The sequence below is a fragment of the Ruegeria meonggei genome, from assembly GCF_900172215.1.
Classification (GTDB): domain Bacteria; phylum Pseudomonadota; class Alphaproteobacteria; order Rhodobacterales; family Rhodobacteraceae; genus Ruegeria; species Ruegeria meonggei.
Window position 1 is genome coordinate 54,951 of the sequence record NZ_FWFP01000006.1, and the last position, 113,334, is coordinate 168,284.

A 113,334-nucleotide genomic window follows, 5' to 3' on the forward strand; every position below is an offset into this window, starting at 1 on the left:
CGCCATGCGCGATGCATCCCCAAGCCCTGAATGATCGAACATTGCGATGCCGGTCACGCCATAGGTCTCGGTTGCCCAGCGGTTCATTTCCGCCGCTGACTCGGCCAGGTTTTGTATGTCAGCTCCACGCGCTTTCGAGGCCGTCATTCCAACCATTTCCGCGGTCAGATTGGTCGAATATTTCAGCATGCCACGTAGGATGCTGTCCAACGGATCGCTTTGGTGAACCACTAGGACCTGCCCTGATGGGGCTTCGCGGGTTACTTGCACGCGACCCAATACGATACCATTTGTGCGCGCCAACGTACGGAACACGTCACCCACATAAAGCGCCGGTTTGCGCACCGGAAGCCACCGCGCGCCCCCATTGCCCAACGCCCCTTTGGCAACGGTCCAGCGGTCTTGCCGGGCGCTCGGTTGGTAGGTGTATATCGGCAGGTTGCGGCTTTCGACCCGCATCGAGGCCATATCGACCGACGGCGTATACTTGGCGGTTCGCGCGTCCATGGTCACGTCATACCCGGTGCCTTGGCGCTTCCACTCGAAATGCACGCGATTGAAGTTCAGGGAAATGCCGCTGATGGCCGGACTGTATCCCAAATGATCCGGTTGGCCGGGGTCGATGCTGAACACATAGGGCAAGGCTCCATCATACACTTTGAAAGCGCCACGCACCTCGGTTATCCCGGCTTTACGCAGATTTGCCGCCATTGTTGCCAGCACAGTCGTATCCAGCAAAGGATCTCCGCCGCCCACAAGGATCAGGTCGCCGTTCAATACCCCGTTTTCGATCGGCCCATCAGCCATCAAAGTGGTTTCGAACCGGTAATCCGCACCCAGCACATCCAACGCATAAAGCGCGGTCAGTGCCTTGGCGACACTGGCAGGCGGCAGGCCCTGATCGCCACCAAAGGCCTCTAGCGGCGTACCCGTTTTGGCATCGGCCACGGCAAAAACCACATCGCCCCGCAATCGTGCGGCCTGAACAAGCCGCTCGGCTCCGCTGAACTGAACGCCACGAAGCTGCGGACGCAAAGATTGTAAAGGGGCATCTGCCAGCGCTGTGCCGGAAACAACCGAGGCCCCCAGCCCTGCAAGAAAAAAGCGACGTGAATAACGATCAACCATGGGTCAATACAATCCCAGAGATCACTGGCAAACAACCGGTGAATTTGATTATGCTTGCATCGTGGCTATTCAGGCAACACCCCATTCACCCAATCCCCTCGGGTACGTATCTGAGTTGAGCTGACGTCCACCATCGGCACATTGACAAAACACCACGCCGGAGCCTGCGCCCGCCCGAGCAGATGCCGCGCTTGCCCGTCAATGCGATAGCGCCTGTACAGCCGAGCCGCAGGGGACATCCGGGCCGAAATCCGATCCCCCGGGCGCGCCATCACGCCCACCGGAACGCTGTCCATGATCAACCGCCAATCTTTCCAGCGATGAAACTGCGCCAGATTGTCCGCGCCCATCAGCCACACGAACCTGACCCGCGGGTACAGCCGTTGTAGCGCCGTCAGAGTATCCGCCGTTGCACGGGTGCCAGTCAGCGCCTCGATGTCCGTCACCTCAACGCGGGGGTGCTGCATCAGGGCCTGTGCCGCATTAACCCGCTGATCCAGCGGAGCTGGTCCGTGTCGCTTTAGTGGATTTCCCGGCGATACAAGCCACCACACCCGATCCAACTCAAAGGCTTTCATCGCTTCTCGCGTAACGTGTACATGCCCCTGATGTGGCGGATCAAAAGACCCGCCCAATAGCCCGATGACCTGCCCGGGCTGTGCAAATGGTATGGCGCTTCGCAACATCCTTTGCTGTTGTTCAGAACTACAGCGGCTTGTCAATCCGCGCGCCAGTCGCACCTTTTTTTTAGTGCAGCAACAGCCTTATCAGCCCGCTTTGTTTTGAAGTGACCTTCAAACTTCCGCGTTCTTTTGGAATTTGTGCCGGAGGCTTCGAATAGAAGTCTGCTTTGAGTTAGGATCGCAGAAAGAACCTTGTCGTGGTCTGCTTTCGACGCTGGCCGGGCCCATTGTTCATTATAAATGAATTCAAATTCATCTTTCCCCGCCCGAAGTACGATTGAGTCCCAGGTATGGAACTTTTCTGAGGCACCGGGCTCAAGCAGAATCGCTGGATCTCCGTCGCTGTCAAAAGCTAGCGTTATTGCTCGGTTGGATTTACTTTGGAGCCTAGTCGCCATCCAGCAATAGTCCCCGTCCTCAAAAAGACCCCAATCACCGATACGGTAGCCATTAAAGGTCTGGGCCGACACAAAGTCGGAGGCAAGCAAGTTTGCCATCACAAATACCAGAATTACAATGGTTTTATTCATAGTGCACTCCTAGATTCGCCAATTTCCACTAGGGGTTTTGCTAGTAACAAACTGGTTAAGATTTCAACCAACGAGTATTGTTGCTGCAACAAGTATGCAATGACAGTTCGCGATCCATCTCGATATGTTGGTGTTACATAACGAGTCGCCACAGATTGAGATCAGGCAACCGGCCTCACACATTCGCCGAACGCCGCCGGATTGATCGCCGAAACCTCCAGCTTGCCCCGCCCGTCTCGCTCGGATATCCAGCGTTTCAACCTGATTTTCCCGACCCAAAGGACGCGACATGGCCGCCTATCAATATGTCTACCACATGCAGGGTGTCTCAAAGACCTATCCCGGTGGCAAAAAGTGCTTTGAAAACATCCACCTGAGCTTTCTGCCCGGGGTGAAAATTGGCGTCGTCGGCGTCAACGGCGCGGGCAAATCGACGCTAATGAAGATTATGGCGGGCCTGGACACCGATTTCACCGGTGAGGCATGGGCAGCCGAGGGCGCCAAGGTCGGCTATCTGCCGCAGGAGCCACAACTGGATGAAGCCCTCAGCGTTCGGGAAAACGTTATGCTGGGCGTCGCCGGGAAAAAGGCAAAGGTCGACCGGTTCAACGAGATCGCCATGGAGATCGCCGAGAATTACTCGGACGAGCTGATGGAGGAAATGACCACTCTGCAGGACGCGATTGACGCCGAAAACCTGTGGGATCTCGACAGTCAGATCGATGTGTCGATGGAGGCGCTGCGCTGCCCTGCTGACGACGCCAACATCGCCAACCTCTCGGGCGGTGAGAAACGCCGCGTCGCGCTTTGCAAACTGCTGCTGCAAGCGCCTGACATGCTGCTGCTCGATGAACCGACCAACCACCTGGACGCCGAAACCATCGCCTGGTTGCAACAGCACCTAATCGATTACAAGGGCACGATCCTGATCGTCACCCACGACCGCTATTTCCTGGACAGCATCACTGGCTGGATCCTCGAACTGGACCGCGGTCGCGGCCTGCCCTACGAAGGCAATTATTCCGCATGGTTGGAGCAAAAGGCCAAACGGCTGGAACAGGAAGCCCGCGAGGACAAGTCCAAGCAGAAAACCCTGCAGCGCGAACTGGACTGGATGCGTCAGGGCCAAAAGGCCCGTCAGGCCAAATCCAAAGCCCGGATCAACGCCTATAACGAGTTGGCAGATCAGTCCGAGCGCGAGAAACTGACCCGCGCCCAGATCGTCATCCCCAACGGCCAGCGCCTTGGCGGCAAGGTGATCGAGGTCGAGGGCCTGTCGAAACACATGGGCGACAAGCAACTGATCGAAGGGCTGGATTTCGCCCTGCCCCCCGGCGGCATTGTCGGTGTCATCGGCCCCAACGGTGCCGGTAAATCGACCCTGTTCAAGATGCTCACCGGTCAGGAACAGCCCGACGCAGGCACCATCTCGTTGGGCGACACGGTCGAGCTGTCCTATGTCGACCAGTCCCGCGACGACCTCAAGGACAACGACACCGTGTGGGAAGCGATCACAGGCGGTGCCGAGATCATCCAGCTGGGGGACGCGCAGGTCAATTCCCGCGCCTATTGCTCCTCCTTCAACTTCAAGGGTGGCGATCAACAGAAGAAGGTCTCACTGCTGTCAGGTGGTGAACGCAATCGTGTTCACATGGCCCGTCTGCTGAAAGAGGGCGGCAACGTTCTGCTGCTGGACGAACCAACCAATGATCTCGACGTCGAAACCTTGCGCGCACTGGAAGACGCCCTGGTTGATTTTGCCGGCTGCGCCGTAGTCATCAGCCACGACCGTTTCTTCCTTGACCGGATTTGCACGCATATGCTGGCGTTCGAAGGCAACGCCCATGTGGAATGGTTCGAGGGTAACTTCGAGGACTACGAAGAAGACAAAAAGCGCCGTTTGGGTCCGGACGCATTGGAGCCCAAGCGGTTAAAGCACAAAAAGTTCGCGCGATGACAGGAACACTGAAGGCACGCTCGGAAAAATGGGTACGTAGCACGCGAAAAGTCCTCGCGCCGCTACGGACGCGTATTCGGCGGAAATTCAGACCTGATCATTGTGTGATCGTCGCAAGCAACGGCCGGTCCGGCAGTACGATGACCTACACCGCACTGTTGGAGGCGCTTAAGAAACTGGATCCGAAAGTGGCGAGTCAGGCGCGGTTCATTGCGCGCCTGGATGACGCTGAATTCCAGGCTCCGTTTCTGTACAAAACCCACGACTTTCCACAAACCTTGTCCACCTGGCCCAAAGATACCAGAGTTGTCTTTTGTTTCGGTCCGGCCAAGGAATCCAGTTTTTCAGTCTATTCTGCGATGGAAGGCTATGGTCCGGATTGGATCAAAGAGCATTTCTATAATATGCATGCGACTGGCACCTTTGATGAGCTGTTTCAACGCGACGTGTTGCAACAAGCCCGGCAGATCAGAGAATGGGTCACCTTTCAGGATATCCCTGTTCTGTGCGTTCACTATGATGCGCTGTGGGATTATCAAAAGACCATTTCACGGTTTACCGGATTAGACTTCGCGCCACCTGCGCGACGCGCGCGTGCGCCCAAGGAAATTCCGGCCGAATTCAAGGAAAGTGCAGGGAAAGTCTACGATCCGATTGACGATGTCGTCGCACAACTGCCTAAGTGTTTTCGGGCTTCCGCGAAATTCGAAAAAATAGTAGGTAATTTGCCGATTTCTTAACAACTGGTACTTTTCCTCGCCCAGAATGACGCCGGAGGCAAAAATGAAGAAAATTCGCGCCCTGTTTCGAAGAAAGCGCCTGGACCATCCGCCCCAGCAAGCGGCCGCCGTTGAACCCAGCGCGACAGAAAACGTACCTGCATCTGATTTAACTTCGCAGGATTCAGGTGATGCACCTCTAGCCTCAGATGTTCCCGCACAAGACGCAGACGTTGCACCACAAGATCAGGAGGGCGCCGCTGACATCCCGCCGCCGGAACCTGAAGTGTTCGAGCCATTTGTAGCCGCAAAAAACCGTGTCCGCGCGGCGCATGCCGGATCAGATGCGTTTCGTTCTGTTCTGTTTTTTACAACTCACAAATGCGCATCGACCTTTGTAACAGCGCTTTTGGACGAACTGGACGCCAAAAGCCCTTATACCAATATGAATTACGAAGGCGCGTATTGGGAACTGGGTGATGAAATCAATTCTGTCGAAGTCCCAGTCGAAGAGTTCTTAGGCAGAAACTCTGATATGTTGCTTCACAAACACGGCGAGATTTATGGACCACTTCGAAAGCCTTTCGATTTTCCAGGTCGTGAGAAGTTTAAACACATCTTCTTCTTCCGTGATCCCCGAGATGTGCTTGTCTCGATGTTCTATTCCTATGCATACACACACCCGGAACCCATTCACACGCAAGCGCGAAAGATATTCCTGGAAAGACGTGAAAGAACGATCGAAAGAGGGATCGATTGGTTTGTATTGGAAACAACCACAGAAAACCTTCTTCCCAGATTCCTTGGCTATGGCGAGATTTTACAGAATGCGGAGAACCCCCTGATCCTGAAATACGATGAGTTTTCGGCAGAAACCGAGACCTTCTTAAAAAAAATCGCTGACTATTTGGATATCGAACTTAGCGATGAAAGCCTTACAAAACTGACTAAGTTTGCCAGCCCAGTTCGGGACGGTGCGCCAGAATTAGAGCATAAAAGGTCCGGAAGAAGCGGCCAGTGGAAGCATGAGCTTAAGCCGGAAACAGCGGACAAGCTGAACGAACTGTTTGAACCGGTGTTGGGAAAATGGGGTTTTTGAACCGTGCGAACGGTGAAATGTATTGATGCGACGTGGTTAAGCGTGAAAGGTGAGGCCTGTAAGAAACACCCAATTTCCCTTGTCACACGCATTTCCCGATGCCATATCCAAAGGGCTTACGTTTCTCTAATTCGACCTACTGTCTCCTTCAACGGCGCTCAGTCTATCGATACAGACGACGACGCCAGGCTGCCGCATCACCGTGGGCAGCACCAAAACAGGAGATACCGGAATGCCTTCAGGCACCGTAAAATGGTTTAACACCACCAAGGGATTTGGCTTTATCGCACCTGAAGAGGGCGGCCAGGACGTATTCGTACACATCTCGGCCGTGGAACGCTCGGGCTTGACCGGTCTGGCCGACAATCAGAAAGTCACATACGAGCTGCGCGCAGGTCGTGACGGTCGTGAAAGCGCCGACAATATCGAGCTTGCCTAAGCTTTGGAAAGGGTGGGACCTGCCCACCCTTTCACTTTTTAGCAAGCCGGATCACACGATCCACCCCTCCAAGAATCTGAACGACTGGGTGATGTTTTCGAAACTGGTTTGTCCAAAATTCGAAGGCGACTGAAATGAACAAGCTGCACAAACTGGTCCATTCCGCAAAGAGAGCTTTCAAAAAAGCGGAACCGCGCCCCAAACCTGACCTTTTTGAAACAGAAAAACGCAGGATTCTGGCTTGCCAGACCCAATCCAACGATTTGTGCTCTGCCCTGTTCTTTACGATGCACAAATGCGCATCCAATTTCTCGACCACTCTGCTGATAGAGCTGGCGAAGCAAAGCCCGTACAAAAGCATCAATTATGAGGCCGCCTATTGGGATTTGGGAAATCAGGTAGATCAAACCACGACGCCTGACCACGAATTCATGTTGCGGCACAATGAAATGCTGTTCTCTCATTTCGGGGAAATCTACGGCCCCTTGAGACAACCTTTGGATTTTCCTGGCCGCGAGAAGTTTCGAAACATATTCTTCTTGCGCGATCCGCGTGACGTGCTGGTTTCGATGTTTTACTCATTTGGGTACACGCACCCGGAACCTCTGCACCATGAAGAGAGGATACGGTTCCTCAAGACACGCGAAGAAATTGTGGCGCAGGGCATTGATGCCTATGTGTTGAAAGAGACCGAAGGCCAGCTTTTGCCACGGCTTTTGGAATACAACCGGCTTTTGCAGAGCAGTGAGACCTCTTTGGTTCTGAAATACGATGAGTTTGCGACCCAAACCGAGTTATTTCTTAAACGTGTCACTGACTACCTGCAGATCGATCTTAGCGCCGAAAGCGTCGAACGGTTGGCGCAGATGGCCAGCCCGCTCAGGCAAGGTGACGCGGTATTGGAACACAAAAGATCTGGAAAAAGCGGTCAATGGAAAGATGAGCTGAAGCCCGAGACTGCGAAAATCATGAACGCTAAGTTCAAGCCTGCCCTCGATCTATGGGGCTTCTGAACCTACCTTTTTTCACCCGCAGATGGCGGTTTCCAAAACTCTCAATCACCCAAATGGGTCTGGACGGCATTTCACGAACCTTATTCAGATCGCATCCATCACCAGCACTAAAAATTCATAAGCGACTAATAACGTTAAGTATTTCTAAATCTCTGGTGTTCCAACCAATCCTGGTTACGCGGTTTCTCTGGATAAGTGTGGCCCTGCGATAACATCCCCCACAGCCTAAATCTCAGCGGCAATTGACCAGATCGGTTATCATTCCGACACTGGGGTCATGATTTTATGTTGTTATAGAAGAGAGCTGCCATGTTCACTCGCCGTACATTCCTGACAGTAACAGCAGCAGCTGGCCTTGTGCCCGGCGTTGCCGTGGCAAAGAAAAAAGCCGTTGAATACGATCCCACACCGCAGTTTGTCCGTATCAAGAAAGAGTTTCTGCCCGGTCAGCTGCTTGTGGTTCCACGATCGTTCTACCTGTACTACGTTACCGAACCGCGAAAGGCGGTCCGCTATGGTTGTGGGGTCGGAAAAGCGGGGCTGGAATTCACCGGCACCGCCACGATTGATGTCAAAAAAGAATGGCCGACGTGGCGCCCAACAAACGAGATGATTGAGCGCGAGCCGATCACCTATGCAAAGTTCAAAGATAACGACTATGTCCAGCCTGGTGGCGACGGTAATCCCTTGGGGGCACGCGCGCTGTACCTGTTTCAGAACGGTGTTGATACGTATTTCCGTATTCACGGTACCACCCAGCCGCAAACCATCGGACGCGCCGCGTCAAACGGCTGTATCCGGATGCTGAATTCGCATGTGATGGATTTATATGAGCGTGTACCAATAGGCACCGTGGTCACTGTCGTTTGATCATTGGCCGGCGACGGCGACAAGATCCAACACAAGAGGGCCGAGGTTTTCAACGATCCGAGCCACGCCTTCAGCATTTGGGTGAATGCCGTCTGGCTGCATAAAGGTACGAACTGCTTCGGGGTCGTTTTCTGCGCTTAGCCCAGTGAAAAAGCTGGGGGCGTAACCGGTTTGGTAAAGCTCGGCCAGATCGGGATAGATCGCGTCAAAGGCCGTCTTGTAATCCGCGCCATAGTTTCCCGGTGCCTGTAGCCCGACCAACAAGACATCCACGTCCGACTCTGCCGCCGTTTTGACGATCGCCTCAATATTGGCACGCGCAACCGCCGGATCTATGCCGCGCAACAAATCATTTCCACCCAACGACACAATCAATCCGTCCACATCCGGCGTCAGTGTCCACGCGACCCGGGCCGCGCCACCAGCCGTGGTATCGCCAGACACCCCAGCATTGATCAGATTCACATCCGCACCCTGTTCCTTGAGCCATCGGTCAAGCTGAGGCACAAAACCATCCTGTTCCGGCAACCCGTAGCCCTGCGTCAATGAATCCCCCAACGCAGCAATCACCACCTGCTCGGCTGTGGCTGCAAAGCCGCAGAACACAAACAGCATCGACATCAAAGTCTTGCGTAACATCTGAACTGCTCCATATCCCAATTGACCGTTCCCGTTTGGAGTTACTTATGACGACACCTGTTCTTTCGCTCCAGAATGCCGCTTTGTCTCTGGATGGCAATGCCGGCCGGGTGAATATTCTGCACGATATCTCTCTAAACGTGACAAAAGGTGAGACGCTGGGGTTGGTTGGGCCATCCGGGTCTGGCAAATCCTCGCTACTGATGCTGATGGGCGGGCTGGAACAGGCGAGCGCCGGGACAATCACCGCTCTGGGGCGCGATCTGACCGACATGGACGAAGATGCATTGGCCCGGTTCAGGCGCAACACGATCGGTGTGGTGTTTCAGAACTTTCATCTGATCCCTACCATGACGGCCCTGGAAAACGTAGCAACCCCGCTGGAACTGGCCGGGCACAAGGATGCGTTCGCCCGGGCCGAGGCCGAGCTGGATTCGGTTGGCCTGTCGCATCGCCGGGACCACTACCCGGCGCAGATGTCGGGCGGAGAGCAGCAGCGCGTGGCACTCGCGCGCGCCTCGGCCCCACGCCCGCGGATTTTGTTGGCGGATGAACCCACCGGCAATCTGGATCAAAAGACCGGCACTGCCATCGTCGATTTGCTGTTTGGTCTGCGCGACCGGCACGGCGCAACTCTGGTCCTGGTCACCCACAGCCATAATCTGGCGCAGAAATGCGATCGGGTGGTGCGATTGCGGGACGGCCGTATCTCGGACGAAGCACAGCATGAGGCCGCAGAATGAGCCTGAATCTGGCCGGGCGGCTGGCCCGTCGCGAGTTGCGCGGAGGATTGCGCGGCTTTCGTGTGTTTCTTGCCTGTCTGGCCTTGGGCGTCGCGGCCATCGCCGCAGTCGGCTCTGTCCGCTTTGCGATTCAAGCCGGGTTAACGCAAGAGGGCGCATCCCTGCTGGGCGGGGACGCGCAGCTTGAATTCACCTACCGTTTCGCCAATGACGAAGAGCGCGCCTGGATGCAGCAGACCGCGACGGCCATGTCCGAGGTGGTCGATTTCCGCTCGATGGCTGTCGTTCAGCAAGGTGGTCAGACGCAACGTGCACTGACACAAGTGAAATCGGTGGACGCAGCCTATCCTCTGGTAGGAACGGCGACGTTGAAGCCTGACTTATCACTAGCCACAGCACTGGAGGGCGATCAGGGATTGCCGGGCGCGGTGATGGACCCATCTTTGATTGATCGGCTCAATCTGCGTGTCGGCGATCGCTTTGCGCTGGGTTCGCAAAAGTTTGTCCTGACCGCCGCTTTGATCCATGAACCCGATGGGGCCGCGGATGGGTTTGCGTTGGGGCCGCGGACATTGGTGCGAACGGCGGATTTGCAGACTTCGGGCCTGCTGACACCGGGCACCTTGTTTTCCACCAAATACCGGCTGGCACTGCCATCCGGTGTCAACCTGGAACAGTTGTCTACCGAGGCCGATCAGAGCTTTGACGGCACCGGAATGCGCTGGACCGATGCTCGCAACGGCGCGCCAGGGATTGCCGAGTTTGTCGCCCGCCTCAGCGCGTTTCTGGTGCTGGTCGGGCTGTCCGGCCTTGCGGTCGGCGGCATCGGCGTTTCAGCGGCCGTCCGAGCCTATCTGGCCCAAAAGACCGAAACCATCGCGACATTGCGTACTTTGGGGGCTGATCGGGTAACGATCTTTCAAACCTATATGCTCCAGATCGGGGTGCTGTCGGGGATCGGCACAGCGCTGGGGATCGCTTTGGGCGGGATGTTGCCCCTGCTGCTGGCACCGCTTATCGAGGCCCGCCTGCCTGTTCCTGCCGTTTTCTCGCTCTATCCCCGCCCCCTTGCCGAGGCTGCGCTCTATGGGATTCTTACCGCGTTCCTGTTTACGCTCTGGCCCCTGGCCCGCACCGAGGAGGTCCGTGCGGCGACCCTGTTCCGCGATGCGCTGTCGTCGGCCCGTGCCATCCCACGCGCGCGGTATGTTGCGGCGACCGGCATTGGCCTGGCCTTGCTGATCACGTCCGCTGCCTGGTTCAGCGGCTCGACCCGATTGACCTTGTGGACAAGCGGCGGGCTAGTCGGCGCCCTGGTTTTGTTGTCACTGTGTGCCCTTGCGATCCGCAGGCTGGCGCGGATCGCTGCTGCCCCCGCAAGGGGGCGCCCGGCATTGCGGTGGGCCCTGTCGGCCATTTCCAACCCCCGGGAAGGCGCGGCTTCGGTTGTGCTATCGCTGGGGTTGGGGTTGTCGGTTCTGGCCGCTGTTGGGCAGATTGACGGTACCTTGCGCAACGCAATCTCGGGTAACCTGCCAGATGTTGCGCCCTCCTATTTCTTTGTCGACATTCAAAAGGACCAGATGCCGGGCTTTACCGCGCGGCTGCAAGACGATCCCGCCGTCAGCCGGATTGAAAGCGCGCCGATGCTGCGTGGGATCATCACCCAGATCAATGGAAGCCCCGCACGCGATGTGGCCGGGGATCACTGGGTTCTAGACGGGGACCGGGGGGTGACCTATTCCGTTCTGCCTCCGGAAAACGCGCGGATCATTTCCGGCGAATGGTGGCCCGAGGATTACGCAGGCACGCCACAGATCAGCTTCGCCGCGGAAGAGGCGCAGGAAATGGGTCTGGCCTTAGGCGATGAACTGACCGTAAATGTCCTGGGCCGGGACATTACCGCACAGATCACCTCTCTTCGCGAGGTCGATTTCTCAACCGCTGGCATGGGCTTTATCATGTCGATGAACCCCTCGGCGTTGGCCGGGGCTCCGCACAGTTTTATCGCAACTGTCTATGCCGAGGAACAGGCCGAGGCCGCCATCCTGCGCGATCTGGCCGGGCAGTTTCCGAACATCACGGCGATCCGTGTTCGGGATGCAATCGACCGCGTTTCCGGCCTGTTGGCCGGGCTGGCAGCCGCAACGTCCTACGGCGCTGGTGTTTCGCTGCTGACAGGGTTTCTGGTCCTGATCGGAGCGGCAGCGGCAGGGGAACCTGCGCGCCGGTATGAGGCCGCGGTTCTCAAGACGCTGGGCGCAGACCGGCGGCGGATACTGCTCAGCTTTGCTCTGCGTGCCGTGCTGCTGGGCGCGGCTGCAGGGAGTGTCGCGTTGCTGACCGGCATATTGGGGGGGTGGGCCGTTGCCACCTATATCTTTGACACCAGCTTTACGGTCATCTGGTCCTCGGCCCTTGGCATCGTTTTGGCCGGAATCCTTGTGACCTTGGGCGCAGGTCTGGCTTTTGCCTTGCGCCCACTGGCAGTGCGCCCGGCCCGCATTTTGCGGGCCAGCGATTAAACTCAGCGTACGCAGGCCACCGGCTGAAGGATCTGCAACAGCTGGTGGTTGTCGCAGACCAACGCGTCCAGTGTAATCATATCCAATGAGGCATAGAACACTTCGGCTGCATCCTGCAGAGCCAGCCGCAAGCGGCAAGCATCCGTCAGGGGGCAGGTGTTGTCTGCATCCGCAAAACACTCAGCCAGGGGCAAGTTGCCCTCGACGTGGCGAAACACCGATCCGATACGGATCTGATCCGCAGGGCGGGCCAGTGTCATGCCGCCGTTGCGCCCGCGCAAGGTGCTGAGGTAATTCAACTGGCTCAGTTGGTTGATCACCTGCGCCAGGTGGTTCTCCGAGATGTTGCAAGCATCCGCAATCTCGGCTTTTGTCACCAGCCTGTCCGGGTGTGCCGCGCAATACATCAACAGCCGCACCGCAATGTTCGTCCGTTTGGTAATCCGCATAAGGGCCTCCCTAAAATCACGATGCAGCCTTATTGCATGTCCTGCAAAAAAGCGGTTTGACATACATCAATCGCTCAAAAAGGACGCAGCAGCACATGGCAGACCCTTATTTCTTTGGCTATGGCAGCCTTGTGAACCTTTCGACCCACGATTTTCCCGATCCGCGCCCGGCGCTGTTGAAAGGATGGCGGCGCGCCTGGCGGCATACCGATCTGCGCCCGGTTGCCTTTTTGACTGCAGTCCCGGACCCGCAGGCCGAGATCGAGGGGATGATTGCCCATGTCCCCCGAAATGACTGGGCCGCACTGGATGAACGGGAATGGGCCTATGACCGCATACCCGCCACTCAGTCTGTGAAGCACCCCCTGACCCATGACGTTGAAATCGCAGTCTATTCTGTGCCGCAGGGACACCACGGTGAACCCAGCAGCCATCACCCGCTGTTGCTCAGCTATATCGACGTAGTTGTGCAGGGGTATCTGCGGGCCTTCGGCGAAGGCGGGGCAGACCGCTTTTTCGCCACCACCGATGGGTGGGACGCGCCGATTCTAAACGACCGCGACGCGCCGCGTTATCCACGCCACCAACAGCTGAAGATGGCCGAGACTGAGTTCGTTGATGATCGCTTGCGCCGCTGTGCTGCGCGCATCGTGCAGACCGCATAGAAAAAGGCGAGGCTTGCGAACCCCGCCTTGTTCGAATTTTGAACAGACGCGATCAGCCGCGGGCGCGGATTACCTGCAGCAGCGGTAGCAAGGTTGCCATCTCTGGGCCACGTTCCATACCGGTCAGCGCCTTGCGCAGTGGCATGAACAGGCCCTTGCCCTTGCGACCTGTCGCCTCTTTCACGGCTGCGGTCCATGTGCCCCAGCTTTCACCACCAAGTTGGCCTTCGGGCAGCAGCCCCATCGCTTCGGTGATAAAGTCGCGATCTTCATCCGCGATCAGCGGCTCTGCCCCGTCGCGGCACAGCTCCCACCAACCGATAAGATCACCCAGGGTGGTGATGTTCTCGCGGGCCATTGCCCAGAACGGCTCGGCCAGATCTGCTGGCACACCGGCATCGGCCACCGCCTCGGACACATCTGCCAAGGGCAACGATTGCAAGTGCTTTGCCGTCAGCGGAAACAGGTCCTGCACGTCGAACTTGGTAGGTGCTGCGCCAAAACGAGCGACATCAAAGCCTTCGATCAGCTCGGCCATATCAGACCGCAGTTCCACCGGATCAGATGAGCCAAGCCGTGCCATCAGGCTGAGCAACGCCATCGGTTGCACACCCTGTTCCCGCAGATCGCGCAGGGCCAACGTGCCTAGTCGTTTCGACAACGCCTCGCCCTGCGGTCCGGTCAGCAGCGAGTGATGCGCAAAGCGCGGGCAGGTGCCGCCCAGCGCGCTGATGATCTGGATCTGGGTCGCTGTGTTGGTCACATGGTCTGAGCCGCGCACCACATCGGTCACGCCCATCTCTGTATCATCCACAACCGACGCAATCGTATACAAGACCTGACCGTCTCCCCGGATCAGTACCGGATCAGAAACCGAAGCCGCGTCGATTGAGATATCGCCAAGAATGCCGTCGTTCCATTCGATCCGCTCGTGATCAAGCTTGAAGCGCCAAACGCCGCTGCCGCGCTCAGTCCGCAGCGATTCCTTTTCGGTATCTGACAGGGCCAGCGCAGCGCGATCGTAGACCGGTGGTTTGCCCATGTTCAGTTGTTTCTTGCGCTTGAGGTCCAGCTCGGTGGGCGTCTCAAACGCCTCATAGAACCGTCCCATCTCGCGCAGCTTGTCGGCGGCTTCGGCATAGCGGTCCAGACGGTCCGACTGACGTTCGACCCGATCCCAATGCAGGCCCAGCCACTCCATATCCTGCTTGATAGCATCGACATATTCTTCTTTCGACCGCTCAGGATCGGTGTCGTCGATGCGCAGGATGAACGTACCGCCAGCCTTGCGGGCGATCAGATAGTTCATCAGGGCGGTGCGCAGGTTGCCCACATGGATGTAACCAGTGGGCGACGGGGCAAAACGGGTCGTGGTCATGGAAATCTCCTGTTGGCGCGGCTCATGTCACATGGGTACGTTTTTGTCCAGCCGCCGCCGCATTCAACAATGGGTCAGGTGGGCTCGATAGGCCAACGCCGTTCAAGATCATCCAGACCCGCGCGGATCAATTCAGACAGAACGTCCAGATCAATATCCGCCAACTTGTTCACGTACAGACAGGACTTGCCGATCCTGTGTTTCCCCAAGCGGGACAGAATGCCCCCAAAGTCCGCATAACCCGGCATGATGTAAATCGACATCGCGGCCTTGCGTGGGGAAAACCCGGTTGCAAGAAAATCCCCCTCGCGCCCGGAATGATAGCGATAGTGATACCGACCGTAGCCCACGATCGATGTCCCCCACATTACCGGTGCAAACCCGGTAACGGATCGAAAAAGGGTGTTCAGCGCCTGCGCATCCTCGGCCCGCTTTTCAGGTTGGACTGCGGCCAGAAACTGGTCAACGCTGTGATCTGTGGGAACAGTTTTGTTTTTAGATCGCGACATAAACAAAAATTAACACGTATTGTTCATCCACGCAGCCCATTTGAACAGGGTATAAACTGGCAAGAGACCTCTACCGACCTAACTCACCTATTGGTGTTCTGACAGGGAGAACCAACATGACCATCAAACTGACACGCCGCGCGGCACTGGGTTCCGCCGCAGCTTTGCCCTTTGCCGCAGTCGCGGCACCGGTTCTAGCGGCCGGAGCTGAAACCAAGGCAAACTCGCCCATCGCCAAATCTTTTGCACTGGGAGATTTCACCGTCACAACCTTGCTGGATGGCAGCCTGCCCCGCGATGGCGCCCAAGAGATTTTTGGCGGTGGTGCCTCGGATGAGGATTTTGCCAAGGTTTCTGCGGACAACTTCATCTCGCCCGATGTGGCACAGTTCTTCTTCACTCCGACGCTGGTCAATACCGGGTCCGAGCTGGTTCTGTTCGACACAGGTCTGGGCCAGGGAGGGATTCAGGCTGCGTTGGCGGATGCGGGTGTAACCCCTGATCAAATCGACGTTGTCGTTATCACCCACATGCATCCCGACCATATCGGCGGCATGACCACGAATGACGCGCCGACCTTCCCGAACGCGCGCTATGTAACCACCGCACCCGAATATGATTTCTGGGCGGCACAGGATGCGGGAAACCGTGTTGGCGATCTGGTTGCGGCCAAGGTCACCCCCTTGGCTGAAAAGATGACCTTCCTTGACGATGGAGGAGAGGTGACCTCTGGCGTGACAGCCGTAGCTGCCCATGGGCACACACCGGGTCACACGGTCTATCATCTGGAAAGCAACGGCCAGCGGCTGATGCTGACGGCGGATCTGGCCAACCACTATGTCTGGTCCTTTGCACATCCCGAATGGGAGGTCCGCTTTGACATGGACAAGTCCGCGGCAACCGCATCGCGGCGCAACGTGCTGGGCATGCTGGCCGCCGATAAAGTACCGATGATCGGCTATCATATGCCCTTCCCGGCTGCCGGATATGTCGAATCCCGTGGAGACGGGTTCCGTTTTGTGCCGGTCAGCTATCAGATGATGGGCTGAGAGGGTTAGAACCCCGCATCCGGCCGCACTTTTGAACCATCCGTGAATCGGGAAAGGCGAAAGGCGGTCGGATCGACACAGGGTTTGGTTCCGGCAACCAGATCAGCCATCAGGCGGCCTGCGCCGGGGCCAATGCCAAAGCCGTGGCCGGAAAAACCTGTTGCGATAAACATACCCTCAATTTGATCGACGCCCGAAATCACAGGGATAGCGTCTGGCGTGACATCGATCATCCCCGCCCAGCTTTGCACAATCTCTGTCTGTTCCAGCTCTGGTAAACCGCGCCGGGCATGCGCCCAAGCTTGTCGCAGAATCTTTTGCGAAGGTTCCGGATCAAGGATGCGGCAATGTTCGAACGGGGTCACATCCGTCGGCAGCCAGGTGCGGTCTTGACCCGCCTCGACCGACCAGCGGCTTGACAACCGAAACCGTAACGACCGCCACTCGTGCGCCAAGGCAGGCAGAAACCGGGCGGCCAATCGAAAACTGTCAGGAACAAGATCCACAATGTTCTCGTGCCCCGAAGCGATGGTATATCCGCCATCCACGCGTTTTCGGATAGCGAACCCTTTGGACCAGAACGCAGCCTCGGGCCCATCAACTGGCGAAGTGCGCAGCACCGTGTTCATAACCTTGAGCTGCGGCAAATCGATACCGGCATTTCCAGCAAACAACCGGGACCAGGCCCCACCGGCTAGAACGACCCAATCGCAAGCCACGCGCCCACGCTCGGTGACCACGCCGGCCACCCGACCCTCTTGCACGTCAAGGCTGCGCACCGCGCAGTTGGTCATCAGGACCGCACCCTTGTCGCGTGCGGCCTCGGCAATGGCGGGGGCTGCCCATTGCGGTTCGGCCCGGCCGTCCTGTGGCATATGCAGCGCGAAATTCAGCCCAACCCGGTTGTCCGGCACCAAAGCGTCCAGCTCAGAACCAGAGACAATCCTGGCACCCGTTTGCAACCCTTCCACATGGCGCGTCCAGCGCTCAAGCTCCTGACGTTCTTTCTCGTTTGCCGCGCCAAACACGATGCCGGAACGGGTATATCCAGTCTTGCGACTGATACGTTGATCCAACCCCTGCCAAAGGCCAAGCGATTGAACCATAAGGGGAACCTCGCGCGGGTCGCGCAGCCCCAGACGCACCCATCCCCAATTGCGAGAGCTCTGCTCAGCGCCAATCTGGCCCTTTTCGCATAGCAGAACGGATGCCCCGCGTTCGGACAATTCCAACGCGGTGGAGGCCCCGATAATGCCACCGCCTATGACGGCGACATCCACGGATTTGGGAAGGGAATAGTCTGCTTCGACGGGGGTAGGTTTTGGGCCGGGCATCAACCGCTCTTAACTTCATTGTCCAAACCCCAATGAAGGCGCGAGATGCGCGAACTGGCAACACGTCTTGCGATGTGCGTGTGACGATTTTCAGGTGATGTGGCTATCGCGCCAAACGCGCAGCTGAAAAGCCGCCGTTACCTGGTTCGAAATCCAATGATCAAGCTGCGCCGCGAAATTCGGCCCATTTCTGTAGAAGCGCAGCCCCCAAGCCGCTTTCTTCAGAAACAGCATCCAGATCAATCTCTTCCTGTTCAGTCAGATCGGGAAAAACCTGTTCAGTCCGTGCTGCGACTTCGGCAGCGACCGGTTGCGCGGGCTCTTCGTCGGACTCTTCGCTGAAAAGGTCGGCAAGGGCTGAATCCAGCTTGGATTCATCCAGAGCGCGCCCTTCGGATTCCATGGCCTTGTATTTTAGCGGCGCGTGAAGCGGCTTGTCATATCCTTCATACATAATAACACCAAATCGTTAACTCAGACATTCAACACAGGATGCGTCACATTCAGCCCCAGCTTGCATTCGCCGGAACACTAATAATCCAGCTCAAATGTGTCGCCCCGCCCCATATGAGGCGTCAATTAAGCTAAAATGTGGCAAAAAAATGTCGCAATTTCAAGGCGCCTGTTGTTCAGGAGCCAAGAAAGTCGTTAATACACCCCAGCCGGGAAACAATGGCCTTTTACAGGCCATCACTGGGCCCCTTGAGGAAACGAAAATCGCAGACTCCGGCGATTCCCGGTCCGCTTAACCTTGGTCACGCCAGCGATTCACGATCGGATACCTGCGATCCAGCCAGAACGCCCGGCTGGTCAGACGCGTACCCGGGGCGGATTGAAACCGCTTGTATTCGCTGATGTAGATCAGATGTTCGACACGGCGCGCGTCCGTTTCGTCAAAGCCGGCCGCAACACAATCAGCGATCGATCCTTCTTGATCGACCAGAATATCCAGAATGGCGTCCAGAACCGGGTAATCCGGCAGGCTGTCGCTGTCTTTCTGATCCTCACGCAGTTCAGCACTTGGCGGTTTATCGATAACCGACGGCCGAATCACTTCAGCCGACGGCCCCATCATCCAATCCCGGTGATTTGCATTGCGCCAGCGGCAGGTCTCGAACACACGCGTCTTGTACAGGTCCTTGATCGGATTGTAGCCGCCGTTCATATCGCCATAGATTGTGGCATATCCGACCGCGACCTCGGACTTGTTGCCGGTGGTCAGCAGCATCTCGCCGAATTTGTTCGAGATCGCCATCAGCAACAATCCACGCAACCGGGACTGGACATTCTCTTCGGTCAGATCCGCATCGCGCCCGGCAAAAAGCGGGGCCAGAGTCTGCGTCACCGCAGCCCGGCTGTCCGAGATTGGCACATAATCATAGTGAACGCCCAGCGCCTTGGCGACGGCTTCGGCGTCGTCCAGCGACGCCTGGCTGGTGTATTCAGAAGGCAGCATCACACAGCGCACGTTTTCTGCACCAATCGCATCCACCGCGATGGCAGCAACAAGCGCGGAATCAACGCCGCCTGACAGCCCTAGCAAAGCCTTCTTGAACCCGGTCTTACCCATATAGTCGCGCAGGGATTGCACCATCGCGCGATAGTCCTGTTCCCATTCGTCCGGTTGCGGCACAATCTCGGCCGGTACGATGCGCCAGCCGTCATCACCGCGCTCAAGGTCGATATGAGTCACGGACTCGTCAAAAACGGGCATCCGAAATGCCAGCTCTCCGCCCGGATTGAGACCAAAAGTGGCCCCGTCAAACACCTGATCGTCTTGCCCGCCAACCATATTGAGGTAGATCAACGGCAACCCGGTTTCGACCACGCGGGCCACCATATGGTTCAGGCGGATATCGTATTTATTGCGGAAATAGGGTGACCCGTTGGGGATCAACAGGAACTCGGCCCCGGTTTCCTCTAGTGTCTCGGCCACGTCAGGATGCCAGCTGTCCTCGCAAATCGGGCTTCCGATGCGCGAATTGCCAACAGAGTACGGGCCGCCCAGCGGGCCGGAATCGTACAGGCGCACCTCGTCAAACACTGTCTCGTTGGGCAGGTGATGTTTAAGGACCTTGCTGCCAATCCGCCCCCCCTTGAGGATCAGATAGGCGTTGAACAGGCTGTCGTCTTCGCACCACGGCCCGCCAATCGCCAAGACCGGACCGTCGGCGCATCGCGCGGCCACGGCTTCGACTGCGGCCATCGCAGCCCTGTAAAAGACCGGCTTCATCACCAGATCCTGGGTGTTGTAGCCGGTGATGAACATTTCGGGAAATGCCACCAGATCGGCCCCGGCGTCACGCGCTTGTTCCCAGGCCGCGAAGGCCATGGCTGCGTTGCCGTCAATATCCCCCACAATGGGGTTGAGTTGCGCCAGAGTGATGCGGAAACGGTCGGCCATGCTGCCCTCTTGCCCTCGTCAGTCTTACTGCCATTTAGCAGATCGTTGCGCGAGTGAAAGGCAAATGCGGCAAAAGCCGTTGCTCTGCCCCCGCCTGTACCTTAGTTTTGCGCAAAAGGATGACCCCCCGGGCAGGCAGGAACGATCATGACAGCATTCCGCATTTCAATTGCCGCAACCGCGATCGCACTGATCGCCTCGTATGCGACTGCTCAGAGTGATCAGGTGATCGTCAAGGATGACGAGGTTGGCGGCGTCTATGAAGGTACCTTCGAAAATGGCTTGCGCCACGGAACCGGCAGCTACCGGCTGCCCAACGGGTTCCTGTATGAAGGTGAATGGGTCAATGGTGAGATCCAGGGACAGGGGGTAACCCACTACCCGAACGGCGCGATATACGAAGGGATGTTCGCCAAGGGTCAGCCCGAGGGGCAGGGCAAGATCATCTATGCCGATGGCAGCACCTATGAGGGCGAATGGTCCAACGGATCGGTCAACGGCACGGGCATTGCCCAATATGCCAACGGAATCCGCTATGAGGGCGGGTTTCAGGATGCACGCCATCACGGCAAGGGCGTGATGACCGTTCCCAGCGGTTACAGCTATGACGGCGACTGGGTCAGCGGCATCAAACAAGGCAAAGGCAAAATAACCTACTCGGAAGGTGGCGTTTATGAGGGCGACATCAAAGACGGCCTGCGCCACGGTCAGGGCACTCTGACCGAGCCCGACATCATGACCTATGTCGGCGATTGGGTCGACGACCGCATGACAGGCAACGGGCGGCTGTCATTTGTCAATGGCGACGTTTTCGAAGGTGCCCTGGTCGATGGGCGCCGCCAAAATGGCAAAATCGTTTTTGCAAATGGCGACGTTTATGAAGGCGAATTTGCTGACGATGCCCGCAATGGTCAGGGTGTATACACCGGCACTGACGGCTTTGTTTACGTCGGAGAATGGGCCAATGGTCAGATCGAAGGCCTGGGTGAGATGACCTATCCGGACGGGGCGATTTATGTTGGCGATTTCCAAGCGGATCTAGCCGAAGGTAAAGGCCGGATCACTTACACGGACGGCTCCACCTATGAGGGCGACTGGATCGCCGGTGTGATCGAAGGTCAGGGCGTTTCGACCTATCCCAACGGTACGGTTTACAAAGGGCAGTTCAAAAACGCCAAAAACCACGGAAAAGGTGTTCTGACACTTGCCAGCGGGTACAGCTACGAAGGCGACTGGATTGGCGGTTTGAAGCAAGGCAAGGGTATGGCGACCTATCCGGACGGGACCGTCTATTCCGGAGATTTTCAAGAAGGTAAACGCCACGGTCAGGGCGAGATCGTCATGGCCAACGGGTTCAGCTTTTCCGGTCAATGGACCGAAGGCAAGATCACCGGCCAGGGGGTTGCGACCTATCCCAGTGGCGATGTGTACGTAGGCAGCTTTGTGGATGCAAAACGGCAAGGCAACGGCACCATGCGTTATGCCAATGGCCAAGAAGAAACCGGCGTCTGGGACAACAACAAGATCGCAGCGCCAGACAATGCCGATGCAACGCCCGGCGCGACCGAACCTGCCGAGGTCCCCGAACCGGTGCCGTCTGACGCCGAAACCCCCGACGGTTAAGGTCAGCAGCTTACCAGGGTACTGGCTTCCCCTCCCAATCGTAAAAACCGCCCGTATCCGCCGGGGACAGGTCCTGCATCACGCCTAACAGGTTTGCGGCCGCGTCTTCAGGCTCAACCGCTGGATGGCGACCAAGATACTTGCGGGTGAATTCAGTTTTGACCGTTCCGGGGTGCAGGGCGACACAGATCGCGTGCTTATGGGTCCGCGTCAGTTCGATTGCCGCCGTGCGGACAATCTGGTTCACAGCAGCCTTTGCGGCGCGATAGCTGATCCAACCGCCCAGTCGGTTGTCGCCAATTGACCCAACGCGCGCCGACAAAACGGCAAACACGGCGCGACGATCGCGGGGCAGCAAACGCGCGGCGTGGCGCAGAACCAAGGCCGGGCCCACTGCGTTCAACGCGAACTGGTCCATCATCGCAGATGCCGAGACCGCGCGCAGGCTCTTTTCCGGTGCGGTGCCTGCGATCTCCAATGCGCCGGATGCGACGAGGATCAGATCAAACGGTCCCTCCAATGCCCGCAGTGCCCGGTCAACGCCGTCGGGGTCGGTCAGGTCAAATCCATCGGCTGAACGGGACAAGCCGCGCACCGCAACCCCCTGCCCGTCCAGGCTGTGGCTCAGCGCTTGTCCGATTCCCCCAGTTGCGCCGATGATCAATGCGTTGTTCATGCCGAAACAGTTAGCGGCCCTGCCCAAAGGGTCAACAATTGGGTCCAAAAGAAGCCCTTTGGGCGAGATCAGACCGTAAAATGGTCTTTTCATTCCAGACGGGCTCTGTATACATTCTGCCCCATGATCAACCGCGCAGATATCCATTTTGCCGACACCGCCCTTTGCGGTGCGTCGCTGCGTGGCCTACTGATCCTAATCCGCCTCTGAGCGTGCCATCCGGCGCGCCCGCTCAGAGGAGGACGCCCGCGCGCCATTGGCTTTAGGACAGACAAGAAAGAGATTCCCATGACGAACGTAACTGACCAAGACCGCGTCTTGATCTTTGACACCACTTTGCGTGACGGCGAGCAGAGCCCCGGCGCAACTATGACCCATGCCGAAAAGCTTGAGATTGCCGAGCTGCTGGACGACATGGGTGTTGATATCATCGAGGCAGGGTTCCCCATCGCCTCAGAGGGTGATTTCAAGGCCGTATCCGAAATCGCCGAGCGGTCGAAAAACAGCCGCATCTGCGGGTTGGCCCGTGCCAACTTTGCCGATATCGACCGCTGTTGGGAGGCAGTGAAACACGCCGGCAAAAACCGGATTCACACCTTTATCGGCACCTCACCGCTGCACCGCGCCATTCCGAACCTGTCCATGGACGAAATGGCCGACAAAATCCACGAAACAGTCAGCCATGCGCGCAACCTGTGCGAAAACGTACAATGGTCGCCGATGGATGCCACCCGGACGGAGTGGGATTACCTGTGCCGTGTGATCGAGATCGCGATCAAGGCCGGTGCCACCACGATCAACATCCCCGACACCGTAGGTTATACCGCGCCGGTGGAATCGGCGGACCTGATCAAACGCCTGATTGAAACGGTTCCAGGCGGGGATGAGGTGGTGTTTGCCACCCATTGCCATAACGACCTTGGCATGGCGACCGCGAACTCACTGGCCGCTGTGGCCGGTGGGGCGCGTCAGATCGAATGTACCATCAATGGGCTGGGTGAGCGCGCAGGCAACACCGCGCTGGAAGAGGTCGTGATGGCCCTGCGCACCCGCAATGACATCATGCCCTGGAACACCGGGATCGACACCACAAAGATCATGCATATCTCGCGCCGGGTGGCGACGGTGTCGGGCTTTAACGTGCAGTTCAACAAAGCCATCGTCGGCAAAAATGCCTTTGCTCATGAAAGCGGCATCCATCAGGACGGCATGCTGAAGAACCGCGAAAACTTTGAGATCATGCGCCCCGAGGATATCGGCCTGTCCGGCACGTCTTTGCCATTGGGAAAACACTCGGGCCGGGCCGCGTTGCGCGATAAGCTGGAGACGCTGGGCTATGAGCTTGGGGACAACCAACTCAGGGATATCTTCGTTCGGTTCAAGGATCTGGCTGACCGCAAGAAAGAGGTGTTCGACGACGACCTCATCGCCTTGATGACACTGGATGAAGAGGATGACCGTCTGCAATTGGTGTCGATGAAGGTCACCTGCGGCACCGGGGGTCAGGCGGAATCGACGGTAGAGCTGGAGGTCGAAGGCAAGGATGTCATCGCAACCGCCCATGGCGACGGGCCGGTTGACGCCACCTTCAAGGCAATCCGCGCGATCTATCCCAACAAGGCGCATTTGCAGCTGTATCAGGTGCACGCGGTGACCGAAGGCACTGACGCTCAGGCCACCGTGTCGGTTCGGCTGGAAGAGGACGGCATGATCGCAACCGGCCAGTCGGCAAATACCGACACGGTCGTATCCTCTGCCAAGGCTTATATCCACGCCTTGAATCGGCTGATCGTGCGTCGCGAAAAGACGGGCCCCGGCGCGGACACGCGCGAGATCAGTTACAAAGACCTGACCTGAGCGGCTTTTGACAGAGGGGCTCCCGCTCCCGCGGCAGTCCGGCTTCACCGAACACCCTTGCGACATTGGGCCCGGCAGCACGCCGCAGGCGTGCTGCCGGGCCCAACTCGTTTGGCTGCATCTATGATGCGGACAAATGAGGCGGGAGGATTTGTTTCGTCAGAAGGTCGCCTTCAAAGATCTGCAAACAAGTCGGACAAGCGCGATGCCTCATCTTCAAGGCCATAAGGCGCGTTGATAACGAACATACCTGAGCCCACCATGCGATGGCCCTCTCGCACTGGATCAAACCGAACCTCATGACACAGGGTTCTCGGCAGGTCCTGGGACTTCAGCTTTGAGATCATCGCGCTGTGTCGGTCGTCTGTCAAAATCGGGTACCACATTGCGATGACGCCCACGTTCCATTTTCGATGCAGTTTGGCAATGATACCAGGCAGTCGGTCATACTCGGATTTCACCTCATAGCTCGGGTCGATAAGCATCAATCCACGGCGCGGAGTTGGCGGCAGCAAGGATTGTGCCAGGTCGTAGCCGTCCTGACGGTAGGCCTTGGCTTCGTAAATCGACAATGCCATGGCCAAGGCCGTGTGTTCCTGAGGGTGCAGTTCGGCAAAGTGCAGACTGTCCTGATCGCGCAACAGATTGGTGGCAATCAGAGGTGACCCCGGATAGGCCTGCGCCCCGTGCCGGTCTTGCACGGCGCTGATTGCCCGTTCCAGCGGGTGGTCTGCTTCAAACCACTTCGCACGCTGAACGCGCTGGATGCCCGCAGCGGCTTCGCCAGTGCGCACCGCCTCGGCCGCATCCATCTGATACAGCCCCCGCCCTGCATGCGTTTCGAGATAAGTCAGCGGCTTGTCTTTGCGGGTCAAATAATCCAGCACCCAGGCCAACAATGCGTGCTTTTGCACATCAGCCAGATTCCCGGCGTGGTAAATGTGTTGATATGAGAGCATGTTGCCTTCTAAAGTCCCTTTCAATAAGGCGGAAAGGTGCTGATTTACGCGGAATCAGCCCTTTTACCGGGCGAGATGGCACCCTATAAGACATCCGTCCCGGAACCGTCGAGTCGCGGGCAGTAGAAATTCTGACGAACGGGATCAGTAAAAACATGGGAATCTTTGGCAATCTGGGCGGCCTGTTCACAGCGGACATGGCCATCGACCTCGGAACTGCGAACACGCTGGTATATGTCAAAGGGCGCGGCGTTATCCTGTCTGAACCCTCGGTGGTGGCGTATCACGTCAAGGACGGCGTGAAAAAAGTGCTGGCCGTCGGCGAAGACGCCAAGCTGATGCTGGGCCGAACACCAGGGTCTATCGAAGCCATTCGCCCCATGCGCGAAGGTGTGATTGCCGATTTCGACACCGCCGAAGAGATGATCAAGCACTTCATCCGCAAAGTGCATAAACGGTCCACCTTCTCGAAACCCAAAATCATCGTCTGCGTCCCCCACGGCGCGACACCCGTTGAAAAGCGTGCCATTCGTCAGTCGGTTCTGTCCGCTGGTGCCCGGCGCGCTGGCTTGATTGCCGAACCGATTGCCGCGGCGATCGGGGCCGGTATGCCGATCACTGATCCCACCGGGAACATGGTTGTCGATATTGGCGGCGGCACCACCGAGGTCGCCGTACTGTCGCTGGGCGACATTGTCTATGCCCGCTCGGTCCGTGTGGGTGGAGACCGGATGGATGAGGCCATCATCTCATACCTGCGGCGTCAGCAGAACCTTCTGGTCGGTGAATCCACTGCCGAGCGCATCAAGACCACCATCGGTACGGCTCGCATGCCCGATGACGGGCGCGGCCAGTCGATGCATATCCGGGGCCGTGACTTACTGAACGGCGTGCCCAAGGAAATCGAAATCAGCCAGGCCCAGGTGGCCGAGGCGCTCTCTGAGCCCGTCCAACAGATTTGCGAAGCGGTGATGACTGCCCTAGAAACCACGCCGCCCGATCTGGCGGCCGACATTGTCGACCGCGGCGTGATGCTGACAGGTGGCGGCGCGCTGCTGGGCGATCTGGACCTCGCCTTGCGCGAACAGACAGGATTGGCCGTGTCGATTGCCGATGAAAGCCTGAATTGTGTGGCTTTGGGCACCGGCAAGGCCCTGGAATATGAAAAACAGCTGCGCCACGCGATTGACTACGAAAGCTAAGGCGCGCACCCTTCAGGGGTGAACACTCGGGCGCGAGCAGCACGGGAAGGAGTCCTGTGGCAAAGGACCGATCACAGCGCGACGAATACACGACCCCCTTACGCCGTTTGCTGTTGGGGATCGTGGTCCTGTGCCTGCTGGCGATCTTTCTGGTGTGGCGCATCGATAGCCCGCGTGTCGAGCGGTTCCGCGCACAGGTGGTGGACCGGGTTGTTCCTTCGATGGAATGGGCCATGGTTCCGGTTACGGCCATCGTCAATCTGGTCCGGGACTTCCAAAGCTATCAGCGCCTGAGCGAACAAAACCAGGAATTGCGCAGCGAACTGCGCCTGATGCGGGCCTGGAAAGAGGCAGCATTGCAGTTAGAGCAGGAAAACGCCCGGCTGCTGGATCTGAACAACGTGCGGCTGGATCCGCGTCTGACCTATATCACCGGCGTTGTCATGGCCGACAGCGGCTCTCCGTTCCGGCAGTCGGTCTTGCTGAATGTGGGTGAACGCGACGGCATCATGGATGGATGGGCCTCGATGGACGGGATTGGAGTGGTGGGCCGGATTTCCGGTGTCGGACCTGATACAGCCCGGGTGATCCTGCTGACCGATGCTTCGAGTGCAATTCCGGCGACCATCCAGCCCTCGGGGCAAACCGCCCTGATCACGGGCGACAACACCCCGGCGCCGGCGGTGGAGTTTCTGGAAAACCGCGAACTGGTGCGCCCCGGCGACCGCGTTGTGACATCGGGTGACGGGGGTGTATTCCCGGGTGGCTTGCTGATCGGTCAAATCACAGCTGACCCCGGTGGCCGCCTGCGGGTGCGATTGTCGGCGGATTTTGAACGGCTCGAATTTTTGCGGGTGCTGCGGTATCAGCCAGCCCCCAACATTCAGGATTCGGGCGATATCGTTGGCCCCAGACAGCCCGAAGCGGCCCTGACCCCGGCAGAGGTTGGCGATGGATAGGTCAACCTCTCAGCTTTGGACCAAACGTGGTCTGTACCTGTTTCTGGCCGCTGTAATCATGTTTTTGCATTTGCTGCCGCTGAACACGCAGCCGGATCGCTGGCCGTTTCCGGATATCTTGATCGCGCTGACCTTGGCCTGGGTTTTGCGCCGCCCTGAATATGTGCCCACCTTGCTGGTGGCCGTTGTTATGTTGATGGCGGATCTGCTGCTGCAACGCCCGCCCGGCCTGCTGGCGGCGCTGGTGGTGCTTGGTGCCTCCTATTTGCGCTCGGCCGCGCCCGGTATGCGCGATTCCGGATTTGCCGGAGAATGGTCAACCGTCGCCGTGGCAATCACAGGAGTTTTTGCCCTGAACCGCGTCATTCTTGCTATTCTGTCTGTACAACAGGCAGCTTTGGGACCGGTGGTGATACAAGTGGTTCTGACAATTGCGGTCTATCCGCTGATCGTTCTGCTCAGCCAGAACGGATTTGGCGTGCGGCGCGCGTCGCCCGCGGAAAGCGGCACGTTGGGGGCTCGGTCATGAAGCAGCGCACACCCAAATCACAGGGCCTTGCCTATAAACGCCTGCCGCGCCGGGCCTTGATATTGGGTGGCCTGCAAACTGTCTTTATTGGCGGTCTGGCTGCGCGCATGCGTTTTATGCAGGTGGATCAAGCCGACGAATATCGCCTTCTGGCCGAAGAAAACCGCATCAACATCCGCCTGATTCCGCCGACGCGCGGTCGAATCTATGATCGAAACGGCCAAATCATCGGCCAGAACTCTCCGTCCTACCGCATTGTCGTGGTGCGCGAGGATGCCGGTGACGTCGACAAGGTGATCGCCAAACTGTCTGATCTGATCCCGCTGACCGAGGATGAGATCGAACGCGCCAAGACTGAAATGCGCCGCTCGGCCCCCTTCCTGCCAGTGACGCTGGCCGACCAGGTCACGTGGGAGGATATCTCAAAAGTTGCCGTCAACGCGCCAGCACTGCCCGGTGTCACACCCGAAGTGGGCATGACCCGCGAATACCCCCGGTACGAGGATTTCGCCCATGTTGTGGGTTACGTTGGTCCGGTCAGCGATTATGACCTGAGCCAGATCGAAGACCCCGAGCCCGTCCTGCGTATCCCCCGGTTCCAGATCGGCAAGGTCGGGCTAGAGGCCAAACAGGAAACCAGCCTGCGCGGCAAAGCCGGGGCCAAGCGGGTCGAAGTAAACGCCACAGGCCGTGTCATGCGCGAGCTTGACCGGCAGGAAGGTGAAACCGGGGCTGATCTGCAACTGTCGGTCGATGCGGACCTGCAGCAATACGCGCAGGCCCGTCTGGCTGGTGAAAGCGCCGCTGCGGTGGTGATCGATTGCGAAACCGGCGATATCCGCGCCATAAGTTCCGCCCCCAGCTTTGATCCGAACCTCTTTGTGCGCGGCATTTCCGTTGCCGATTACCGAGCGCTGACACAGGACAACTATCGCCCGCTGGCCAATAAGACGGTGCAGGGCACCTATCCGCCCGGTTCGACCTTCAAGATGATCACCGCAATGGCCGCGCTTGAGGCCGGTGTCATCGGCCCCGGAAACACCGTTTACTGCCCCGGTCACCTGAAAGTTGGCAGTCGCAGGTTCCATTGCTGGAAACGTGGCGGGCATGGCACCGTGGATCTGGGGCTGTCGCTGAAACGCAGCTGTGATGTGTATTATTACGACGTCGCCCTGCGCACGGGCATCGACAGAATTTCCGATATGTGCCGCATTTTTGGGCTGGGGGTAAAACACGATATCCCAATGTCCGCCGTGGCCGCCGGACTGGCCCCCAATCAAGCGTGGAAGGAACGGGTCCACGGCGAGGAATGGCTGGTGGGTGATACGGCCAACGCCTCGATCGGTCAGGGCTTTATGCTGGCATCGCCCTTGCAGCTGGCAGTTATGACGGCGCGGATTGCAACCGGACGTGCGGTTTCTCCGCGTTTGGTGCGCTCGGTGAACGGGGTCGAACAACCCTCAGGCGCGGGCGAACCGCTGGCGGTCAACCGGACCAATCTGGAATATGTGCGCAAGGCGATGTTCTCGGTCTCGAACGACCGGCGCGGCACAGCCTATCGCAGCCGCATCATCGCGGATGACTTCCGCATGGCTGGCAAAACCGGCACCAGCCAGGTCCGCAACATCACCAAGGCCGAACGCGCCGCTGGTGTGATCCGCAACAAAGACCTGCCCTGGGAACGCCGCGACCACGCGCTGTTCGTCAGCTTTGCGCCCTATGACAATCCCAAATACGCCGTGGCCGTTGTGGTCGAGCATGGCGGCGGCGGATCCAAGGCGGCCGCGCCGGTGGCGCGCGACATCATGTTACAGGCGCTTTACAACGGCACCCCACCGCTTGAGGCCTATCCGGTTGCTGATCGCGAGCGCATCAAGGAACAACAAAAAAGGCTTGAAGGCGATCGTCGCCCCAAAGCGCGTCCCTCGGAAAAGGACCGCGCATGAGCTATCTTGAATATGCCGTCAAATCGACGCCGTCCGGGTTTCGCAAGTTCTTCTATATGAATTGGCCCCTGACACTGTTGCTGATCAGCACGGCCAGTGCCGGTTTCCTGATGCTGTACTCGGTGGCAGGTGGGTCTTGGACTCCGTGGGCCGAACCTCAGATGGAGCGGTTTGGGCTGGGCCTGACGGTCATGTTCATCGTGGCGCTGGTGCCGATCTGGTTTTGGCGCAACATGTCGGTTGTAGCCTATCTGGGCTCAATCGCGCTGCTGATATTCGTCGAGCTTTTTGGCACTGTCGGGATGGGCGCGCAGCGGTGGATCGACTTGGGATTCATGCGATTGCAGCCGTCCGAGGTGATGAAAGTGACGCTGGTGATGCTGCTGGCGGCCTATTACGACTGGCTGCCGTCGCACAAAACATCCCGCCCCCTGTGGGTGATCCTGCCGGTTGCTTTGATCCTGATCCCGACCTTCATGGTTCTGAAGCAACCCGACCTGGGCACATCCATCCTTTTGCTGGCCGCGGGCGGTGGGCTGATGTTTCTGGCCGGTGTCCACTGGGCCTATTTCGCCGCCGTGATCGCAGCTGGGTTCGGGTTGGTGGCCACCGTGTTCAACAGCCGCGGGACCGACTGGCAGCTACTCAAAGAGTACCAGTTTCGCCGGATCGACACGTTTCTCGACCCGTCGACCGACCCACTTGGGGCAGGCTATCACATCACCCAATCCAAGATCGCGCTGGGGTCTGGCGGGTGGAACGGGCGCGGGTTCATGCAGGGCACACAGTCCCGTCTGAACTTCCTGCCTGAAAAGCACACTGATTTCATCTTTACGACGCTGGCCGAAGAGTTCGGTTTTGTTGGTGGTATCACCCTGTTGACGCTGTATGGCCTGATCCTGGTCTTCTGTCTGGTCACGGCGCTATCGACGAAAGACAGGTTTTCCTCGCTGGTAACTCTGGGGATTGCGCTGAACTTCTTTCTGTTCTTTGCCGTCAACATGTCGATGGTTATGGGGTTGGCCCCGGTTGTGGGTGTGCCGCTGCCAATGGTCAGCTATGGCGGCTCGGCCATGTTGGTCCTGATGGCCGCGTTCGGTATTGTCCAAAGCGCCCATATTCACCGTCCCCGCTAAGTTGAAAGGCCCCGCATGCCCGTGAACATCCTGTTTTCAGCGCGCCCTGAACTGTGGCCTGTGTATCAGCCTTTGTTGACCAAAGGACTGTCCGAGGCCGGGTTGGACTTTAACCTCGCCACTGAACTCGCCCCCGATCAGGTCGATTACGCCGCCTACGCCCCCAACGGAGGGCTGCTGGATTTCACCCCTTACTCACGCCTCAAGGCAGTGCTCAGCCTCTGGGCCGGAGTTGAAACCATCGCAGGCAACACCACCCTGACTGCTCCTCTGGCGCGGATGGTTGATCATGGGCTGACACAGGGCATGACGGAATGGGTTGTCGGCCATGTGCTGCGCTATCACCTTGGGATGGATCGCCACATCACAGCACAGGACGGGGTCTGGATCCCCGACGCGCCGCCACTGGCGACCGAGCGTCGCGTCTGCGTGCTGGGATTGGGCGCTTTGGGTGAGGCTGCCGCGCAAGCGCTGGCAGCACTGGGTTTCAATGTGACGGGTTGGAGCCGTTCGGCCAAAGATATCCCCGGCATCACCTGCCTGCATGGCGATGACGGGCTGCAACATGCCTTATCGCGGGCCGAGATTGTCGTATTGCTGCTGCCGGACACGCCCGCGACCGAAAACACCTTAAACGCGGACACGCTGGCCTTGCTGCCCAAAGGCGCGTGTATCATCAACCCCGGTCGCGGGCCGTTGATCGACGACGAAGCCCTGCTAGCAGCACTGAACACAGGCCATATCGGTCACGCTACGTTGGACGTGTTCCGGGTAGAGCCGCTTCCGGCGGACCATCCCTATTGGGCCCATCCGAATGTGACGGTGACCCCACATATCGCCTCGGAAACCCGGCCCACCACGGCGGCGCAGGTGATCTGCGAGAACATTCGCCGAGGTGAGGCGGGCGAACCCTTCCTGCACCTTGTCGACCGCAATCTGGGGTATTGATTGGTCAGGCCGTGACCAGGCCACGCCCTTTCAGCAACGCCTCGACCCCCGGCAAACGCCCACGGAATGCCAGATACAGGTCTTCAGCCTCGCGCGAGCCGCCGGTTGACAGAATGTTGTCCTCTAGCGCCTTGGCGCGTTCGGGATCAAAGGCACCACCCGCCTCTTCAAAGGCGGCGAAAGCGTCGGCGTCCATGACCTCGGACCACATGTAACTGTAATAGCCCGAGCTATAGCCATCACCCGCAAAGACATGCGCGAAATGTGGCGTGGCGTGGCGCATGCCGATGGCTTGCGGCATTCCGATTGCATCCAGCACTTCGGCTTGTTTTGCCATCGGGTCGCCCGGGGCTGCACCGTCGTGAAAGGCCAGATCGACCAGCGCCGAGGCGACATATTCCACCGTTTGAAACCCCTGATCAAAATTGGCGGCTTGCAAAACCTTTTGCAGCATTTCTTGTGGCATGGGCGCGCCGGTTTCAGCGTGGGTGGCAAACTCGGCCAGCACCTCGGGCACTTCCAACCAGTGTTCGTACAGCTGGCTGGGCAGTTCCACGAAATCACGCGCCACAGACGTGCCCGAGATGCTTTCATAGGTCACATCGGACAGCATCTGATGCAGGGCGTGGCCAAATTCGTGAAACAGGGTCCGGGCGTCGTCATAAGACAACAGCGCCGGATCACCCTTGGCGAAATTGCAGACATTGATGACAACCGGCGCCTGTTCTTTGGGGAACTTCGCCTGCGACCGCATCGCACTGCACCATGCGCCTGACCGTTTGGAACCGCGCGCGAAATAGTCGCCAATGAACACCGCGATATGCTGATCATTGCGCGTCACCTCCCACGCCCGGCAATCGGGGTGGTACAGCGGCACATCCAGCGGCTTGAATTCCAGCCCAAACAGGCGATTGGCGCAGGCAAAGGACGCCTCGATCATCCGATCCAATTGCAGATACGGCTTCAATTTGGCCTCATCCAAATCATGCTCAGCCTTGCGGCGTTTCTCGGCATAGTAGCGCCAGTCCCATGCCTCAAGCGGGCCATTCACGCCGTCTTCTTGCATCATCTGCGTCAGGATCGCCGCATCAGCGTCGGCGCGGGTTTTGGCGGGCTCCCACACCTGCATCAGCAGATCGCGCACACGGTCAGGCGTTCTGGCCATCTCCGTTTCCAGCTTGAAATCAGCAAAGCTGTCATAACCCAGCAGTTTGGCGCGTTCCTCACGCAGGCTCAGGGTTTCAACGGCAATCTCGCGGTTGTCCGTATCCCCGCCATTTGCGCCGCGCGCGGTCCAGGCGCGATAAGCCTTTTCCCGCAGATCGCGGCGGGGCGAGAATTGCAGGAACGGCACGATCAGCGATCGCGACAGTGTCACAACCGGGCCGTCTGCGCTCTTTTCTTCGCCAGCTGCGCGCGCAGTGTCGATGACAAAATCCGGCAGACCTTGCAGATCATCTTCGGCCAGGGTCATGAACCAGTCCCGTTCATCCGCCAGCAAGTTCTGTGTAAAAGACGTCCCCAACAAGGCCAGCCGGGCCTTGATCTCTTGCATCCGGGCATCCGCATCCCCGGTCAAAGCAGCACCTGCCCGTACGAACCCGCGATGGGTTAGCATCAACACACGAGCCTGTTCGTCGCTAAGACCCAGTTGATCTTTCCGCGCCCACAGCTCAGCCACCCGCTGAAACAGCGCCTTGTTCGACGAAATGCCCGAGAAATGCGCGGCCAGCTTAGGCGAGAAATCACGCTGCATCTGTTCGCGCACCGGGTTGCTGTCCGCGCCCGCGACCGTGAAGAACACTGACAAGACCTTGTCCATCTGCTCACCCGCGGCCTCGAGCGCCTCGATTGTGTTGGCAAAGGTGGGCATGTCCTGGTTTTCCGCAATCGCATCAATCTGGGTGTTGTGGGCCTGCATCGCATGTTCCAGCGTGGGCGGGAAATCCTCATCCGCAATGTCCGCAAAGGGCGCGATTTCAAACGGCGTGGTCCAGTCGGACAGGATCGGGTTGGTCATTGAAGTCTCCTTTGACCACAACCTAAGAACGGTTGCGGTGATGATCCAGAGCCGCAGCGGCGTTTACTGCCCGCCACAAACCAGACAGTCGGCGCGGCGCGACAGGGTGATCTTGCGGCTTTCGCCATAAAGCGCATCGTAAATCAGCATCTCACCGCGCAGCGCCTGCCCCGCGCCGGTGATCACCTTTATCGCCTCAACCGCCATCATAGACCCGACTACGCCGGGCAATGGGCCAATTACGCCCGCCTCGGAACAGGATGGGGCCAGACCGGGGGCCGGGGCCTCGGGGAAGATACACTGATAACAGGGCGCGTTATTGCCCGGGTCAAACACGCTCAGCTGCCCTTCCCATTGTGACAATGCGCCTGAGATCAGCGGTTTGCCCAGCGCGACAGCCGTGCGATTGACCAGATAGCGCGTGTCGAAATTGTCGGTGCCATCCAGGATCAGATCAAAATCGGCAAACAGATCGGCGGCGATCTCATCGGTCAGGCGACGGTGATAGGGCAGCACCGTCACATTGGGGTTCTGCGCCAGCATCGCCTGTTGGGCCGAGAACACTTTGGGCATGCCGATATCCGCGTCGCGGTGGATCACCTGTCGCTGCAGATTGGCATTCTCGACTTCATCATCGTCAATAACACCGATGGTGCCCACTCCGGCGGCGGCCAGATATTGCAGGGCGGGCGCGCCCAGACCACCCGCGCCGATAATCAGCACACGGGCCTGTTTCATCTTTTTCTGCCCCGGCCCGCCCAGTTCGCGCAGCACGATGTGCCGGGCATAGCGCTCAAGCTCGGTTTCCGAGAATCGGTCGGATGGCATTGCGGGCTCCTGGGTTGAGGCTGGTGCCGCGCGATTTCGCAGCGCTTTCAAGCCCTTTCCGTAAACCAGAACCAACGCGACCGAGCCAGCCAATATCAACCACAGCGCTGCAGACCCGCCGGTCGCCTCGCGCAACGGATGCCCATCGGGCAGAACCAATTGCACGGTGATAACGCCCAGCAGCAACACCACGACCGAGGTCATGCGCGCCGTTCGCGTCACCCCGGCCACATAACCGATACCCCACAGCAGCGCGGCTAGGATCAGAACCAGCAACATCAGCCGCGCCCGGTCGAGCCGAACCCACCCGCGCCGCGATCCGTGTCGGTCAGGACGTCAACCGGCTTGAAGCTGGCCTGAACAACAGGAGCCACGACCAGTTGGGCAATGCGTTCGCCATGGGTGATCTCAAAACTGTCTTGCCCGGCGTTCAATAGGATCACGCCCAGTGGACCACGGTAATCGCTGTCGATTGTGCCCGGTGTATTGGGCAAGGTGATCCCGTGTTTCAGGGCAAGGCCCGAGCGCGGCCGCACCTGAACCTCAAACCCTTGCGGGATTTCAATCCGCAAACCGGTGGGCACCAGCGCGCGCTGACCGGGGGTCAGCGTGATCGGCGCGCCACCCGGCAGATTTGCCCGGACATCTGCGCCTGCGGCCCCTGCGGTTTCATAAGAGGGTAGCGGGATCAACGGGTCAGCGCCTTCCTCTCGGATCACACGGATTGCAACCATTATTGTCCCTCTTGTCTAGCCTGTCAGCGCGTCGGCGATCTTTTGTGCCAGCCGCTCGGCCACCGCATCCTTGCCCATACGCGGCCATTCCTCGGCACCCGAATCCGAGATCACGGTCACCGCGTTTTCGGACCCGCCCATGATGCCCGTCGCCGGGCTGACATCATTTGCCACGATCCAGTCACAGCCCTTGCGCGCGCGTTTGGCGGTGGCGTGTTCGATCACGTTATCTGTCTCGGCGGCAAAGCCAACCACCAACGTAGGGCGATCCGCACCCATATGAGCAATCCGTTTCAGGATGTCCGGGTTTTCCGCAAATTCCAGCACCGGCAAACCATCGCGGCTTTTCTTCAGCTTCTTGTCCGACGCGCTTGCCATGCGCCAGTCCGCTACTGCCGCTGCAAAGACACCGGCATCAACTGGCAGAGCAGCCTCGACCGCGTCAGACATTTGTTGCGCGGTTTCGACGCGCAGCACCTGCACCCCCTCGGGGGCGGGAACATCGGCGGGGCCGGTCACAAAGACAACTTCGGCCCCCAGCGCCGCCAGCGCCCGGGCCACGGCCGTGCCCTGCGCCCCAGATGAACGGTTGGCGATATAGCGCACAGGATCAATCGGCTCGTGCGTTGGGCCCGAGGTCACAAGAACCCGCTTTCCCGAAAGGGGGCCACTGCCCATCTGCGCTTCGATTGCCGCCACGATCTCAAGCGGTTCGGACATGCGGCCGGGGCCGTATTCGCCACAGGCCATGTCGCCCTCATTGGGACCTACAAAACGGACCCCGTCCGCCTGAAGCTGTTGCAGATTACGCTGGGTTGCCGGGTGATCCCACATGCGTACATTCATCGCAGGCGCACACAGAACCGGTGTATCAGTGGCCATCAGCAAGGTTGAGGCCAGATCATTCGCCAAGCCTCCGGCCATCTTGCCCATCAAATCAGCCGTTGCCGGGGCCACAACAATCATATCGGCCGAGCGTGACAACTGAATATGACCCATCTCGGCTTCATCCGTCAGATCGAACAGATCGCGATAGACCTTTTCGCCTGCAAGCGCTGACACGGATAGCGGCGTAACAAATTCCTCGGCTGCAGGAGTCAGAACCGGTGTCACAGCGGCGCCGCGTTCCTTGAGTCGCCGGATCAGGTCCAGCGACTTGTAGGCCGCGATCCCTGCGCCGATGATCAGCAGAATGCGTTTCGATGCCAGCATGTTGTGCCCTTCTCGTCCCGGTCGGCCCCGACATTAGGCAAGGCTGCCCGGCAGTTCCAGCGCTTAATTCTGCGTTTCAAAAGCCAGGCAGGGGTCTTCACGCTCGACAGAGGGGCTATCGATAACGGCATCAAACTCACCATGGACGATGCCATCTTCCGATTGACCCAGCACAAATACTTTCAGACCGGGGCGCAGGCGGGACAGAAAAGTCGGGATACCACGGTCTTTGCGGGCATGGCCATTGCCTGTGATCACCGCCACCGGTCCACCGGTCTCGTCATAGGCGCGCAAAACGGCCCGGGTTAGCACCGCATCGCGCAGGCGCTGAATAGCGACCAGTTGCGGCAAGGCGCTTTCGGGCATGGCATTGCAATGCGAGGCCAGCTGATCTGACTCGCGTGCGGATTGCTCAGCCGCGGGCAACGGAACGGTCAGGCCATATCGGGCGGCATCGGCCCCAAGCGCAGTTGCAGCACCCCGCTCCATCGCAGCGCGAGCGGCTGTGCGGGGGACCATCGCGCCATAAACCGGCGCATCGGTGGCCTGAAACACCGGGTAATACATGCTCAGCGGTGGCCAGCCCATTTCCGCCCATTTCAGGATTTTGGCCAGCTCTTCGGGGTTGGACGCGGCTTTTTGCGCCAGTCGCTGCGCGCCTTCCTCGGTCACCATTTCCCACACCACGGCGGACGGAGAGACAATCGTCAACGCGTCTTTCTGCACAAGATGGTGTTGAGGATTGTCGTGGATTTCCCCAAGGATCACGACATCAGCAGATTTCATGGCTTCTGCCACATCATCAGGGATCAAATCGTCGGCCTGGCCAGGTTTGCCCATAACCACAAGAGCGCAAAGCAGAATCGCAAAGTGTTTCATGCGATGAAGTGTTGCACCTCACGCGATTGCGCTTCAAGGTTCTTGCGCATTTTGCCGAAGGCTGCCGCCTCAAGCTGTCGCACTCGCTCTTTTGACAGACCCAGCTCTTGCCCAAGGCTTTCCAATGTCCGCGCCGGTTCGCGCAGCTTGCGCTCGCGCACAATAAACCGCTCGCGGTCGTTCAGCGCTTGCATGGCCGTTACCAGCCAGTCGCGCAGTTGTTCGGTGTCATGGCTGTTTTCCACCCTCTCGGCAGCCTGTTCGCGGTCATCTTCAAGCGCATCGATCCACTCACGCCCGTCTTCATCGGCCGACTGCACTGCATTCAGCGAGAAATCCGAGCCGGACAGGCGACCTTCCATCATTTCCACATCCCGCAGAGGCACACCAATCTCAGCAGCAATCATCTGGTGCAACTGGTGACGGTCCAGATCCATACCATCGGACGCGGCCTCGCGTTCCAGCCGCGCCTGAACCCGACGCATGTTGAAGAAGAGGGATTTTTGCGAAGAGGTCGAGCCGGTCCGCACCATCGACCAGTTGCGCATGACATAGTCCTGAATGCTCGCCTTGATCCACCAGACAGCATAGGTTGAAAAGCGCACCCCACGATCAGGATCAAACTTGTCCGCCGCTTTCATCAGTCCCAGACCAGCCTCCTGGATCAGGTCATTCATCGGCGCGCCATAGCGTTTGAACTTGGCTGCCATCGAAATCGCCAGTCGCATATAGGCCGTAATGAGACGATGCAGAGCCCGTTCGTCCCGGTCGTCACGCCACGCATATGCCAGTTTCAGTTCGGTTTCAGCGTCCAGCAGTTCGGCTTTCATTGCCTGCCGAGACAGTGAGAAATCTTTCGCAGTGTCCAGTGCCATGGAAATCTCCCCTTTTCACAGGCGCGGGTCGGGCTTGCCTTGCCGACATATGGTCGATACGCAGAACAACACCGGGTGGATCACCAGAAAGGTAATAACAGTGTATCCGGATTTAACCTTTGTGTTGGGCGGGGCGGCCTCAGGCAAGTCGGCATTTGCCGAGCAGGTCGTTGTTTCAGAAGGTAAAAACAAGATATACGTCGCCACATCACAAGTGTTTGATGATGAGATGGAACAGAAGGTTCAGCGCCACCTTGCCCAACGCGGCGCGGATTGGACAACGATTGAAGCCCCTCTTGATCTTGGGCCCGACTTGGCCCGCCTGACCCCGAACGACATCTGCCTGATCGACTGTGCGACCATGTGGCTGACCAATCATATGTTGGCCGAAAACGATCTGGATCAGGCGCAGAGCGCTTTGTTGCAGGCGCTGCGTAGCTGCCACGCGCCTGTTGTCATCGTCTCTAATGAAGTTGGTCATGGGATCGTTCCGGACAACGCTCTCTCGCGCCGTTTCCGCGAAGCACAAGGCCGGCTGAATATCGCGCTGGCGGCGCAGGCTGATCTGGCCATTCAAGTCACCGCCGGGTTGCCGCTGGTTCTGAAAGGGCAACTGCCATGACTCGGCTGCATCTTGTCCGTCACGGGCCGACCCATGCCAAAACCATGGTTGGATGGTCCGACCTGCCTGCCGATCTCAGCGATCATGCCGCCATCGCCCGCCTGCACGATCACCTGCCAGCGCAGGCTATCGTCGTCTCATCCGATTTGTCCCGTGCTGCAGATACAGCCTCGGCCCTTCAGGGAAGCCGCCTTCGCCTGCCCCATCACGCAAATTTGCGGGAAATCCACTTTGGCACGTGGGAGCTGCGCGGCTTTAAAGAGATCGAGGCAGAAGATCCCGAGCTGGCCTTTGCCTATTGGGACAATCCGGGCGACGTGCGCCCGCCAAACGGCGAAAGCTGGAACCAGGTTCGAACCCGCGTCGATGCTGTGATCGACGATCTGATTGCCGCCCACGCCGGGCATGATCTGATCATCGTGGTCCATTTTGGCGTGATTTTGACGCAGGTGCAGCGGGCGCTGAATCTGGACGCGCAAGAGGCGTTCAGCCATCGGATCGACAACCTTTCCGTCACCGATATCACCCATCATGGCGACCGCTGGTCGGTGGGGCGGATCAATCACTGTCCGTGATCACACCTCGCACAAATCACTGATTTACGGACCGTTCCGGCCGCGCCATCCTATGCGCATGACTTATGATTTGTTTATCGGAGACCGCCTGTTTTCCAGCTGGTCCTTGCGCGGTTGGCTGATGCTGGAAAAGTTTGGCCTGCCTTACCGAAGCCACATGATCGGCCTGTATTCCGGCACGATGGCCGACGATATGAAGCCCCTCGCCCCGGCCCGGTTGGTTCCGGCCTTGCGACTGCCTGATGGCACCGTGGTTGGGGAAAGCCTTGCCATGGCCGAAACACTGGCCGAGCGGCATCCGGAGGCCGGGCTATGGCCCGGTGACCCCTCCGCCCGCGCCACGGCGCGTTGGCTCTGCGTTGAAATGGTCGCTGGGTTCACCGCGCTGCGGGGGGAATGCGCGATGCAGCTCCAGCACTGCTGGCAGGGGTTTGCGCCCTCGGTCGAGACGCAAGTTGATCTGCACCGGATCGAGGACCTCTGGGCGCATGCGCGCAAGGTTTCCGGCGCGGCGTCCGGACCGCTGTTTGGTGTCTACTCGCTGGCCGATGTGTTCTATACCCCGATCGCAGCTCGGATCATCGGCTACGGTTTGCCCGTGTCGGATGCCAATCGCGATTATTGCTTGGAGTTGCTATCAGATCCATCCGTCCGGCAGTGGCGTGCAATGGGACTGACCGTATCATACGACCCGTTCCCCTATGAAACCGGACTGCCAACAGCCCAATGGCCCGTCGGCGAAACGTCAGGAGCTTTCCCCGCGAAGTCCGGGCCGTCAATCAACGCCACTTGCCCCTATTCAGGCAAACCGGTCACCGATTTTCTGGATCTGAACGGACAAATCTGGGGGTTCTGCAACCCGTTTTGCCGCGACAAAACCGTCGCAGACCCCGAGGCGTGGCCAAAATTCACCGCCATGCGCGCCTCTGTTAACGATTCCTAAACTGCACCCGTGGCAGCAACGACTTGTTAACCAAAAAGGTCGTTCATGGTTGCTCGCGCTCATACTGTCGCTTTCCAAGGGGTAGAAGCTCGTCCGGTTGAGGTGCAATGCGCCGTCTCACCGGGCCTGCCTGCCTTTTCCATCGTTGGTCTGCCCGACAAAGCCGTGTCCGAGGCCCGCGATCGCATCCGCAGCGCCCTCAGTTCCATGGCCATCGCACTGCCCTCAAAGCGGATCACCATCAACCTGTCGCCTGCGGATCTGCCGAAAGAGGGCAGCCATTTCGACCTGCCCATCGCCGTCGCGCTGCTGTCCGCGTTGGAGATCATCCCAGCCGACGCTGCCGAAGGGGCGGTGTCACTGGGTGAGTTGTCACTGGATGGCTCTCTGGTGCCTGTGGTTGGCGCGCTGCCCGCCGCCATGACCGCCGCGACCGAGGATCGCGCGCTGCTCTGTCCCCGTGCTTCCAGCGCCGAGGCCGCCTGGGTCGATGCCACACAGGTGATCGGAGCGGGGTCACTGGGCGATGTGGTGCGCCATTTTTCGGGTCAGTCACCCTTGCCCGCGGCACTGCCGGGCGAGGTGAATCTGGCGCCCAGCGCCCGCGACCTGCGTGACGTGAAAGGGCAGGAACGGGCCAAACGCGCGCTGGAGATTGCCGCCGCAGGACGCCACCACCTGATCATGATCGGCACGCCGGGGTCGGGCAAATCCATGCTGGCCGCGCGCTTGCTGGGTATTTTGCCGCCACTGACGCCAACCGAGGCCTTGGAGACGTCGATGATCCAATCCCTGTGTGGATTGCTGGATGAAGGCGGCATCAGTCGCAGTCGTCCGTTTCGCGAACCGCATCACACGGCGTCAATGGCAGCGATTGTCGGCGGTGGCAAAGGCGCCAAGCCGGGCGAGATTTCACTGGCTCATAACGGGGTTTTGTTCATGGACGAATTTCCGGAATTCCCGCGCACCGTGCTTGAAACCTTGCGCCAGCCGGTTGAAAGCGGTGAGGTCATGGTAGCCCGCGCCAATGCCCATGTGAAATACCCCTGCCGTTTCATGCTGGTGGCTGCAGCCAACCCTTGTAAATGCGGATATCTGACGGATCCCGCCCGGGCCTGCTCGCGCGCGCCAGTATGCGGAGAGGACTATCTGGGCCGCATCTCTGGCCCGTTGATGGACCGATTCGATTTACGGATCGAGGTGCCCCCTGTTGGGTTCACCGACTTAGACCTGCCACCGTCCGGTGACAGCTCGGCCATGGTTGCCGACCGTGTAGAACAGGCCCGTGCCATTCAGGCCGCACGGTTTCGCGAAACGCCCGCTATTCGACAAAACGCGGATGTCGAAGGGTCAGTGCTAGAAGAAATTGCCGCGCCTGATCTCGAAGGCAAAGAGCTGTTGTTGAAAGCTGCTGAGAAATTTGGCCTGTCGGCACGTGCCTTTCACCGCATTTTACGGGTGGCACGCACTATTGCTGATCTGGAGGGGGCCCCGGATGTACGGCGGCCCCATATCGCCGAAGCGCTGAGCTTTCGCATCAGCGGCAGCGCGGCGTCTTAAATCTTGGCCTCAATCGCCTGCCAGATTTTCTCCGCAATGTTGACGCCATCAAACCGTTCCAGCTCTTGGATGCCGGTTGGCGAGGTGACGTTGATTTCGGTCAGGTAATCACCGATCACGTCAATTCCGACAAAAACCTGGCCTTTTTCTTTCAGCAAAGGCCCGATTGCGGCACATATCTCAAGGTCCCGATCTGACAGACCGATTTTTTCGGGCCGCCCGCCCACATGCATGTTCGACCGCGTCTCTCCTTTTGCAGGAACCCGGTTGATCGCGCCGACCGCCTCTCCGTCGACGAGAATCACGCGTTTGTCGCCGTTACTGACATCGGGCAGAAACTTCTGCACAATCAGCGGCTCTCGCGAAAACCCGACGAACAGCTCGTGTAGAGATGTCAGGTTGCGGTCATTGGCATCCAGCCGAAACACACCGGCACCACCATTGCCGTAAAGCGGCTTTAAAATGATATCGCCGTGCTTTTCCTTGAAAACTTTGATCGTCTGAAGATCGCGCGCAATTGTTGTCGGCGGGGTCAGGTCGGGGAAGTCCAGCACCAACAGTTTCTCGGGGTAATTTCGCACCCAGAACGGATCATTGACCACCAACACCTGCCCCTTGAGGCGGTCCAGCAAGTGCGTCGATGTGATGTAGTGCATGTCAAACGGCGGGTCCTGACGTAGCCAGACAACGTCAAAATCGGCCAGGTCCACTTCGCGCTCAGGGCCTAATTCCGCAGGGTTTCCAACCACCCGCTGGACCGTCATGTCGTGACCACGGGCTGTTATGCGCCCCTCCTGATAGGCCAGCTGGTCGGGGCTGTAGAAAAACAGAGTGTGCCCGCGCGCCTGCGCCTCTTCGGCCAGACGGAAAGAGCTGTCGGCATTGATATCCACGGCCCCGATCGGGTCCATCTGAAAGGCGATTTTCATGGCGTGTCCCTTAGCTTCACGCCAGATACATGGCCCAGCGAGGCCAAGGGTTCAATGGGGGTCAGACCTGATCAAAGGCGTTCTCGATGATTTGAACAGCGCAAGATGCGTCGACCAGGGCCGCGTCAAAGCGCACATTCGTCAGCTGACCATTTGGTTCATTTTCCAGAAACTGTCCCGCAGACGCACAAATTCGGTCCATCTGGCGGCGATTGATCCGGGCTGCAGCCTTCTCGAAACTTGTGCTTTTCTTGACCTCTATGAACACAAGCCCCTCATCGTTGCGAGCGATCAGATCAATTTCACCACCCACCCCGCGCCAACGGCGGTGCACAATAATATACCCGCGCCGTTCGTATTCTGAGGCCACTTGATGCTCCGCAGCCTGCCCGGCGTGGTAAGACACCGAACTGCGAACGGATCGTGGCGTCATGTCATCCCTTTCCCAGCTTCAGTGCCAGTTGGTAAATCGGGCGGCGCGGCAGCTTATACATCTGAGACACCAGATCAGCCGCATCCCGCACCGAATGAGTCTCCAGCGCGTGTTTCAACGCCTCTTCTATGTCAGATTCGTTAACGGTTTCCGAATGCCCCCGGTCCACCAGCAGAACAATTTCACCTTTAACCGTCTGCCCGCGGAGATCCGCGGCCAGATCTGCCAGTGTCCCGCGCCGAACCTCTTCGAACTTCTTGGTCAACTCACGGCACATCGCAGCCTGACGGTCATCGCCCAAAACCTGAGACAGGTCAAACAGGCAAGCCGCCACACGCTTGGGGGATTCGTAGAAAACCAGTGTACCGGGGACCTCACGCAACGCCTCGATCCGGGTTCGACGTGCGCCGGATGCGTTTGGCAGAAAGCCGGCAAAAAAGAAGGCATCTGTCGGCAACCCCGCCAACGTCAACGCCATCAGCGCTGCAGACGGGCCCGGCGCGCAGGTCACCATATGACCCTCTTCTGCTGCCTGCCGCCCCAGATCATAGCCCGGATCGGCAATCAGCGGCATTCCCGCCTCGGAGGCGTAGGCCACCGATTTGCCCTGTTGCAACGCGTCCAGTATTTTACCACGAGCACCAGCGCCGCTGTGGTCGTGATAGGCCTGAATGCGCCGCCCTTCCAAAGGGACACCGTGAATTTCCATCAACCGCCGCAGGCTGCGGGTGTCTTCGGCCGCAATCACATCGGCCGAGGCCAGCACGTCCAATGCCCTGAGCGTGATATCGCGCGCGGCCCCGATCGGAGTGGCAACAAAATACAGGCCGACGCCCAATCTGACTTTTTGGAAATTCAAAGCTGGACCCTCACAGCGTGACGTTTATTATCGCGGCGCAACGAATGGCAGCATCCCAAGCCGCCGGATCAGGGAGTTTTCATTTAGATGTTTACCGTTTGCAAGCCCGTTCGCAAGCTGGCGAAATCCGCCGCTGTCCTGGCCACCGCCGCATTTCTGGCCGCGTGTGACGCGGGCGGACTGGGCGGAGGCCCGTCGATCAACACCTCCGAACCTGTGCCTGTTGCTCTGCTGGTGCCCGCCGGGTCGGCGAATTCCGGCGATGCAGCCCTGGCGCGCAGCCTTGAGAATGCAGCCCGTCTGGCCATGGCCGACCTTCAGAATGTGAAGATTGACTTGCGTGTCTACGATACGCGGGGCAGCTCAAACACTGCGGCAAGTGTGGCGCAACAAGCGGTAGCGGACGGCGCAAAAATTATCATTGGCCCGGTATACGCACAGGCGGCAAACTCTGCCGGTCTTGCGGTATTGAACAACAACGTCAACGTTTTGTCCTTTTCAAACAACACCAGCATTGCGGGCGGCAACGTGTTCTTGCTGGGCCCCACTTTCAACAACACGGCCGGCCGGCTGGTCAGCTTTGCCGGGTCGCAAGGCAAGAACGGCATGGTAATCGTCCACAGCAACGATGCCGCCGGTCAACTGGGGCAATCCGCAATTGCAACTGCGCTGAGCAGCAGCCGGGTAAACAATGCCGGGACCGTCGGCTACGACCGATCGCAGCAAGGCGTCATCAACTCGGTCCCGACCATCAAGGCGACCGTGGATGCGGCAGGGGCGGATTCGCTGTTCCTGACAGCAACCACCGCCGGAGCGCTGCCGCTGTATTCTCAGCTGCTGCCCGAGGCGGGGGTTTCCCCCACAAACACGCAATACATTGGCCTGACACGATGGGATATCCCATCACAAACGCTGGAACTACCGGGCGTTCAGGGCGGCTGGTTCGCTTTGCCGGACCCTTCCAAGGCACAGGCCTATCGTCAACGATACAACAATACCTACGGCGAAGCCCCGCATCCGATCAGCGGACTGGCCTATGACGGTATCGCCGCCATCGCCGCGTTAGTGAGCCAGGGCAAGTCCAACGCGCTAACTGCGGCTGCCTTGACACAGAACGCCGGTTTCCAGGGTGTAGGCGGTATCTTCCGCCTGCGGTCGAACGGTACGAATGAACGCGGTCTGGCTGTCGCCACGATCCAGAATAAACAGGTAGTAGTGATTGACCCTGCCCCACAAAGCTTCTCTGGCGCTGGATTCTGATCAACCGGTACTGACGCTCACCCGCAAGGGTGAGCTGATCTGCCCGGCTGATGAAATCTTTGACGGCGGTGCCGTCATGGCGAAACTGTCAGAGGCCTTCGACACCACATCCGACAACGCCGCACGGCGTGGCGAAACCGTGCGCATTTTGCGGGATGCCCAAAAAGCCGGACGGCAAGCGATTGCTGCTGCTTTTGCCAACCGACCCTTCGACGCGCGGCCTTTGACGCATTCCTATACATATCTGACAGACGGGCTGGTCTGCACCGCAATGAAAGTCGCCAGCCAGGATCTGCACCCGTTGGCCACGCCAACACAGGGCGAAAAGATCGCGGTGCTGGCCGTGGGCGGCTATGGGCGCGGTGAAATGGCGCCTGCCTCGGATGTCGACCTGCTGTTTCTGACCCCCTACAAGATCACCGCCTGGGCCGAGAGTGTGATCGAATCTATGCTCTACATCCTGTGGGATTTGCGGCTGAAGGTGGGGCATTCATCGCGCACTATTAAAGATTGCCTGCGTCTAGGAGCCGAAGACTTCACCATCCGCACCGCCATGCTGGAACAGCGCTATCTGGCCGGTGATACTGACCTCGCGGCCGAATTGGACGCGCGCCTGAAGGCCGATCTGTTCAAGGGCAGCGAGCGCCAGTTCATCGAAGCCAAGCTTCAGGAACGCGACGAACGCCACCACAAGCAGGGTCAGCGTTACATGGTCGAGCCCAATGTCAAGGAAGGCAAAGGCGGGCTGCGCGACCTTCAATCGCTCTATTGGATCGCGAAATACATTTATGGCGTCCAGGACGTGGCCGAACTGGTGCCGCTGGGCCTGTTCACGCCCGAGGAATTCAGCACTTTTGTCGAGGCCGAGGATTTCCTCTGGGCTGTGCGATCACATCTGCATCTAGTAACCAACCGCGCCACCGAACAGCTGACCTTTGACATGCAGGTCGAGGTTGCGGCCCGCATGGGCTACGAAGACAGGGCGGGCCGTCGTGCCGTTGAAGTCTTTATGCAACGCTATTTCCGCGAAGCGACCCGCGTCGGGGAATTGACCCGCATTTTCCTGACCAAACTTGAGGCGTCTCATATGAAAGGCGCACCGTTGCTAGAGCGTATCTTTCGCCGCCGTCCACGGGTCAAAGCGGGTTACAAGGTCGTGCATGGCCGTCTGGATGTGGCCGATCCCGACACCTTCCTATCTGATAAGCTGAACCTGCTGCGTCTGTTCGAGGAAGGGCTGCGCACAGGCATGCTGATCCATCCGGACGCGATGCGTCTGGTCAGCGCCAACCTGACATTGATCGACGATGACATGCGCGAAAACAAAGAAGCACAGCGCATCTTCCTGGATCTGATGCTGAAACACGGCAACCCGGAACGCGCCCTGCGCCGGATGAACGAACTGGGTGTATTGTCAGCCTTCCTGCCCGAATTCGAACACATCGTCGCGATGATGCAGTTCAACATGTATCACAGCTATACAGTGGACGAGCACACCATCCAGTGTATCGTGAACCTGGCCCAGATTGAGCGCGGTGAGCTGGTTGAATCGCTGCCTTTGGCCTCGTCGATCCTGAAGGAAGGGGTCAACCGCAAGGTTCTGTATGTCGCGTTGTTGATCCATGACATCGCCAAGGGACGACCCGAGGACCACTCGATCCTGGGGGCGAAGATCGCCCGCAAGGTAGCGCCTAGACTGGGGTTGAACAAAGCGGATTCGGAAACAGTGGAATGGCTGGTGCGTTATCACCTGCTGATGTCGGATATGGCGCAAAAGCGCGATATCTCGGACCCACGCACGGTGCGGGACTTTGCCAAAGCGGTGAAAACGGTCAAACGACTGGACCTACTGACAGTGTTGACGGTCTGCGATATTCGCGGCGTGGGGCCAAACACGTGGAACAACTGGAAAGCCACCCTGCTGCGTGCCTTGCATGCGGAAACCAAGCGCGCCCTTGAAACCGGGATGGAGGACCTGAACCGGGCCAACCGCGGGGCAGGCGCCAAGAAAGCCCTGCGCACAGAGCTGGAGGGTTGGTCCAAGGCAGACCTCAAGACTGAAACTGGGCGGCATTACGACCCCTATTGGCAGGGCCTGAACCTGTCGACCCATGTTGAGTTTGCTGAGATGTTGCGGGAACTGGACTGCAGCGGCGATGCCGGAGCCATGGAAATCCGCCTGCACCCGGACGAAGATCGCGATGCGACCCGAGCCTGTTTCACAATGGCCGATCATCCCGGTATTTTTGCCCGCATCGCCGGCGCACTGGCGTTGGTTGGCGCCAACGTGGTCGATGCCCGCAGTTACACCACCAAGGACGGATACGTGACTGATGCGTTTTGGATTCAGGACGCCGACGGCCACCCGTTCGAGGCCAGCCGCCTGCCCCGTCTGACGCAAATGATCCACAAAACGCTAAAGGGTGAGGTCGTGGCACGCGACGCGTTGAAATCGCGTGACAAGATCAAGAAACGCGAACGGGCCTTTAACGTGCCGACCCATATCATCTTCGACAATGAAGGGTCCGAGATCTACACGATCATTGAGGTCGACACCCGCGACCGGCCCGGCCTGCTGTACGATCTGGCGCGTACTCTGGCCGCCGGAAATGTCTATGTCGCTAACGCGGTGATTGCCACCTATGGCGAACAAGTGGTCGATACGTTCTACGTCAAGGATATGTTCGGGCTGAAATACCACTCGGAAAGCAAGCAACGCGCGCTTGAGGCCAAGCTGCGCAAGGCCATTACTGAGGGCGCAGAGCGCGCGGAATCATGAAACAGATCCGGCTGTTCTCAGGCCTGTTCACGGTCGGCTTCTGGACCTTGGCCAGCCGTATCTTGGGCTTTTTGCGGGAAATCCTGCTGACCGCCTATATCGGACCGGGCCCGGTGATGGACGCTTTTGTCGCCGCCTTCCGCCTGCCCAACATGTTCCGCCGGTTCTTTGCCGAGGGCGCGTTTAATGCAGCCTTTGTACCAATGTTCTCGAAACGGCTGGAAGGTGAGGAAGACGCCGAAGGTTTTGCGCAAGATGCCTTTAACCTGCTGGCGGTAGCCGTTCTGGGGCTGGTCGGTCTGGCCATGGTGTTCATGCCCGCTTTGGTTTGGGCTACGGCCGAAGGGTTTTATGGTGACGAAAGGTTCGATCTGGCCGTCGATTACAGCTATGTGGTGTTTCCCTACATCCTGTTTATGTCGCTGGCGGCGCTTTTTTCCGGGGTGTTGAATGCAACGGGCCGGTTTGCAGCGGCTGCTGCCGCGCCGGTGCTTTTGAACATCTTCGCATGCACCGCCCTGATCGCAGGCGCGGTGTCAGGGGGTGAAGTGATCCGCTGGCTGATCACAGTCATCCCTTTGGCCGGTATTGCGCAGCTTGCATTGGTCTGGATCGCAACCGAACGTGCGGGTATTCGCATCCGGCCCGGCCTGCCCAAGCTGAACCCCGAGATGCGCCATATGGTGCGTATCGCCGTTCCCGCCGCACTGGCCATGGGGGTCACGCAGATCAACCTTGTGGTCGGTCAACTTGTTGCTTCGAAAACCGAAAAAGCCGTCAGCTGGCTGTTTGCAGCGGACCGTCTGTACCAACTGCCTTTGGGTGTCGTGGGCATCGCCGTCGGCATTGTCCTGCTGCCCGACCTGTCACGGCGACTGCGTGCCGGTGACAAAGACGGTGCGCGGAACGCCTTTTCCCGCGCCGGAGAGTTCACGCTTTTGCTGACCATCCCTTCTACGGTGGCCTTCGTGGTTCTACCGTTGCCCATGGTCTCGGTCCTGTTCGAGCGGGGACAGTTCAGCGCCGAAGACACGGCCGCCACCGCCATGGCTGTCGCGATTTATGGCGTCGGCCTGCCCGCTTTTATGTTGCAGAAACTGCTGCAACCGCTGTTCTTCGCGCGCGAGGATACAAGATCCCCGTTCCACTATGCTGTGGTTGGGATGATCATAAATGCCGGGCTGGCCTTTGGACTTTATCCGATTGTAGGTTGGATCGCGCCCGCCATCGCGGCCTCGGTCGCGGGATGGGCGATGGTTGGTCTGTTGATCCTCGGCGCGCGCCGCATAGGCGAAGAGGCCCGGTTCGACGACAGATTAAAACGCCGTGCGTGGCGCATCGTGGTGGCGTCACTGGGGATGGGCGTCGTCCTTTACGTCGCTATTCACCTGTTTGGCTGGGCATTCGAGCTGTCCGGGTGGCGGTACCTGGCGCTGATCATCCTGATCAAAGTTGCCGCTGCCACTTATTTCTTCCTAGGCCACCTTCTGGGTGCTTTTGAGCTGTCCGAATTCAAACGTGCCCTGCGCAGGTCGTGATCAATCGCGGCGAATGCGTCGAACAATGCGCGCCCAGCCACCTGGTGCCAGAAAGAATGACAACCCGAAGCCTGTAGCAAACCCGCCAAGATCAGCCACCCAGTCGGACGTGCCGCCAAACAGCAGGCCAAAGACCAGTTGAATCCCCATCAAAGCCGCAATCAGACCAAATGCGCGGGATTGGTTTTCACCGATCAATGACAGTTTACGCCATAGCAACCAGGTGAACGCGCCGATCAGGCCGTAGACGGGCGGGAACCCTCCAACCAGAGGATAATTCGGGTCCAGCAGCAGCGCATAAGCCAGCGCACCGCCTACGCCGGACAACACAAAGATCACCAGCATCTGCAAACCGCCAAAAACCTCGGCCACCATCTTGCCCATGGCCACCAGGAAAACGCAGACGAAGATGGCCTGCGTGAATGTGCCGGATACAAACGGGTAAGTTACAAAGCGAATGACATGTTCAAACGACCAGCGCCCGTTTTCGACCATCCAGTCGAAGATATCAGGCGAGAAGGAATAACTTTGCAACGCATCCAGTCGCCACCCCACCGCCGACGGCCCGCCAACCAGACCTCGGGCCCCCAATGTAAAAGCCAGCTCGATTCCCATTATGAACAGAACCAGCGCCACCACCACGGGCGGCAGAGGGTTCACGGCGGGTGTATAATGCTCACTGCTCATTGGGCGGGCCTTTCGCGGCTGTTGACGTCCCTTGACGCCATGGGTAATCGACGGAGGCTGATTTTTCCAGACGGGAGTTCCTTTCGATGACCGAAACCCAGTTTACGCCGCGCGTGTTTTCCGGTGCGCAGCCCTCGGGCAATTTGCACCTTGGCAACTATTTGGGTGCCTTGCGGAACTGGGTTCGGATGCAAGGGTCCGATTATCAGACGATCTATTGCATGGTCGATCTGCACGCGGTCACCGTTTGGCAGGATCCAAAAGAATTACGCCATGCCACGCGCGAGCTGTGTGCAGGGTACATCGCGTCTGGCCTGGACCCGGAAAAGTCGATCCTGTTCAACCAAAGCCAGGTGCCTGAACACGCGCAACTTGCGTGGATATTCAACTGCGTCGCCCGACTGGGCTGGATGCAGCGCATGACACAGTTCAAGGATAAGGCTGGCAAGAACGCGCAGAACGCCTCGCTGGGTCTGTTTGCCTACCCGGCGCTGATGGCCGCGGATATCCTCGTGTATCACGCGACACACGTCCCTGTGGGTGATGATCAAAAGCAACATCTGGAACTGACCCGTGATATCGCGACCAAGTTTAACCATGACTATTGCGTTGACTTCTTTCCGCTAACCGAACCGGTGATCGAAGGTGCGGCAACTCGGGTCATGAGCTTGCGGGATGGGTCAAAGAAAATGTCCAAGTCCGACCCATCGGACATGAGCCGCATTAACATGACCGATGATGCTGACACGATCGCCAAGAAAATCCGCAAGGCAAAGACCGACCCCGAGGCCTTGCCCTCGGAGATCGAAGGTCTTGAGGATCGTCCCGACGCGCGCAATCTGGTGAACATCTTTGCGGCGCTCAGCGATCAGACGGTGGAACAGGTTTTGGCCGATGTCGGCGGAAAACAGTTCGGTGAATTCAAACCGATGCTGGCAGAACTGGCGGTTTCAAAACTGTCGCCTATTTCGGCTGAAATGTCCCGCCTGATGGGCGAAGAGGCCGAGATTGACAGGATACTTGCCCGTGGTGCGGAAAGGGCGCGCGCGATTGCGGCCCCGATCCTGCAACAAACCTACGACATCGTGGGCATGGTCGGCGCAAAACTGGGCTGATTGCTCTGGACCTTGCCGCGACGCCTTCCTAGGTTTGCGCAAATGCTTGGGAGGGCGTCATGGCAGTCGGCAAAAACATCCGCACCTTTTTCGAAGGGCAGTGGCATAGCGGGGACGCCCCGATCATGCGGGCTGCCGATCATGGCGCATGGCTGGGTTCTTCGGTCTTTGACGGTGCGCGCTTTTTCGATGGCCTGGCACCGGACCTGGCAGCTCATTGCGCCCGCGTGAACAGATCGGCCCAGGCGCTGATGCTGACCCCAACCGTCACAACCGAGCAGATGGTCGAGATCATCCGCGAAGGGCTAGATTCCTACGACATTGGATCGGCCGTCTACATCCGGCCGATGTATTGGGGGATCGACGGCGACGCCACCGCCATCGTCCCACAGGAAAACAGCACAGGCTTTGCGATCTGCCTTGAGGAAATTCCGATGGCGCCCGAGACCGCCTCGGCCACGCTGGGCACCACGCGATTCCGTCGCCCAGTGCTGGAGTCCGCTGTTGTGAATGCCAAGGCAGGATGTCTTTACCCCAACAATGCGCGGATGTTGCAAGAGGTGCGCGCCAAGGGGTTCTCGAACGCGCTGGTGGCAGATGCGTTGGGGCATGTCGCTGAAACCGCAACCGCCAATATCTTTATGGTCCGCGATGGCGAGGTGTTCACACCCACGCCAAACGGCACCTTTCTGGCAGGTATCACCCGCGCCCGTCACATCCGGAACCTGCGTGCTGACGGCGTCACTGTACACGAAGCTATCCTCAGTTTCGAAGACTTCCACAAAGCGGATGAGGTCTTCATGACCGGCAACATGAGCAAGATCACCCCGATTACCGCGCTGGAAGACACGCGGTATCAGGTTGGCCCGGTCGCGCGCCGAGCGCGCGAGTTGTACTGGGACTGGGCTACCACCACGCGTTGATCACCCTCTTGTTGCAAGCACGCATTTGGTCGGGCATGATCGCCCGAAATGAATGAGGAACCCCATGCGCAAATTCCTGGTTGTTCTGGATGACAGTCGTGAGTGCCTGAACGCAATGCGCTTTGCCGCCATGCGCGCAGCCCATACCGGGGGCGGCGTGGCGATTCTGTCGGTTATCCCACCTGATGAGTTCAACCACTGGATCGGCGTGGCCGAAGTGATGCGGGAAGAAGCGCGCGAGCGTATCCACGCCCATTATGAGGTTTTCGCCAAATGGATGCGGGACAAACAGGGAGTCGACCCTGAACTCGCGATCCGCGAAGGAGAGCCGGTGGCGCAGATCATCGAACATGTTCAATCCGAGTCTGAGATAGGCGTGCTGGTTCTGGGTGCGGGCACCGACAAGAAAGGCCCCGGCCCTCTGGTCACGCAACTGACCAAGAACTCGGGCAGCCTGCCCATTCCGATCACCATCGTGCCCGGCGACCTGAGCAAGGAAAAACTGGAAGCGATCACCTGAGGCCCAACAATGCCGCGCATTCAATTCTGGTTCGAGTTTGCCTCGACCTACTCCTACCTGAGCGCGATGCGCATCGAAGAACTGGCAGTGCAGCACGGTGTTTCGGTGGACTGGCAGCCTTTCCTGCTGGGGCCGATTTTTGCGGCACAGGGCTGGGACAATTCGCCATTTAACCTGTACCCCGCCAAGGGCCGCTACATGTGGCGTGACATGGAACGTCTTTCCGCCCAGCGCGGCCTGCCCTTCAAACGGCCAGACCCGTTTCCCCAGAATGGCCTGAAGGCAGCCCGAATGGTTCTGGCGATCCAAGACCCGGTCCGAAAGGCTGCGTTTGTTCGCGCCGTGTATTCTGCTGAATTCGGTAATGGCCTGAATATCTCGGATGATGCGGTGCTGGGTGATTGCCTGTCCTCGGTGGGACTGCCCGTCGAAGCGCTAGCCCGTACTCAGGATCCCGCGATTAAGGCAGCACTGATTGAGCAGACGAGTACCGCCCAAAGCAAAGACCTGTTCGGCGCGCCCAGCTTTGTGGTCGGGGATGCGCTTTATTGGGGCGATGACCGGTTGGATGACGCAATAATGATGGCTTCCACTATTTAGAATGATTCCAAATCTTGACTTCCCCGGCGCGGACCCGCATATCAGATGCAACTGAAACGGAGCTGCGCCATGTTCATCCAGACCGAATCCACGCCGAACCCGGCAACGTTGAAATTCCTGCCCGGCCAGACCGTGCTGGAAGCGGGCACGGCGGATTTCCCAACACCGGACGCCGGAGAGAAATCACCTCTGGCCAAGCGTATCTTTGCGGTCAGCGGCGTCACGGGCGTATTCTTTGGCAACGACTTCGTGACCGTGACCAAATCGGACGACGTGCAGTGGGACCACATCAAGCCCGCCATTCTGGGCGCAGTGATGGAGCATTACCAATCCGGTCAGCCAGTGATGGGTGCGGGTGTGGAAACCGCCTCGGGTCATGCCGAACATACGGGCGAGGATTCTGAAATTGTCAACCAGATCAAAGACCTGCTGGACAGCCGCGTGCGTCCAGCAGTGGCCCAGGACGGCGGTGACATCACATTCCATGGCTTTGACCGAGGTGTTGTTTACCTGCACATGCAGGGTGCCTGCGCGGGCTGCCCGTCCTCGACCCTGACGCTGAAGATGGGGATCGAGAACCTGCTGCGCCACTACATCCCCGAAGTGACAGAGGTTCGCCCTGTTGCCGTCTGACCCGATCATTCTGGCGTTTGATACATCGGCCGCGCATTGCGCGGCCGCTTTGTTGCGGGGTGACACCATCGCCGCATCTCGGGTCGAACCCATGTCGCGCGGACAAGCCGAGCGGCTGATGCCCCTGATCCAGGACCTGTTAACCGATACCGGGTGCACCTGGGACGACCTTACCGCCATCGGTGTCGGCATCGGACCGGGCAATTTCACCGGCATCCGTATTTCGGTTTCTGCGGCGCGAGGTCTGGCCCTGGGGCTTGGAATTCCCGCCGTGGGTGTTTCCGGATTTGACGCGTTGTCCAATATGGCCAAGGACGGCCTGCCTGCGATCCGCGCACCCCGCGAACACGTCTATGTCGCGCTGCCAGCTCAGGAACCGGTGTTGATGGCGCAGGCAGACGCAGAATCACTCGGGCCCTTGATTCTGAACGATGACCCAGATGCGCAGGTTCGGGCTATCGCCCGGGTCGCTGCGCTCGGCTGGCAGACAGTGTCCGAACCTCCGGCCCCGCTTTATGTCCAGCCTGCAGATGCCGCCCCATCCAAGGATTCACCTCCGGTATTGCTGGACGAATGACACCGCAGGATCTTGCACATATCCATACGGCGGCCTTTACCCAGTCGCGCCCTTGGACCGCAGATGAATTCGCAAGCCTGTTGTCCAATCGTTTTTCTCATCTTGTTGAAAAAGAGCAGTCTTTCGCACTGTTTCAGGTCATCGCGGACGAGGCTGAATTGCTGACAATCGCAACCCACCCCGGCGTTCAGCGTCAGGGTTTGGCGTCGCTACTTATGCAGGACTGGCATGAAAAAGCCCAGGAATTGGGCGCCACCCGCGCCTTCCTAGACGTTGCCGCCAACAATCACCCGGCAATCGCGCTGTACGAACGTTTTGGGTACGCGCCATGCGGGCGGCGCAAGGCATATTATCTAATTGAAAACGATCGCAAAATCGATGCTATTTTAATGGAGCGCAGTCTGCGCTGAATCTTTTGGCCGAAATTTTTCGACCATATGGTCAAAAATCAGTTGACCACGGCTGTTGCAAACGTCCTTAATTCCCGCCATCACAACAGTTATGCTCGCTCACAGTGGGTAAACGGGGCTATCTTGGCCCCGACCAATAATAACAAACGGGAGTATCAAATGACCCTGATGAAATCCTTGATGGGTGCTGCCGCCACCGTCGCGCTGACTGCTGGCGCTGCTTTGGCTGATCCAGCACTGATCTTTGACCTGGGTGGCAAGTTCGACAAATCGTTCAACGAAGCGGCCCATAACGGCGCGTCGCGTTGGGCCGAGGAAACCGGTGGCACCTATCGCGAGATTGAAATGCAATCCGAAGCGCAGCGCGAACAGGCCCTGCGTCGGTTTGCCGAGGCAGGTTCAAACCCGATCATCACCATGGGCTTCGGTATGGCCGACCCGCTGAGCGCCGTTGCCTCTGATTACCCGGACACAACCTTTGTTGTGATCGACGTGACATGGCTGGACGCACCGAATGTGCGTCAGGTTGGCTTTGCCGAACATGAAGGGTCGTATCTGGTTGGTATGATGGCCGCTATGGCCTCAGAGTCAGGCACTGTCGGCTTTATTGGTGGGATGGATGTTCCGCTGATCCGTCACTTTGGCTGTGGCTATGCGCAAGGCGCCAAGGCCGTGAACCCGGACATCAACGTCGTTGCCAACATGACCGGCACGACACCTGCAGCGTGGAACGACCCGGTTAAGGGTTCTGAACTGACCAAGGCGCAGATCAGCCAGGGCGCTGACGTTGTCTATGCCGCAGCTGGCGGTACCGGCGTTGGCGTTCTGCAGACTGCGGCTGACGAAGGCATCCTGTCGATCGGCGTGGACAGCAACCAGAACCACCTGCACCCCGGCAAGGTTCTGACCTCGATGCTGAAACGTGTGGATGTTGCCGTGTTTGAAGCAATGAGCGCAGGTGACAACGTCGAAACCGGTGTGTTCACCATGGGTCTGGCCCAGGATGGCGTTGGCGTTGCGATGGACGACAACAACGCAGCCCTCGTGTCCGATGACATGAAAGCAGCGGTCGACAAGGCCCGTCAGGACATCATCGACGGTAACGTCTCTGTTGTCAGCTATTACGAGAACGACAGCTGCCCGGCACTGCAGTTCTGATATCACGCGGGGCGGGGGTATCCCCGCCTCGTTTCCACTTTGCCGCGTTTCCAACTGCGGCCCTTTCGGCAATTGAGGACAAGACATGACCGTCCCCGCCATTGAGCTCAAAGGGATTTCCAAAGCCTTTGGGCCGGTTCAGGCCAACAAAGACATTTCCATCAGCGTCGCCCCCGGCACGATCCACGGGATCATCGGTGAAAACGGTGCGGGCAAATCCACGTTGATGAGCATTCTCTACGGGTTTTACAAAGCCAACAAAGGCGAAATCTGGATCAAGGGAACCAAGACCGATATCCCTGACAGCCAAGCCGCGATTGCGTCGGGCATCGGTATGGTGTTCCAGCATTTCAAGCTGGTTGAAAACTTCACCGTTTTGGAAAACATCGTTCTGGGGGCCGAAGATGGCGGCTTGCTGGCCCCGTCGCTGTCCAAGGCCCGCAAAGAGTTGAAGGACCTTGAGGAAGAATACGAGCTGTTCGTCGACCCCGACAAACGCATCGACGAGATCGGCGTTGGGATGCAGCAGCGGGTCGAAATCCTGAAGGCGCTGTATCGCAAGGCCGAGATTCTGATTCTGGACGAGCCCACTGGTGTGCTGACCCCGGCTGAGGCCGATCAGCTGTTCCGCATCCTCGACCGTCTGCGGGCCGAGGGCAAAACAATCATCGTCATCACCCACAAGCTGCGTGAGATCATGGAGAACACCGATACTGTCTCGGTCATGCGGCGCGGTCAGATGACGGCAACGGTCAAAACCAATGAAACCAGCCCCGAGGAATTGGCCGAGCTGATGGTGGGTCGCAAGGTTCTGCTGCAGGTCGACAAGGTGCCCGCACAGCCTGGTAAACCGATTCTCGAGGTCGAAAACCTGCGGGTATTCGATTCGGCGGGTGTTGAACGCGTCAAAGGCATCGACCTGAACGTCCGCGCTGGCGAGATCCTTGGCATCGCGGGCGTTGCTGGCAACGGCCAGTCGGAGTTGCTGGAAGTTCTGGGCGGGATGCGTCCGGGTCAGGGCACCATCCGGCTGAACGGCGCGCCATTGGCGCTCAGCGGTGCAGGCTCGGACGGTCAGGCGCGGCGCGCGCAGCACATTGCCCACGTACCCGAGGACCGGCAGCGCGAAGGTCTGATCATGGATTTCCATGCCTGGGAAAACGTGGCCTTCGGCTATCATCGCGACCCGGCCTATCAACGCGGCATCTTTATGGACAACGCCGCCCTGCGCGCCGACACCGAGGCCAAGATCGAAAAATTCGACGTGCGCCCCCCCGATGCCTGGCTGGCAGCCAAGAGCTTCTCGGGTGGTAACCAGCAAAAGATCGTCGTCGCCCGCGAGATTGAGCGGAACCCCGATCTGTTGCTGGTTGGTCAACCAACCCGCGGGGTCGATATCGGCGCCATCGAATTCATTCACAAACAGATCGTCGCGCTGCGCGATCAGGGTAAGGCGATCCTGCTGGTTTCGGTCGAGCTGGAAGAGATCTTCTCACTTTCAGATCGGATCGCGGTGATGTTTGACGGACATGTCATGGGCGAACGCCTGCCCCATGAAACAGACGAAAAAGAACTGGGCCTGCTGATGGCCGGTGTTGCGGGAGAGGCCGCGTAACATGGAAAAAATGCCCAAATGGGCCGATGTCGTTCTGATCCCGCTGATCAGCCTTCTGTTGGCCACTATCCTGTCCGCTCTGGTGATCCTCGCCATTGGGGAAAACCCGATTGAGGCGGTGAACCTGATGGTTACCGGCGCGTTGGGATCGACCTATGGCTGGGGCTATACCCTCTATTACGCGACCAATTTCATGTTCACCGGGTTGGCCGTCGCGGTGGCATTCCACGCCCGCATGTTCAATATCGGGGGCGAGGGTCAGGCGATGCTGGGCGGGCTCGGCGTTGCCATCGTTTGCCTGTATGTGCCTTGGCCCCATTGGAGCATCGCCTTGCTGGCCGCCTGCGCCGCGTCGATGATCTTTGGGGCGGCCTGGGCTGCAATCCCGGCCTATCTGCAGGCCAAGCGCGGCAGTCATATCGTGATTACGACAATCATGTTCAACTTCATCGCCGCCGCCCTTCTGAATTACATGCTGGTCAATGTGATGCGGCCTCAGGGCTCGCAAGACCCGGCGACGGCACGTTTCCCCGAGGCGGTGCATCTGCCGACCTTCCAGTCCATGTTCTCGACTGCTGAGAACATCGTCTTTCGGGGGGCGCCTGCGAATATTTCGTTCTTTGTGGCCATTCTGGCCTGCTTTGTCGTCTGGGCTCTGATCTGGCGGACCCGGCTGGGATATGAGCTGCGCGCCTACGGTCATTCCGAAACCGGTGCGGTCTATGCAGGGATTTCGCCGGTGCGTATCACCATCATCGCCATGTTGATCTCAGGCGCGCTGGCGGGGTTGATGGCCACCAACAACGTGATGGGTGAAGCCGAACGGCTGGTTCTGAATTCGACCGAAGGGGCCGGGTTCATCGGGATTGCTGTTGCGCTGATGGGCCGGTCACATCCCTTCGGAGTGTTCCTGGCGGCGATCCTGTTCGGATTCCTTTATCAGGGCGGTGCCGAACTGGCGCTATGGACGTCGATCCCGCGCGAATTGATCGTTGTTATTCAGGCGCTGGTGATCCTGTTCACCGGGGCGTTGGACAACATGGTTCGGATGCCGCTTGAAAAGCTGTTTCTCAGCTTGCGGAAGGAGGCCGAGTGATGGAGTTTTTCATAACACTCATCCAGGTTCTCGACTCGACTGTTCGTCTGGCCACCCCGTTGCTGCTGGCGTGTCTGGCTGGGCTCTATTCGGAACGCGCGGGTATTTTCGACATCGGGCTGGAAGGCAAGATGCTGATGGCGGCCTTCTTTTCGGCAGCTGTTGCGGCGGTGACGGGCTCGGTCTGGCTGGGGCTGTTGGCTGGCATCGCCTCTTCGCTGGTTCTGTCCGGTTTGCACGGGCTGGCCTCGATCACCTTCAGGGGAAATCAGCTGATTTCAGGGGTTGCGATCAACTTCCTTGCGTCGGGCCTGACCGTACTGATCGCGCAAAGCTGGTTCAAACAAGGAGGTCGCACGCCCTCTTTGTTTGGTGGGGGGCGATTCGAGCCGATCACCTTTCCCTTTGCCGACTCACTGAGCAACGTGCCGATCATCGGGCCAATCTATGCCGAACTGTTGTCCGGTCACTCGATCCTGGTCTATGTCGCATTCCTGATGGTGCCGCTGACCTGGTGGGTTCTGTATCGGACCCGGTTTGGCCTGCGCCTGCGCGCTGTGGGTGAAAATCCGGCGGCTGTGGATACGGCTGGTGTGTCCGTAGTTGGCTTGCGATTCGCTGCTGTTGCCATCTGCGGCGTTCTCTGCGGTATTGCCGGGGCCTATCTGGCCACCGCATTGCAGGCCGGGTTCGTTAAGGAAATGACGGCCGGACGTGGGTTCATCGCGCTGGCCGCGCTGATCTTTGCGAAATGGCGACCGTGGCATGCTATGGGCGCCTGCTTGCTGTTTGGTTTGCTTCAAGCTGTGGCGCTTCGGTTCCAGAACATCGATCTGGGCGGCGTGGTCATTCCGGTGCAGGTCATGGACGCCCTGCCCTATATCCTGACAGTTGTCATTCTGGCCGGATTCGTGGGCAAAGCCATCCCGCCACGGGCGGGGGGCGAGCCTTATGTGAAAGAACGCTGATAGGTCCAGTTTCGAACTCCTTTCAGTCCTGTTCGCTGCGCCGCCGCATGCAGAGTTGATTTTGCATGCGGCAACCGCTCTAAAGGGGTATGCGTATGTTTCCTGCAATAGCCCGCCTCGGAACACAGCTTGCCGGGGTGCCGGAGCCGCAGTGTTGCCTTGCAATTCAGTCAAAACAACGCATTCGACCGTACCAACTGATCAAGGGTCAGCGGTTTAAATCGCACGATCGACAGTCCTTCACCGTGTGGCACAGCGGGTTCACCGCTGTTCGCCGCGCTCAAGCCAAACCATATCTTTCTGAGGCAAGCCGTATTGCAGGGCGCAATGCATCTGGCCTCAATACATAGTCCATCATGCAAATTTACCTTCCCATCGCCGAAGTTTCCGTAAACGCCTTTTTGCTGTTGGGGCTGGGGGGCATGGTTGGCATCCTGTCGGGCATGTTCGGCGTCGGGGGCGGATTTCTGATGACGCCGCTGTTGTTCTTCATTGGCATCCCACCAGCCGTCGCCGTTGCAACCGAGGCCAATCAGATCGTTGCCTCATCCTTTTCCGGCGTGCTGGCGCATTTCCGACGAAAGACGGTGGATCTGAGGATGGGGACGGTCCTGTTGACCGGAGGGTTGATAGGTGCTGCCCTCGGGGTGGTTGTGTTCAATTATCTTAAAAGCCTGGGCCAGGTCGATCTGCTGGTGACGCTTTGCTATGTGGTCTTTCTGGGTGTCGTCGGCGGCCTGATGTTCATCGAAAGCGTGAACGCCCTGCGCAAGTCCCGCAAAGGCACGGCGGGGCCAGCAAAACGGCGCCAGCGCGGCTGGGTTCATTCGATGCCTTTCAAGATGCGCTTTCGCACCTCAGGCCTTTATATCTCGGTCATCCCACCGATGTTGGTGGGGCTGTGTGTCGGGGTTCTGTCCGCGATCATGGGTGTCGGCGGAGGGTTCATAATGGTGCCGGCGATGATCTACCTGTTGGGTATGCCCACCAAGGTTGTTGTCGGGACCTCGCTGTTTCAGATCATCTTCGTCACCGCCTTCACCACGATGCTGCACGCTACCACGAACTATACGGTCGACATCGTTCTGGCCGTTCTGCTGCTGGTGGGCGGCGTCATTGGCGCACAGATCGGCACGGTGATCGGAGCAAGGATGCCAGCAGAACAGCTCCGGGTGCTTCTGGCGGCCTTGGTTCTTGTGGTCTGCGGCAAGCTGGCGTTGGATTTGCTGCTTGAACCGTCCGAGCTCTACTCGCTTGGCAGAGACGGGGGGCACTGATCATGCTGAAACGCCTGATTGCCCTGCTGGCACTGTGCTGCACTCCCGCGCTGGCGGTTGAGGAACAGGTCGTGCTGGGGCTCAGCCAGGACCGGGTTGCTATAACGGCCAATTTCGACGGCTCGGAAATTCTGATTTTTGGCGCCATCAAGCGTGAAGCCCCTATCCCACCGGGTCCCCCACTTGAGGTCATTGTAGCTGTAGCCGGACCTTCGAGCCCTGTAACCGTACGCCGCAAAGAGCGGAAACTGGGCATCTGGGTCAACACCGACAGCGTGCTTGTCGACCTTGCCCCCAGTTTTTACGCTGTCGCGACCAGCGCGCCCCTTGAGGCAATCCTGTCGGGCACCGAGGACCTGCGCTATCGGATATCCATCGAGCGTGCCATCCGCTCGGTCGGGGCAGCGATGCATATCCGGGGCGCGCAGAACTTTGCAGACGCTGTAGTGCGTATCCGCGAGGATGAAGGTCTTTATTCGATCCGCGAAAACACCGTTGCTGTAGACGAGCAGACCCTGTTCCGGACCTCGATTGCGATGCCCGCTGACCTAACCGAAGGGGATTACGTCGCGCGCATCTACCTGACGCGCGGCAAGATGGTTGTTTCGCAGTTCGAAACTACCATCGACGTCCGCAAGGTTGGATTGGAAAGGTTTCTGTACAACATGTCCCGCCAGCAACCCGTCTGGTACGGCCTGATGTCGCTGGTTATTGCAATTGCGGCAGGTTGGAGTGCATCCACGGCCTTCAGGCTGCTGCGTGAGAAGTAACTGCTATCCGCGACCGATATAGGGCATCGTGGTGGCCATCACAGTCATGAATTGCACGTTGGCCTCAGGCGGCAAATTGGCCATATGCAAGACCGAACGCGCTGCGTCTTCCACTGCCATGGTCGGATCGGGCTGCTGACCAGCGGCCTTGGCGGCGTCGACCAAGCTCTGCACAATCGGCGTGCGCGCATTACCGATGTCAATCTGACCACAGGCGATGCCGAAATCCCGCCCGTCCAGCGACAGGCTGCGCGTCAGGCCGGTGATGGCATGTTTGGTGGCCGAATAATGCACCGAGTTCGGACGCGGCACATAAGCAGCTATCGAGCCGTTATTGATGATGCGCCCACCCTGCGGCGTTTGGTGGCGCATGATCCGAAACGCCTCGCGCGCACACAGGAACATGCCGTTCAGGTTCACGTTGACGCTGTTGTACCAGTCCTCCAATGCGATCTCGTCAATAGTGCCACCGGGCGCAAATATCCCTGCGTTGTTAAACAGCACGTCCAGGTGACCGGCTGTTTCCTGAAAGGTTGAAAAGGCGGTTAGGACCGCATCAGGGTCCGTCACATCCGCCACCAGTGGAATCGCGTTTGGGTGGCTCTTGGCCATGTCGTTCAGCCTGTCCGCACTGCGCGCCAACAGGCCAACTGTCCAGCCTTCGGTCAGAAACAGCTCGGCCGTAGCGCGACCTATGCCCGAACTTGCCCCTGTGATGATGATGGAAGTCATATTTCTTCGGCCTCAAGGGTCAGAGACGCTGCTGGTGCGGCCCGCAGGTCGTCTACGCGCAGCGGATAGGTGGGCTTGGCCAGACGGTTCCGCACCACCCAGATCAAACGCTCCTGCGCGCGGGTGATGGCCACATAGGCCAGCCGTTTCCACAGTGGTTGCCCAGCCTCTGTCCTGCCCATCCGAGCGGCAGCATAGATATCCGGCGCAAAGACCTGAACCGTGTCCCATTGCGACCCTTGCGCCTTATGGATGGTAACGGCGGCCCCATGCAGAAAAGTCGCCCCCATGCGGGCAGCATAGGGAATAAACGGCTCTTCTTCGTCGGGCATTTCGATTTTGACAATCGACGCCGCGCTGACCTGCGGGTCCTCGGCGCCGATCACGTGCAAACGCGAAAACCCCGGCTTGCGTCCAGGTCCCAGATAAACGACCTGCGCGCCCTTGATCAACCCGCGCGCCTCGAGGTCGAGACGCTTCTTGCGGTGCTTCAGCGGCAGCTCGATACCGTCGCAAATCAGCGGCTCCCCCTCCAGCAGTTCGGTATCCGGTGCGCTATGAACGTTCCGGAACGCCTGGATCAGACGAATGCGCGTGGCGTTGCGCCAGACCAAAACCGGGCTACGCGCCATCAGGTCGACTTCGACCCGTTGCCCCCATACGACACGATCGTCCTGCCTTGCGGTTTGCTCGACCAGACGTTCAAAATCCTCGAACCCCATCTGAGGGTCCGCCAGCGCATGCGCGAGGTCCAGAATGGGGTTGTCAGCCTGCTGACGGTGGACGCGGTGCAGGATCAGTTTACGCGGGTCCGGTAGCGCCTCGAACACCATACTGCCCGACTGGTTGACCGGCGCCAGCTGCGCCGGATCGCCAAACAGCAAAAGCGTAGGAAAGATTTCCTGCAGGTCTTCGAATTGGCGATCATCCAGCATCGAGGCCTCATCTACAAAGCCGATATCCAGCGGCTCGTCCCGGCGTTTCCAGCCAGTGATGAAATCCGATCCCCGCAACCCGGCAGCCGCCAGCGCGCCGGGGATCGACTTGTTGTTGGCATAAAACGCGGCCGCGCGGTCCAGGGCTTCGTCGGTCAGCCCTTCGATCTCGGGGCGGTCATCGTTTCCGGCCAGCCAGTCAGCAATCCGTTCATATTCGGGGTCATAGACCGGGGTGTAAAGAATACGGTGAATTGTTGTCGCGGGCACACCCCTAAGGCGTAAAACGCTGGCGGCCTTGTTGGTGGGTGCGAGGATAGCCAGGCTGCGTTTTTCTCGTGCTTTGCGGCTTTCGAAATCACCGGACACGATCTGCACGCCGGTCTCGGCCAGCGCCTTGTAAAGCTCGGCCAGCAACAAGGTTTTGCCGGATCCCGCCTTGCCGATCACAGCCATGACGCCGGATTTGCCTGCGCCGGGCAGTTTCAAGAGGGCATCATCATCCAGATCGACACCGGCGGTTTTCAGCATCTCTGAGATGCTGTCATAGGCGGCGGCCTGATCGTCCGAGAAGGTCACTGGGGGCAAAGACATAGCGCGACCCTACAGGGCCGCGCCAGCTATCGCCAGATAGGGAATTGGGTTTTCCCGCCCTCTACGCCGACAGCGCAAATCTGTGCTGTCGACCAGTACCAAAGGCCGTTTTGAACCAGAGTCGCGACAGCTCTCGCGGGATGCCGGCACGTTCGGCCACACGGTTACAATCCGCGGCCGAATAGGGCCAGAGCCCGACAGAAATCCGATCCCGCCCAGTGCCCTCGGCCCCCAGCACCTCGGGCGAAGATCCGATTAGACGATAGATTCGAATCATCCGAGCATCAAATACGCCTGCGATATGGGTCAAGCCGAACCCCTCCATAACCTCGCCACCGCTGAGCATGATAGCCCCGGCGGTATGAGGGCTGGCCGTGCGAGACAGGCAAAACCGCGTCACCTCCCAGATCAGCGGGCTGTTTATCGGGCGGCCGCCGGTCAGGTGGCCGAACACCTCGTTTGTCATTACAGGGCCCGTGGTCGGCAGGATGCGCATCGAGCCCCCATGGCGGCCATCCTCTTCCTCCCAGATGACATAGAGAGGGTTCAGATCGTCATATTGATCCCGCTCTTCCCCTTTCTCGTTTACGTGAACATCCCAGCCCAGCCGGGTTTTGAACTGATCTGCGCGATCCTGAAACATCCCCTCGGCCAAATCCGGAAACTTGTGCAGTTCGTCGGCAAACAAATAGCGCAACATGACTTTTTTCCCCTTGTCGTCCTGTGCAAGAACGAAGGGGGTACGAAGTCATGGTTAATTTCCCGTTTTAAGAGCGGACGCGCCTTAAACCACTATTAATCCTCTGCTCAGGGCTGTGGCGATCGCATGGGTGGTGTTCTGCGCTCCAAGTTTGGCGCGCGCGCTTTCGATGTAAACTCGAAGCGTGTGCTCGGAAATTGAGAGCGAATGCGCCACTTGCGCCCGGCTGTAACCCAAGGCCAGCAGGGTCATAGCGTCCACTTCGCGCGGCGACAGTCCCCGCGGAACATCCGGCCGTCGACTGCGTTCGAATTCCAGTGCTTTGCGATTGAAGAAATGTGCGATCAGAATCAATTCACGCCCATGTGAGTCGATGAATCTCTGCCAGGTTTCGTCGTCACAGGTGTGATTGACTGTGAACAAAGCGAACTGCCCGTTTGGACCACGGATGGGAATCGAATAACCCTGATTGCCGACACCGTGACTTAGCGCATCCTGCAAAAAGGCTTTGGCCACCTTGCCGGACCAGTCCAGCGTTTTCCAGTCAACAGGATGGAACCGCTGGAAGCAGCCTAGAATGACAGGGTCAATGCGGTGGTAATTTCGCTCGCGGTACGCTTCGGCCCAGGCATCGGGATAAGTGGTATACCCGTATTGTTCGCCAGCCCCGTCGACCCAATGGTAAATGAGATGTTCGATTTGCAGCCTGTCGCGAATCCGGACGGCGACAGTGCTTAATTCTTCAAGCGTGCTGGTGCTTTCCAAGTCCTCCAGGACCTGGCTCATATCGAGTTTTGTTCCCATCCGCGGGCGCCCGTACCTCAGTCTTCATGGACGCGATTTCCGCCGCCGCGATCAGTTTGGTGTCATCCAACTGCTCGGCAAGCGCAATCAAACCGTTCTCAACCGCGAAGGCGTTGAGGTCCGACAAAACGTCCAGTATCCACTCATTTTTCGCCATCAGGGTCTCTCCGAAACGGTTAACGAAGGGTTAACACAACCATAACATGTGCATAGTTTTTTTAACTATTCACTGGTTTCTACTCCCCAAAAATAGGGGGGTCAGAATCCGTAAGTATCTGAAACTACAATGGATACTTCCAAATAGAAAACACCCGCGAGTCGAATGGTCGATTCGCGGGTGCAATTAAATATTTTATTGCCGCTTAGCTGCGCGCTTCCAGAACCTCTTCCAAAGTGCGCATTCCGGTCCGCGGTGCCTGAACCAGAACCGACATGTTGCCGGGCTTATGTTCGTTCCGCAGCATCTTCATATGCGCTTCGGGAAGTTCGCTCCACGAGAACACCTCGGACATGCAGGGATCCAGACGGCGCTCGACCATCAGCTGGTTTGCGGCCGCCGCCTGCTTCAGGTGCGCAAAATGCGACCCCTGAAGACGCTTCTGGTGCATCCACATATAGCGGACGTCAAAGGTCAGATTGTAACCGGTGGTCCCGGCACAGATCACAACCATTCCGCCCTTTTTCACCACAAATGTCGACACTGGGAAGGTGCTCTCGCCCGGGTGTTCGAACACCATGTCAACGTTGTTGCCCTTGCCTGTGATGTCCCAGATGGCCTTGCCGAACTTGCGGGCCTCTTTGAACCAGTCGGCATATTCCGGAGTGTTCACCGTCGGCAGCTGACCCCAGCAATTGAAATCTTTGCGGTTCAGAACGCCCTTGGCACCCAGATCCATGACAAAGTCACGTTTGCTTTCGTCCGAGATCACACCAATGGCGTTTGCACCGGCTGTATTGATCAGCTGGATCGCGTAAGAGCCCAGACCACCCGACGCGCCCCAGACCAGAACGTTCTGGCCGGGCTTCAGGTCATGCGGCTCGTGACCGAACAGCATCCGGTAGGCAGTGGCCAGTGTCAGCGTGTAACAGGCGCTTTCTTCCCAGGTCAGGTGCTTGGGCCGCGGCATCAGCTGCTGCGCCTGCACATTGGTGAACTGCGCGAACGAGCCATCGGGGGTTTCATAACCCCAGATGCGCTGGCTGTCCGAATACATCGGATCGCCTCCGTTGCAGGCCTCATCATCGCCGTCATCCTGGTTGCAGTGAATCACAACCTCGTCGCCAACTTTCCAGCGCTTGACCTTATCACCCACAGCCCAAACGATGCCGGACGCATCAGAACCCGCGATGTGGAACGGTTGTCCATGGCCGTCGAACGGGCTGATCGGTTTACCCAGCGACGCCCAGACGCCGTTGTAGTTCACGCCAGCGGCCATCACCAGAACCAGCACTTCGTGGCTGTCCAGCTTGGGTACATCGACCACTTCCAGCTGCATGGCCGTGTTTGGCTCGCCGTGGCGCTCTTTGCGGATGGCCCATGCGTACATTTGTTTCGGGACAAAGCCCATCGGAGGGATTTCACCCATCTCATAGAGGTCTTTTTCCGGTGCCTCGTACGACGCGATGCCGCTGTCGGTGTCCAGAGCCATATTGGCCTCCTTTGCTTTAAACGTTTGCCGCGATGCAGAATCGCTTGCCTATTCGATGGAATATGGGCCGAGAAGAAATATTGCAACTGATTTTGATGCCATTTTGTAATTTTATGACCCAGCAGGTGCAGAAATTTCCTTTGCGGTCGCAGCAATCACGAGGGTTTCATTCAATGGCGCTGACGCCGCATAATAATCCAACAGGTCAACTCTTTGACCAGACAGAGTTATTTTTCCACCGTCGCGCCGCAGGATGCGACGGTCAACCAGTTGATCGATGGCAGCCCGTATCGGCACCGGACCGGAGTCCGCGGAAATTCCGTCACGTCGCATCAGCTTGCCAATCAGGTCAACCAGATCTTCTTCGACCCATTCCCTCTTGTCTCGTACCAGCCAGCAGGCAGCGGGTCCGGGGACCAGGGGGATTTCGGCCGCGATACGCCCAATCAGCTCGCGCGCCAGATCCGTCATGAGGTTGCGATCATGATCCGCCCGAAACGTATTCAGCGAGATTGGCTGCCCATATCGGACCGACGCTATCCCGAACCGCTTGTATCGCCCGATCAATCGCTGACCGATCTGCTTTAGAATCCACCACGTGATCACACCAATGCGGGCCCGAAAGCGTCTTTGGTTGCCCAGCGCGGCCTTGGTCAGGATCGTATCTTCAAGAACCCGGTCATAATTCAATGCAACCGGTACAAAGACAACGTCTCTACCCTCGACCGACGTGCCATCAATGATGTATTTCAGCAGACCTAGCTTTGGACGCCCCAATGCACCGGTCAGGCTAAGCCCGCCTTCGGGGAACATGGCTTGCGTCACCCCGGCCTCGGTCGCGTGTCGCACGTAACAGGCCAGCACTTGCCGGTATAGATCGCTGCCGGATTTGCGGCGAATGAAATACGCTCCCATAGCCCGGATCAGACGGCTGAGAGGCCAGACTCTGGCCCATTCTCCCACCGCGTAAGACAATGCCGATTGACGCGCCGCCAGATAGGTGACCAGCACGTAGTCCATGTTACTGCGGTGGTTCATGACAAAGACAACTGTCGCTTCGGGGTCGATACCTTTCAGGGCATCTTCGTCTTTATGGCTAAGCCGTACGTCGTAGAACGCATTGCTCAGCATCCGGGCCATGCGGATGGCGATGCTGAAATAGGCGACCGCAGAAAACGACGGAACAATCTCGCGCGCATAGCCGCGCGCCTGTTCAAAAGCTACAGCCTCGGGCATGCCTGTTTCTTGCGCATGCGCCTGCACCGCCTGCCCGACCTGCGGGTCATAGATCAACCGCTGAATCATATCGTGACGCCGCGCCAGCTTGAACGGCTGTATCGGCCGTTGCAGGCGTTGGTTTACCCGTTTGACCGCCCGTTCAAGGCGACGGCGAAAGAACCAGCGCACCGATGGGAACAAGAAATGCGAGGCCAGAGTGACCGCAGCAAACACCACGATCAGCAAAAACAGCCAAAGCGGAAGCTCCACGGTCTGAGTCATTTGCGCACCCTGCCACCAAACGCTGCGTCCTACAATCTGAAGAACCCGATATGCCGCGACGCAGCGAATTGACATATCCCGAAAATTGCGCTTTAGAACCCAAGAACGTAATTTTGTTGCCCACCCCAGATACGAGGCCTCGCTATGACGCAGACGCAGAAAGATCGCCCCTGGCTCATCCGAACCTATGCCGGTCATTCCACCGCAAAAGCTTCGAACGCGCTGTATCGTGGGAACCTGGCGAAAGGTCAAACCGGGCTGTCCGTGGCATTCGATTTGCCGACTCAAACCGGCTATGACAGCGACCACACGCTGGCCCGAGGTGAGGTTGGCAAGGTAGGCGTGCCTATCGGACATCTAGGTGACATGCGGGTTTTGTTCGATCAGATTCCGTTGGAACAGATGAACACCTCGATGACGATCAACGCCACAGCCCCTTGGTTACTGGCACTTTACATCGCCGTGGCCGAAGAACAGGGCGCGGACGTGTCGAACCTGCAGGGCACCGTTCAAAACGATCTGATTAAGGAATACCTGAGCCGCGGAACGTATGTCTGCCCGCCGAAACCGTCGCTGAAGATGATCGCCGACGTGGCCGAGTATTGCTATACCAACGTGCCAAAATGGAACCCAATGAACGTGTGTTCCTATCACCTGCAAGAGGCTGGCGCGACGCCCGAGCAGGAACTGTCCTACGCCTTGGCCACAGCGATTGCCGTTCTGGATGAGTTGCGCCCACGGGTACCGGCCGAGGATTTTCCGGCGCTGTGTGGCCGGATTTCGTTCTTTGTGAACGCCGGCATACGGTTTGTTACCGAAATGTGCAAAATGCGGGCTTTTGTCGACCTTTGGGATGAGATTTTGCAACAACGCTATGGCGTTGAGGATCCCAAATTCCGCCGCTTCCGCTATGGCGTTCAGGTAAACTCACTGGGTCTGACCGAGCAACAGCCTGAAAACAATGTCTACCGCATCCTGATTGAGATGCTGGCGGTGACCCTGTCGAAAAAGGCCCGCGCCCGTGCGGTGCAATTGCCCGCCTGGAACGAGGCGCTGGGATTGCCGCGGCCCTGGGATCAGCAATGGTCGATGCGGATGCAGCAGATTCTGGCCTATGAGACCGACCTGCTGGAATATGGCGATCTGTTTGATGGTAACCCGGCTGTTGATGCCAAGGTTGAAGAGTTGAAAGAAGGCGCGCGTGCAGAGCTGGCAAACCTGGATTCGATGGGCGGCGCTGTCGCTTCGATCGAATACATGAAGTCACGCCTGGTGGATTCGAACGCAGAACGTCTGAACCGGATCGAGCGCAACGAAACCATCGTTGTCGGCGTGAATAAATGGACCGAGGGTGAGCCTTCGCCGTTGGAAACCGAAGATGGAGGCATCATGGTCGTCGACCCGGCGGTCGAGCAGGAACAGATTGACCGCCTGAACGAGTGGCGGGCTTCGCGCGATGATGCGGCTGTGGCTACCGCTTTGGCAGCGCTTCGCGAAGCAGCGCAAACAGGCACCAACGTGATGGGGCCGTCGATCGCCGCCGCTAAGGCTGGTGTGACCACCGGAGAATGGGCCGAAGAGATGCGCAAGGTCTATGGCACCTATCGCGGCCCGACCGGCGTGTCCGGCTCGGTTTCAAACAAGACCGAAGGGCTGGAAGATCTGCGTGCTGCCGTGGATACGGTCAGCGACAAGCTGGGGCGCCGCCTGAAGTTCCTGGTCGGCAAACCCGGCCTGGACGGCCACTCAAACGGGGCCGAGCAGATTGCCTTCCGCGCCCGCGACTGTGGCATGGACATCAATTATGAAGGCATCCGCCTGACACCCGAGGAAATCGTTACCGCTGCGATCGAAGACAAGGCCCATGTGATTGGCCTGTCGATCCTGTCGGGCAGCCATATTCCGCTGGTGCAGGACGTGATGAACCGCCTGCACGAAGAAGGGCTGGACAATGTTCCGGTGATTGTCGGAGGCATTATCCCGGATGACGATGCGGCCAAGCTAAAAGCAATGGGTGTGGCCGAAATCTACACTCCCAAGAACTTTGAATTGAACACCATAATGGGTGACATCGTAACGCTGGTTGATCCGCAGAATCTCGCTGCTGAATAACAATCGTTCTACCTCGTAAATCTCAATATCTATTCCTTTAACAAAAGGGATAGATAAATGCCGTGCGTCGAATTACGGTGCGCTATTGCGTCCACTCATGACGATTTATCGGAACGGAGAATAACGATGGCGATCAGCCTGGAAAAAATGTCGCGCAAAGACCTGTTGGAATTGCGTAATAACGTTGAAAAAGCGCTAAAAGACGCCGAAAAACGCGAACGCAAAGAAGCCTTGAAAGCAGCCGAAAAAGCGGCGGCCGAATTTGGGTTTTCACTGTCTGAGTTATCAGAGGTCAGCGGCGGGGCCAGTAAAGGTCGAAAAGCAAACGCAAAATACAAAAACCCAGCCAATCCGGATCAAACTTGGTCGGGTCGCGGGCGCAAACCGCAATGGATTCACGACGCCCTGAAATCGGGTGCCGACATTTCAGATTTGGAAATCTGACAGGAATTGGTGTCAAAATGACAATTCACATCGGTGCTGAAAAAGGTGAAATCGCTGAAACCGTTTTATTGCCTGGCGACCCCTATCGTGCGAAATGGGCAGCTGAAACGTTTTTGAATGACGTCAAGCTGGTCAATAACGTGCGCGGGATGCTGGGTTTTACCGGGACCTGGCGCGGAAATCCGGTCACAATTCAGGGCAGCGGCATGGGAATGCCGTCCCTGTCGATCTATGTGAACGAATTGATCCGGGATTACGGGGCCAAAACCCTGATCAGAATTGGGTCTTGTGGGGGTATGCAGGACAGCGTCAATGTTCGCGATGTCATTCTCGCGATGACATCAACAACGCTCAGCACCCCGTCGCGCGGTATCCTGAAAGAGTTGAACTTTGCGCCCTGCGCGGATTGGGGTCTTCTGCAAGCCGCCGCCACGGCCGCTGCTGCCAAGGGTACGCCAACACATATCGGCGGGATTTATTCCTCGGACGTGTTCTATGACGAACGACCCGATCTGAACGAGCAGATGGTACGGCACGGCATCCTCGGGGTCGAGATGGAGGCCGCCGAGCTTTACATCCTTGCCGCGCGTTACAAATGCCGGGCGTTGGCGGTGCTGACCGTTTCCGATCACCTTCTCACTGGTGAGGCCCTGCCCGCGTCCGAACGCGAAAGCAGCTTTGGCGATATGGTCGAGATTGCGCTGCAGGCCGCCTTTCCGGGCTAAGCCCAAACACGGACCGGGCAGGCGACCGCCCTACCCCGTCAGGGCTTTCGGTTCAGGCACTGGGTCGGGGCGTCTTCGCCTTTCTGTTGCGCGCCGCAATAGGTACAGGTCCAAAACCCTTCTTTGCGGTGCTGCCGCCACCGGCAGTCCCGCGTCAAAGAGGATGTGCGCGCGCGCCAGGCAAAATAGGCAAACACTCCGACAAGCAGTAAAAGCAACAAAACGGGCATGCCAGTGCAGTGCCCGCTTTGGTCAAAATTTGCAAGTGCAGGAAGAAAGGATCAGGCGGCGTTCGCGTATTCGAACAGCTCTGGTTCCCGCTGTGCATCCGTTTGTGGCGTTTCCGGCGTGTAATAGGCCCAAGCCTGTTCCAGCAGTTCTAGCGCCTCAGCTGCTTTTGTTTTGGTATCTGCGTGTTGTGTCTGCATCGGAGCGATTCCGTCTTGGTTTCATCACTCCTCCCTGTTCGAACCATACATTTGAACAGGTTTGATCACATTGGATAGTTTCGCATTCTTGCCATGCGCTGACCGCAAGACGGCCGAAGCAACCAGGTTCAGACGGCGCGTTCGACCATCATCTTTTTGATCTCGGCAATCGCCTTGGCCGGGTTCAGACCCTTCGGACAGGTCTTGGCGCAGTTCATGATCGTGTGGCAACGGTACAGTTTGAATGGGTCTTCCAGCTCATCCAAACGCTCACCCGTTGCTTCATCTCGGCTGTCGATGATCCAGCGATAGGCATGCAACAAGGCGGCGGGGCCGAGATATCGATCGCCGTTCCACCAGTAACTCGGACACGAGGTCGAGCAGCTGGCGCACATCACACATTCATACAGACCGTCCAGTTTCTTGCGATCTTCAATGGACTGCTTCCATTCCTTTGCCGGACGGTTGGTCTTGGTCTCGAGCCACGGCATGATCGAGGCGTGCTGGGCGTAGAAGTGTGTCAGATCCGGGATCAGATCCTTGACCACCGGCATATGCGGCAGCGGATAGATTTTCACATCGCCCTTGATCTCATCCATGCCGTAGATACAGGCCAGAGTATTGATCCCGTCGATATTCATCGCGCAAGACCCGCAGATACCTTCGCGACAGGACCGGCGGAAGGTCAGGGTCGGATCAATCTCATTCTTGATCTTGATCAGCGCGTCCAGAACCATCGGACCGCAGCTGTCCATATCGACGAAATAGGTGTCTACCCGCGGATTCTGCCCATCTTCGGGGTTCCAGCGATAGATCTGAAACTTGCGAACATTGCCGGAGCCTTCAGGCTTGGGCCAGGTTTTGCCGGTGGTGATCCGGGAATTCTTTGGCAGGGTGAGTTGTACCATTTCCGACCTCGCTAAATTCCTGTGAATGGATACACGCTGAAACCCCGAAAGCCAACCTTTTTACCTTGAAAACAGGCAGGAAAATTGGGCAAATTCGTGTACATAAACTCGCAATTTGCTGAAGGATGTTTGATATTAACGGAAACGAATTTAAGCCGGTTTCAGGACAGTGAATGCCAACAAATGTCGTTAACATTCCGTATGGGGTGAAAAATCCATACCAGAACATGATGTACATGTCCTGCGAACCGGAATTTGCACTTTCCAAGATGCGCAATCCGGACGTCAACAGCTTTGGCCGATCCGAGTTTCAGTCAGAGAACGGCATAGTTCATATCCATTGGGATGATCGGCTTTTTCCCGCATCTGCTGAATCGGGATCGCAACCAGATCAGGGCTTTCTCAGGACGCGTGATGCGTTGAAACAATTTCGGGCCAACGGTGGGCGTATTATTTGGACCATTCACAATCGGTTTGCACATTCTCAAACCTCAGAAAACGACGGTTTAAAGGCGGTGCGCGAGCAACTGGTGAAACTGGTCGATCTTATACATGTTCACACGCCGCATGCGAAACGATACATGATCGAAGAATTCGGGGCGGATTCGGACAGAATCCGGCTTATTCCGCATCCCAGCTATCTTGGCGTGTACGAACCCGAAGATACTACTCTGAACCGACCTATGGCATTGCGGGACACCTCCCGATTTTTAACGTTTGGAGCAATGCGTGGAAATCGTGAGCTTGATCGGCTTGAGTTCGCCGCAAGAAAGCTGGCCAATCGTGGATTCGATTTCCGCTTGGCGGTCATCGGGCGCACCGTCCGAGCGAACCGCCGCCTTCTTCGCCAGATGAATGCAAACCCCTATGTTACTGTTACCCCGGAGCGCATCCCAGATAGTCAGATACCCGGCGTGTTTTCCGCAGCAAATGCTTATGTTTTGCCGTCAACCAGGACATTTACGTCCGGCACAGCGATGTTGGCGCAGAGCTTCGGCTTGCCCATCATCGGCCCGGATATTGAGCCGCACAGGCAAACAACACCTAGCGAGTGTCATGATCTGCTGTATCCTATCGGAAACCCTAGGGGGTTGATCCGAATGCTAATGCGGGTGATGGACATGTCTGATGAAGAGTTGGGGGAAAAACGCAGGGCCTGTTTTGAATTCAGTAAAGAACGCCATCCTAAGCTAATAAGTAGGTCACTTGCCCAGGTGCTAACGGAACTCAATAGTGGATAAGCACTTCCAGACTAAGGTTTCTGCGCTTTATGACATTCTGAATCTGCGAGACCACGTCCGGATAGGCGATGTTGGCGCCAACCCAATGCGGCACGACGCTCCATACCGGGATTTGCTCGCCTCGGGTGGTTGCAAAGTAGTAGGTTTCGAGCCGCAAGAAGACACCATGAAGAACCTGGTTGAGAACAAGGGGCCAAACGAAGAGTATTTTAATACGGCAGTAGGTGACGGCACATTGGGTGTGCTCACCCTCCACAAGGGTACCGGCCTTACGTCGTTGCTTCGGATTCGGCAAGCCACTCTACATTTTTTGCGCGGACTACGCAGAGCTGCCAGAGAAACGGGCAAGATAGAAATCGCAACACAACGGATGGATGACATCCAGGGATTGGGGCGGTTAGATTTTTTAAAGATCGATATACAAGGTGCGGAGCTTTCGGTTTTCAAATCGGCTGTAAACACTCTAAAAAACGTCACCGCAATTCAAACCGAGGTTTCCTTTTTCCCGCTGTACGAGCAACAACCCAGTTTCGGTGAGATTGATGTGTTTCTAAGAGGCTGTGGCTTTATCCCCCACAGCTTCGCCCATATTGAAAAACGCCTAGTCCTTTCAAAATGGGCCGGCCAGGTCCCAAACTATGTTCCCATGCAAATGCTGGACGGTGACATTATTTATCTCAGGGATTTATCAGCGCCCGAAGACCTTGAGACATCAATGCTAAAGCGCATGGCAATTCTGACAGAAGGCATCTTTGGATTTACTGATGTAACGCTGAAAATCTTCGACATTCTGGTGCAACGTCAGGAAATTAGAGAAGACAGCGTCCTGTCCTACCTCAACGACTACCTTACCACATAACGCCAATTTGCCCCGGGCAAGCCTCTTGAGTAGCAACAGTTGGCCAACTCTGATGCATCGGCCAACTGAGTATTTATCAGAAAGTCCGTGCTTTGGGCGCGATTTTCTTGAGGCTGATGCCGCCTTCGGCTTCGGTGCTGAGCGGATCGACGATCACCGGGCGATAGCTGAGGTCAACCTTGTTGCCCTCGACCCGTGACACGGTGTGGACGCGCCAGTTCTCGTCGTCGCGTTCGGAAAAATCCTCGTGCGCGTGGGCGCCGCGAGATTCTTTGCGTGCCTCAGCACCAACGATAGTGGCCAATGCGCTTGGCATCAGGTTGGACAGCTCCAGCGTCTCCATCAGGTCGCTGTTCCAAACCAGTGACCGGTCCGAGACCTTGATGTCGTCCATCTTGGCGGCAATCGCCGTCATCTTCTCGACACCTTCGGCCATGGTCTTGGCGGTCCGGAACACGGCCGCGTCTTCTTGCATGGTCTTTTGCATCTCAAGCCGCAGGTCCGCAGTCGGGACCGATCCGCTGGCGTTGCGCACGGCATCAAACCGATCAAACGCAGCATCGACCGATGTCTGGTTCAGAACCGGGTTCGAGGCCTCGGCATCGACAACCTTACCGGCCCGGATTGCAGCCGCGCGGCCAAAGACCACAAGGTCGATCAGCGAATTTGAACCCAGACGGTTTGCGCCATGGACCGAAGCACAACCGGCCTCACCCACGGCCATCAGGCCAGGAACAACGCCGGTCGGATTGTCAGCGGTCGGATTCAGGACCTCACCCCAATAGTTGGTTGGGATACCGCCCATGTTGTAATGCACAGTCGGCAAAACCGGGATTGGTTCCCTGGTCACGTCCACACCCGCAAACACGCGCGCGGATTCCGAAATCCCTGGCAGACGCTCCGCCAGAGCCTCAGACGGCAGGTGGCTGAGGTTCAAGTGAATATGATCGCCACCGTCTCCGTGCCCCCGGCCTTCTCGGATCTCCATGGTCATCGAACGCGAGACATAGTCACGAGGCGCAAGATCCTTGTACTGGGGCGCATAACGCTCCATGAACCGCTCACCTTCCGAGTTGGTCAGATAACCGCCCTCACCACGTGCGCCCTCGGTGATCAAACAGCCCGAGCCGTAAATGCCGGTTGGATGGAATTGCACAAACTCCATGTCCTGCAGGGCCAGACCGGCACGGGCTACCATGCCACCACCGTCGCCAGTGCAAGTATGGGCTGAGGTGGCGCTGAAATAGGCACGGCCATAACCGCCGGTTGCCAGCACCACCATCTTGGCGTTGAAGACGTGCATCGTGCCGTCGTCCAGCTTCCAGCAGACCACGCCCTGACACTGACCGTCATCCGACATGATCAGGTCGATGGCAAAATATTCGATGTAGAACTCGGCGTTGTTCTTCAGCGACTGACCGTACAGCGTATGCAGGATTGCGTGGCCAGTCCGGTCGGCGGCGGCACAGGTCCGCTGCACCGCGGGGCCTTCGCCAAACTCGGTGGTGTGGCCGCCAAAGGGGCGCTGATAGATCTTGCCTTCTTCGGTCCGGCTGAACGGCACGCCGTAATGTTCCAGCTCGTAAACCGCCTTGGGCGCCTCTCGTGCCAGGTATTCCATCGCGTCGGTGTCACCCAACCAGTCCGAACCCTTGACGGTATCGTACATGTGCCACTGCCAGTGGTCCGGGCCCATATTCGACAAGGACGCAGCAATGCCGCCTTGCGCCGCAACAGTGTGCGAACGTGTCGGGAAAACCTTGGTCACACAAGCCGTGCGCAACCCTTGTTCCGCCATGCCCAGGGTGGCCCGCAGACCTGCCCCACCGGCGCCGACAACGACCACGTCATATTCGTGTGTTTCGTATTCGTATGCAGCCATTTCTTTCAGCTCCGGGAATTAGAGGGCAATGCGCGCGATGGCGAACAGTCCGGCGGCAGCCGCGCCGTAAGACAAGCAGGTGACAAGGATGATCAGAACCTTTTCCATGGTGCCATGGACATAGTCCTCAAGCATCACCTGCGCACCTTCGGCAAAGTGTTTGAAACCGATAAGCAGCGTCAGCGCGGCGACAATCGCCGGGAAGGGGCGCGAATAATAGTCCAGCACCACGTCAAAGGGCTGCCCTAGCACCGGACCGAATGTGAAGATGAACAGCGGAACAAGGATCAGCAAAGCCACCGAGGTGACTTTCATCCGCCAGAAATGTGCTGTTCCGGATTTTGCAGAGCCCAACCCGGTCGCACGTTTACGGTCTGTCAAATAACGCATGTCAGCCCTCCCTTACGCGACGATCAGCAGGGTGATCGCGGTCAGAACGACCGAACCGATCACAACCGCCCAACCCAGCTTTTCCGCACTGGGCAGGTCCAGCCCGTACCCGTTGTCCCAGATCAGGTGCCGGACACCAGCCAGGGTGTGATACCACAGCCCCCAAAGCGACAGCGCCATAACCAGATCACCCAGAACCGAAGTAAGCCACCAGTTTGCGCGTTCAAAAGCCTCGGGCGAGGTGGCCGCAGCCAGAAACCACCAGACAATCAACAATGCCGCCACAAGCAGGGCGTTTCCGGTAATGCGCGTCAGGATGGATGTGATCGAGGTCAGCTGAGGACGATAGATCGACAGATGCGGCGATAACGGGCGGTTGCCCCGATTGACATCGGCCATGGCGGCTCCTTTTCGGTTGGCTTCCGAAGGTTTTACTGTTTTTTGCCTCTCTGTCACGTGCTGCAGATGCAAAAAAGCCGATAATTGCTGCAAAATCACGGATATTGCACGATTGTGATCACACAAAATCACCCCGTGATCACAAATAAAACTGAGTTCGTCAGATGTTAGCGCCTACACGGCGAATCTGTGATCGGCCTAGTCCAGACCGGCAGTCTGCTGTGTGACCTCGCGCAACAACTTTTTACGAATTCGTTCCGGGTAATCCGCGAAACCAGTGGCTGAAACCACGAATGCACCCTCGCCCACGATAACGTTTTCAAAGAAATAGGCGGTCAGGTCCGGTTCGCTTTCCTCAATGGCAATTGCGTTCACTGTCACGCCCTTGGTGCGCAGTGTCGCGTGCAATTCCGAGGGCTCAACCCCTTCGTTGGAAACCCCATCGCCGGAAATATCGATCAGATGACGTTTGCAGTTCTTCACGCTGTCAAAACTGGACATCGTCATCTCCAGCGCCTCACCGATTGCGGTTGAGAAATTGCGCCAGACCCTGGGGTCCCTGGCAACCTGATCGGCAAACCGGTCAAGCGTTTCAAAACTGTCAATATGGGTCCAGGGGACAGTGATCTTTTGACGCGAAGAGCCCGTCCATTGCACCAGCATCAGCCGCGCCTCGCCGCGCAGCAGCGCCTCGGACACGATGGGATCGCGCAGCCCTGCGGCCAGACCGTCCATTTGAATTCTGTATTCAGTTGAATCAACCGAGCCCGACACATCCACCGCCAGCGCCAGCGCAAGGTCGCAGGCCATAGCGGGCGGGGTCAGGCAAAGGCAGGCAGCAATGGAACGGAACAAGACCATGATCGCAGCCTAGCACGAATGTCACGGGCCGCGATCACATGAATGTGGGGCGGACGCCTCAGACTGGCATCAGTGCCCAATAATCCAGATCCAGCAGGACGTTGGACATGTATCGGCCTTCGGTGTTTTTCAGCTCAAAAGGTTCGCCACCTTTGGTGGCCACCAGCCGCAAGCATACGGCGCCGACACCCGGCACGTCGGTTTCGGCTTTGTCCAAAACTTCGGACCAAGCCTTGATCGTGTCGCCCGCGAAACAGGGGTTGGCATGCGCGCCACCGTTCAGGCCAACGATCATCTGGGCATTGGCAAGCCCGTTGAAGGACAGCGCCCTTGCCATCGAGATCACGTGCCCGCCGTAAATTAACCGCCCCTCAGGGCGGAAGGTCAGGTCGAAATGCACTTTGGCGGTGTTTTGCCACAAACGCGTGGCCAGCATGTGCTCGGCCTCTTCCACTGTCACACCGTCGACGTGGTCAATGGTTTCCCCGATCTGGTAGTCGCCCCAGCGATGCGCCTCACCCGACTGGCTAAAACTGTAAGCCGAGAAATCAAGGCCCTGAGGCACCACCAAATCGCCTGGTTCCAGTACCTTTTTAAGATCAGGCAGCACGGTTTCAGGTGCAGCGGCGTCTGGATTTGCCTTGCGCACCATAACCCAGCGCACATATTCGATCACCACCTCGTCGCGTTGGTTCAGACCTCGGGTCCGCACCCAGACCACGCCGGTCTTGCCGTTCGAGTTCTGCTTGAGGCCGATCACCTCGGATTCCGACCGCAACGTGTCACCGGGATAAACCGGCTTCAGCCAGCGCCCCTCGGCATACCCCAAGTTGGCCACCGCATTCAGTGAGATATCCGGAACGGTCTTGCCAAACACCACGTGAAAGGCCGCCAGATCGTCAATCGGGCTTTTTGGCAGGCCACAATTCCGGGCAAATTCATCCGAGGAGTAAAGCGCATGCCGCGCCGGATAAAGCGCATGATACAACGCCCGCTCTCCATCAGTCACAGTGCGGGGCACCGCATGATGCAACACCTGCCCTATGGCATAGTCCTCAAAAAAGCGGCCCGGATTGGTTTTTGCCATTATTGCTGTCCCAGTTTCATGTCGGGGGAGTAATCGGCCGCGACGTCTTTGGTCACGGCCTGCGCACAGCGCATCACGCTGTTTGCTGCGTCGTATGCGTAAGACGGGTCGCCATGCAGTTCCCATCCTTTTGCCAGCGCATCTGACACTTTGTGGCAGAAGGCCGAGGTGTCTTCTTCGGTCAGAAGTCGATAGAGTTTTGCCACAATATCCGCCTCTTACGACCCAAACGGCGACGGACCAACCAGCCCGTGAATATAGCCGATGATGCCCAGCAGCACGATTGACGCGACAAAGAATATCGCATCCTTGCCATAAGTTCCTGGCTCACCCGGGGTCCAGTCAGGTTCGGATCTGTTGATCACGATCACTTCAACTACGGCCCAGGCCAGCAGGCCGCCAAATAGGACGATCGAGGCCAGATCACCGTTCACCAGCAAATGCGCAAAAGCCCAAAGCTTCATCCCGCCCAGCATCGGATGACGCATCTTGTTCAGCAGACGGCCTTTTTGACCTGCCGGGCTCATCATGTAGATGGCGATCAGCACCAGCAGGTTGTTGATATGCACCATGAAGGTGGGTGGCGCCCAGACAAAGATCGTGTCGGTCATGCGGTAGCCGAAGATCATCAGCAAAATAGCCGCGACCAGCAACAGCGTAACCACGCCTTTGCCGCCATTGCCCATTGCCGCGCGCTGCGCAGGCATCAGGCGTTTGAACAGATGTGCGGCCCACCATAGCGCCACACCAAGAATCAAAAGAACAAAGCCCATGCTGGCTTACCCCGCTTGCAAAGCTGTAATTGCCTCTGCTTTTGCCAGAATTTCGCGGGCGGTTGCAACGTGCAGGTTTTCCACGATCTTGCCATCGACAACCGCGACGCCCTGCCCCTGCGCCTCGGTCTCTTCAAAAGCGGTGATCTGGCGGCGGGCCAGATCAATTTCCGCATCCGAAGGCGCGAAGGCAGCGTTGGTCACTTCGACCTGCGCCGGGTGGATCAGGGTTTTGCCATCAAAACCCATGTCGCGACCCTGCGCACATTCAGCAGCCAGGCCTTCGCTGTCTTTGAACGCGTTATAGACCCCGTCGACGACGATCAGCCCCTCGGCCTTGGCGGCCAGCAAACACAGCCCCAGAGACGTCTGCAACGGCAGGCGATCAGGGCGGAACCGGGTCTGCAGTTCCTTGGCCAAGTCATTTGTGCCCATGACAAAGCCCGCCATCAGCGGGTGTGCTGCAATCTCGGCGGCGTTCAGCATCCCGCGCGGCGTTTCCATCATCGCCCAGATCGGAATTTCGCCCGTGATCTCAGCCAGCGCATCAACGTCCGCAGCAGAGTTCACCTTGGGCAGCAGGACCACATCGGCACCCATGTCGCGCACGGTTTCGGCGTCGGCGCTGCCCCATTCAGTATCCAGCCCGTTGATCCGCACGATCTTGACCCGCGACCCGTAGCCACCGGCTGCCAGCGCCGTCTTAAGCGTCTCGCGCGCGTTGCCCTTTTCATCTGCGGACACGGCGTCTTCGAGGTCAAAAATGATGGCGTCCACCGGCAAGGTACGTGCCTTGTCCAGTGCCCGGTCACGGGAGCCGGGGATGTAGAGAACGGAGCGATAAGGGCGCTGACGGGGATCCATTGGCTACTCTCGTTGAAATAATGTTGCGCGGAATGGGGCATTTTTTGTTGGAAAGTTCAAGCGCAAAATCGCCGCATTGCAGCATTTAAGCTCTTTGCGACGCAACGTGCGTTACCTTAACCGGATATCGGTCCGGGACCCGCACCCTGTTTGCCAGATGGAATCGAAAAGGGTCGCAGATGAAAAACACGCTGTTCAAGATGACGATGGGCCTTGGAATCATGGTTCTGGCCGCGCAACAGGTTCACGCCCAAAACTGCGCACCGCGCAGTGATGTAGTCAACAGGCTGACCGAAACCTACGGCGAGACACGCCGGGGCATCGGCATAGCCCGGCAAGGCGCTGTGGTGGAGGTTTTCGCCTCGGACCAGACCGGAAGCTGGACAATTACTGTGACGCTGCCGGACGGGATGACCTGTCTTGTGGCCTCGGGTCAGGCTTACGAGACGATGGCAGAGGCTCTACCGCCCAACACCTAAGTCAAGGCGTCCCAGATCAGCTTGCTGCCCGTCAGCGTCAGCAACACATAAGCGATCGCAAAGAACAGGCGTTCGGACAGCATGAAATGCGCCCGGACGCCCAGCCACGCGCCTAGGATTGCAAACGGGGTCAGCAGCAGATCGGCCCAAGCGGTTTGCCATGTAAACAGACCCAGATAGGCGTAGGGAACAAATTTCGCGGCATTGATGACCCAGAAAACCAGCACCGTAGTGGCCTGAAACTCGGTCTTCGACAGGCGTTGTGACAGCAGGTAAACTGCTGCGGGCGGGCCTCCGGCATGGCTGACAAAGCTGGTGAACCCTGCGACCAGCCCCGCAAACAATCCCGCAGGCGGTGGCAATTTTTTGGTGAAACCGCGAATCCACCCGTTGCTTTGCGCAAAGTGCCAGATCACAAATCCGACAGAGATTCCCCCGATCAATAGGCGCAGCAAGTCATCATCGGTCACACGATACAGCCACGCCCCCAAGACTACGCCCGGCACAGCCCCAAGCATCAGCAGGCGTGCATCCGGCCAGCTCCAACGCTTCCAATAGGGGCCCAGCGTGGCCACATCGATCACCATCAGAATCGGCAGCATCAGCGCCAAAGCCTGTCCCGGTGTGAGGATCAGCGCCAGAATCGACGAAGACGCAAACGCCACTCCCGAGCCGAACCCACCCTTCGAGATACCGGCAAAGATCACTGCAGGGATCGCCACAACAAAAAACATCGGGGTCAGTTCGAACATGCGGCGTCCCATGAATAGGCCTGTCTCACAAGCGGTTTAGCGCAATCAGCGGGATCAGCGCAAACGGTATGCGGTTGCATGCCGCGCCGCTGGACCCTTGCGCCACGGCCATTTAGCGACTAGCAAAACCGCGATTTCAAAACCGACCGGAGATATTCCAAATGGCCAGACCCAAGATCGCGCTGATCGGCGCAGGTCAGATCGGCGGCACGCTCGCCCACCTCGCAGCAATGAAAGAACTTGGGGACGTCGTTCTGTTCGACATCGCCGAGGGCACACCGGAAGGCAAAGCGCTGGATATCGCCGAATCCGGTCCCTCCGAAGGGTTTGACGCATCTCTGAAGGGCACGCAATCCTACGCAGACATCGCAGGCGCCGACGTTTGTATCGTTACCGCCGGTGTCCCGCGCAAACCCGGCATGAGCCGCGACGACCTGCTGGGCATCAACCTGAAAGTCATGAAGTCGGTCGGCGAAGGCATCGCTGCCAACGCGCCCGACGCGTTTGTCATCTGCATCACCAATCCGCTGGACGCGATGGTCTGGGCGCTGCGCGAGTTTTCTGGCTTGCCCCACAACAAGGTCTGCGGCATGGCAGGCGTTCTAGACTCGGGCCGGTTCGCGCATTTCCTGTCGGAAGAGTTCAACGTCTCCATGCGCGACGTCACCGCCTTTGTTCTTGGCGGCCACGGCGACACCATGGTGCCATCGGTGCGCTATTCGACCGTTGCAGGCATCCCGCTGCCCGATCTGGTCGAAATGGGCTGGACCACGCAGGAGAAGCTGGACGCTATCGTACAGCGCACCCGGGACGGCGGCGCTGAGATCGTTGGCCTGCTGAAAACCGGCTCGGCCTTCTATGCGCCTGCCACTTCGGCGATCGAAATGGCTGAAGCCTATCTGAAGGACCAAAAGCGCGTCCTGCCCTGTGCCGCCTATTGTAACGGCGAACTGGGTGTCGAAGGCATGTATGTGGGCGTACCCACCGTGATCGGTGCCGGCGGGATCGAGCGGATCGTCAACATCACCCTGAACGAAGAAGAACAAACCGGTTTCGACAATTCGGTTAACGCCGTGAAGGGCCTGATCGAGGCCTGCAAAGGCATCGACAACTCGCTGGCCTGATATCTTCAGATCTGACACATGAAACCGGCCCCAATGCGGGCCGGTTTTTCTTTTGTCCCATCCCGATATTGCAGATGCACGTGGTCGGAGATGTTGGCGCAAACGTCGCAAATGCCTTTTATGAATGTGTTTTCGACCGCCCCTTCGCCAAAAATCGAATCAATCAGCATTCCCGCTTCGCTTTGTGATCACACCAAAAAAACCTGTGATCACAAATAGTGAAAATCTTCGTGAAAAACTGCTTTTGCGTCAAAAAAGCCTTTATTATTGCCCCGTAGACACCTCTATATCGGTCTAATCGTAGTCAAACGGGACAGTTTCGATGAACATTCACGAATATCAGGCCAAAGCGCTTCTTCGCAGCTATGGCGCTCCGGTTTCCGAAGGACGCGCAGTGCTGCGCGCCGAAGAAGCCAAAACTGCAGCCGGTGAACTGGACGGGCCCCTTTGGGTCGTTAAGGCACAAATCCATGCGGGCGGGCGCGGCAAGGGGTCTTTCAAAGAAGCCGACGCCGGTGAAAAAGGCGGTGTCCGTCTGACCAAATCGGTCGAGGAAGCGTCTGAGGAAGCCAAGAAGATGCTGGGCCGCACGTTGGTCACCCATCAAACCGGCCCCGCAGGCAAACAGGTCAACCGCATCTATATCGAGGCCGGGTCTGGCATCGAAACCGAATTGTACCTGGCTCTGCTGGTGGACCGCCAAACCAGCCGCATTTCCTTCGTCTGCTCGACCGAAGGCGGCATGGACATCGAAGAGGTGGCTGCGGCCACGCCTGAGAAAATCCTATCCTTCTCGGTTGATCCTGCGACGGGCTATCAGGCCTATCACGGCCGCCGCATCGCATTCTCGCTGGGCCTGCAGGGCGCGCAGGTCAAGCAATGCGTCAAACTGATGAGCCAGCTTTATGCCGCCTTCGTCGAGAAGGATATGGAGATGCTGGAGATCAACCCGCTGATCGTGTCCGACAGTGGCGACCTCAAGGTGTTGGACGCCAAAGTCAGTTTTGACGGCAACGCGATGTACCGCCACCCGGATATTTCAGAACTGCGCGACACGACCGAGGAGGATTCCAAGGAACTGGAAGCCTCGAAATACGACCTGAACTACATCGCGTTGGATGGTGAGATTGGGTGTATGGTGAACGGTGCCGGTCTGGCGATGGCGACGATGGACATCATCAAGCTCTATGGGGCCGAGCCTGCCAACTTCCTCGACGTGGGCGGTGGCGCGACCAAAGAGAAAGTCACTGAAGCGTTCAAGATCATCACCTCGGACCCGCAGGTCAAAGGCATTCTGGTCAACATCTTCGGCGGCATCATGCGCTGTGATGTGATTGCCGAGGGCGTTGTCGCCGCGGTGAAAGAGGTCGGCCTGCAGGTTCCGCTGGTCGTGCGTCTGGAAGGCACGAATGTCGAGAAAGGCAAAGAGATCATCAACACCTCAGGCCTGGACGTGATCGCGGCAGACAACCTGAAAGACGGTGCCGAGAAGATCGTGAAGGCGGTTAAGGGTTGAGTTCCAGTGCGTAGCCTAATTGCAGTAGTCAGCGCATTTCTAGTCGCAGCCTGTCAAACTACGACAGATGGCAGCAGCGCATTCAAATCGGGCCAACGGCCCGACGACGGAATTGCTGCTTTTGTCGAAGCTTGCATCGCGCCCAACGCTACACGCAAAAACGCTCTGATCGTATTCGACAAGTATAGAGTCGCCCACAAAATTGCGAGCAACTCGAACGGAACCTTCCCCGGAGGCGAGTTCGTGGATCAGCAATACATAGAAGAAGTGGGTTATCTAAAGGTCGGAGCACGCGTGCAAGGTCGGCTCAAATCCAATCGCAGTTATTGCGCTGTACGGATTGAAGGCCTTTGGTTGAACGACGCACAACAGCCGATCTCCAGCGCACTGGCAAAGAACGGCTTTCGGTTTGTTGAAGAGTATGAGCCACCGCGAGACACTCCGTTCAAGATGTCCGAACTGTCAGGCGTCTATCAGAATGGAGCTAAGTACTATGCGCTGCTTGCTGGACAATCTGCAAACGCACCCGGTCGAATCACAGATTTGGAGTTCTTCGAACTCGCTACGAACTAACATAAAACACAGGAGACTCCTCAAATGGCAGTCCTCATCGACGAAAATACCAAAGTGATCTGTCAGGGCTTTACCGGCTCGCAGGGCACATTCCACTCTGAACAGGCCATCGCCTATGGCACCAAGATGGTCGGCGGTGTGACCCCTGGCAAAGGCGGGATGTCGCATCTTGACCTGCCCGTGTTCAACTCGGTCCACGAGGCCAAGCACGTGACCGAAGCCAACGCCAGCGTGATCTATGTGCCGCCGCCCTTCGCGGCTGACTCGATCCTCGAAGCGATTGATGCCGAGATGGAGGTGATCGTCTGCATCACCGAAGGCATCCCGGTTCTGGATATGATGAAGGTGAAGCGCGCGCTGGAAGGCTCAAGCTCGCGCCTGATCGGGCCGAACTGCCCCGGTGTCATCACGCCAGACGCCTGCAAGATCGGCATCATGCCCGGCCACATCCACAAGCGCGGCTCGGTCGGCGTGGTGTCACGTTCGGGTACGCTGACCTATGAGGCCGTCAAGCAGACCACCGATGTGGGTCTGGGCCAGTCCACCTGTGTGGGCATCGGCGGCGACCCGATCAAAGGCACCGAGCATATCGACGTGCTGGAGTGGTTCCTGGCAGATGACGAGACCGCGTCGATCATCATGATCGGTGAGATCGGTGGCTCGGCCGAAGAAGAAGCCGCGCAGTTTCTGGCGGATGAGGCCAAGAAGGGCCGCAAAAAGCCGACCGCCGGTTTCATCGCAGGCCGCACAGCCCCTCCGGGCCGCCGCATGGGCCACGCGGGTGCCATCGTCGCCGGTGGCAAAGGCGGTGCCGAAGACAAGATCGAAGCCATGCGCGCAGCCGGCATCGTCGTGGCCGAAAGCCCGGCGCAGCTGGGTGAGGCCGTGCTGGAAGCGATTGGGTAAACAGTGATTGCACATAGCACATATGTGCTGAGGGCAGCGCTCGACCGCGGGTGGGTGCGAAGCGCCCGGTCGTCAAATCTTTGGTTTGCCTTCGGCAAAACGGGGCGGTCGGGCGCTGCCCGGCGATGCCGCCGGGCGGGACATCCGAGATGAGAATTCTCAAGATCATAAGCCTTCTGTGCTGTCTCTTAGCCGGCTTCCTCGCATTGATTCATTGGGGCGCGTCGTTTCCAGAACGCTCGGCTCAGGAAACGGCGCCAGACGGAATCAGAGTGGTCTTGGTCGATTTCCCAAGTGACCCGAACATTGTGTCCTATGATCCAGGTCTAGTTTCTTCAGATGGATTGTTCTCGTTTGGCAGACGGCTTTGTGGCGACACTCCGGTTGTCTCAGAGTTGGAGCCGACATTTATTGACAGATTGCGAGACCATCAACGCGCCAGCATAGTCTGCGGGTTATGAAGATGACCTTCTCTGATGCCATCCGCACCTGTTTCGCCAAGTTCTTCACCTTTTCGGGCCGCGCCTCACGGCCCGAATACTGGTTCTTTTTTCTGTTCATCGTGATCTGGAGCTTTATCGCCGGGGTCATCGATTGGCAGTTCTTCACTCAGGTCGCCACGACGCAGACCGATGAAGTCAAACAAGTCACCGCAACGTCAAACCAGCCGGTGCAAAGCATCGTCAGCCTGATCGTGTTCTTCCCGCATTTGGCCGTCGCGTGGCGTCGGATGCATGATACTGGGCGCAGCGGCTTTTATGCCATGCTGCCGATCCTGCTGATCCTTGGCGCTGGTGCGGTTCTGGTCTTTGGCATCGGCCTCGCCTCACATTTCCAGCATGGTGGCAATCTGGACATTCTGTTCACGCGCGCCACCCTGCTTATTGTTCTTCCGACACTTCTGGTTCTGTTTGTGTCGCCCCTTCTGGTGTTCTGGTGGCTGACCCGCCCCAGCCAACCAGGCCCCAACCAATACGGTCCCAACCCATATGAGGTAGCCCAATGACCGAACACTCGCCCAACTCTGCCTTTCATGCCTCAAGCTTTATGCAAGGGCACAATGCCGAATATCTGGAGCAATTATACGCCCAGTACACAAGGGATCCTGGCGCGGTGGATGCCGCCTGGGCCGAGTTCTTCCGGGCGATGGGCGATGCCACGCCGGACGTTCAGCGTGAGGCCGAAGGGCCGTCCTGGGCGCGCACCGACTGGCCGCCGATGCCATCCGATGATCTGACCGGTGCGCTGACTGGCGAATGGGCAGAGATCGACGCCAAGGCAGCAGGCAAAAAGATCAAGGACAAGGCGGCTGACAAGGGCGTTGCAGTCAGCGAGGACCAGATCAAACGGGCCGTGCTGGACAGCCTGCGAGCGCTGATGCTGATCCGGGCCTATCGTATTCGAGGCCATCTGGCCGCCAATCTGGACCCGCTGGGGATGCGGGCAGCCAGCAATCATCCGGAACTGGACCCTAAGACCTACGGCTTTTCTGACGCGGATATGGATCGCCCGATCTTTATCGACAATGTTCTGGGCCTGCAGATGGCCTCGATGCGGCAGATCGTCGACATCGTAAAACGTACCTATTGCGGCACCTTTGCGCTGCAATACATGCATATCTCGAACCCCGAAGAAGCCGCCTGGCTGAAGGAGAGGATCGAAGGGTATGGCAAGGAAATCGCGTTCACCAAGGAAGGCCGCAAGGCTATCCTGAACAAGATGGTCGAGGCCGAAGGATTCGAGAAGTTCCTGCACGTCAAATACATGGGCACCAAGCGGTTTGGCCTGGACGGGGGTGAGGCTTTGATCCCCGCGATGGAGCAGATCATCAAGCGCGGTGGCGCGCTGGGGGTTCGCGACATCGTCATCGGCATGCCACACCGAGGCCGTCTGAACATCCTGGCCAATGTGATGCGAAAGCCATACCGCGCCATTTTCAACGAATTCCAGGGCGGCAGCTTCAAACCAGAGGATGTCGATGGATCGGGCGATGTTAAATACCACCTCGGCGCCTCCAGTGACCGCGAGTTTGATGGCAATTCGGTTCACTTGTCTTTGACGGCAAACCCCAGCCACCTTGAGGCCGTAAACCCTGTAGTCATCGGTAAAGTGCGCGCCAAGCAGGATCAGATCGGTGATACAGACCGCACCAAGGTCATGGGCATCCTGCTGCATGGCGACGCAGCCTTTGCCGGTCAAGGAGTTGTAGCCGAAGGGTTCGGTCTGTCCGGGCTGAAAGGTCATCGGACCGGCGGCACCATGCATATCGTGGTGAACAACCAGATCGGGTTCACCACCGCGCCGCATTTCAGCCGCTCCAGCCCCTACCCCACCGATATCGCTCTGATGGTCGAAGCGCCGATCTTCCACGTAAACGGCGACGATCCTGAAGCGGTGGTTCACGCCGCCAAGGTGGCAACCGAGTTCCGGCAGAAGTTTCACAAGGATGTGGTACTGGATATCTTCTGCTATCGCAGGTTCGGGCATAACGAGGGCGATGAGCCCATGTTCACCAACCCTATCATGTACAAGAAGATCAAGACCCACAAGACCACGCTGTCTTTGTACACCGCCCGGCTGGTCAAAGATGGTCTGATCCCCGAGGGCGAGATCGAGGATATGAAGGCCGCCTTCCAGGCCCATCTGAATGATGAGTTTGAGGCCGGCAAGGATTACAAACCCAACAAGGCCGACTGGCTGGACGGGCGCTGGTCGCATCTGGACAAGAACAAGGATGACTACGTGCGCGGTGACACCGCGATCACGCCCGAGACCCTGGCCCAGATCGGCAATGCCCTGACCCACGCGCCCAAAGACATTACGGTTCACAAGACTGTCGCGCGGCTTTTGGATCATAAGAAACAGATGTTCGACAATGGCACCGGATTCGACTGGGCAACGGGTGAGGCGCTGGCCTTCGGCGCGCTGCTGACCGAAGGGTACCCTGTGCGTCTGTCCGGGCAGGATGCGACGCGGGGAACCTTTAGCCAGCGTCATTCAGGCTTTATCCACCAGGAAACCGAAGAGCGGTATTATCCGCTGAACAACATCCGCGAAGGGCAGTCGAAATACGAAGTGATCGACTCGATGCTGTCCGAATATGCTGTACTGGGCTTTGAATATGGGTTCTCGCTGGCTGAACCCAACGCCCTGACCCTTTGGGAGGCGCAGTTTGGTGACTTTGCCAACGGCGCGCAGATCATGTTCGACCAGTTCATCAGCTCGGGCGAAAGCAAATGGCTGCGCATGTCCGGTCTGGTATGCTTGCTCCCCCACGGGTTTGAAGGGCAAGGTCCTGAACACTCGTCCGCGCGTCTGGAGCGGTTCCTGCAGATGTGCGGTCAGGATAACTGGATCGTGGCCAACTGCACGACGCCTGCGAACTACTTCCACATCCTGCGCCGTCAGCTGCACCGCACCTTCCGCAAGCCGCTGATCCTGGTGACCCCGAAATCACTGCTGCGCCACAAATTGGCCGTCAGCAAGACCGAGGAATTCACCACCGGGTCAAGCTTCCACCGGGTGCTGTGGGATGACGCACAGCAGGGCAATTCGGACACCAAATTGGTTAAGGACGACAAGGTCAAACGGGTCGTGATGTGTTCCGGCAAAGTCTATTTCGACCTGCTGGAAGAACGCGATGCCCGGGGTATCGACGATGTCTACCTGATGCGGATCGAACAGTATTACCCCTTCCCCGCGCATTCGCTGATCAACGAGCTTGAGCGCTTTAAGGGTGCTGAGATCATCTGGTGTCAGGAAGAGCCCAAGAACCAAGGGGCCTGGTCGTTCATCGAACCGAATATCGAATGGGTTCTGACCCGCATTAAGGCCAAACACACAAGGCCCCGCTATGTCGGTCGCGCCACTTCGGCCTCGCCCGCGACGGGTCTGGCCAGCCAACACAAAGCCCAACAAGAAGCGCTGGTGAACGAAGCGCTGAGCATTGAAGGAAAGTAATGATGTCCATTGAAGTTCGTGTTCCCACGCTGGGCGAGTCGGTTACCGAAGCCACAGTTGCAACCTGGTTCAAAAAGCCCGGCGATGCAGTCGCTGTAGATGAGATGCTGTGTGAGCTTGAGACCGACAAAGTCACCGTCGAAGTGCCCGCACCTTCAGCTGGTGTGATGGGTGAAATTGTCGCCGCCGAAGGTGAAACCGTTGGGGTTGATGCGTTGTTGGCGACGATCGCGGCGGGCGAAGGGGCTGCTCCGGCGCCGGCCTCAGCGGCACCTGCCCCCGCCCCGGCGGCAGCATCCGGCGGCAGCGTTGACGTCATGGTGCCCACTTTGGGTGAATCCGTGACCGAGGCAACCGTATCGACCTGGTTTAAACAAGTCGGCGACAGCGTCGCGCAGGACGAGATGCTCTGTGAGTTGGAGACAGACAAGGTCTCGGTCGAGGTTCCGGCCCCGGCCGGGGGTGTTCTGGCGGAAATCGTGGCACCAGAAGGCGCAACGGTGGACGCGACAGCCAAACTGGCCGTGATCTCGGGCGCGGCGGCAGGGTCGGTTTCCGCCCCGGCAGCAGTCGCTGCACCGGCAAACGGTGGCGACTCGGTCGGTGGCAAAGACGTGGCAAACGCCCCCTCAGCCGAGAAGGCCATGGCCGAGGCCGGGCTGTCAGCTGATCAGGTCACCGGCACCGGCCGCGACGGTCGGATCATGAAAGAAGACGTGGCCAAGGCGGCAGCAACCGCCTCTGCTCCGGCACCTGCACCAGCAGCGCCTGCCCCCGCAGCCCAAGTCCCGCGCGCACCAGTTGCCGCTCAGGATGCGGCACGCGAGGAGCGGGTCAAGATGACCCGGTTGCGCCAGACCATCGCCAAGCGTCTGAAAGACAGCCAGAACACCGCGGCCATGCTGACCACCTACAACGAGGTGGATATGACCGAGGTGATGGCCCTTCGTAACCAGTACAAGGACCAGTTTGAAAAGAAGCATGGCGTGCGACTGGGCTTTATGTCCTTTTTCACCAAGGCTTGCTGTCACGCACTGAAAGAGGTTCCCGAGGTCAACGCCGAGATTGACGGCACCGACATCGTCTACAAGAACTTCGTTCACATGGGTGTCGCCGCTGGTACCCCTACTGGCCTTGTGGTGCCAGTGATCCGCGATGCCGACAGTATGTCTTTTGCCGAAATTGAAAAAGCCATCGCCGAGAAAGGCAAACGCGCCCGCGACGGCAAGCTGAGCATGGACGAAATGCAGGGCGGCACCTTCACCATCTCGAACGGTGGTGTCTACGGCTCGTTGATGTCGTCGCCGATCTTGAACCCTCCGCAATCGGGCATTCTGGGGATGCACAAGATTCAGGACCGACCAATGGCGATCAACGGTCAGGTTGTCATCCGCCCGATGATGTATCTGGCCCTGTCCTATGACCACCGGATCGTGGATGGCAAAGGCGCGGTGACCTTCCTTGTCCGCGTGAAAGAGGCGCTGGAAGATCCACGCCGCCTGCTGATGGACTTGTGACCATGGCAACACATGTACTCTGGCAGGCCGATGTGGCCGATTTTGATGTCTGGCTGAAAGTGTTTCGCGAGGATCAGACCTTGCGAAAGGCGGCGGGTATCAAGGATCTTCACGTCTGGCGCGATCCCGATCGCGCCAATCACGCCGTTGCCATGTTCGAGATCACCGATCTGGGTAAGGCCGAGACCTTTTTGGAGTCTGAGGCCATGGCGCTTTATCACGAACGTGGCGGTGTCGCTCATGTCGAAATCAAGCTGTTGAAACCGGCTTAACCGAAATTTTGGGCGACCTGTTTTTGTCGGCCGCCCGTATATGTTTAACTCCTCGGGGTTTAGGAGACTGAAATGGCAAATTATGACGTCATCGTAATCGGAGCAGGCCCGGGCGGCTATGTCTGCGCCATCCGTTGTGCCCAGCTGGGACTGAAAACTGCCGTTGTCGAAGGGCGCGAGACGTTGGGCGGAACCTGCCTGAACGTCGGCTGCATCCCTTCCAAGGCATTGCTGCATGCCAGCCACCAGCTGCATGAGGCCGAGCATAACTTTGTCAAAATGGGTCTGAAGGGCAAAAGCCCCTCGGTCGATTGGAAACAGATGCAGGCCTACAAAGAAGAAACAATCGAAGGCAACACCAAGGGCATCGAGTTTCTGTTCAAGAAAAATAAGATCGATTGGCTGAAAGGTTGGGGATCAATCCCGGCTGCCGGTCAGGTCAAGGTCGGCGACGACGTGCACGAAGCCAAGAACATCATCATCGCCTCCGGATCTGAACCTGCTGCGTTGCCCGGTGTTGAAGTGGATGAAAAGGTTGTTGTCACCTCGACCGGCGCGTTGTCTCTGGGCAAAATCCCCAAAAAGATGGTCGTCATCGGCGCGGGTGTGATCGGACTGGAACTAGGCTCGGTCTATCAGCGACTGGGGGCAGAGGTCACTGTGATCGAATTCCTCAAGGAAATCACGCCAGGCATGGACCCCGAGGTGCAAAAGACGTTTCAGCGTATCCTCAAGAAACAGGGTTTGAAATTCGTCATGGGTGCTGCGGTGCAAAAGACCGAGGCAACCAAAACCAAAGCCAAGGTCACCTACAAGCTGCTCAAGGATGACAGTGAACACGTGATCGACGCCGATACGGTGCTGGTTGCGACCGGGCGCAAGCCTTTCTCAGACGGTTTGGGTCTGGACGCTCTGGGTGTCGAAATGACACCGCGCGGTCAGATCAAGGTGGGTGCCGACTGGCAGACCAACGTGCCGGGCATCTACGCCATCGGTGATGTCACGGAAGGCCCGATGCTGGCCCACAAAGCCGAGGATGAGGGCATGGCCGCGGCTGAACAGGTCGCCGGGAAACATGGTCACGTGAACTATGGCGTCATTCCGGGTGTAATCTACACATGGCCCGAGGTTGCCAATGTGGGTGAAACCGAGACGACGCTCAAGGAACAGGGTCGCGCCTATAAGGTCGGCAAGTTCATGTTCATGGGCAATGGTCGGGCCAAGGCAAATTTTGCAGCTGACGGGTTCGTCAAAATCCTCGCCGACAAAGAGACTGACCGTATTCTGGGCGCGCATATCATCGGCCCAGCAGCGGGTGATCTGATCCACGAAGTCTGCGTGGCGATGGAATTTGGTGCCTCGGCCGAGGATTTGGCCCTGACCTGTCACGCCCACCCGACCTATTCCGAGGCCGTGCGCGAGGCCGCGCTGGCCTGCGGCGACGGCCCGATCCACAGCTGAGTAACACCGGGCGGCGGGGTTTTCACCTGTGCCGCCCGTGAATCCTCTGATTATTCCGCAGGATGGTGGTTGATTTCTTCTTCTGCGTGCGTTTCTGCAGTCGATTGTCTTTTAGGCCGATACAAGCGCCAAGCGTCCTTGAACGGATTAACGTACAGATTCACGCAGGTGTCCAATTCATTGCCGCGATCTTTCTCGGTCACACCAAATTTCACGTCTTTATTGTCCTCAGGCATGATGTAAGTGCCAAACAGCACGTCCCAAAGTGGAAACATGAAGGCAAAATTCTTATCAAGATGATTGGGATGGCAACTGTGATGAACGTGGTGGTGCGCGGGTGACGGGAACACCTTGGACCAAACACCGGGCCATCGCAGCCAAACATGGGAATGACGCAAGTTGTATCCAACGACGTTGAACAGGAACATCAAGATCGGAACCCCTAACAGGGACGGCAAGCTGGGCGCGTAGCCCATCATATTAAAGAAGAGGCCAGCGACTGCACCGGATCCCATTCCGATGCCAACATTGTAGACAAAGGCAACGACGGTACCTTTCCACCTGACCAGTGGCTGCGCTGCAGACGGGTCGTGGACACTGACCTCCCCAATTGTCCAGCTGCAGGCGAGAGCTGCTGGCCCGGCGAACAGACCAAGCATCAGGAAATGCCCAATAAACTGGTGAAAAAAGAAGTAACGAACATCCAGCCAGGCTGATGGGTGGCTCCAAACTCTTTTTGGGAACAGACAGCCGACAAAACTGCTTTCGCCGTCTGCCTCATCGGACTTGCGACGCTTGACCAAATAGATCGCAAACACAATCACCAGCGAGCTCAGCAAATAGAGGGCAAAAATACGGTTGTTGGGGTCCACCGGGTATGCGACCACCCGCATCACATGGTCGAGAAATGAGTCCACAAAGGACTTCAACTTTTGCGTCAATATCTCCGTTTTTTTCGTCTATCCTAACCACCGCGCGACATTGGTCCTACGAGATGGTTTCTAGATAGTCAAAATGTGGCATCACCGTTGCTTATCCCATCCAATAGTTGTCTTTTTCACGTCAGGTAGGGTGCTGTCGGGTCCACAACCAAGTTGTTGCCCTGGGGACTAAGCCGTCGGGGTCAACCAGGCTTGCAGGTAAACCTCCAACCGGCCCTGAAAGCTCTGCGAGCTGTGCAATGCACAGAATTTCAGCGACATAGCCTGCATAGCAAAGGCCTGCACCCCTTCGGCAAGCAGCTCGGGTGCCACGTCCTGACGGACATCGGCCGTCTCAAGCCATGTCATCAAGACGCGAAAGTACCTTTCGAAACAATAGGCAATCGGACCGATTTCTGCGACGGCAGCTGCACCTGAATAGCGAATCAGAAGATCAAAAACATAGCGCTCGGAGGTCATGAAGCTGTGGACAGGTTCCATCGCCACGATGATCTGCGTCACGGTTTTTGGTGCTTCCCCCGCCTGTGCCTGATCAAAGCAGGCATTCAGTTTCTCGGCCATCAGAATTTCCATCAGCGCATCTTTGTCGTGGAAATGCGCAAAGAATGTCCCTTTGGCAACGCCCGCGACCTGTACGACATCTTCGACCCGCAGGGCGCTGTATCCGCCCCTTTGGATGACCTCCTCGGACGCTGCAATCAGTCGAGCCCGGGTTTTTAGTGTGCGCTTTTGAACCGTCTTTTCCATAAGGCTAATTTGCATGCTTTTTGACCATGGTCAAATTTTTATTGACCGTGGTCATTTATTGATTCTATAAACTGACCACGGTCATTTTTGGAGAATCCTGATGCAACCCAAGAAAATCCTCATCCTCGACGGCCACCCGGCCGAAAGCAGCCTGTCCCGCGTGTTTGCCCAGACCTATGGCGATGCAGCCCGCGCAAACGGGCACGAAGTCCGACTAGTTCACCTCAGTGATTTGCAGTTCGATCATGATTTTGGCCAGGGCAACTATCACGACTTCAAACCGCTTGAACCAGCGCTGGAAACCGTGCTGCAGGACTTCGAATGGAGCGACCATCTGGTCTTGACAACGCCGATGTGGTGGGGCGGCCTTCCGGCCAAGTTGAAAGGCCTGATCGATCGGATGTTCATCCCCGGACGCACTTTCGACACGAGAAACACAACAAAGATCGGCCTGCCAGCCCCAATGCTGACCGGACGTACGGCGCGCGTCATTCTGACTTCCGACACGCCGGGGTGGTTTATGCGACTGATTTATCGGCAGGCTCTAATCCGCCAGGTACGGGATCAGATTTTGGGGTTTGTCGGCTTCAAGCCAACGCGGTTCACCTATTTTGCAGGTGCCAGCTATCCAAAACCCGGCAGTGTCGAGCGCTGGATATCCCGGGTGGCCAAGATCGGTGCTGCAGCGGTTTAATCGCCTGACCTACCACATCGTCTTTTCGGCGCGCGGACCCCAATCCCGGTCATAGCGCGCGCCGCCTTCTTCCCCATCCGACGCTTCGGCCAGTATCTCGCCGACGGTCGGAAGCAGCGCGGATTCATCCCCGCTGGTCCATGTCCGGGCGCGCATCAGGGCGCGGGCGCATTGGCTATAGACCTCGGCAATGTCGATCAAAATCACGGTCGCAGGCTGCTTGCCCTGTTTTTCGAACCGGGCACGCAGGTCTTCATCTGCGGTCAGCCGGGCGGTTCCGTTCACCCGCACCACCGTGTTTGATCCCGACACCATGAACATCAAGGACACGCGCGGGTCGCGAACGATATTGCGCAGAGAATCCAACCGGTTATTACCGCGCCAATCGGGCAAGGCCAGCGTCTTGGCGTCATGCTCCAGCACCACCGGGCCATCATCGCCGCGCGGGCTGCCATCGACGCCTTCTGGCCCCACGGTGCTGAGGATACACAGCCGCGAGGCCATGATCCACTTGCGATAAAGCGGGGTCAGCCCATGCGCCACCTTGCGCAAAGAGGGTGCGCCGGGTGTGCCGTACAAGCCCTCGAGCGTATCGATGTCTTCAATGAACTCCATCCGGATCAAACCCCACTTCTTTCATCAAGGCATCAGACCGGGTTTCGATCGCATCCTCCAGCCGTGCCAGAAACGCATCACGCCCGACACCCGATTCAATCGGGTCCAGAAAATCGACAATCGCCAGACCGGGTTTGCGCAAGACACCTGTGCGCGGCCAGAACACCCCGGCATTTGTGGCCACCGGCACACAGGGAAACCCCAGCCCTTCATACAAAACGGCGGTGCCGATCTTGTAGGGTTTGCGCACACCCGGTGCGACGCGGGTGCCCTGCGGATAGATAACCAGCTGGCCGGGTTCCGTGAACTCTTTGGCCACGTCCTTGACCATCTTAGCAACCGCAGCGCCTCGCTTGCCGCGATCGACCGGGATACATCCCAGACGACGGGCATACATTCCGATGACCGGGGTCCACAGAAGCTCTCGCTTCATGATGAACTTGCCGTGGGGGATGGCGTCAAAGATCATGATGATGTCCAGAAAGGACTGGTGCTTGGCGCCGATCACAACCTCATCAACCGGAACCGCGCCGCGCACCTCACAGCGGATACCGACCATCCAGCTGGCCAGCCACATCGTGGTCCGCGCATAGGTCTTGCACGCGTGCAGGGCCCCTCGTTTCGTGAGCAGAGCGTATGGGGCAAATAGAACACCAAGGATCAGCATCCACGCATAGATCACAATCATGAAGATCAGTGAGCGAACCCATTGAATCGCTGTGGCCATCAGGACAGCTCCTTTAACTTACGGCTTGCGGCAGTCCATGTGGCCAGAAAGGCCACCGCCGCGCCCAGAAATGGAATCAGCACAGGTAATAGCCAGCCAATCCCCTGAAAGCCCAATCCGGTCAGGAAGCCGCCCTCGTCCGAGGCTTCGGGCAATAGCAGAACGCTGGTCATGCCCAACAGAACTCCAACAACCGCGCCAAAAAAGGCACGGTAGGTAAAGCGACGCACAAAGGCGCGGGCAATAAAACGGTCACGGGCGCCGACCAGACGCAGGACTTCGATGATCTGCGCATTTGCCGCCAGCGAGGCATTGGCAGCCAGAGTAATCATCGCCGCCGTCGCCCCACCGATCAGCAGGATCGAGATCCATCCCAGCCGTCGCAGGGACATAGCGGCCTCGACCAAGGGCTCGCGCCAACGGGTGTGGTCGTCCAGCACCGCGCCGGGCACCTCGGCCCCGAGCCGCAGGCGTAGCCCGGCAGCGTCAAGACCGGGGTCGCCTTCGATGATTTCAATCAGTTGCGGGATGGGCAACGTGTCCAGCGGCAGATCCGAACCGAACCAGGGGGACAGCAGGGCAGCTTGTTCTTCACGCGTCAACGCTCGGGCCGACGCGACACCAGGGGTTTGCCCCAGCACCGTCAGGGCCGCCTCGGTCTGCGCAGCAAGCTGTTCCGCAGGAGCGTTGATGCGCAGGGTGGCAGCCCCGGCCAATTCGGTGCCCCAGCGATCCGCCAACCGCCCCGAAGCCAGCGACAGCGCCAACGCAAACACGGCCAGAAATGCCATTGCACCGGACACGAACAGGGTCAGATGCGCGGTATAGCCGGTGGGTGGCACAACCCGGTCGGCGCGCGCGTCACGTTTCAGAAGGCCTCGGATTGTGCCCTGGCTCATAAATCCGCCCCCGCCAATTGTATCTGACGCTGCGAGATGCGCAGGACCCGGGCCTGCACCTGGCTTTTGGCCGCGCGGATCAGGCTAAGGTCATGGGTGGCGATCAACACGGTCTTGCCCATGCGGTTCAGCTCGACCAACAGGCGCAACAGACGTTGGGACATTTCCCAATCCACATTGCCGGTGGGTTCATCCGCCAGCACCACATCGGGCGACAGGATCACCGCACGGGCCAAAGCGGCACGCTGACGCTCGCCCCCCGACAATTCCGGCGGAAGCGCATCCAGCCGCGTCCCCAGCCCGACCCAACCAAGCAATTCAGTCAAATCGTCTTTCTGGGCTGTTTCCCCGCGCCCGGACACCATCATCGGTAAGGATACGTTTTCTGCCAGCGTCATGTGGTCCAGAAACTGACAATCCTGATGCACCACACCGATCCGACGGCGCAGCAAGGCCATTTGATCGCGGTCCAGACGGGCGATATCTTCCTCAAACGCGCTGAGCCGGCCTGAGGTCGGCAAAAGTGCGCCGTAGCACAGTTTGAGCAATGTCGTCTTTCCCGCCCCCGACGGGCCGGTCAGAAAGTGGAACGACCCCGGTTGCAGTTGCAGCGACACATTGCTCAGCAACTCTCCACCGCCATAGGTGTAGCTGACGTTTTCCAGCTCGATCACAGGGGCCCCCGTTCTTGTTGCCGCCCTTCTTGCCCGAGCGCGGTTGTGGTTTCAATGCCTGCACCGGGTCGAATTGGCGACACTTGGACCGTGAAACCGAAAACACCCTTTGCTGTCGGGTCTTAACCGAATATCATCCTTGAAAAAACAATTATCAGGTCGGCTTCCCGACCGGGAGGCAGCATGCGTCTTACTTGTCCGAATTGCAGCGCTCAGTATGAGGTTCCAGACGAGGTCATCCCAGAGGAAGGCCGCGACGTCCAGTGTTCGAACTGCGAGAAAACCTGGTTCCAGGCCAAATACCCGGATGCAGCGGAAGCCCAACCCGCAGCGCCGGTCGCCGAAGAAACCCCGGCAGAGCCTGATCCAATACCAGAGACCCCACCCGAGCCGACACCAGAGGTCAGCGTCGAGCCCGAGCCGACCCCAGAGGCCGCGCCTGAGCCGGAATCCGAGCCGGAGGCCCCCGCGCAGCAACCTGCCGCGACTGGAAGTGTTGATCCGGCAGTGGCCGGCATCCTGCGCGAAGAAGCCGCCAGAGAATCCGAGCTGCGCGCGCAGGAAGGTGGCAGTCTGGAAAGCCAGCCCGATCTGGCGTTGGATACACCACCCGAACCCGACCCAAAACCCCCGGTCGAGGATCTGAGGGCCTCCGAAACCTCGGCCGATGCCGGTCAGGGCGACGCGCTGCCGGATGTCGAGGCGATCAATTCCAGTCTACGTGGTGACGATGCCCCGGCGCAGTCTGACGCGTCTCAGCCTGCGCCACGCAAATCAGGCGGCTTTATGCGCGGTTTAGCGCTGATCGTGATCATCGGCATCGTCTTGCTGCTGGTTTACAGCAACGCACGTCAGATCAGTGAGGCCGTGCCTCAGGCCGACCCGGTCCTGCAGTCTTATGTGTCGTTCGTGGATCAGGCGCGCGTGTGGCTCGAGGCGCAAACCTCGGGCACATCGCAGAACTGACCGGTTTGATCAGAACCGCTCTAACAGCCGTTTAAGGTATTCCAGTTCGATTTGTGGTCGGTCCGTGTCGCCGGTGCGGCGGCGGATTTCGTCCAACAACTCGCGCGCCCGGCGATAGACGTCTTCGCCCTGCAACAGGTTGTCATCGGTCGAAATAGACCCGTTCGCGCCCGGAGTGCGCCCCAACGGATCGCGGTTATTGGCTTGCATATCGCCTTCCTGCGCGCCCTGACCAGGCTGGTTCTGCTGGTTCTCGGCCAACGCCTCGCCCAGTGACCGCATGCCTTCACGAAGGGCTTCCATCGCCTCGGACTGGCGGTCAATCGCTTCGGCCAAATCGTCGCTACGCAGGGCCTGTTCGGCATCATCCATGGCGCGACCCGCGCGATCCAGCGCATCGCGCGCAGCCTCGCCCTCGGGTGTTCCGCCACCAGGCAGATTTTGCTGCTGGCGGCCCAGTTCATCCCGCAGGGCCTGCTGACGGTCTGCCAGAGACCCTTCCTGCCCCTGCTGACCACCGCCATCAGCCTGATCCGAGCCTTCCTGACCGCGACCGCCTTGTCCTTCGTGGCTTTCACCCCGACCCTGACCGCCATTGCGGCCCTCGTTGTTCTGGCTTTGGCCGGATTGCGTACCCGGGTTGAATTGTTCCTGAAGATCGCGGAAGGCCCGGTCGCTCAGGCCCTGTTGGTCGCGCAAGGTTTCTGCCAACCCTTCCATAGCCTGCTGGCCTTCGGATTGCTGACCCTGACCTTGCCCTTGGGTGACGCGCATGTTCTCCATCATCTGCTGGAACTCTTCCAGCGCCTGCTGCGCCTCGGCCATGCGGCCCTGTTCCATCAACTCCTGAATGCGATCCATCATCCGTTGTAGATCGTCCTGAGTCATCTGCAGGGTTTCACCGTTCTGACCCTGTGGGTTTTCGCCGTCCTCGCCGTTTTCTTGCGCCAGACGCTGAAGCTGGCGCATATAATCCTGCGTGGCGTCGCGTAGTTCCTGCATCAGCTCAGCGATTTCCTCGTCGCTGGCGCCGTTCTGCATCGCCTCGGTCAGGCGTTCCTGCGCGCGGCGCATTCGTTCCAGCGCATCAGCCAGCGTGCCCTCTTCGATCAGAACAGCCAGATCCCACAGGGCCTGCGCAATCTCTTCCTGTTGTTCCGGCTTTAGGTCGTATCGGGTAAATGTTTCCAATCGGCGCAGGGTAACACGCAGGCGCAGATATGCGGTATCCGACCGGAAGAAGTCTTCGGGCAGGTGCGACACCGCCCGCAACAGCTGTGCAACACGGGGTGCGTTGTCCCGCGACCACAGCAGATCCCGACGCTGTTCCATCACCGCTGCCGCCAGCGGATCAAAGAAGCGCCGCGCCGGTAGCGCCGTCACATAAGGTTCCGAGCTGGTTTCCTGATCTGCCGCGTCCCGTGCGGTTAACGTGATCCTGACCGGCAAATGCGCCCAGGGGTGCTGCGAGAAATCCTCAATCAAATCTTCGGTGAAATCGGCGCGGTCCCCGGTGATCGGCATCGGCAGTTCGACCTCGATCACCTCGCGCTCTTCCGGGGCTACGGTCAGGCCATAGCGACGGTCAAGCGCAGCCAGGTCAAGCTCGATCGTGGCGGTTCCGGACACAACGCCGTAGTCATCACCAGCGGCAAAGGGCAATCTCATCTGCCCGCCCGCCTCGGCCTCGGCTGCGTCTGCCACACCAATCCGGGGGGCGATGTCCTGAAGGACGTCCAGCGACCAATCACGCCCGGCCGGTCCCACGATCCTAAGCTGGCCCGAACGGTTTACAACGATATCCTGTTCGGGGTCCGTTGCCTCGACTGTGCCCAACGGCGTGGTGGTTTCGGTCAGCGTATGCGCGCCAACCTCGCCGTAAAAGCGCAGCGTTATGCGGCTGCCTTGCGGGACAGACAGTGTCGGGCCGGATTGATCCGCCAGATACAATGTCGGAAGCCCGGTATAGCGGGGCGGTTCGACCCAGCCTTCCCAGCTGGGTCCTTGCCCGGCCACCGCCGCGCCGGGGGCCATATCGGCCACAGACCCGATGCGCCAGAACGACCCGAACAGGCCCGCAATCACCAGCGCCAGCAAGGCGGAATAACGCAGCGCATAAGGGTCCCTGTCAGCCAGGCGCAGATCGGGTTTGACCGGCTCGGCCTGTGCCGCTTGTTGCGCCATGCGGGTCTGGTGTGCGTGCCACAGGGCAACCGAATCCGTATCCATCGAACCGATGGCCTGATCATCCATCAACGCCTGAATCGGCCGCCCAGGCAGAGATTCGTCCAGCCGCATCAGTGCTTCGGCCCGCGATGGCGCATGGAATCGCCTTGCGCCCAGTATCAAGGTCACCAGCAAACCCACAAGCGCCACACCGCCCACAGTCCAGACGGTTTCAACTCCGACATGATCCTGTAACCCCAGCATCAAAGCAGCCAGAATCGCCATGAAAACCGAGAAAAACGGCCAAAATGCACGCAAAACCTGCTCGGCAAGCATTCCTGCATGCGTCAGCAGCAGGGACAGTCTTGGGATCGGCAGGGTCTGTCTTGCGGTCAAGGCGGGCCTCCGTGGCGGATCCGCGCGCCTATCGCGTCAGAGCCACTCGGGTATGGTATCGCGGTTTATCATTTCGTCAAAGGTAGGCCGTTCACGAATAACTGCAAATTGATCCCCGTGCACCAGAACTTCGGGAATCAGAGGTCGGGTATTGTATTCGCTGGACATCACTGCGCCATAGGCTCCGGCGCTACGGAAGGCGACCAGATCACCCGGCACCAGCGGCGGCATGTTGCGTTGCTTGGCGAAGGTGTCACCGGATTCGCAAACCGGACCAACAATGTCATAGGGCTGCTGTTCCACGCCCGGCGCAGGTTCCTGCACGGCGATGATATCGTGATATGCCTCATACATCGCAGGACGGATCAGATCGTTCATCGCTCCATCGAGGATCAGGAAATCGCGGTCTTCACCGGATTTTACATAGATGACCTTGCTAACCATCAAGCCCGCATTACCCGCGATCAGGCGACCCGGCTCAATTTCGATCTCGCAGCCCAGATGGCCCAGCGTTTTCTTGATCATGGCGCCATATTCCACCGGCAGCGGCGGTGCGTCATTCGAGCGGGCATAAGGAATGCCCAGACCACCGCCCAAATCGAGGCGTCGGATATTGTGACCCTCTGCCCGCAGACGCTCGGTCAGTTCGGCAACCTTGTTATAAGCCAGCTCAAACGGCTCCAGCTCGGTCAGCTGCGATCCAATGTGGACGTCGATCCCGATCACCTCCAGCCCCGGCAGGCTGGCCGCATGGGCATACACCTCAGAGGCGCGGGCGATGGGGATGCCGAACTTGTTCTCGGACTTGCCGGTCGCGATCTTTGCGTGCGTCTTGGCGTCAACGTCCGGGTTCACCCGCACAGTGATTGGGGCCACCACGCCAAGTTCCAACGCGACGGCGTTGATCACCTCCATCTCGGGTTCCGATTCCACGTTGAACTGGCGGATGCCACCGGTCAGCGCAGTACAGATTTCATCCGCTGTTTTTCCAACACCTGAAAAGACGATTTTGTCGCCAGGCACACCGGCTGCCTTGGCGCGCATGTATTCACCACCCGAGACGACATCCATCCCGGCACCTGCCTGCGCCAATGTTTTCAGAATCGCCTGATTGCTGGCGGCCTTCATCGCGTAACAAACAAGGTGGTCCGTGCCGTCCAACGCGTCATCAAACAGCTGAAAATGCCGCAGCAACGTGGCGGTGGAATACACATAGAACGGCGTTCCGACCGCAGCAGCGATTTCGGAGATTGGTACATCCTCGGCGTAAAGCGCGCCGTCGCGGTAAAGAAAGTGATCCATACAGCGCGCTTAGACCAAAACCGCGGCGCGGATCAATGGATTCTGTACCGTCTTCTTCGTTCCTTCACTTTCGTGTTGAAACGCCAACCCGGCCATAGCCCGAGATTGAGATACCACTGCCGCCGCTTTCAGCAGCCGGTTCAGGGCGCGGTTTGTAAGAAGGATCGCAAGCCGCGAGAAGGGCAAAGGACAGGATCAGGCCGATGAATTTCATTTTGTCGTCTTGTGTTCAGAGTGTCGGCACAGGGCCAGTCATACAGTGCAAATGGGACCGCGGCAGGTGAATTACAAATGCGTCACAGACCCAGATAAACACCGAAACCGCCGCTGCGCAGCCCAACGCCGCCACCGACATGGGTGCCGCTGCTGCCGACGCCGATATTGGCGCTCATCGTCGGTTGGATTGGTTCACCGTCCGCGCCACAAGCGGCCAAAACAAATCCCACTGTAACCATAAGGACCATACGTAGTATCTGCATCACACCAGCGCCTTCCACCGTTTGACCTGCGCACGGACCTGATCCGGTGCCGTGCCGCCGTAGGACTGGCGCGAGTTTACCGAATTTTCGACCGTAAGGACAGAAAAGACATCATCAGTGATATCCGCGTGCACCGATTGCATATCGTCCAGTGACAGATCGGGCAGGTCACAGCCTTTGCTCTCGGCCATCGCCACCAGCGATCCGGTAACGTGATGGGCATCGCGGAACGGCAGGCCCAGCACCCGCACCAGCCAGTCGGCCAGATCGGTCGCGGTCGAGAAACCAGACCCCGCCGCGGCGGCCAGGCTGTCGCGGTTGGCGGTCATGTCCTTGACCATGCCTTCCATCGCCGCCAGCGCCAGCATCAGGCTGTCGGCGGCGTCAAACACCTGTTCCTTGTCTTCCTGCATATCCTTGGAATAGGTCAGCGGAAGCCCTTTCATCACCATCATCAGGCCGGTATTGGCACCATAGATGCGTCCGACCTTGGCGCGGATCAGCTCGGCCGCATCAGGGTTTTTCTTTTGCGGCATGATCGACGACCCGGTCGAGAACCGATCCGACAGCGTTACAAACCGGAACTGGGCCGAAGACCAGATCACCAGCTCTTCGGCAAAACGCGACAGGTGCATGGCGCAGATCGAGGCCGTCGACAGGAACTCCAGCGCAAAATCGCGGTCGCTGACGGCGTCCAGCGAATTGGCAGCGGGACGGTCGAAGCCCAGCGCCTCGGCGGTCATGACCCGATCAATAGGGAACGAGGTGCCTGCCAGCGCCGCCGCCCCCAGCGGCGATTCGTTCATACGAACACGGGCATCGCGCACGCGGGACAGATCACGGCCAAACATTTCAACATAGGCCATCATGTGATGGCCCCATGTCACCGGCTGCGCAGTTTGCAGATGGGTGAAACCGGGCATGACCCAATCAGCGCCAGCCTCGGCCTGCGCCAAAAGCGCGCGGATCAGGGCCAGCAGGCCGGATTCAGCCGCATCAAACTGATCGCGGACCCAAAGTTTGAAATCGGTCGCCACCTGATCATTGCGCGACCGGCCTGTATGCAAACGACCTGCGGGTTCGCCAATCACCTCTTTCAGGCGCGCCTCGACATTCATGTGGATGTCTTCCAGCGCGGTCGAGAACTGAAATTCTCCGTTCTGGATTTCTGACAAAACGGTGAGCAGGCCTTCCCGAATAGCCTGCGCATCACTATCAGTAATAACACCTGTGGCAGCCAGCATGGCGGCATGGGCACGCGAGCCTGCAATGTCCTGGGCTGCCATCCGCTGATCGAACCCGATCGAGGCGTTGATCGCCTCCATGATCGCGTCTGGACCGGCGGCAAAGCGGCCGCCCCACATCTGGTTCGAAGATTGATCGGTCATGTAAGAAAACCCGGAGTTGATATGCGCCTATTTCGTCTGATCCCCCTTTATATGGCCCTTGCTCTGGGTGCAAACGCGGCTTTGGCCGCAGATGCCGATACTCTGGCCCCACTGCGGGACGGCACCCTGAAGCGGCTGATCCTGCATAAAGAGCCCAAACCAGTCGCCGCGGTTGAGTTTCAGCTTGAAGATGATGGCGGCACCGCAACGCTCGAGGATTACAAGGGCAAGTATGTGCTGCTGAACTTCTGGGCCACCTGGTGCGCGCCCTGCCGCAAGGAAATGCCGCAGATCGCTGAACTGCAGGCCGAGTTTGGTGGCGACAAGTTCGAGGTTCTGACACTGGCTACTGGGCGCAACTCGCCTGCCGGGATCAAGAAGTTCTTCGAAGAGAACGGCATCGACAACCTGCCACGACATCAGGATGCTGGCTCGGCCGTGGCGCGGGAAATGGGTGTGATCGCCTTGCCTATTACCGTCATTCTGGACCCCGATGGCAATGAAATTGCCCGCCTGATCGGGGATGCCGAATGGAATTCGGACAGCGCCAAAGCGATTGTATCAGCGCTGGTTGGTGGCGAAAGCTAAGTAAGACACTTAAAAAACAACGAATCGTGCTATTCTCTCAGCTTTAATTGGTGAGGGTTTAGCTATGAAATCAACGACCATCCAGGCAGTGGCGGCCATTGTTCTGTGCATTGCGGCGACTTCGGCAAACGCCAAAGACATCCGTAAAGAGAGCCAGTTTCTAGAGTCTGTTGCTGGAAAGAAGCTCGAGAGCGGTGGTACTTGGCTTGTTATTACACCAGACGGAAAAATAGAAGGCGTAGGCCGAAACGATGTCAAAATCAAAGGGGCTTGGGTTTGGAACAAGAAATTCTGGTGCCGGAATGTTGTTGCAGGCCAAAAGAAGTTCCCTGAAGATTGCTTGGAAGTGTCGATTGACGGCAATCAAGTGAAATTTGTGAGAAAAAAGGGCAAAGGCGATGCCATAGTATACACTATCGCCAACTAGACGGCAGCACTGCGTACATTGTGTTAACGTGAAGCCGGTTCTTTGGGACCGGTTTTTCTGTTGGTTACCAGCAAAAGGAGGCCACGATGAAACCAGTAGTACTGCTGATTGGTAAACTGCCCAACGTAATTGGCGACGTTGCGCGGCAGCTGGATCACATGCCGATCCAGTGGCTGGGTGCGCATGATCAGGATGAGGTCCGTCGGCAGCTGGACGCCGAACCCAGGATTGCCTGTGCGATCATGGGTGCAGGTCTGGACGACAAGGTACGTGGAAAAATGGTGGCAATCATCGCCGCGCGCAGGCCCGACATCTGCATCCACCTCAAGGACAGGACCTCTGGTCCCGATGGCCTTGTGCCGTTTGTCCAACGGGTCGTGCAGCACGAGATTCTGGAAGCTTTGGAAAGAGGCTGACGCAACGCCACCTTTGACAGTTTGATTGCCGCTTTGCACCCTGCCAAGCGGGAGGACGGAATGCCGCTGGAAATTCTGCTGATACTTGTGGCCGGTGGCATCGTCGGGGTGACGGTGTTGCTGCACCTAAGCGGGAAATCAGAGCTTCGCGCGCTGACGCCCGAGCTTGCGCAGTCGGAATGGCTGCGCCATGCACCGGACGATACGATCATCGATGTCACCGTCGCCCATGACGGGCATTCGGCCCTGATCCGGACGCAGACCGGCAATGGCCTGCTGTGGTCTTTCGGCGCCGACACTGTGGCCCGGCATCTGTTGGATTTCGACTGGCTTGAACACCCGGACGGGTTCGAGATTCAGTTCCACGACTTCGGCACTCCCAAAGTAATTGTCCACCTCGACGACTTTGAACGCCGTCACTGGCGGCACCTGTTGGAGCCCGTATGACCGACCAGATTACCTTTCCCGATGCCGTACAATGGGCGGTTCCGTTCTTCATTGCCGCCATCCTGGCCGAGTTCCTGTGGATCGCCGTCAAAGGCAAAGGCGGGCGGTATGAGACGCGCGATGCCGTGACCTCGTTGATCATGGGGGCCGGGAACATTGCATCCGGCTTTGCCCTTGGGTTCATCGCTTATGCGTTTTTCATGTGGCTATGGCAGATCACGCCGCTGAATCTGGGCACGTCGATTCCGGTGATCCTGCTGTGTTTTGTGCTGGATGACCTACGATACTATTGGGTGCACCGGTTCGGCCACCGCATCCGCTGGGTCTGGGCCAGCCACGTCAACCACCACAGTTCGCAGCACTATAACCTGACCACCGCATTGCGGCAGACCTGGACCTATACGTTCACCTTCATGATGGTTGTACGAGCACCCCTGATCCTGTTGGGGTTCCACCCGGCCATGGTTCTGTTCGTCGGCGGTCTGAACCTGATCTACCAGTTCTGGATTCACACCGAGGCTATCGGAAAAATGCCCCGCTGGTTCGAGGCGGTGATGAACACGCCCAGCCACCACCGCGCACACCACGGCCGAAACGCGCGATATCTGGATTGCAACTACGCAGGTGTTTTTATCATCTGGGACAAGATGTTCGGCACGTTCGTGCCCGAGCAGGAAAGCGACCGGGTCGATTACGGGCTGGTTCACAATATCGGCACCTTCAACCCGCTGCGCGTGGCCTTTCACGAATGGGTCGGCATCTGGCAGGATGCCACCCAACCGGGGCTGACCTTGCGCCAACGGCTAGCTTATTGCTTTGCCCCACCGGGATACAGCCATGACGGCAGCCGCGACAGCTCGGACCAGATCAAGGCCAAGCACCTCGCCCGCCACCCCGAAGATCGCGGAACGCCTGGATTCGAACAATCTGAGGCTGAAACGCCGAATACTGAGGCAAAACAAGCTTAAACCTGCCGAACCACACCCGCGGCTCCTTGAATGCGCGCCCGCACGTTCCATATTGAAGCGATGCGTAGCGTATGAGTGACCCGGAGGCCGACATGACCAGACTGACAACCCTATCTACCGCTTTGGGATTGACGGGTCTGATGCTTGCGATGCTGACGGCACTGGCCGGAGGTGCCGCAACCATCGTGGTACTGGGGTTCGCCCTGATGGCGCTTGGCTTCATGGGGGCTGTGTTTGGCGCGGCGGCAGCGTTGGGCCGTGTTTTGGAAACCATACGCTAAACGCGATCAATCTTACTTTTCTTAACCGCAGATTCATAAGTTTGCTCTGAAATCAGACCCGGACCGGCGACGTGAAGGGAAGTGGCACAACTATGCGGGACAGGAACCTAGCAGACTTGCCCGAAGGTACGGAAAGCCCGCTGAACGCGGCTGTCACCTCTCGCGAAACTTCGACTGTCCAAATGGCGACCGAGGCGGTTAAGCACAAGCAATGCAAGCTGGCCTTTCAACCGGTGATGCAAGCGCATCCCCCACTCGGCGTGGCCTTTTACGAAGGCTTTATCAGGGTGCTGGACGAAACCGGCCGGGTCATTCCCGCGCGCGAGTTCATGCCGCAACTTGAAAACACCCCAATAGGCCGAGAATTGGATTGCGTTGCCCTGGAAATGGGGCTGCGCACACTGTCCAGAAACCCGGAAATCCGTCTGTCTATCAATATGTCCGCACGGTCGATCGGTTATGCGCGCTGGTCGCGCGTTCTGGATCGATTTCTGAAAAAAGACGCCAGCGTGGGTGAAAGGCTGATACTAGAAATCTCGGAAAGCTCTGCCATGACTGTGCCCGAGCTGGTGGTGGATTTCATGGACCGGCTGCAACCACGTGGCAACGCGTTTGCACTGGATGATTTTGGTGCCAGCAATTTCAGTTTCCGCCACTTTCGGGAGTTCCTTTTTGACGCCGCCAAGATCGACGGGCAGTTCGTCCGCGGCGTTGCTGAAAACCCCGACAATCAGGCGCTGGTCCGCGCTTTGGTCGCCGTTGCCCGCGAATTCGAGATTCTGGTGACCGCCGAATCGGTGGAAACCAAGGCGGATGCCGAATTTCTTGTGGCCAACGGCGTCGACTGCCTGCAGGGCTATTTGTTCGGGGCACCCACAGTCTCGGCCCCGTGGAAGGACGAAAAACTCACAAAAACAGCAAGCTAGCTGGAATAACTCCGCATGCCCCACGCCTGAGACAAGCTGACCGTTGCTGCAACTGCAGCGTTACGCTATGCCATGAACAGCTGGAGCGGGGATCACGGGGCGCTCTTGTTCACAGGAGCATTGCTTCTGCGATCTGCGCCGTTACGGTTCCCACAGGACCTTGACGGTAGAGGATTGTCTAAATGACCAATGTAGTAATCGCATCCGCAGCACGAACCGGCGTCGGCAGTTTTGGCGGCTCGTTCGCGAACACACCGGCGCATGACCTGGGTGCCGCCGTTCTTGAGGCCGTCGTCGAGCGCGCCGGAGTGGAAAAAGGCGAGGTAAGCGAAACCATCCTGGGTCAGGTTCTGACGGCCGCTCAAGGTCAGAACCCCGCGCGCCAGGCGCATATCAATGCTGGTCTGCCACAGGAAAGCGCGGCCTGGAGTATAAACCAGGTTTGTGGCTCGGGCCTGCGCGCCGTGGCCTTGGGTGCGCAACACATCCAACTGGGCGATGCTGAAATCGTCGCCGCAGGCGGTCAGGAAAACATGACCCTGTCCCCCCATGCCGCCGCCCTGCGCGCCGGTCAAAAAATGGGCGACATGAAATACATCGACACGATGATCCGCGACGGCCTGTGGGATGCGTTCAACGGCTATCACATGGGCCAGACGGCCGAAAACGTTGCCGAGAAGTGGCAGATCAGCCGCGACATGCAGGACGAATTCGCTGTGGCCTCGCAGAACAAGGCCGAAGCCGCCCAAAAGGCCGGAAAGTTCGTCGACGAGATTGCAGCCTTCACCATTAAGACCCGCAAGGGCGACATCGTAATGGACAAGGATGAATACGTCCGTCACGGCGCGACCATGGAAGCGATGGCCAAATTGCGCCCGGCTTTTGCCAAGGACGGCTCGGTCACAGCCGCCAATGCATCGGGCCTGAACGACGGCGCGGCCGCCACTCTGCTGATGTCAGCCGAGAATGCCGAAAAACGCGGAATCGAGCCTTTGGCCCGCATCGCCTCTTATGCCACCGCCGGTCTGGACCCGTCGATCATGGGCGTTGGCCCAATCTACGCTTCGCGCAAGGCGCTGGAAAAGGCTGGCTGGTCGGTTGATGACCTGGATCTGGTCGAAGCCAACGAAGCCTTTGCCGCGCAGGCCTGTGCAGTGAACAAGGACATGGGTTGGGACCCGTCAATCGTGAACGTTAACGGCGGAGCGATCGCAATCGGTCATCCGATCGGCGCATCCGGCTGCCGCGTTCTGAACACGCTGCTGTTCGAAATGAAACGGCGTAACGCGAAAAAGGGTCTGGCGACTCTTTGCATTGGCGGCGGCATGGGCGTCGCCCTATGCGTGGAGCGCGACTAAGCGGTTAGACACGGCAATAAAAAGGGCGCCCCTGCGGCGCCCTTTTTTGTTACATAGGGGGTCCACCCCTTGGATGCGACGATATTGCCTTTCAAAAATCAAAATTCCTAGCGAAACAATATTGCGCTATATCACCTCACAAAGTAACAGCATTACCAAGACGACTAAAATTGAAGGAGTCATAAATGGCACGTACAGCACTCGTCACCGGCGGATCCCGCGGCATCGGCGCAGCAATTTCCAAGGCGCTCAAGGCCGAAGGATACAATGTTGCGGCCACCTATGCCGGTAACGACGAAGCCGCCGCAAATTTCACCGCAGAAACCGGCATCGCCACCTATAAGTGGAACGTGGCCGATTACGACGAATCCAAAGCGGGCATTGAAAAGGTTGAGGCCGAGGTTGGCCCAATCGACATCGTGGTCGCCAATGCAGGCATCACCAAGGACGCGCCGTTCCACAAGATGACGCCCGAGCAGTGGCATCAGGTGATCGACACCAACCTGACCGGCGTGTTCAACACCGTCCATCCGGTTTGGCCCGGCATGCGCGAGCGTAAGTTCGGCCGCGTGATCGTCATCAGCTCGATCAACGGTCAGAAAGGCCAGTTCGCTCAAGTGAACTATGCCGCGACTAAGGCGGGCGATCTGGGCATCGTCAAATCGTTGGCACAGGAAGGCGCGCGCGCGGGTATCACCGCCAACGCGATCTGCCCCGGCTATATCGCTACCGAAATGGTCATGGCAGTTCCGGAAAAAGTACGTGATTCCATTGTCGCGCAAATCCCGGCCGGCCGACTGGGTGAGCCCGAGGAAATCGCGCGCTGCGTGGCGTTCTTGGCTTCGGACGATTCCCAGTTCATCAACGGCTCGACCATCTCGGCAAACGGGGCGCAGTTCTTTAGCTGATCCCGGCACAAGAGACGCAATCGGGCCGGTCTTTTCAGACCGGCCCTTTTTTATCCCGTAAGAACACGCGCGCTGCGTTCAGCGGGAACCGAAAAGCCAGCTAAAGGCCAGCGCTATTGCTTTGCTGCGTTCGGCATGAGCCCGACGAAAGGCGCGGGCCGCTGCTGGATTTGTCGTCATCTCGATCATGGCAATCATCCTTTCAGTTCAG

115 protein-coding genes (1 of these 115 cut by a window edge) are annotated in these 113,334 nt (G+C 58.3%); 64 read left to right on the forward strand and 51 right to left on the reverse strand.

Annotation, left to right across the window (positions count from 1 at the left end):
- From dacB to RUM8411_RS11395, 3 genes are all read right to left on the reverse strand, one after another.
- Nucleotides 1-1,128 carry the 5' portion of a D-alanyl-D-alanine carboxypeptidase/D-alanyl-D-alanine endopeptidase gene (gene dacB, locus RUM8411_RS11385; RefSeq protein WP_085822837.1) on the reverse strand. The gene continues 351 nt to the left of window position 1, outside the view, so 1,128 of the gene's 1,479 nt are visible here — the first part of the coding sequence; its start codon is at nt 1,126-1,128; the stop codon falls past the left edge of the window.
- A 65-nt stretch (nt 1,129-1,193) separates the two neighbouring features.
- Nucleotides 1,194-1,814 carry a nicotinate-nucleotide adenylyltransferase gene (locus tag RUM8411_RS11390; RefSeq protein WP_085822838.1) on the reverse strand — a complete coding sequence of 207 codons (621 nt, stop codon included), beginning with the start codon at nt 1,812-1,814 and terminating at the stop codon, nt 1,194-1,196.
- Nucleotides 1,815-1,846: 32 nt separating this feature from the next.
- Entirely contained in the window at nt 1,847-2,341 is a 495-nt protein-coding gene (locus RUM8411_RS11395) for a hypothetical protein (RefSeq protein WP_085822839.1), read from the reverse strand.
- A gap of 289 nt (nt 2,342-2,630) precedes the next feature.
- On the opposite strand from RUM8411_RS11395, the gene ettA reads away from it, so the two are divergent.
- The 6 genes from ettA (at nt 2,631) to RUM8411_RS11425 (ending at nt 8,438) form a co-directional block, all read left to right on the forward strand.
- Nucleotides 2,631-4,298, forward strand: coding sequence for an energy-dependent translational throttle protein EttA (gene ettA / locus RUM8411_RS11400; protein ID WP_085822840.1), 1,668 nt, complete (start codon nt 2,631-2,633; stop codon nt 4,296-4,298).
- A gap of 140 nt (nt 4,299-4,438) precedes the next feature.
- A complete protein-coding gene (locus RUM8411_RS11405) occupies nt 4,439-5,038 on the forward strand; it encodes a hypothetical protein (protein WP_143534885.1) in 600 nt (199 codons plus the stop codon).
- Between the two features lie 43 nt (nt 5,039-5,081).
- Complete coding sequence (locus RUM8411_RS11410; protein ID WP_159453885.1) at nt 5,082-6,116, forward strand: sulfotransferase domain-containing protein; 1,035 nt, start codon at nt 5,082-5,084, stop codon at nt 6,114-6,116.
- A gap of 232 nt (nt 6,117-6,348) precedes the next feature.
- The gene (locus RUM8411_RS11415) at nt 6,349-6,555 is read left to right on the forward strand and encodes a cold-shock protein (RefSeq protein ID WP_085822843.1); all 207 of its coding nucleotides are present in this window, start codon (nt 6,349-6,351) and stop codon (nt 6,553-6,555) included.
- A 134-nt stretch (nt 6,556-6,689) separates the two neighbouring features.
- The gene (locus RUM8411_RS11420; protein ID WP_085822844.1) at nt 6,690-7,568 is read left to right on the forward strand and encodes a sulfotransferase domain-containing protein; all 879 of its coding nucleotides are present in this window, start codon (nt 6,690-6,692) and stop codon (nt 7,566-7,568) included.
- A 309-nt stretch (nt 7,569-7,877) separates the two neighbouring features.
- Nucleotides 7,878-8,438: a L,D-transpeptidase gene (locus tag RUM8411_RS11425; RefSeq protein WP_085822845.1), complete on the forward strand. Its 561-nt coding sequence runs from the start codon at nt 7,878-7,880 to the stop codon at nt 8,436-8,438.
- On the opposite strand, the gene RUM8411_RS11430 is transcribed toward RUM8411_RS11425, so the two are convergent.
- Entirely contained in the window at nt 8,439-9,077 is a 639-nt protein-coding gene (locus RUM8411_RS11430) for an arylesterase (protein WP_085822846.1), read from the reverse strand. It lies immediately after the preceding gene.
- Between the two features lie 47 nt (nt 9,078-9,124).
- Here RUM8411_RS11430 and RUM8411_RS11435 point away from each other — a divergent pair, with 47 nt between their 5' ends.
- Both RUM8411_RS11435 and RUM8411_RS11440 read left to right on the forward strand, forming a co-directional pair.
- Entirely contained in the window at nt 9,125-9,820 is a 696-nt protein-coding gene (locus RUM8411_RS11435; protein WP_085822847.1) for an ABC transporter ATP-binding protein, read from the forward strand.
- A complete protein-coding gene (locus RUM8411_RS11440) occupies nt 9,817-12,345 on the forward strand; it encodes an ABC transporter permease (protein ID WP_085822848.1) in 2,529 nt (842 codons plus the stop codon). The genes RUM8411_RS11435 and RUM8411_RS11440 overlap by 4 nt, the downstream gene beginning before the upstream one ends.
- A gap of 2 nt (nt 12,346-12,347) precedes the next feature.
- On the opposite strand, the gene RUM8411_RS11445 is transcribed toward RUM8411_RS11440, so the two are convergent.
- Nucleotides 12,348-12,794 carry an RrF2 family transcriptional regulator gene (locus tag RUM8411_RS11445; RefSeq protein ID WP_085822849.1) on the reverse strand — a complete coding sequence of 149 codons (447 nt, stop codon included), beginning with the start codon at nt 12,792-12,794 and terminating at the stop codon, nt 12,348-12,350.
- 95 nt (nt 12,795-12,889) lie between these two features.
- Here RUM8411_RS11445 and RUM8411_RS11450 point away from each other — a divergent pair, with 95 nt between their 5' ends.
- Nucleotides 12,890-13,459 carry a gamma-glutamylcyclotransferase family protein gene (locus RUM8411_RS11450; protein ID WP_085822850.1) on the forward strand — a complete coding sequence of 190 codons (570 nt, stop codon included), beginning with the start codon at nt 12,890-12,892 and terminating at the stop codon, nt 13,457-13,459.
- A 52-nt stretch (nt 13,460-13,511) separates the two neighbouring features.
- Here RUM8411_RS11450 and gltX read toward each other — a convergent pair whose 3' ends face one another.
- Nucleotides 13,512-14,837 carry a glutamate--tRNA ligase gene (gltX, locus tag RUM8411_RS11455; protein ID WP_085822851.1) on the reverse strand — a complete coding sequence of 442 codons (1,326 nt, stop codon included), beginning with the start codon at nt 14,835-14,837 and terminating at the stop codon, nt 13,512-13,514.
- 74 nt (nt 14,838-14,911) lie between these two features.
- Nucleotides 14,912-15,346, reverse strand: coding sequence for a DUF1801 domain-containing protein (locus tag RUM8411_RS11460; RefSeq protein WP_085822852.1), 435 nt, complete (start codon nt 15,344-15,346; stop codon nt 14,912-14,914).
- A gap of 116 nt (nt 15,347-15,462) precedes the next feature.
- Between RUM8411_RS11460 and RUM8411_RS11465 the strand changes: the two genes are divergently transcribed.
- Nucleotides 15,463-16,395, forward strand: a complete 933-nt coding sequence (locus RUM8411_RS11465; RefSeq protein ID WP_085822853.1) for an MBL fold metallo-hydrolase — start codon at nt 15,463-15,465, stop codon at nt 16,393-16,395.
- Nucleotides 16,396-16,400: 5 nt separating this feature from the next.
- On the opposite strand, the gene RUM8411_RS11470 is transcribed toward RUM8411_RS11465, so the two are convergent.
- The 3 genes from RUM8411_RS11470 to RUM8411_RS11480 form a co-directional block, all read right to left on the reverse strand.
- The gene (locus RUM8411_RS11470) at nt 16,401-17,729 is read right to left on the reverse strand and encodes an NAD(P)/FAD-dependent oxidoreductase (RefSeq protein WP_085822854.1); all 1,329 of its coding nucleotides are present in this window, start codon (nt 17,727-17,729) and stop codon (nt 16,401-16,403) included.
- 160 nt (nt 17,730-17,889) lie between these two features.
- Nucleotides 17,890-18,183 (reverse strand): hypothetical protein, encoded by a 294-nt coding sequence (locus RUM8411_RS11475; RefSeq protein WP_085822855.1) that lies wholly within the window; start codon nt 18,181-18,183, stop codon nt 17,890-17,892.
- 291 nt (nt 18,184-18,474) lie between these two features.
- Nucleotides 18,475-20,133 (reverse strand): NAD+ synthase, encoded by a 1,659-nt coding sequence (locus RUM8411_RS11480; protein WP_085822856.1) that lies wholly within the window; start codon nt 20,131-20,133, stop codon nt 18,475-18,477.
- Between the two features lie 147 nt (nt 20,134-20,280).
- Between RUM8411_RS11480 and RUM8411_RS11485 the strand changes: the two genes are divergently transcribed.
- Nucleotides 20,281-21,756, forward strand: a complete 1,476-nt coding sequence (locus RUM8411_RS11485; protein WP_085822857.1) for an MORN repeat-containing protein — start codon at nt 20,281-20,283, stop codon at nt 21,754-21,756.
- Nucleotides 21,757-21,766: 10 nt separating this feature from the next.
- On the opposite strand, the gene RUM8411_RS11490 is transcribed toward RUM8411_RS11485, so the two are convergent.
- Nucleotides 21,767-22,432 (reverse strand): SDR family NAD(P)-dependent oxidoreductase, encoded by a 666-nt coding sequence (locus RUM8411_RS11490; protein WP_085823034.1) that lies wholly within the window; start codon nt 22,430-22,432, stop codon nt 21,767-21,769.
- A gap of 288 nt (nt 22,433-22,720) precedes the next feature.
- Here RUM8411_RS11490 and RUM8411_RS11495 point away from each other — a divergent pair, with 288 nt between their 5' ends.
- The gene (locus RUM8411_RS11495; RefSeq protein WP_085822858.1) at nt 22,721-24,289 is read left to right on the forward strand and encodes a 2-isopropylmalate synthase; all 1,569 of its coding nucleotides are present in this window, start codon (nt 22,721-22,723) and stop codon (nt 24,287-24,289) included.
- A gap of 173 nt (nt 24,290-24,462) precedes the next feature.
- Here the strand turns inward: RUM8411_RS11495 and RUM8411_RS11500 are convergent, their stop codons facing one another.
- The gene (locus RUM8411_RS11500) at nt 24,463-25,248 is read right to left on the reverse strand and encodes a 23S rRNA (adenine(2030)-N(6))-methyltransferase RlmJ (protein ID WP_085822859.1); all 786 of its coding nucleotides are present in this window, start codon (nt 25,246-25,248) and stop codon (nt 24,463-24,465) included.
- 155 nt (nt 25,249-25,403) lie between these two features.
- Between RUM8411_RS11500 and RUM8411_RS11505 the strand changes: the two genes are divergently transcribed.
- Genes RUM8411_RS11505 through RUM8411_RS11530 form a run of 6 tightly spaced genes read left to right on the forward strand, consistent with a single transcriptional unit; the run spans nt 25,404 to nt 31,968 of the window.
- A complete protein-coding gene (locus RUM8411_RS11505; protein ID WP_039523195.1) occupies nt 25,404-26,450 on the forward strand; it encodes a rod shape-determining protein in 1,047 nt (348 codons plus the stop codon).
- A gap of 56 nt (nt 26,451-26,506) precedes the next feature.
- Nucleotides 26,507-27,409, forward strand: a complete 903-nt coding sequence (mreC, locus tag RUM8411_RS11510; RefSeq protein WP_085822860.1) for a rod shape-determining protein MreC — start codon at nt 26,507-26,509, stop codon at nt 27,407-27,409.
- Nucleotides 27,402-27,938: a rod shape-determining protein MreD gene (locus RUM8411_RS11515; RefSeq protein WP_085822861.1), complete on the forward strand. Its 537-nt coding sequence runs from the start codon at nt 27,402-27,404 to the stop codon at nt 27,936-27,938. Before mreC ends, RUM8411_RS11515 begins: the two co-directional genes overlap by 8 nt.
- The gene (gene mrdA / locus RUM8411_RS11520) at nt 27,935-29,884 is read left to right on the forward strand and encodes a penicillin-binding protein 2 (RefSeq protein WP_085822862.1); all 1,950 of its coding nucleotides are present in this window, start codon (nt 27,935-27,937) and stop codon (nt 29,882-29,884) included. Before RUM8411_RS11515 ends, mrdA begins: the two co-directional genes overlap by 4 nt.
- On the forward strand, nt 29,881-31,020 hold the full coding sequence (rodA, locus tag RUM8411_RS11525) for a rod shape-determining protein RodA (protein ID WP_085822863.1): 1,140 nt from the start codon (nt 29,881-29,883) through the stop codon (nt 31,018-31,020). Before mrdA ends, rodA begins: the two co-directional genes overlap by 4 nt.
- A gap of 15 nt (nt 31,021-31,035) precedes the next feature.
- A complete protein-coding gene (locus RUM8411_RS11530) occupies nt 31,036-31,968 on the forward strand; it encodes a 2-hydroxyacid dehydrogenase (RefSeq protein WP_085822864.1) in 933 nt (310 codons plus the stop codon).
- A 4-nt stretch (nt 31,969-31,972) separates the two neighbouring features.
- On the opposite strand, the gene RUM8411_RS11535 is transcribed toward RUM8411_RS11530, so the two are convergent.
- The 6 genes from RUM8411_RS11535 to RUM8411_RS11560 form a co-directional block, all read right to left on the reverse strand.
- Entirely contained in the window at nt 31,973-33,988 is a 2,016-nt protein-coding gene (locus tag RUM8411_RS11535) for a M3 family metallopeptidase (protein ID WP_085822865.1), read from the reverse strand.
- A 63-nt stretch (nt 33,989-34,051) separates the two neighbouring features.
- Nucleotides 34,052-35,095, reverse strand: a complete 1,044-nt coding sequence (locus tag RUM8411_RS11540) for a HesA/MoeB/ThiF family protein (RefSeq protein WP_085822866.1) — start codon at nt 35,093-35,095, stop codon at nt 34,052-34,054.
- Nucleotides 35,095-35,550 (reverse strand): dUTP diphosphatase, encoded by a 456-nt coding sequence (gene dut, locus RUM8411_RS11545; protein WP_085822867.1) that lies wholly within the window; start codon nt 35,548-35,550, stop codon nt 35,095-35,097. Before dut ends, RUM8411_RS11540 begins: the two co-directional genes overlap by 1 nt.
- A gap of 15 nt (nt 35,551-35,565) precedes the next feature.
- Nucleotides 35,566-36,762, reverse strand: coding sequence for a bifunctional phosphopantothenoylcysteine decarboxylase/phosphopantothenate--cysteine ligase CoaBC (coaBC, locus tag RUM8411_RS11550; RefSeq protein WP_085822868.1), 1,197 nt, complete (start codon nt 36,760-36,762; stop codon nt 35,566-35,568).
- A 63-nt stretch (nt 36,763-36,825) separates the two neighbouring features.
- On the reverse strand, nt 36,826-37,641 hold the full coding sequence (locus RUM8411_RS11555; protein ID WP_085822869.1) for a ChaN family lipoprotein: 816 nt from the start codon (nt 37,639-37,641) through the stop codon (nt 36,826-36,828).
- Nucleotides 37,638-38,516 carry an RNA polymerase factor sigma-32 gene (locus RUM8411_RS11560; protein ID WP_085822870.1) on the reverse strand — a complete coding sequence of 293 codons (879 nt, stop codon included), beginning with the start codon at nt 38,514-38,516 and terminating at the stop codon, nt 37,638-37,640. Before RUM8411_RS11560 ends, RUM8411_RS11555 begins: the two co-directional genes overlap by 4 nt.
- Before the next feature lie 100 nt (nt 38,517-38,616).
- Here RUM8411_RS11560 and cobU point away from each other — a divergent pair, with 100 nt between their 5' ends.
- The 4 genes from cobU to RUM8411_RS11580 are packed head-to-tail and all read left to right on the forward strand — an operon-like array spanning nt 38,617 to nt 42,216.
- The gene (gene cobU, locus RUM8411_RS11565; protein ID WP_234995202.1) at nt 38,617-39,138 is read left to right on the forward strand and encodes a bifunctional adenosylcobinamide kinase/adenosylcobinamide-phosphate guanylyltransferase; all 522 of its coding nucleotides are present in this window, start codon (nt 38,617-38,619) and stop codon (nt 39,136-39,138) included.
- Nucleotides 39,135-39,713, forward strand: a complete 579-nt coding sequence (locus RUM8411_RS11570; protein ID WP_085822871.1) for a histidine phosphatase family protein — start codon at nt 39,135-39,137, stop codon at nt 39,711-39,713. Before cobU ends, RUM8411_RS11570 begins: the two co-directional genes overlap by 4 nt.
- A gap of 58 nt (nt 39,714-39,771) precedes the next feature.
- On the forward strand, nt 39,772-40,656 hold the full coding sequence (locus RUM8411_RS11575; protein ID WP_085823036.1) for a glutathione S-transferase: 885 nt from the start codon (nt 39,772-39,774) through the stop codon (nt 40,654-40,656).
- A 45-nt stretch (nt 40,657-40,701) separates the two neighbouring features.
- The gene (locus RUM8411_RS11580; protein WP_085822872.1) at nt 40,702-42,216 is read left to right on the forward strand and encodes a YifB family Mg chelatase-like AAA ATPase; all 1,515 of its coding nucleotides are present in this window, start codon (nt 40,702-40,704) and stop codon (nt 42,214-42,216) included.
- Here the strand turns inward: RUM8411_RS11580 and gshB are convergent.
- The 3 genes from gshB to rsmI all read right to left on the reverse strand — a co-directional run bounded on the left by gshB (nt 42,213) and on the right by rsmI (nt 44,437).
- A complete protein-coding gene (gshB, locus tag RUM8411_RS11585) occupies nt 42,213-43,145 on the reverse strand; it encodes a glutathione synthase (RefSeq protein WP_085822873.1) in 933 nt (310 codons plus the stop codon). The two genes, RUM8411_RS11580 and gshB, sit on opposite strands and share 4 nt — an antisense overlap.
- 61 nt (nt 43,146-43,206) lie before the next feature.
- Nucleotides 43,207-43,578 (reverse strand): YraN family protein, encoded by a 372-nt coding sequence (locus RUM8411_RS11590; RefSeq protein ID WP_085822874.1) that lies wholly within the window; start codon nt 43,576-43,578, stop codon nt 43,207-43,209.
- Nucleotide 43,579: 1 nt separating this feature from the next.
- Nucleotides 43,580-44,437: a 16S rRNA (cytidine(1402)-2'-O)-methyltransferase gene (rsmI, locus tag RUM8411_RS11595; protein WP_085822875.1), complete on the reverse strand. Its 858-nt coding sequence runs from the start codon at nt 44,435-44,437 to the stop codon at nt 43,580-43,582.
- Nucleotides 44,438-44,524: 87 nt separating this feature from the next.
- On the opposite strand from rsmI, the gene RUM8411_RS11600 reads away from it, so the two are divergent.
- The 3 genes from RUM8411_RS11600 to murJ are packed head-to-tail and all read left to right on the forward strand — an operon-like array spanning nt 44,525 to nt 50,014.
- Nucleotides 44,525-45,697, forward strand: a complete 1,173-nt coding sequence (locus RUM8411_RS11600; RefSeq protein ID WP_085822876.1) for a penicillin-binding protein activator — start codon at nt 44,525-44,527, stop codon at nt 45,695-45,697.
- Nucleotides 45,657-48,476: a [protein-PII] uridylyltransferase gene (locus tag RUM8411_RS11605; protein ID WP_085822877.1), complete on the forward strand. Its 2,820-nt coding sequence runs from the start codon at nt 45,657-45,659 to the stop codon at nt 48,474-48,476. The genes RUM8411_RS11600 and RUM8411_RS11605 overlap by 41 nt, the downstream gene beginning before the upstream one ends.
- Entirely contained in the window at nt 48,473-50,014 is a 1,542-nt protein-coding gene (gene murJ / locus RUM8411_RS11610; protein ID WP_085822878.1) for a murein biosynthesis integral membrane protein MurJ, read from the forward strand. The genes RUM8411_RS11605 and murJ overlap by 4 nt, the downstream gene beginning before the upstream one ends.
- On the opposite strand, the gene RUM8411_RS11615 is transcribed toward murJ, so the two are convergent.
- The gene (locus tag RUM8411_RS11615) at nt 50,015-50,701 is read right to left on the reverse strand and encodes a rhomboid family intramembrane serine protease (protein ID WP_085822879.1); all 687 of its coding nucleotides are present in this window, start codon (nt 50,699-50,701) and stop codon (nt 50,015-50,017) included.
- 86 nt (nt 50,702-50,787) lie between these two features.
- On the opposite strand from RUM8411_RS11615, the gene trpS reads away from it, so the two are divergent.
- The 13 genes from trpS (at nt 50,788) to RUM8411_RS11680 (ending at nt 62,363) form a co-directional block, all read left to right on the forward strand.
- Nucleotides 50,788-51,816, forward strand: a complete 1,029-nt coding sequence (trpS, locus tag RUM8411_RS11620; RefSeq protein WP_085822880.1) for a tryptophan--tRNA ligase — start codon at nt 50,788-50,790, stop codon at nt 51,814-51,816.
- Between the two features lie 59 nt (nt 51,817-51,875).
- A complete protein-coding gene (locus RUM8411_RS11625; RefSeq protein ID WP_085822881.1) occupies nt 51,876-52,739 on the forward strand; it encodes a branched-chain amino acid aminotransferase in 864 nt (287 codons plus the stop codon).
- A gap of 64 nt (nt 52,740-52,803) precedes the next feature.
- Nucleotides 52,804-53,259, forward strand: coding sequence for a universal stress protein (locus RUM8411_RS11630; RefSeq protein WP_085822882.1), 456 nt, complete (start codon nt 52,804-52,806; stop codon nt 53,257-53,259).
- 9 nt (nt 53,260-53,268) lie between these two features.
- Nucleotides 53,269-53,859 carry a 2-hydroxychromene-2-carboxylate isomerase gene (locus RUM8411_RS11635; RefSeq protein WP_085822883.1) on the forward strand — a complete coding sequence of 197 codons (591 nt, stop codon included), beginning with the start codon at nt 53,269-53,271 and terminating at the stop codon, nt 53,857-53,859.
- Nucleotides 53,860-53,928: 69 nt separating this feature from the next.
- Nucleotides 53,929-54,492, forward strand: a complete 564-nt coding sequence (locus tag RUM8411_RS11640) for a NifU family protein (RefSeq protein ID WP_085822884.1) — start codon at nt 53,929-53,931, stop codon at nt 54,490-54,492.
- Nucleotides 54,482-55,069, forward strand: coding sequence for a tRNA (adenosine(37)-N6)-threonylcarbamoyltransferase complex dimerization subunit type 1 TsaB (gene tsaB, locus RUM8411_RS11645; RefSeq protein ID WP_085822885.1), 588 nt, complete (start codon nt 54,482-54,484; stop codon nt 55,067-55,069). Before RUM8411_RS11640 ends, tsaB begins: the two co-directional genes overlap by 11 nt.
- The gene (locus RUM8411_RS11650) at nt 55,066-55,479 is read left to right on the forward strand and encodes a GNAT family N-acetyltransferase (RefSeq protein ID WP_085822886.1); all 414 of its coding nucleotides are present in this window, start codon (nt 55,066-55,068) and stop codon (nt 55,477-55,479) included. The genes tsaB and RUM8411_RS11650 overlap by 4 nt, the downstream gene beginning before the upstream one ends.
- A gap of 159 nt (nt 55,480-55,638) precedes the next feature.
- Nucleotides 55,639-56,637, forward strand: coding sequence for a BMP family lipoprotein (locus RUM8411_RS11655; RefSeq protein ID WP_085823037.1), 999 nt, complete (start codon nt 55,639-55,641; stop codon nt 56,635-56,637).
- Between the two features lie 85 nt (nt 56,638-56,722).
- Nucleotides 56,723-58,252, forward strand: coding sequence for an ABC transporter ATP-binding protein (locus RUM8411_RS11660; RefSeq protein WP_085822887.1), 1,530 nt, complete (start codon nt 56,723-56,725; stop codon nt 58,250-58,252).
- A gap of 1 nt (nt 58,253) precedes the next feature.
- On the forward strand, nt 58,254-59,348 hold the full coding sequence (locus RUM8411_RS11665; RefSeq protein WP_085822888.1) for an ABC transporter permease: 1,095 nt from the start codon (nt 58,254-58,256) through the stop codon (nt 59,346-59,348).
- Nucleotides 59,348-60,316, forward strand: coding sequence for an ABC transporter permease (locus tag RUM8411_RS11670; RefSeq protein ID WP_085822889.1), 969 nt, complete (start codon nt 59,348-59,350; stop codon nt 60,314-60,316). The genes RUM8411_RS11665 and RUM8411_RS11670 overlap by 1 nt, the downstream gene beginning before the upstream one ends.
- Nucleotides 60,317-60,672: 356 nt before the next feature.
- Complete coding sequence (locus RUM8411_RS11675; protein ID WP_085822890.1) at nt 60,673-61,593, forward strand: sulfite exporter TauE/SafE family protein; 921 nt, start codon at nt 60,673-60,675, stop codon at nt 61,591-61,593.
- A 2-nt stretch (nt 61,594-61,595) separates the two neighbouring features.
- Nucleotides 61,596-62,363: a TIGR02186 family protein gene (locus RUM8411_RS11680; RefSeq protein ID WP_085822891.1), complete on the forward strand. Its 768-nt coding sequence runs from the start codon at nt 61,596-61,598 to the stop codon at nt 62,361-62,363.
- A 3-nt stretch (nt 62,364-62,366) separates the two neighbouring features.
- Here RUM8411_RS11680 and RUM8411_RS11685 read toward each other — a convergent pair whose 3' ends face one another.
- The 7 genes from RUM8411_RS11685 to RUM8411_RS11710 form a co-directional block, all read right to left on the reverse strand.
- Nucleotides 62,367-63,095, reverse strand: a complete 729-nt coding sequence (locus RUM8411_RS11685) for an SDR family oxidoreductase (RefSeq protein ID WP_085822892.1) — start codon at nt 63,093-63,095, stop codon at nt 62,367-62,369.
- Nucleotides 63,092-64,624 carry an ATP-dependent DNA helicase gene (locus RUM8411_RS11690; protein ID WP_085822893.1) on the reverse strand — a complete coding sequence of 511 codons (1,533 nt, stop codon included), beginning with the start codon at nt 64,622-64,624 and terminating at the stop codon, nt 63,092-63,094. Before RUM8411_RS11690 ends, RUM8411_RS11685 begins: the two co-directional genes overlap by 4 nt.
- A 61-nt stretch (nt 64,625-64,685) precedes the next feature.
- Nucleotides 64,686-65,324: an acyl-homoserine-lactone synthase gene (locus RUM8411_RS11695; RefSeq protein ID WP_085822894.1), complete on the reverse strand. Its 639-nt coding sequence runs from the start codon at nt 65,322-65,324 to the stop codon at nt 64,686-64,688.
- An 84-nt stretch (nt 65,325-65,408) separates the two neighbouring features.
- Nucleotides 65,409-66,128: a helix-turn-helix transcriptional regulator gene (locus tag RUM8411_RS11700; protein WP_085822895.1), complete on the reverse strand. Its 720-nt coding sequence runs from the start codon at nt 66,126-66,128 to the stop codon at nt 65,409-65,411.
- On the reverse strand, nt 66,067-66,285 hold the full coding sequence (locus RUM8411_RS22525; RefSeq protein WP_143534886.1) for a hypothetical protein: 219 nt from the start codon (nt 66,283-66,285) through the stop codon (nt 66,067-66,069). The genes RUM8411_RS11700 and RUM8411_RS22525 overlap by 62 nt, the downstream gene beginning before the upstream one ends.
- Nucleotides 66,286-66,490: 205 nt before the next feature.
- Nucleotides 66,491-67,777 carry a crotonyl-CoA carboxylase/reductase gene (ccrA, locus tag RUM8411_RS11705; RefSeq protein ID WP_085822896.1) on the reverse strand — a complete coding sequence of 429 codons (1,287 nt, stop codon included), beginning with the start codon at nt 67,775-67,777 and terminating at the stop codon, nt 66,491-66,493.
- Nucleotides 67,778-67,888: 111 nt separating this feature from the next.
- On the reverse strand, nt 67,889-69,277 hold the full coding sequence (locus tag RUM8411_RS11710; protein WP_085822897.1) for a 1-acyl-sn-glycerol-3-phosphate acyltransferase: 1,389 nt from the start codon (nt 69,275-69,277) through the stop codon (nt 67,889-67,891).
- Nucleotides 69,278-69,406: 129 nt separating this feature from the next.
- On the opposite strand from RUM8411_RS11710, the gene RUM8411_RS11715 reads away from it, so the two are divergent.
- From RUM8411_RS11715 to deoD, 3 genes are all read left to right on the forward strand, one after another.
- Nucleotides 69,407-71,389, forward strand: a complete 1,983-nt coding sequence (locus RUM8411_RS11715; protein ID WP_268808356.1) for an ethylmalonyl-CoA mutase — start codon at nt 69,407-69,409, stop codon at nt 71,387-71,389.
- Nucleotides 71,390-71,515: 126 nt separating this feature from the next.
- A complete protein-coding gene (locus RUM8411_RS11720) occupies nt 71,516-71,833 on the forward strand; it encodes an H-NS histone family protein (protein WP_085822899.1) in 318 nt (105 codons plus the stop codon).
- Between the two features lie 17 nt (nt 71,834-71,850).
- The gene (gene deoD / locus RUM8411_RS11725; protein WP_085822900.1) at nt 71,851-72,558 is read left to right on the forward strand and encodes a purine-nucleoside phosphorylase; all 708 of its coding nucleotides are present in this window, start codon (nt 71,851-71,853) and stop codon (nt 72,556-72,558) included.
- 281 nt (nt 72,559-72,839) lie between these two features.
- Here the strand turns inward: deoD and RUM8411_RS22830 are convergent, their stop codons facing one another.
- Together RUM8411_RS22830 and RUM8411_RS11735 are read right to left on the reverse strand one after the other, a co-directional pair.
- Nucleotides 72,840-72,986, reverse strand: coding sequence for a hypothetical protein (locus RUM8411_RS22830; protein ID WP_200818569.1), 147 nt, complete (start codon nt 72,984-72,986; stop codon nt 72,840-72,842).
- A 128-nt stretch (nt 72,987-73,114) separates the two neighbouring features.
- Nucleotides 73,115-73,894 carry a succinate dehydrogenase iron-sulfur subunit gene (locus tag RUM8411_RS11735; RefSeq protein ID WP_085822902.1) on the reverse strand — a complete coding sequence of 260 codons (780 nt, stop codon included), beginning with the start codon at nt 73,892-73,894 and terminating at the stop codon, nt 73,115-73,117.
- A gap of 173 nt (nt 73,895-74,067) precedes the next feature.
- Between RUM8411_RS11735 and RUM8411_RS11740 the strand changes: the two genes are divergently transcribed.
- Nucleotides 74,068-75,135, forward strand: a complete 1,068-nt coding sequence (locus RUM8411_RS11740) for a glycosyltransferase family 4 protein (RefSeq protein WP_143534887.1) — start codon at nt 74,068-74,070, stop codon at nt 75,133-75,135.
- Nucleotides 75,128-75,994, forward strand: coding sequence for an FkbM family methyltransferase (locus RUM8411_RS11745; protein WP_085822904.1), 867 nt, complete (start codon nt 75,128-75,130; stop codon nt 75,992-75,994). Before RUM8411_RS11740 ends, RUM8411_RS11745 begins: the two co-directional genes overlap by 8 nt.
- 76 nt (nt 75,995-76,070) lie before the next feature.
- On the opposite strand, the gene sdhA is transcribed toward RUM8411_RS11745, so the two are convergent.
- From sdhA to RUM8411_RS11785, 8 genes are all read right to left on the reverse strand, one after another.
- Nucleotides 76,071-77,876: a succinate dehydrogenase flavoprotein subunit gene (gene sdhA, locus RUM8411_RS11750; protein ID WP_085822905.1), complete on the reverse strand. Its 1,806-nt coding sequence runs from the start codon at nt 77,874-77,876 to the stop codon at nt 76,071-76,073.
- An 18-nt stretch (nt 77,877-77,894) separates the two neighbouring features.
- Nucleotides 77,895-78,266, reverse strand: coding sequence for a succinate dehydrogenase, hydrophobic membrane anchor protein (sdhD, locus tag RUM8411_RS11755; RefSeq protein ID WP_085822906.1), 372 nt, complete (start codon nt 78,264-78,266; stop codon nt 77,895-77,897).
- Between the two features lie 12 nt (nt 78,267-78,278).
- Nucleotides 78,279-78,665 (reverse strand): succinate dehydrogenase, cytochrome b556 subunit, encoded by a 387-nt coding sequence (gene sdhC, locus RUM8411_RS11760; RefSeq protein ID WP_085822907.1) that lies wholly within the window; start codon nt 78,663-78,665, stop codon nt 78,279-78,281.
- Between the two features lie 198 nt (nt 78,666-78,863).
- Complete coding sequence (locus tag RUM8411_RS11765) at nt 78,864-79,526, reverse strand: DUF1194 domain-containing protein (protein WP_085822908.1); 663 nt, start codon at nt 79,524-79,526, stop codon at nt 78,864-78,866.
- A gap of 58 nt (nt 79,527-79,584) precedes the next feature.
- On the reverse strand, nt 79,585-80,613 hold the full coding sequence (locus RUM8411_RS11770) for a MaoC family dehydratase (RefSeq protein ID WP_085822909.1): 1,029 nt from the start codon (nt 80,611-80,613) through the stop codon (nt 79,585-79,587).
- Complete coding sequence (locus RUM8411_RS11775) at nt 80,613-80,819, reverse strand: DUF1737 domain-containing protein (protein ID WP_085822910.1); 207 nt, start codon at nt 80,817-80,819, stop codon at nt 80,613-80,615. Before RUM8411_RS11775 ends, RUM8411_RS11770 begins: the two co-directional genes overlap by 1 nt.
- Nucleotides 80,820-80,831: 12 nt before the next feature.
- The gene (locus tag RUM8411_RS11780) at nt 80,832-81,386 is read right to left on the reverse strand and encodes an NnrU family protein (RefSeq protein ID WP_085822911.1); all 555 of its coding nucleotides are present in this window, start codon (nt 81,384-81,386) and stop codon (nt 80,832-80,834) included.
- A 6-nt stretch (nt 81,387-81,392) separates the two neighbouring features.
- Nucleotides 81,393-82,250 (reverse strand): HpcH/HpaI aldolase/citrate lyase family protein, encoded by an 858-nt coding sequence (locus tag RUM8411_RS11785; RefSeq protein ID WP_085822912.1) that lies wholly within the window; start codon nt 82,248-82,250, stop codon nt 81,393-81,395.
- 179 nt (nt 82,251-82,429) lie between these two features.
- Here RUM8411_RS11785 and RUM8411_RS11790 point away from each other — a divergent pair, with 179 nt between their 5' ends.
- Entirely contained in the window at nt 82,430-82,729 is a 300-nt protein-coding gene (locus RUM8411_RS11790) for a hypothetical protein (RefSeq protein ID WP_085822913.1), read from the forward strand.
- Here RUM8411_RS11790 and RUM8411_RS11795 read toward each other — a convergent pair.
- Entirely contained in the window at nt 82,726-83,481 is a 756-nt protein-coding gene (locus RUM8411_RS11795) for a sulfite exporter TauE/SafE family protein (protein ID WP_085823038.1), read from the reverse strand. The two genes, RUM8411_RS11790 and RUM8411_RS11795, sit on opposite strands and share 4 nt — an antisense overlap.
- 161 nt (nt 83,482-83,642) lie before the next feature.
- On the opposite strand from RUM8411_RS11795, the gene mdh reads away from it, so the two are divergent.
- The 9 genes from mdh (at nt 83,643) to lpdA (ending at nt 94,810) form a co-directional block, all read left to right on the forward strand.
- Nucleotides 83,643-84,605, forward strand: coding sequence for a malate dehydrogenase (gene mdh, locus RUM8411_RS11800; RefSeq protein ID WP_085822914.1), 963 nt, complete (start codon nt 83,643-83,645; stop codon nt 84,603-84,605).
- 322 nt (nt 84,606-84,927) lie between these two features.
- A complete protein-coding gene (gene sucC / locus RUM8411_RS11805) occupies nt 84,928-86,121 on the forward strand; it encodes an ADP-forming succinate--CoA ligase subunit beta (protein WP_085822915.1) in 1,194 nt (397 codons plus the stop codon).
- Between the two features lie 6 nt (nt 86,122-86,127).
- A complete protein-coding gene (locus tag RUM8411_RS11810) occupies nt 86,128-86,694 on the forward strand; it encodes a hypothetical protein (RefSeq protein WP_085822916.1) in 567 nt (188 codons plus the stop codon).
- Between the two features lie 24 nt (nt 86,695-86,718).
- Nucleotides 86,719-87,600: a succinate--CoA ligase subunit alpha gene (sucD, locus tag RUM8411_RS11815; protein WP_085822917.1), complete on the forward strand. Its 882-nt coding sequence runs from the start codon at nt 86,719-86,721 to the stop codon at nt 87,598-87,600.
- A 463-nt stretch (nt 87,601-88,063) separates the two neighbouring features.
- Nucleotides 88,064-88,606, forward strand: a complete 543-nt coding sequence (locus tag RUM8411_RS11820; protein WP_085823039.1) for a DUF805 domain-containing protein — start codon at nt 88,064-88,066, stop codon at nt 88,604-88,606.
- Nucleotides 88,603-91,560, forward strand: a complete 2,958-nt coding sequence (locus RUM8411_RS11825) for a 2-oxoglutarate dehydrogenase E1 component (RefSeq protein ID WP_085822918.1) — start codon at nt 88,603-88,605, stop codon at nt 91,558-91,560. The genes RUM8411_RS11820 and RUM8411_RS11825 overlap by 4 nt, the downstream gene beginning before the upstream one ends.
- A gap of 2 nt (nt 91,561-91,562) precedes the next feature.
- Nucleotides 91,563-93,077: a 2-oxoglutarate dehydrogenase complex dihydrolipoyllysine-residue succinyltransferase gene (gene odhB, locus RUM8411_RS11830; protein ID WP_085822919.1), complete on the forward strand. Its 1,515-nt coding sequence runs from the start codon at nt 91,563-91,565 to the stop codon at nt 93,075-93,077.
- Between the two features lie 2 nt (nt 93,078-93,079).
- Nucleotides 93,080-93,349 carry a hypothetical protein gene (locus RUM8411_RS11835; protein WP_085822920.1) on the forward strand — a complete coding sequence of 90 codons (270 nt, stop codon included), beginning with the start codon at nt 93,080-93,082 and terminating at the stop codon, nt 93,347-93,349.
- Nucleotides 93,350-93,421: 72 nt separating this feature from the next.
- Nucleotides 93,422-94,810 (forward strand): dihydrolipoyl dehydrogenase, encoded by a 1,389-nt coding sequence (gene lpdA, locus RUM8411_RS11840; RefSeq protein WP_085822921.1) that lies wholly within the window; start codon nt 93,422-93,424, stop codon nt 94,808-94,810.
- A 50-nt stretch (nt 94,811-94,860) separates the two neighbouring features.
- Here lpdA and RUM8411_RS11845 read toward each other — a convergent pair whose 3' ends face one another.
- Nucleotides 94,861-95,727, reverse strand: a complete 867-nt coding sequence (locus tag RUM8411_RS11845; RefSeq protein ID WP_159453886.1) for a sterol desaturase family protein — start codon at nt 95,725-95,727, stop codon at nt 94,861-94,863.
- Nucleotides 95,728-95,919: 192 nt separating this feature from the next.
- Nucleotides 95,920-96,513: a TetR/AcrR family transcriptional regulator gene (locus tag RUM8411_RS11850; protein ID WP_234995203.1), complete on the reverse strand. Its 594-nt coding sequence runs from the start codon at nt 96,511-96,513 to the stop codon at nt 95,920-95,922.
- A gap of 85 nt (nt 96,514-96,598) precedes the next feature.
- On the opposite strand from RUM8411_RS11850, the gene RUM8411_RS11855 reads away from it, so the two are divergent.
- Nucleotides 96,599-97,192: an NAD(P)H-dependent oxidoreductase gene (locus RUM8411_RS11855; protein WP_085822924.1), complete on the forward strand. Its 594-nt coding sequence runs from the start codon at nt 96,599-96,601 to the stop codon at nt 97,190-97,192.
- 9 nt (nt 97,193-97,201) lie between these two features.
- On the opposite strand, the gene RUM8411_RS11860 is transcribed toward RUM8411_RS11855, so the two are convergent.
- The 4 genes from RUM8411_RS11860 to RUM8411_RS11875 are packed head-to-tail and all read right to left on the reverse strand — an operon-like array spanning nt 97,202 to nt 100,107.
- Nucleotides 97,202-97,807, reverse strand: a complete 606-nt coding sequence (locus tag RUM8411_RS11860; RefSeq protein ID WP_085822925.1) for a pyridoxamine 5'-phosphate oxidase family protein — start codon at nt 97,805-97,807, stop codon at nt 97,202-97,204.
- Nucleotides 97,794-98,534, reverse strand: coding sequence for a lysophospholipid acyltransferase family protein (locus RUM8411_RS11865; RefSeq protein ID WP_085822926.1), 741 nt, complete (start codon nt 98,532-98,534; stop codon nt 97,794-97,796). The genes RUM8411_RS11860 and RUM8411_RS11865 overlap by 14 nt, the downstream gene beginning before the upstream one ends.
- Nucleotides 98,534-99,433 carry a cell division protein FtsX gene (locus tag RUM8411_RS11870; RefSeq protein WP_085822927.1) on the reverse strand — a complete coding sequence of 300 codons (900 nt, stop codon included), beginning with the start codon at nt 99,431-99,433 and terminating at the stop codon, nt 98,534-98,536. The genes RUM8411_RS11865 and RUM8411_RS11870 overlap by 1 nt, the downstream gene beginning before the upstream one ends.
- Nucleotides 99,430-100,107 (reverse strand): cell division ATP-binding protein FtsE, encoded by a 678-nt coding sequence (locus RUM8411_RS11875; protein ID WP_085822928.1) that lies wholly within the window; start codon nt 100,105-100,107, stop codon nt 99,430-99,432. Before RUM8411_RS11875 ends, RUM8411_RS11870 begins: the two co-directional genes overlap by 4 nt.
- Nucleotides 100,108-100,290: 183 nt before the next feature.
- On the opposite strand from RUM8411_RS11875, the gene RUM8411_RS11880 reads away from it, so the two are divergent.
- The gene (locus tag RUM8411_RS11880; RefSeq protein ID WP_085822929.1) at nt 100,291-101,073 is read left to right on the forward strand and encodes a zinc-ribbon domain-containing protein; all 783 of its coding nucleotides are present in this window, start codon (nt 100,291-100,293) and stop codon (nt 101,071-101,073) included.
- A 9-nt stretch (nt 101,074-101,082) separates the two neighbouring features.
- Here the strand turns inward: RUM8411_RS11880 and RUM8411_RS11885 are convergent, their stop codons facing one another.
- From RUM8411_RS11885 to argH, 5 genes are all read right to left on the reverse strand, one after another.
- Entirely contained in the window at nt 101,083-103,635 is a 2,553-nt protein-coding gene (locus tag RUM8411_RS11885; protein ID WP_234995204.1) for a TIGR02302 family protein, read from the reverse strand.
- Between the two features lie 36 nt (nt 103,636-103,671).
- Complete coding sequence (gene lysA, locus RUM8411_RS11890; RefSeq protein WP_085822930.1) at nt 103,672-104,937, reverse strand: diaminopimelate decarboxylase; 1,266 nt, start codon at nt 104,935-104,937, stop codon at nt 103,672-103,674.
- A 64-nt stretch (nt 104,938-105,001) separates the two neighbouring features.
- Complete coding sequence (locus tag RUM8411_RS22835) at nt 105,002-105,151, reverse strand: hypothetical protein (protein WP_200818570.1); 150 nt, start codon at nt 105,149-105,151, stop codon at nt 105,002-105,004.
- An 82-nt stretch (nt 105,152-105,233) separates the two neighbouring features.
- Nucleotides 105,234-105,416, reverse strand: coding sequence for an argininosuccinate lyase (locus RUM8411_RS11895; protein ID WP_200818571.1), 183 nt, complete (start codon nt 105,414-105,416; stop codon nt 105,234-105,236).
- Nucleotides 105,416-106,804 (reverse strand): argininosuccinate lyase, encoded by a 1,389-nt coding sequence (gene argH, locus RUM8411_RS11900; protein ID WP_085822932.1) that lies wholly within the window; start codon nt 106,802-106,804, stop codon nt 105,416-105,418. The genes RUM8411_RS11895 and argH overlap by 1 nt, the downstream gene beginning before the upstream one ends.
- 21 nt (nt 106,805-106,825) lie before the next feature.
- On the opposite strand from argH, the gene RUM8411_RS11905 reads away from it, so the two are divergent.
- From RUM8411_RS11905 to phbB, 9 genes are all read left to right on the forward strand, one after another.
- A complete protein-coding gene (locus tag RUM8411_RS11905; RefSeq protein WP_085822933.1) occupies nt 106,826-107,392 on the forward strand; it encodes a TlpA disulfide reductase family protein in 567 nt (188 codons plus the stop codon).
- 64 nt (nt 107,393-107,456) lie between these two features.
- A complete protein-coding gene (locus RUM8411_RS11910) occupies nt 107,457-107,819 on the forward strand; it encodes a hypothetical protein (RefSeq protein WP_085822934.1) in 363 nt (120 codons plus the stop codon).
- An 86-nt stretch (nt 107,820-107,905) separates the two neighbouring features.
- Nucleotides 107,906-108,235: a hypothetical protein gene (locus RUM8411_RS23010; RefSeq protein ID WP_085822935.1), complete on the forward strand. Its 330-nt coding sequence runs from the start codon at nt 107,906-107,908 to the stop codon at nt 108,233-108,235.
- A 60-nt stretch (nt 108,236-108,295) separates the two neighbouring features.
- Nucleotides 108,296-108,682 (forward strand): hypothetical protein, encoded by a 387-nt coding sequence (locus RUM8411_RS11920; protein WP_085822936.1) that lies wholly within the window; start codon nt 108,296-108,298, stop codon nt 108,680-108,682.
- A complete protein-coding gene (locus tag RUM8411_RS11925) occupies nt 108,679-109,650 on the forward strand; it encodes a sterol desaturase family protein (RefSeq protein WP_085822937.1) in 972 nt (323 codons plus the stop codon). The genes RUM8411_RS11920 and RUM8411_RS11925 overlap by 4 nt, the downstream gene beginning before the upstream one ends.
- A 92-nt stretch (nt 109,651-109,742) precedes the next feature.
- Complete coding sequence (locus RUM8411_RS11930; RefSeq protein WP_143534889.1) at nt 109,743-109,931, forward strand: hypothetical protein; 189 nt, start codon at nt 109,743-109,745, stop codon at nt 109,929-109,931.
- Nucleotides 109,932-110,023: 92 nt separating this feature from the next.
- On the forward strand, nt 110,024-110,857 hold the full coding sequence (locus tag RUM8411_RS11935) for an EAL domain-containing protein (RefSeq protein ID WP_085822939.1): 834 nt from the start codon (nt 110,024-110,026) through the stop codon (nt 110,855-110,857).
- A 182-nt stretch (nt 110,858-111,039) separates the two neighbouring features.
- On the forward strand, nt 111,040-112,215 hold the full coding sequence (locus tag RUM8411_RS11940) for an acetyl-CoA C-acetyltransferase (RefSeq protein WP_085822940.1): 1,176 nt from the start codon (nt 111,040-111,042) through the stop codon (nt 112,213-112,215).
- Between the two features lie 185 nt (nt 112,216-112,400).
- Entirely contained in the window at nt 112,401-113,123 is a 723-nt protein-coding gene (phbB, locus tag RUM8411_RS11945; protein WP_085822941.1) for an acetoacetyl-CoA reductase, read from the forward strand.
- Nucleotides 113,124-113,334: the final 211 nt, after the last annotated feature.

Coding starts and splice junctions, on each gene's coding strand:
- RUM8411_RS11390 (WP_085822838.1), bottom strand. CDS start 1,814: ATGTTGCGAAGCGCCATACCATTTGCACAGCCCGGGCAGGTCATCGGG.
- RUM8411_RS11395 (WP_085822839.1), bottom strand. CDS start 2,341: ATGAATAAAACCATTGTAATTCTGGTATTTGTGATGGCAAACTTGCTT.
- ettA (WP_085822840.1), top strand. CDS start 2,631: ATGGCCGCCTATCAATATGTCTACCACATGCAGGGTGTCTCAAAGACC.
- RUM8411_RS11405 (WP_143534885.1), top strand. CDS start 4,439: ATGACCTACACCGCACTGTTGGAGGCGCTTAAGAAACTGGATCCGAAA.
- RUM8411_RS11410 (WP_159453885.1), top strand. CDS start 5,082: ATGAAGAAAATTCGCGCCCTGTTTCGAAGAAAGCGCCTGGACCATCCG.
- RUM8411_RS11415 (WP_085822843.1), top strand. CDS start 6,349: ATGCCTTCAGGCACCGTAAAATGGTTTAACACCACCAAGGGATTTGGC.
- RUM8411_RS11420 (WP_085822844.1), top strand. CDS start 6,690: ATGAACAAGCTGCACAAACTGGTCCATTCCGCAAAGAGAGCTTTCAAA.
- RUM8411_RS11425 (WP_085822845.1), top strand. CDS start 7,878: ATGTTCACTCGCCGTACATTCCTGACAGTAACAGCAGCAGCTGGCCTT.
- RUM8411_RS11430 (WP_085822846.1), bottom strand. CDS start 9,077: ATGTTACGCAAGACTTTGATGTCGATGCTGTTTGTGTTCTGCGGCTTT.
- RUM8411_RS11435 (WP_085822847.1), top strand. CDS start 9,125: ATGACGACACCTGTTCTTTCGCTCCAGAATGCCGCTTTGTCTCTGGAT.
- RUM8411_RS11440 (WP_085822848.1), top strand. CDS start 9,817: ATGAGCCTGAATCTGGCCGGGCGGCTGGCCCGTCGCGAGTTGCGCGGA.
- RUM8411_RS11445 (WP_085822849.1), bottom strand. CDS start 12,794: ATGCGGATTACCAAACGGACGAACATTGCGGTGCGGCTGTTGATGTAT.
- RUM8411_RS11450 (WP_085822850.1), top strand. CDS start 12,890: ATGGCAGACCCTTATTTCTTTGGCTATGGCAGCCTTGTGAACCTTTCG.
- gltX (WP_085822851.1), bottom strand. CDS start 14,837: ATGACCACGACCCGTTTTGCCCCGTCGCCCACTGGTTACATCCATGTG.
- RUM8411_RS11460 (WP_085822852.1), bottom strand. CDS start 15,346: ATGTCGCGATCTAAAAACAAAACTGTTCCCACAGATCACAGCGTTGAC.
- RUM8411_RS11465 (WP_085822853.1), top strand. CDS start 15,463: ATGACCATCAAACTGACACGCCGCGCGGCACTGGGTTCCGCCGCAGCT.
- RUM8411_RS11470 (WP_085822854.1), bottom strand. CDS start 17,729: ATGCCCGGCCCAAAACCTACCCCCGTCGAAGCAGACTATTCCCTTCCC.
- RUM8411_RS11475 (WP_085822855.1), bottom strand. CDS start 18,183: ATGTATGAAGGATATGACAAGCCGCTTCACGCGCCGCTAAAATACAAG.
- RUM8411_RS11480 (WP_085822856.1), bottom strand. CDS start 20,133: ATGGCCGACCGTTTCCGCATCACTCTGGCGCAACTCAACCCCATTGTG.
- RUM8411_RS11485 (WP_085822857.1), top strand. CDS start 20,281: ATGACAGCATTCCGCATTTCAATTGCCGCAACCGCGATCGCACTGATC.
- RUM8411_RS11490 (WP_085823034.1), bottom strand. CDS start 22,432: ATGAACAACGCATTGATCATCGGCGCAACTGGGGGAATCGGACAAGCG.
- RUM8411_RS11495 (WP_085822858.1), top strand. CDS start 22,721: ATGACGAACGTAACTGACCAAGACCGCGTCTTGATCTTTGACACCACT.
- RUM8411_RS11500 (WP_085822859.1), bottom strand. CDS start 25,248: ATGCTCTCATATCAACACATTTACCACGCCGGGAATCTGGCTGATGTG.
- RUM8411_RS11505 (WP_039523195.1), top strand. CDS start 25,404: ATGGGAATCTTTGGCAATCTGGGCGGCCTGTTCACAGCGGACATGGCC.
- RUM8411_RS11515 (WP_085822861.1), top strand. CDS start 27,402: ATGGATAGGTCAACCTCTCAGCTTTGGACCAAACGTGGTCTGTACCTG.
- mrdA (WP_085822862.1), top strand. CDS start 27,935: ATGAAGCAGCGCACACCCAAATCACAGGGCCTTGCCTATAAACGCCTG.
- rodA (WP_085822863.1), top strand. CDS start 29,881: ATGAGCTATCTTGAATATGCCGTCAAATCGACGCCGTCCGGGTTTCGC.
- RUM8411_RS11530 (WP_085822864.1), top strand. CDS start 31,036: ATGCCCGTGAACATCCTGTTTTCAGCGCGCCCTGAACTGTGGCCTGTG.
- RUM8411_RS11535 (WP_085822865.1), bottom strand. CDS start 33,988: ATGACCAACCCGATCCTGTCCGACTGGACCACGCCGTTTGAAATCGCG.
- RUM8411_RS11540 (WP_085822866.1), bottom strand. CDS start 35,095: ATGTTGCTGGTTCTGATCCTAGCCGCGCTGCTGTGGGGTATCGGTTAT.
- dut (WP_085822867.1), bottom strand. CDS start 35,550: ATGGTTGCAATCCGTGTGATCCGAGAGGAAGGCGCTGACCCGTTGATC.
- coaBC (WP_085822868.1), bottom strand. CDS start 36,762: ATGCTGGCATCGAAACGCATTCTGCTGATCATCGGCGCAGGGATCGCG.
- RUM8411_RS11555 (WP_085822869.1), bottom strand. CDS start 37,641: ATGAAACACTTTGCGATTCTGCTTTGCGCTCTTGTGGTTATGGGCAAA.
- RUM8411_RS11560 (WP_085822870.1), bottom strand. CDS start 38,516: ATGGCACTGGACACTGCGAAAGATTTCTCACTGTCTCGGCAGGCAATG.
- RUM8411_RS11570 (WP_085822871.1), top strand. CDS start 39,135: ATGACTCGGCTGCATCTTGTCCGTCACGGGCCGACCCATGCCAAAACC.
- RUM8411_RS11575 (WP_085823036.1), top strand. CDS start 39,772: ATGACTTATGATTTGTTTATCGGAGACCGCCTGTTTTCCAGCTGGTCC.
- RUM8411_RS11580 (WP_085822872.1), top strand. CDS start 40,702: ATGGTTGCTCGCGCTCATACTGTCGCTTTCCAAGGGGTAGAAGCTCGT.
- gshB (WP_085822873.1), bottom strand. CDS start 43,145: ATGAAAATCGCCTTTCAGATGGACCCGATCGGGGCCGTGGATATCAAT.
- RUM8411_RS11590 (WP_085822874.1), bottom strand. CDS start 43,578: ATGACGCCACGATCCGTTCGCAGTTCGGTGTCTTACCACGCCGGGCAG.
- RUM8411_RS11600 (WP_085822876.1), top strand. CDS start 44,525: ATGTTTACCGTTTGCAAGCCCGTTCGCAAGCTGGCGAAATCCGCCGCT.
- murJ (WP_085822878.1), top strand. CDS start 48,473: ATGAAACAGATCCGGCTGTTCTCAGGCCTGTTCACGGTCGGCTTCTGG.
- RUM8411_RS11615 (WP_085822879.1), bottom strand. CDS start 50,701: ATGAGCAGTGAGCATTATACACCCGCCGTGAACCCTCTGCCGCCCGTG.
- trpS (WP_085822880.1), top strand. CDS start 50,788: ATGACCGAAACCCAGTTTACGCCGCGCGTGTTTTCCGGTGCGCAGCCC.
- RUM8411_RS11625 (WP_085822881.1), top strand. CDS start 51,876: ATGGCAGTCGGCAAAAACATCCGCACCTTTTTCGAAGGGCAGTGGCAT.
- RUM8411_RS11630 (WP_085822882.1), top strand. CDS start 52,804: ATGCGCAAATTCCTGGTTGTTCTGGATGACAGTCGTGAGTGCCTGAAC.
- RUM8411_RS11635 (WP_085822883.1), top strand. CDS start 53,269: ATGCCGCGCATTCAATTCTGGTTCGAGTTTGCCTCGACCTACTCCTAC.
- RUM8411_RS11640 (WP_085822884.1), top strand. CDS start 53,929: ATGTTCATCCAGACCGAATCCACGCCGAACCCGGCAACGTTGAAATTC.
- RUM8411_RS11650 (WP_085822886.1), top strand. CDS start 55,066: ATGACACCGCAGGATCTTGCACATATCCATACGGCGGCCTTTACCCAG.
- RUM8411_RS11655 (WP_085823037.1), top strand. CDS start 55,639: ATGACCCTGATGAAATCCTTGATGGGTGCTGCCGCCACCGTCGCGCTG.
- RUM8411_RS11660 (WP_085822887.1), top strand. CDS start 56,723: ATGACCGTCCCCGCCATTGAGCTCAAAGGGATTTCCAAAGCCTTTGGG.
- RUM8411_RS11665 (WP_085822888.1), top strand. CDS start 58,254: ATGGAAAAAATGCCCAAATGGGCCGATGTCGTTCTGATCCCGCTGATC.
- RUM8411_RS11670 (WP_085822889.1), top strand. CDS start 59,348: ATGGAGTTTTTCATAACACTCATCCAGGTTCTCGACTCGACTGTTCGT.
- RUM8411_RS11675 (WP_085822890.1), top strand. CDS start 60,673: ATGCAAATTTACCTTCCCATCGCCGAAGTTTCCGTAAACGCCTTTTTG.
- RUM8411_RS11680 (WP_085822891.1), top strand. CDS start 61,596: ATGCTGAAACGCCTGATTGCCCTGCTGGCACTGTGCTGCACTCCCGCG.
- RUM8411_RS11685 (WP_085822892.1), bottom strand. CDS start 63,095: ATGACTTCCATCATCATCACAGGGGCAAGTTCGGGCATAGGTCGCGCT.
- RUM8411_RS11690 (WP_085822893.1), bottom strand. CDS start 64,624: ATGTCTTTGCCCCCAGTGACCTTCTCGGACGATCAGGCCGCCGCCTAT.
- RUM8411_RS11695 (WP_085822894.1), bottom strand. CDS start 65,324: ATGTTGCGCTATTTGTTTGCCGACGAACTGCACAAGTTTCCGGATTTG.
- RUM8411_RS11700 (WP_085822895.1), bottom strand. CDS start 66,128: ATGGGAACAAAACTCGATATGAGCCAGGTCCTGGAGGACTTGGAAAGC.
- RUM8411_RS22525 (WP_143534886.1), bottom strand. CDS start 66,285: ATGGCGAAAAATGAGTGGATACTGGACGTTTTGTCGGACCTCAACGCC.
- ccrA (WP_085822896.1), bottom strand. CDS start 67,777: ATGGCTCTGGACACCGACAGCGGCATCGCGTCGTACGAGGCACCGGAA.
- RUM8411_RS11710 (WP_085822897.1), bottom strand. CDS start 69,277: ATGACTCAGACCGTGGAGCTTCCGCTTTGGCTGTTTTTGCTGATCGTG.
- RUM8411_RS11720 (WP_085822899.1), top strand. CDS start 71,516: ATGGCGATCAGCCTGGAAAAAATGTCGCGCAAAGACCTGTTGGAATTG.
- deoD (WP_085822900.1), top strand. CDS start 71,851: ATGACAATTCACATCGGTGCTGAAAAAGGTGAAATCGCTGAAACCGTT.
- RUM8411_RS22830 (WP_200818569.1), bottom strand. CDS start 72,986: ATGCAGACACAACACGCAGATACCAAAACAAAAGCAGCTGAGGCGCTA.
- RUM8411_RS11735 (WP_085822902.1), bottom strand. CDS start 73,894: ATGGTACAACTCACCCTGCCAAAGAATTCCCGGATCACCACCGGCAAA.
- RUM8411_RS11740 (WP_143534887.1), top strand. CDS start 74,068: ATGCCAACAAATGTCGTTAACATTCCGTATGGGGTGAAAAATCCATAC.
- sdhA (WP_085822905.1), bottom strand. CDS start 77,876: ATGGCTGCATACGAATACGAAACACACGAATATGACGTGGTCGTTGTC.
- sdhD (WP_085822906.1), bottom strand. CDS start 78,266: ATGCGTTATTTGACAGACCGTAAACGTGCGACCGGGTTGGGCTCTGCA.
- sdhC (WP_085822907.1), bottom strand. CDS start 78,665: ATGGCCGATGTCAATCGGGGCAACCGCCCGTTATCGCCGCATCTGTCG.
- RUM8411_RS11765 (WP_085822908.1), bottom strand. CDS start 79,526: ATGGTCTTGTTCCGTTCCATTGCTGCCTGCCTTTGCCTGACCCCGCCC.
- RUM8411_RS11770 (WP_085822909.1), bottom strand. CDS start 80,613: ATGGCAAAAACCAATCCGGGCCGCTTTTTTGAGGACTATGCCATAGGG.
- RUM8411_RS11780 (WP_085822911.1), bottom strand. CDS start 81,386: ATGGGCTTTGTTCTTTTGATTCTTGGTGTGGCGCTATGGTGGGCCGCA.
- RUM8411_RS11785 (WP_085822912.1), bottom strand. CDS start 82,250: ATGGATCCCCGTCAGCGCCCTTATCGCTCCGTTCTCTACATCCCCGGC.
- RUM8411_RS11790 (WP_085822913.1), top strand. CDS start 82,430: ATGAAAAACACGCTGTTCAAGATGACGATGGGCCTTGGAATCATGGTT.
- RUM8411_RS11795 (WP_085823038.1), bottom strand. CDS start 83,481: ATGTTCGAACTGACCCCGATGTTTTTTGTTGTGGCGATCCCTGCAGTG.
- mdh (WP_085822914.1), top strand. CDS start 83,643: ATGGCCAGACCCAAGATCGCGCTGATCGGCGCAGGTCAGATCGGCGGC.
- sucC (WP_085822915.1), top strand. CDS start 84,928: ATGAACATTCACGAATATCAGGCCAAAGCGCTTCTTCGCAGCTATGGC.
- sucD (WP_085822917.1), top strand. CDS start 86,719: ATGGCAGTCCTCATCGACGAAAATACCAAAGTGATCTGTCAGGGCTTT.
- RUM8411_RS11820 (WP_085823039.1), top strand. CDS start 88,064: ATGACCTTCTCTGATGCCATCCGCACCTGTTTCGCCAAGTTCTTCACC.
- RUM8411_RS11825 (WP_085822918.1), top strand. CDS start 88,603: ATGACCGAACACTCGCCCAACTCTGCCTTTCATGCCTCAAGCTTTATG.
- odhB (WP_085822919.1), top strand. CDS start 91,563: ATGTCCATTGAAGTTCGTGTTCCCACGCTGGGCGAGTCGGTTACCGAA.
- RUM8411_RS11835 (WP_085822920.1), top strand. CDS start 93,080: ATGGCAACACATGTACTCTGGCAGGCCGATGTGGCCGATTTTGATGTC.
- lpdA (WP_085822921.1), top strand. CDS start 93,422: ATGGCAAATTATGACGTCATCGTAATCGGAGCAGGCCCGGGCGGCTAT.
- RUM8411_RS11850 (WP_234995203.1), bottom strand. CDS start 96,513: ATGCAAATTAGCCTTATGGAAAAGACGGTTCAAAAGCGCACACTAAAA.
- RUM8411_RS11855 (WP_085822924.1), top strand. CDS start 96,599: ATGCAACCCAAGAAAATCCTCATCCTCGACGGCCACCCGGCCGAAAGC.
- RUM8411_RS11860 (WP_085822925.1), bottom strand. CDS start 97,807: ATGGAGTTCATTGAAGACATCGATACGCTCGAGGGCTTGTACGGCACA.
- RUM8411_RS11865 (WP_085822926.1), bottom strand. CDS start 98,534: ATGGCCACAGCGATTCAATGGGTTCGCTCACTGATCTTCATGATTGTG.
- RUM8411_RS11870 (WP_085822927.1), bottom strand. CDS start 99,433: ATGAGCCAGGGCACAATCCGAGGCCTTCTGAAACGTGACGCGCGCGCC.
- RUM8411_RS11880 (WP_085822929.1), top strand. CDS start 100,291: ATGCGTCTTACTTGTCCGAATTGCAGCGCTCAGTATGAGGTTCCAGAC.
- lysA (WP_085822930.1), bottom strand. CDS start 104,937: ATGGATCACTTTCTTTACCGCGACGGCGCGCTTTACGCCGAGGATGTA.
- RUM8411_RS22835 (WP_200818570.1), bottom strand. CDS start 105,151: ATGAAATTCATCGGCCTGATCCTGTCCTTTGCCCTTCTCGCGGCTTGC.
- RUM8411_RS11895 (WP_200818571.1), bottom strand. CDS start 105,416: ATGCAGATACTACGTATGGTCCTTATGGTTACAGTGGGATTTGTTTTG.
- argH (WP_085822932.1), bottom strand. CDS start 106,804: ATGACCGATCAATCTTCGAACCAGATGTGGGGCGGCCGCTTTGCCGCC.
- RUM8411_RS11905 (WP_085822933.1), top strand. CDS start 106,826: ATGCGCCTATTTCGTCTGATCCCCCTTTATATGGCCCTTGCTCTGGGT.
- RUM8411_RS11910 (WP_085822934.1), top strand. CDS start 107,457: ATGAAATCAACGACCATCCAGGCAGTGGCGGCCATTGTTCTGTGCATT.
- RUM8411_RS23010 (WP_085822935.1), top strand. CDS start 107,906: ATGAAACCAGTAGTACTGCTGATTGGTAAACTGCCCAACGTAATTGGC.
- RUM8411_RS11920 (WP_085822936.1), top strand. CDS start 108,296: ATGCCGCTGGAAATTCTGCTGATACTTGTGGCCGGTGGCATCGTCGGG.
- RUM8411_RS11925 (WP_085822937.1), top strand. CDS start 108,679: ATGACCGACCAGATTACCTTTCCCGATGCCGTACAATGGGCGGTTCCG.
- RUM8411_RS11930 (WP_143534889.1), top strand. CDS start 109,743: ATGACCAGACTGACAACCCTATCTACCGCTTTGGGATTGACGGGTCTG.
- RUM8411_RS11935 (WP_085822939.1), top strand. CDS start 110,024: ATGCGGGACAGGAACCTAGCAGACTTGCCCGAAGGTACGGAAAGCCCG.
- RUM8411_RS11940 (WP_085822940.1), top strand. CDS start 111,040: ATGACCAATGTAGTAATCGCATCCGCAGCACGAACCGGCGTCGGCAGT.
- phbB (WP_085822941.1), top strand. CDS start 112,401: ATGGCACGTACAGCACTCGTCACCGGCGGATCCCGCGGCATCGGCGCA.